Below are 115,343 nucleotides of genomic sequence, written 5' to 3'. Positions count from 1 at the left end.
ATAAAAGAGTCGGCTAAGTTTACCCAGTACACCCTCAGCAACAACCGCAAGAATCCATGCCTAGCCCTGGAAAAATCCTAACAAGGCATCAGATAGATCCTACAAAATTAACCGTTACTCACATAACGTTTGATACAACGGCGAATACGGTCTGTAGACTGACCTGTATTACACGGGATGTGCACGCGTGACACGAGCCAGTGGCGCACGACCAAGGGCAAGCAATAATGTCAAAGGGAGCATCGATGGGCAGTGAAATGAACCTGACGCTGCAGGATGTAGCTTGGCATGACGCGGTCGGCAAGCTGATCGAAGCCCTGGACCGTCCTGACTTCTGGCGTTCGTTGACGCGTTTGCTGGGGCGCTACGTACCGGTGGATAACTGGGTGGTGCTGATATTCAGCACGGGCAGGCCGCAGGTACTTGCTGAGTCTGCCGCAGAGGGTAACGAGTCCGACTCACTCTTCCAGGATTACCTCAGAGGCCTGTACCTGCTAGACCCGTTCTACCTGGCCAACCGCGAGTTACCACAAAGCGGCCTGTTCCAGTTAGGCGACGTCGCCCCAGAGTGCTTTGAGCAGACAGAGTATTACCAGCGCTACTTTCGATTGAATGTCGTCGCCGACGAGATTCATATCAATGTGCAACTGGATACTAGCCGCACTTTGAGCTTGTCGCTAGGCAGTAGTAGCCGCTTCAGCCAGCAGCAGATCGCGTTGCTGGGCCTGGTACAGCCATGGGTCGCGGGCTTGATGCGCCAACGGTGCTCGTTCGAACAGAGTTTGAAGGACGCACCGGAGCAGGCTCCTGACTGGCAGGAGCGCCTCCACGCAACCACGCGACAGATCAGCGCTTCATTGTCTGCCCGTGAAATGGAAGTGGGCCAACTGATGCTCAGCGGCTGCTCAAACAAAGAGATCGCCCGCAAGCTGGCGATCTCTGCCGAAACGGTCAAGGTTCACCGCAAGCATATGTACAACAAGCTGGGGATCAAATCCCAGTCCGAGCTGTTCCTGTTGTTCCTTCAGGCTCAGGAGTGAACCGTGGCCGTCCAGCCCACCTTCGCCATCGCTGCCAGCAGTTGTTCCGGCTTGAGCGCCAGCGCTTGCCGGCCGCGGCCCTTAAGATCGTTGGCGGCCAACAGAGCGTTGAGGATTGCCTCTTCGACGGCGTCTGCCGCGGCCACAAATAACGCGGAGATGTAGTCGTTGTTTACCATCTGCAAGGCCGTGGTCGGCGGGCCGGGTTGCCCGAGGTTGGCAACCGGCAAGCCGGTATTGCCCACCGAGAACGCAATGAAGATGTCGCCGCTGTCGTCCTCTGTGCCGCCACCGACCCGCGCCAAGCCGATACTCGCACGCTGTGCCAGGCGGGTGCATTGATGGGGCAGCAAAGGCGCATCGGTGGCGATGGTGATCACGATGGAACCCATGCCTGGCACGCCGACATTCACCGGCCCGTCATAAGGCGAAGGCGTGTCCTTCAATACGCTGCCCACCGGGTAACCCGCCACGCGCAAGGCGCTGCGTACGCCGTAGTTGGCCTGCACCAATGCACCTACGGTCCAGCCGCCCTCTTCGGCGCTCAGCACGCGAGACGACGTACCAATCCCACCTTTGAATTCATGGCAAATCATGCCGTTGCCGCCGCCCACACAGCCTTCCTGCACCGGGCCGCTGCGTGCATCCGCCAATGCGGCGTGCACATGCTCGGCGGTGACGTGCTGGTCCCAGATATCGCTCAAAATGCCATCGTAGGTTTCCAGGACCACCGGCATGCACCAATAGGTGTGTTGCTTACCCATCTCGCGCTCGGCGGCCACCAGTGCATCACGCACCACACCAACGCTATGGGTGTTGGTGTAGGCAATGGGCGTGGTCAGTAAACCGGCTTCGCGAATCCACTCAAGGCCGGTGGCATCGCCATTGCCGTTCAGTACGTGAACGCCGGCAAAACACGGCGCCAGATGGGCCGCGACCGGGCGCGGCTCGATGATGGTCACGCCAGTATGCGTTGAACCCTCCAAGCTTTCGGCAGTGAGGGTGTGATGGCCGACGCGTACGCCAGGCACGTCGGTGATGGCGTTGAACGCCCCGGGTGTGCCCGTGCCAATGGTGATGCCCAGGTCTCGTAAGCGCATGTTTTTACTCTCGATAAGCCCGTGAAGAATTGGCCCAAGTCTAGGTAGACTGCCAGCCGTTGACGATAACCCACAGTTGTTACCCCCGATGAGTTAGGTCGGCCCCGCTTTGGACGATGGCAAATGAAGCCGGGGCGATTCACACCACCTGGCCTGAACACGCAAACTCACTATGTGCCTGGGCATGAAACACCGCCAAATAAAGCCACTGCCGCCCAAAGAATCGAGTCCAACCTCAAGTCACTGACTGCAAACATGACCCGCCACAAGGAAATGTTGCTGGAGAAATTCGTCAAACTCGATGAGCGCCTGCGTGAACTCGAACAACGGAAGCATGCGCTGGCAATTCGAGAACTTTGCGTCGCCAGGCGCGAAGACGAACTGCTCGCGGGTATTGATGCGCTGGATGCAGCGCAAGCGCGACTCAACGCAATGCTAAAAAATGCCTAAAAATCAAACCTCAAACCTGCTGAAAGCCCGCCGTGACAATAGCTGCCCGGAGTTTCGACACATGGATCCTCTGTCCGATATCCTGTCATTGTTGAGAATTGGTAATTACCATTCGGCCGCGCTTACGTTAAGAGGCGACTGGGCGTTCAACTTTCCGAAGCTCGAAGGCATCAAGTTCACCGCCGTCATCAAGGGCAGTTGCTGGTTGCAAGTGAGTGGAGAGCCACAGCTAAGACAACAGCATCAAGGCGATTGTTTTCTGATGACCCTAGGCATGCCATTCACGCTCTACAGTGATATGTCCCAGCCGGTCATGGATTCAGACGCTTACTTTGAAATGCTGGCGGCGGACGAACTGGTTCTGCGTTATGGCGGCGACGACACACAACTGGTCGGTGGCCGTTTTGACCTCACCGGCATTCCCGCGCAGTTATTGCTCGGCACACTGCCCTCGCTCGTCCATGTGCGGGGCGATGAGCCGCAGGCGTCGATCCTGCGCTGGGCTCGGCAGCGATTTACAGCGGAACTGCAGCATCAACGCCCTGGCCGATCACAGTTCAATGAACACCTTGCTGGTGGAAGTTCTGTGCCCCCATCTGGCTACCCTAGACAACAGCGCCAGCGGCTGGTTTGCTGGCCTGGCTGGCTGCCATGTCACGCTCGGCGTTTGCCTTGCACTTCAAACAGGTGATCGGTGCAGCACCATTGGAATACCTGACGCACTGGCGTATGTTGCTGGCAAGTGATCGCCTAAAGCATCCTGCGGATACGGTTTCAACCATCGCGTTTTCATTGTGCTACGAGTCAGAGAGCGCATTCAGCATGGCCTTCAAACGTTTCATGGCGCAATTCCCCCGCCATTATGTCCGCGAGCACGCCACCTGTGGTTAATGAAGGCCACCGCCGATCACTAGTATTTCGCCGGTAATCCAGCCAGCGTCTGCAGACGCCAGGAAAGCGACCGCTGGCGCCATATCCTCAGGCTGGCCGATACGGCCCAATGGCGTAATCGCTTCGATTTTCTGGCGAAATGCGTCTTCAAAAAAACTGCTGGCGTGTACACCTTCGGTCACCACCAGCCCTGGGTTGACTGAGTTGATGCGGATTTTTTTCGGCCCCAGCTCATTGGCAAGGGTGCGGGTGATAGCGTCCACTGCGCCCTTGGAAGCGGTATAGACCGTAGAGTTGACAGGCGTGAAAGAGGTGACGCTGGAGCTGATATTGATGATGCTGCCACCCGCTGGGTTAAACACCTCGACCGCCGCCTGGGTGCATTGGATCCCTCCCAGGACATTGAGGTTGAACTGGCGGTAAAACTCATGCTTGGTGATGTCAGCCAGTGCGTCAGTCGAGTAGACACCGGCGTTGTTGACCAGAATATCGAGAGCGCCATGCTCCAGAGCAATGATCTTGAACAGCATCTTGACGTCGACGCTATTGCAGACATCCGCCTGCAGCGCAAAGGCCACGCCCCCGTTTTACACAATGTCCGAGACCACCCGGTCGGCATCCTCGCGGCTACGGGCATAATTGCCTGGCAATCGCCGCCCCAATGCCCTTTGACGCACCGGTAACCAGTGCAACTTTGTTTTGCAGCTTTTTCATGCTCGCTTCCTACTATTGCTGGCTCAAATCAGTAGAGCCAGCTTAGGAGGAACGCTGCGGCCCGTTAATAATCAGCCCGCCAGAAAAGCTTCGCCATCGTCCAGCCTTCAGCGCGCCGGGCCAGCGGCAATACACTCCGGCTGATCCGGAACACTGATCCGGGCTCCCTTCAGCAACAGCGGGACACCGGGGTACACATTGAATGGATCAATAGGTTCACCGTTAACGGTTACTCCTTCTACATGGGCTCGGGTGTTACCGGTAGCAAAAAAACGGCCACCCCCGGCTTCGCATTTGATCGTCAGCGTGGATGTTTCCTGAACCGGTATATGGCGTACCAGTGCGCTGAAGGCAAGGTTGACCACCACATTGCCAGCAATGGTCTTGAGCTTGGGGTCCAGCAGACTCACAACCGGCTTTATGTCCAATCGATACACCTGCTCCTGTTCTATCTTCACCAGGGGCTTCAAGGTAATGGTCTTGCTCTGGCCCGGAGCAAGCTGCAACTTGAAAGGCGCGACGTAGAGCTTTGGCTGAAGGGTTTTGCCGATGGACTCCAGGCTTTCATCTGCCAACTCCACGCCGGGGTTGAGCACCCGCGACAAGGCAATGGACACATACTCCGCACGGTCGCCAGTGTTGGAGATTTCAACCGTGACGGCTTTGTCCCTCACCTCAGACACCATCGGCTGAATATTGATCAGCGCAAATGCGGATGATATCGGCGCAACACCGCACACCGCGCAAAACACCAGGCAGGCAAAAGGTTTCATAGGTTTCCTGTAGCAGTTCTGGGGTATGCCAACGAGCGGCAGGTAGCCGTGCAACACGTGGGCGCAATCAAGGATCGGTAATCACCGGTTCAAAGGTCAGCGACAGCACACCGCTGTACGCCCCCGCGGTTTGCTTGAAATCCCCCTCCGGCGGATAGGCTGCAACGGTCAGTCCGTAATAGCCAGAAGTGTCCTCACCCGGCACAGTCCGGGGAGGGTTTTTAAACTCCGTCCCCTGGCCCACCATCAGGGTTTTGGGCGCTTCACCTTCGGCCATGAAATCCACTTTCGGACGCTGAAACACCTGGGTAACATTACCTGCATTACGAATCTGCAGCGGCTCATCCAGGCGCACCTGAAATACTCCGGTGCTGGAAACAACCCTCAGCCGTGCCTGCACCTCATAAGGCATGTCCCAACCACCCAACTGCGACATTTCCAGGCCCTGATCGAACCAGCTGCCCTTGTCGTCAGTCACGAACAAATTGTTATTGGGCTTCACGTAGGCGCTGACATTGCTGCTGACTTTGCCTTCGAGAATCAGATCCGCCATCGCCAGCGCCGGTAGAGTCGCTACGGCAGTAAGGAGGCAAGCAAATGCTACCTTGTTCATGTGCTACTCCTTTTCGGTAAAAACGCTCGCATTGGCGGCCTTCTGATAAATCACCATGCCGTAGCCGACACTGACCGACAGCGGAGCCGGCAGGCTATCTGCATCGCTGGCCTGCACGATCAAATGCTCTCTGGGCCGAAAGGTCACGCGCCAGACCTGGTTGCTGCGCGGCGGCGTCAGCTGCTGCAAGTTCATCCGGTATTTTTGCCCGGGTGCCAGCACCAGCCGCGCAGGAGTCACCAGCAAGGCGGGGTGCATCACCTCGCCAATCGGCAGCAACCGCTCAGGCCTGTCTCCGGGATTGAGCACAAGCGCTTGCTGCACATCCAGAAACAAGGTGCTGTCCCCGGTGTTTTGCGCATACAGTTCGCCCTGGCGCTCATCGGGAGCCAATCGCAACTCGATGCTTGACAATTTCAATACCCCGCTGGCCATACCGGGGCACGACCACAGCAACAACCAGCCCATAACCATAAACAGCGGATAATTCATCGGGCACCTCGGCCTAGGGTTTGGCCACAACGGTAAAGGTCAGTACATCACTGTAAGCCCCGCCTGGAGATTTCTTTTCCGCAAGCGCCGTGAACGTGGGCGTAAAGCATGTCCGCCCATTCTCATTGAGGTTGAAGCCCGTGTTCTTGGCGTTGGGCAACAACATCGTGGCGTTGGCATTTTGTAGCGTCAGGCTATACGGCACTGTTTTCGAACTGTCTTCCAGACTCTTGAGCAGATAACGACCATTGCTTGACAGACCATTCAAATTGGTTGCATTGATGATGTACTTCTGAAAAGTAACAAACTTGGAGCCTTCATAAGTAAAGCAAAGCTGATCATTAGCAGCGCTTAAGGTTTTCAGTGTCTCCTCCCCCCTTGACAGTTCGCCAATATCCCAGTCTGGCGCGTTCATGGTCAAGGTGACATCCATCGGCGGCGGTGGCTGCTCCGGATTTACAAGCAACGTGCAAATGCCGTTTTGGGTGGCGGGGCTTATATAGGCAAGACCGGCGCTATCACCATAATCATCGCCCGATGTAAAAATACCCGCACGAATACCAATCGCAGGCCATTTAGCAATAATTGAATTATTAAACTGCACGACCACAGCAGCCCTAAATGGAGATCGATTAATCCATTGACTATTATAACGATTAGAGAACATAGCGTACCGATATCCACCAAAAATAGTTTCTTTTTCAAACCCCCCAAGGGTTACCGAGTTGATGCCAACACTAGAACTTTCATTAAGCTGGCCAGCGGCCCCATAGGTATAAACAATCACGCCTCTGGATTGAAAATTAGCCGTCGGATGATGCCCAGCTGCTGCTTTATAGTCAAAGTCCACTCGCGCCGTAGAGGTACCATTACCGTTATCTTTTAAACTACAATTACTGTAACCATTACTTAAATCACTATAGCGCATTACATAGGCCGACGCCTCGCCAGCGGCAAGTGATAAACCGACCAAAAACAGTCCGCACAGTTGTTTCAGGACACACCCGCTGAATACGCCAGCTATCTTTTTAATCCTTTCAAACACCCCACACTGAATGTTCATTAATTACAATCCAGCGTCTGCTGAACATCATTAATTGATAAACTTACATGTTTTCCTGCAAACAACTGGGGCGTCCCTGGAAACAGGGCAACTTTGCTCCTTATCGGCAAATGACTACCTACAGCAACGTCCGACAGCACCATGCGAACATTACCGGTGTTCTCCAGGCTAACGCCCCCGCCAGCGCAATGATGCGTCCAGCCTGTACGCTGCAGCTCAGGCGGCGGCATATGGCGGATCAGTACACCGTACCCCACCGATACCGACATCGGAGCCGTAATCTTGTCCTTCGGGGCATTTTCCACCTGCATGGCTCTCACAGGCACGATATACAGGCGGTACAAGGCTTCGACGGACGGCTCGACAAGTGATTTGAGGCTGATGGAGCGACTCTGCCCCGGCCCCAGGGTCAGCTTGTCGGGGCTGGCCAGCAGGGTCGGATGATCGATCTGGCTCATTGCCAGCTTCTCTTCCGGTTCGATGCCTGGGTTTATCACTTTCTGCAGAGTGATGGACAAGTACATCGACTCATCACCGACATTTCTCACGTTAACCATATGCTCGTGATTGTTGTACACCTTGAGACTGGCCGGCATGACCATCAATTCGCCTTCGGCCCGGGCAAGGCTTGAGCCAAGAAATATCAAGCTCAATAACAACGTAGGTAATCTCATAGCGGGTTCCTGATCGGGCATGCACTTACTGGCACTGGTATTGGCTGGGTTTGACGGTGCGAGTCAGGTCGCAGATGTATTGGCGGCCTGCATCCTGCACCGAGATACGGGCAAGTACTGCCTTGCTGGCGATCGAAAACAGGCCATTAGGGTAGGCAACATCGCCAGTTTCGATGATTTTCCCGCCCACAGGCGCGCCATGGGCGTCCACCAGCAGACCGCTGTAAATCATGTTGATATCCACCTTGGCACTGGCGCTGTAGACCTGCCCAGGGTGGGCCCGGATGATGTTGGCCGGCACTTCAATATTCATGTCCATGTTTTCGCTTTCGCTGATAACGCGTGCAAATGGCACATCCCCGTATGCCTCAAGCGGCACGGCGTAAGTACTGCCACCGGCTACTGGCTGGCCTTCAACGCTGAAACCGTAGGGGCTACCCTCAATCGCGGGAGTCTCCAGCAACATGGCGCTGCCACCATTGCTGTAACGCCCCATGGCAATACCGTCGGCATTGGCCGCGAGCATGCCGCGGTAGTTGAAGTCGGCGTTATCGGCAAAATCGCTATGCCCTACGTTCAGCGAGGCATCGCCACGTGTTCCGGAGCGGCTGCCATAAACATTGAGGCTGTTTTGCCCATCAATACGGTTGACCGTTACACCACTGGATGAAGTGCCATAACTGTCCTGGAAGTCTTTGCGGTAATCACCGCTCAGCTGGGTCTGGCCGCCATACTGTGCAGCACGCAGGCTCGCTTGCGACTTGTCCAGGGTCCAGCTCATATTCACGTAGAGCGTGTAATCACTGCTGCCCGGCATCGAGCCACCTTTTTGCACACCGGCCGATACCGCCGACCACAGGCCGTTGGGCCGATAGTTCCAGCGCACTTCAACCTGTTGCGATTCACTGCGGCTGAAGTTTCGATAGTTATAGGAAAGCATCACCCCGCCCACGTTCTTGCTATAGGAAAGGCTGGTACTGGGTGTTCCATAATAAAAACGCGACACAGACGTATTTTCGTAGCGGCTGAGCATAAGATTACCCAATCGCGGATCATCCATATTCAGGTTGAAGTAGCCCCCGGTACCGTCCTCGCCGCTCAACACCCCCACCGTCGGTGACAAATGCAAGGTGCCTAATGTGGAAGGCCGGGACATATTCACTTCAGAAGCCCAGCTGGAGTTGTCGCTGCTGACCATTGCCGCATTCAAATAGAGGTTGCTCAAGTTGCGGCCCATGGCCGCTTCAAATAGCTGACCGCCTTCGTCCATATCCTGGCCCGCAGTCACGCGCCAGGAGTTGGCCGCTTCACCGGTAAAGTTGAGGTTATTGACGTCGCGGGTTTCCTGGTTCACCAGGTTGCCGTTACGGTCCACCAAACGAATCTCGATGGGGTAATAACCACCCGGAAGATCCATAAAGCTGATTTCATTACGGCCCAACATCGCCGGTCGCTTCAAAATCAGTCGACCGTTACGGTAAAACTCATAGTTACCTTCAGCCGTGGAAAACAGCACCAGCGACCCCGCATCACGGTTCGCACGCAAATAGCCCTGACTGCCCAGGGTTATAAACTGGTCAAAACTGGGGGATAACACCGTGCTCACCGAGCCGGAACCAAAGTCGATGCTGTTTTGCTTGCCGGCGCGCACATAGGTGTCAGCAAAGTTCTTTTGCAGGTAATAGGATGAGATCCCTTGATCCTTGCTGCTCTGCCCCATACTTCGGCTCTGGTTGGCATACCAGTTCATATAAGCAAAACTGCGACCGGGCAGCCCGAACCAGGTATTGCCGTTGATATTCATGGCACGATAACTGTCCGAAGAGCCGCGTATATCCACAGACTGATTATTGATAAGCCCCCACGAAGTATTAGGTGCCAGATAATCATCCCGGGTGTTGCGAATACTGAGTGTGCGGCGGGCTTTATCGAGGGTGACATAGTGATCGGCTACACGCAAATCACAGCCACCTTTGCATTGTTTATAATCAATACGCGATAACACCTTTTCAATAGACTGCCTGTCTGCAAGCGCAACATCATTTTTGCGGTACAGGGTCGCATCAAACACAAGACCGTTCTGCACCAACGAATAACTGATAAAACCCGGCAAAGTCTTCCCGTTATAAGTAGCGACATAACGCGCCGTGTTATCCATTTCAACCGCACTGAAACCCTCAGGGGTTCCGTAGGAGATCTTCACTTGAGCGAGCGTCCGGGATGAAACAACTGCAACAAGGCAGGCCGCGAGCATGCAAACCGGAAAAGGAATCTTATGCGGGCACATCCTGAGTATCCGTTAATGACCAAGAAGAGCCCCTCACGGGGCTCTGACACCAGTTACTGACAACAGTCCGATTACGGCCCGACAGCAGCAACAGGCTCGAACAGCATGACCAGATCACCGCTGTAGCTGCCGTTGGTGCTCGGCCCGGTTGCTGTTTTAACCGGCGCATTGACATCGATTTTCAAGTTATGAATTTCGTCATAGCCACCATTACCCGTGATCGTCTGGGTAACTTTCAGAGGCGCCCCAAATGTCACCGCACTGTCCCCACCGGAGTGAGCGATAGTGACTTTTGCCCCGGTCATTTCATAAGTACCATTGGACAACTTCAAAGGCTGTGCCAGCGACACATTGAACTCGCTGCCTTTGGTCCAGACACGAACAGGCAGTACCTTGGTGAAGGCTTTCTGGGTGTAATCGAGAGGTTCCAAGTCCTCAGTGCCGTACCAGGTAGAACCATCTGACTTGGACACAAACATCGCATCGTTGATTTGCGCTGTCAGGGTTATTTTTTTCGAAACGGTGCTGTCAGGCACCGTAGCAGCTTGAGCCATACCCGCCAACACACTACTCAGACCAACAGCAATTAAAGCAACTTTAAAGTTCATAACCAGATCCACGACTAGTATTTATCAAACGTACCCACCCCTGATCAGGCGGCACGACTGAAAGAGAGAGGAAACAGACAGACTTACTGTCTGCCCATATAATGCGCCGCACACAAACAACCCACAATAAGATATATCCTACAACCACGACGACTTATCTGGTGCACCACCATTTACAACTCAACAACCCCATACACATGACTGAAACTGACAGAAATGCCACGCACGAAAAATCAAAAGATTCGAGCACAACGCTCAGATTGCACATCTACTCAACATCAATCATAAGATAGAAGAATCGATACTGCGCCTACAAACTTTCCAGGGTTAAGGGCTACCATGGAGCGGCGTACATAGCTTACGTCCAGGGTCTTTGAAAAAAAGCCACCCTGGGATTGAATCAGCCCCAGGGAATAAAAAGTACCCATATTCATAACCGTCGAACCCTCGGCAATCTGTAGAGCAACTGAACCGATATTGCCGCCACCCGATGCAGGACGGAGCGCGACATACTTGTCGGTTGCCGACCAGTCATTCATATCAAGGAGAGCATATTTTACATTGTAAGCAGAGGCAGCACCCTCGCACACGGCAGCAAACACCACCGGCGTTGTGCCGGCAATCGCGCCAGCCACAGGAATATCAGCGAGTTTTATTTTAGGAAGTGCAATCGTCGTGACGGATAGATACAACTTGCACGCTGGGCTTTTTGCAGTGACAACTGTTCCAGTTAGCGATGTAAATGCCGACCCTGTATACACTGCATCCTTAGTAATGCCGGTACTCAGCAGCGTCTCGGCAGAGACATTATACGAACCCGAGTCCAGCCTTGTTGTCGCTACCAGGCGGACCCTGACTTTAATTCCATATGAGCTGTATACAGGGGCATCGCCCTTATACGTAGTCAACTCTATGCCCTGATAAGGCAGCCACTGCCCTTTGGTATCCGCCACCGCCATAATCAATGAAATACCCGGGACTGAAGTATTAAGTAGCGCATAGAAGGTATTTTCAAAGGAAAACATACCGCTCACCGGCAGAGCACTGCTAGCCGTGACGGAGTACTGCCCGGAGCTCGTCAAATCGCAAGTCATAAGCGCTGGACTACTTGCTTCGTGCCAGCTCGACGAGATCATCCCCGGCTGGCCGGAATCATGAGCGAAGCTGACGGGCAACTTCAAACTCAAGCTACTGTAAGTGCAGCTCGTAGCCGCCTTGACTTGCCAGCCGAACATAATTAAAGCCAGGCCGATACACAGTTGTAGAATTCTCACGAGGAAACTCCTTATTAAATTTGGCAGCCCTCAGACGAACGTTACAAATTCACACAAGACCATTTCATTACGTGAGTCACCAGAGGTCAGAATCAGCACTTTGCTGGAAATACCAATCAATTTCAGATTAGAGATGACCGACAAACCGTCCATTTTGGGAATACTTAAATCCAGTACGACAAGGTCAGGCAGTAATTTACGAATGACCTCCAGCGCGTTAACACCGTTATCGGCTTCAGCCAGGATGCTGTACCCTTCCCCTCGAGCATTACCCTTACCGCCATGCGCATCAACGGATGATCGTCGATCAACTACTATGCTACCCATTACTTTACCTTTCAAAGAGATGCCGATAACAATCTAAACTTGATACCCCGCCACCAAACATGCTGCGCGGCGGAATATTGCATTCCCTTGTACTGTGTAAAAAGATAATAAAAAACCATCGTTCAAAGAGTTCGAAAAGTCTACCCGGATCAGCGACTGCTACCATCGCAGGAATCTTAGTAGTGCATCAGATATAACCATAATCAGCGCAGGATTAATCCCACTCAAAACACGCGCAGACCCGCAGACATCAGCAGCTCATGCTGTATGTGGGCTCTATCCCGTTAACACCGACAGTTCCCCCCGATACCACGGCACACATAATGCGCTCAGGGTGGCTTGCACCGGATCGCTTTCAGTAATGTGCGTATGCGGCAATGGCGAAGTGGCTTGAGTATTGACCGCTACCTGCTTAGGGCCGAAGCAGTACAATCGGCTGTCTCGTGGAACGACATATATGGTTTTAACTTGCGCCACCCGCGGCTGGGCGCATTACAGCCAAGTGAAGGCGGATTATGGTCGCAGTAGGAATATCTGGAGATTATGCCATGAGCACAGCCGAGAAAATTAGTATTGCCCTGCCGGCGGAGATGGTTCACGTGATCGCGCAAGGCCGAAGGCGGAATGGGTGCAGGTACACCCAGAGGCGAATGCCCTGTGGACCATCAACCCGCCGAGCCAGACAAAAACCTTCAGCGCCCTCATACTGCTCGACTCGCCATGCGTGCTTGACCTGCTTGCGGCTAACAGCAAGTCCCTCAACCTGAGTTTGGCAATAACGACTTCTCCCGCCACCTCGGCCCCGCAACTGGTGTTGCCGCTGGAAACCGAAGCACCATTCACTCCCCCCCGAACAACAGGCTGAAAGCCCAGCACCGTTGACGCTACATGCCCCACTGCGCCTTAACCCGGCCGTGCAGCATGCCGTGATCAACACCCTCTACACTGCTCAGGCCTGCCCCGTCGCCGAAGGCCTGTTTGTGCCATTGCACGTACTCAAAAGCCAGGGCATAAAGGCCGCCACCGCTATCCGCGCCCTGAGTGAGGTGTCGATGCTGATTCGCTCGACGCAGCACCAAATGCCCACTCATACGCGCGAAGTCGATGGCCATACCACCACTGGTGTGATCCTCGACCCACGGTTTATCGCGGGACTGACGCCGATGACCGCAGTGCAAGCGGGCTCATGACATGTTGCGTCCCTATGAAATGCCCTGGCGTCGCGCCTATGGACTGTACGCGGCCATGGCCTGGGGCGGCGCACTGCTGTGATTGCTGGGAGCCCATCTGGCGGGCGTTTTACCGGCCCCCTGGCCTGGCCGCTCAATGCGGTCGGTCTGCTCATGGCCGTGTGCCGCTTAAGTCAGGCGCTGCGAGTGCTAACGCTGCGCGCTTCATTGGCCGGTCATGCCATGCAGCAACTGAACACGCAGCAACTGGCGCAGTGGTGCCCGGCACCGGAGCAGGTGTTTTTAGGCTTTGGCTTTGAATGGCAACCGCACCACTCCCCGCGCCTGTATAAACTGACCAAGCTCGATTGCCGCCAGGGGTTGGCTCCGCCCTGGGCGCTGCGCTGGCGTGCGCCTGGACTTCACCTTCAACTGGCAAAAACCCACCGAAATTGATGGGGCAGCAAGGGTGCATCGGTGGCGATGGTGATCACGATAGAACCCATGCCAGGTACGCCGACATTAACCGACCCGTCATAAGGCGAAGGCGTGTATTGCAATACGCTGCCAACCGGGTAACGCGCAAGGCGCTGCGCACGCCGTAGTTGGCCTGCACCAATGCGCCCACCGTCCAGCCGCCCTCTTCGGCGCTCAGCACGCGAGACGATGTACCAATTCCACTTTTGAACTCATGGCAAATCATGCCGTTGCCACCGCCCATACAGCCTTCCTGCACCGGCCCGCTGTGTGCATCCGCCAATGCTGCATGCACATGCTTGGCATGTGACGTGCTGGTCCCAGATATCGCTCAAGATGCCGTCGTAGGTTTCCAGCACCACCGGCATGCACCAGTAGGTGTGCTGCTTGCCCGTTTCACGCTCGGCGGCCACCAGTGCATCACGTACCACGCCAACGCTATGGGTGTTGGTATAGGCAATGGGCGTGGTCAGCAAACCTGCTTCGCAAATCCACTCCAGGCCGGTGGCGTCGCCATTGCCGTTCAGTACGTGCACGCCAGCGAAACACGGCGCCAGATGGGCCGCGACCGGGCGCGGCTCGATGATGGTCGTACGATTTATCGCAGCACCCATACGACAGCGACCTCCCCATCGTCAGTAACGTCCTTGGGTCGCCGAGCTTCATCTTATTTTTTCTTGCGCTCGGCCTTCTTAGCATAGGCGGATGAAATCAACGCCCGGCACGCTCGGCTTCCACGCCTGTATCACGACCACCCTGTATGTAACGACACTATGGCTGTTTACGGCGATTCAGGTCGCGCGAGCGGCCAGTCCGATCGATACCGTCACCAGCACTCAACGCCAGCAAGACCTCCAACTGAAAAGCTTGCAATCCCAGGCACTTGGAAAGCCGGATGCACTGACCGCAACGCCCCTGCCCTTCGCCAATGCGCTTAAGCTGCCGGAAGAATCACCCTGTTTCGTTATCCGCACTGTGGAGTGGAAAGGTGCAGATGATTTCGACTGGCTGGAGCGCGCGCCAGCGATCCTGGGGCACTGTGTGGGTGGCGAAGGGTTGACGGTTTATCGCCGTTGGTTAGCAGCACAACTGATGGCGCGCGGATACATCACTACCCAGGTGTTGATACCGGCTCAAGACCTGAGCAGCGGGCACTTGATCGTCCAACTTATCCCTGGGCGCATGGGCAAGATTGATCAGCAACCGGAATCGCTTGGCTGGCCAGGCATGGCCTTTCCCGCAGCCAAAGGCGAACTACTGAACGTACGTGACCTGGACCAGGCGTTGGAAAATGTGCGCCGTCTGCCAGGCCAGGCAGCGACGGCGCTGAATCTGATTCCGGGCGCCGACCTGGGTGAAAGCGATGTGATCATCCAGCAACCGCCGCAGGCACGTCGGGTGTTCGGCTTGCTGACCGTCGATAACAGCGGTATCGACGCCACGGGCCGTCACCAACTCGGTGGGATTGTCGCCATCGACTCGCCGGCCGGGCTTTACGACCAACTGCTGCTGACCTACAGCACCGACACCGACTTCAATAACCACACCCGTGGGTCTTCGGCTAAAAGCCTGGCCTGGAACGTGCCCGCAGGCTATGCCCTGCTGTCGTTCAGCGCCAGCGAGTGGACCAGCAAGCAAGCCTTATTCGAAGACCTCGGGGGACGCAGCATTGCGTTCAGCTCGCGCACCCGACGCGTCGATGCCGGGCTTGATTACGTGGTGAGTCGCTCCAATCGCAGCAAAAGTGTGCTCAACGCTCGCCTGGTCAATCGTGAGGATCGCGCCTGGGTTGCCTCCACCGAACTGCAGCAATTGCACCGGCAGATCACCAGCTATGAACTTGGCCTGACCCACCGCGCCAACCTGCGCTTTGGCAAACTAACGGCGCAGGCTGGTGCGCGCGGCTCACTGCCCGGACTCAGCAAGACGCCCGGCGCGCTCTATGAGCAACAGGACTGGAACGGTCGCTATCACCTGTTCACTGCCAAGGCGGCGTTTGAGATTCCGTTTGACCTGGGCGCAATGCGTTTGGGCTATCGCAACGCGCTGGTCTACCAATATGCGCCGGTGCCGGTGCCGTCGACCGAATACATGCAGATCGGCGGCCGCTACAGCGTGCGCGGCTTTGACGGTAACACCACCCTCGCCGGCCCCACCGGCTGGACCCTGCGCAATGAGCTGTCCATCACCGCCTTCAGTGGCAGCCAGGCGTATGCGGCACTCGATGCCGGTGCGGCGTCGCCGGTGGGCGGCCAGCAGCAAGGTCGACAGCCATTGATCGGCGCAGCTGTCGGTTTGCGCGGCAATGTCAGCCGCTTTGGTTACGACCTGGCCCTGGGCATGCCGATCAAGAGCAACGACGAGATGAACACCACCACGCCAACCCTCGATTTCTCCCTGAGCAGCCGCTTCTAGGGGAACACTTTTTCCCAGGGATGGGAATCCGAGTGCCACCCAGTGCACTCACCCGGCGCCCGCAGTCGCTACTGCGGGACGCCTCTTTAACCTTCAACTCTCGAGGTCTGTATGAACCCAATGATCCAACCAACTCGGCGCCCATCCAAGCGCACGCTGCTGGCCCTCGCATTAATGGGCAGCCTGCCGCTGTTGCAACACAATGCCCAAGCGCAACCCGCACTGACGCTGGATCCAAGCGCAGCCCAAAACGCCGCGTTGTCGCAGATCAACGACACGCCCGTGGTCAACATCGTCGCTGCGAACGCCGCAGGTGTATCCCACAACCGCTTCACCGAGTTCAATGTCGGCGCGTCCGGGCTGATCCTCAACAACAGCACCGCAGGCGCCCAAACCACCCTGGGCGGCGCCATTGCCGCTAATAGCCTGCTCAACGGGACCTCCGCCAGCGTCATTCTCAATGAAGTCACCGGTAAAACCGCCTCAAGTCTCAATGGCATGATTGAAGTTGCGGGGCCGAGCGCTCGTGTAATCATCGCCAACCCCAACGGCATCACCGCCAGCGGCGCTGGCTTTATCAACGCCAATCGCGTGTCGTTGGTAGCGGGCACGGCAGCATTGGACGCCAACGGCCAGGTGGCTCAATTGCAAACCGATCACGGCCAGATCCGTGTGGAAGGTTCCGGCCTTGACGCGTCCGGTGCCAATGAGGTCGACCTGGTCGCACGCACCCTGCAGATCAATGCGCAGTTGCAAGCCAAAAAGCTCAACGCCGTGGCCTTGAAAGGCGAAGTTGACGCGACGGCCCCGACCACTGTGCTCAAGCACCTCGGCGCCGACGGCCAAGCCGACATCGCTATTGATGTCGCCCAATTGGGCAGCATGCACGCAGACTCGATTCGCCTGCTCGGCAAGTCGGCCGGCGTAGGCGTGAACGTTCAAGGCAACGTCAAGGCCCTGACCGGCGACTTGAAGGTCACCGCCGATGGCAAGGTACAGATCGCTTCCACGGGCGTGTTGGACGCCAAACAGGCGCTGTCGATCGCTGGCGATCTGAGCAATCAGGGCGTGCTGCGCAATGGCGGCCCGTTGAGTTTGGTCGGCAACATCGACATCCAGGGTCCGATTCACTTCGGCGGCACGGCTGGGTCGGTTAACAATCTCAAGCCTGGCACTATAGTGACGGGTGGAGCCGCCTCCACAGGCGCTCAAAATGGTATAGGTGTGGTGATCAATCGCCCGGTCGCGTCACGCCCTTCCTATGTCGTCGCGCCGCCTGTATGGAGCAAGCCGGTGGTGAGCTACCCAGCGTTCAACTGGAGCGCCTATCCGTCGTTCGCCTTTAACACTGCGACAGGCCTGAAACAACCGACCCGCATCCTTCCGCAACCACGCTACTGGTAAAGCGCTTTAGCCGGGCGCGGTGGGTCATACCCGCCCGGTCATCCCGTAAGCGCCGCTGTTACTGCTCCCTGGACGATGACGAATGAAGCCTGGGGTTTCGGGCATGGTGCCAATCGCCCCGGTCCGTATCATTTGCCAATGGGCAAAGCCCTCGAAACCGCATTCACATCCCGCTTGCAAACATTCACTCGGCAAAAGCCCTGAGCACTGGGCTGGGAGACTCATGTCCGTCGATATCACTAAACACGGCTCAAAAGGCTTGATGTTTTTTCTCGCGCTGTCACTGACCGCAGCGCTCATGAACAGCAGCGCACCCACGCCGCTGTACCCGTTTTACCAAGAGCATCTGCAGATCAACGCTGTGGACCTGACGTTTATATTCGGCGCCTACGGTGCCGGTGTTTTGCTGGCTTTGACGACTCTGGCGCGCATCGCCGGCCATGTCAAAGACCAGCGTTTTTTGCTGCTCCCAGCCATTGCACTGGTGCTGATCGGCGCCTGGTTGTGCGCCGAATGCGATTCGTTGTGGGCCCTGTGTGCAGCCCGCGCCATCTCGGGGCTTGGTGCGGGAATCATGACCACTGCCGTGAACGTAACGCTGGTACGGTTCGGCCCACTCGACAACGGCAAGTTGGCGGCGACGCTGGCCACCTTGGCAATGATCCTGGGGTTGGCTTTCGGCCCGGTACTCAGTGGCATGGCACTGCAACTGAACCTGTACCCGGCCAGCCTGCCCTTCTGGTCGATCATGGCCCTGGTCGCTGTCGCCGCCCTCGGCATACTGGCGCTCTGGCCGCGTCACACCCTCCAGGCCCAAACCGCCGCTCATACAGTACAAGCGTCGCTACGTGAAGGCCTGCGCGGTATTGGTCGGCCCTTCCACTTGTGCGCATGGTCGGTGTTTTTCAGTTGGTCGTTCACGGCCTGCGTTTTCGTGATTGGCCCTGGCGCAGCCGAACAGCAACTGGGCTTGAGTGACCGCGGGATGTTTGGCTACAGCATGGCGGTGTACCTGTTGATCGCCGGGGCCAGCCAACTGTATTGCAAACGCCTGGATGCAGCGCGTGCATTGCGTTCTGGGTTGCTCGCCCAGTGTGCAGCCTTCTTGCTCCTGCTGACGGCCTTCTCGGTCCATTCGCTGACGCTCGCGGCGCTGGCCCTGGTAATCGGCGGCTACGCCTATGGCGCCATTTTTGTCGGCAGTGCGCGGCTGATCAATCAGCTGGCTCCCGTCAACTGCCACGCCAAGTTGGTGGCGTATTTCTATATGACCATCTACCTGTTCAACGCTGTGCCTATTCCACTTGGGCTGCTGGTGGACTCGATTGGGCTTACCCCGAGCGTGCTCGCCGCCTTGGTCCTCTTTCTGGGGCTCGGTGCCGTGCTGGCGATTCTGGCTACGCGGGTCCGATTCCCTCATGCGCATCAACAACCCGGTTGAGCGCTCGTCACCGTTGAACCCTCAGGGTTCTTAATTTTTTGCCTTACGTCAGTACCGGAATCATGAATAAAAAACTTAAAGTGTGCGTCACGATTGCTGCGGTGCTCGCCATTGGCGGCGCCGTCGGCCTGTACCGGCAGTCCACCTCTGCCCAACCTACCCAAACGTCGGCCGGAACAGCTGCGCCGGCCATCCAGGTGGCCGTCGCCACCGCCACGCAAGCCGATATGCCTAACACGCTGGCGGGTATCGGTGAACTGGAAGCCACCCGCCAAGTCATGGTCACCGCCGAAAGCGGCGGCCTGGTACGTGCCATTGCATTCCAACCCGGCGAGCGGGTGAAAGCCGGGCAAACCCTGGTGCAGCTCAACGATGCGCCGGAACAAGGCGAACTGGCCAGGCTTCAGGCCCAGGCCGCCAACGCCAAGGCCCAGTTACTGCGAACCCAGCGTTTGCTGCCTCAGCAGGCGGCGACGCAAGAGGAACTGGATCAAGTGCAGTCCGCCTACTCCCAGGCGCTGGCCGATATCGTGCGGATCAAGGCGCTGATCGATCAAAAACGCATCAAGGCGCCCTTCACCGGCGTGCTGGGTGTGCGCAAGGTCAACCTGGGCCAGTTCGTGCAGGCCGGCGATGCCATGGTGTCGCTGACCGACGCACAGACGCTGTACGCCAATATCACCCTGCCCGAACGTGCCCTGGCACAGCTCAAAACGGGCCAGGAGATGAGCGTCAGCGTAGACGCGTACCCGCAGCGCTTGTTCAAGGGCCACGTCAGCACCCTCGAACCACGTATCGACCCGGGCACCCGCACGGTGCTGGTCCAGGCCACGCTAGCGAATCCGGACAATCTGCTGTCACCCGGCATGTACGCCAATGGCGAAATCCATCTGCCAGCCAAAAAAGATGTCATCAGCGTGCCCGAAACGGCTGTGAGCTACAGCGCCTACGGTGATTTTGTCTACGTGGTCGAGGGCGCCGATACGCAGCTGACCAACACGGTACGCCAGGTCTACGTGAAGACCGGCGAACGCTCCGAAGGCCGGGTCGTGCTGCTTGACGGCGTGAAGGCCGGTGATCGCGTGGTCACCTCCGGTCAGTTGCGCTTGAGCAGCGGCGCCCTGGTACGCATCGCGCTCAAGGACACCGTAGGGCTCGACCAGGCCTCGAGCCGCTGATACACCAAGGATCTGAAAAATGAAATTCACCGACTTGTTCGTGCGGCGCCCGGTGTTGGCGCTGGTGGTCAGCACCCTGATTTTATTGATGGGGCTGCTGGCCATAAACAACCTGCCGATTCGTCAGTACCCCTTGACGGAAAGCTCCACGCTGACGATCACCACCCAGTACCCCGGTGCTTCGCCGCAACTGATGCAGGGCTTCGTCACCCAGGCCATCGCGCAATCTGTCGCTACGGTGGAAGACGTCGACTACATGAGTTCTACGTCGACCCAGGGCAAAAGCGTGATCACTGTGCGCATGAAGCTCAACGCCGACTCCAACAAGGCCATGACCCAGGTGATGGCCAAGGTCAACGAGGTCAAATACCGCTTGCCGGAGCAGGCTTACGACCCGGTGATTGTGAAATCCTCCGGTGAAGCCACAGCCGTGGCCTATGTGGGTTTTTCCAGCCCGACCCTGTCCACCGCCGCACTCTCGGACTACTTGCAGCGCGTGGTGCAACCGCAACTGTCTTCCATCGAAGGGGTCGGCAGCATCAACCTCAGCGGCGGGCAGACAATGGCCATGCGTATCTGGCTGGATGCCAATCGCATGGCCGCCCATGGTATTTCCGGCAGCGATGTGGCCCAGGCCCTGTTGAATAACAACGTGCAGGCTGCGCCCGGTCAGGCCAAGGGTTTGTATGTGGTGTCGGACATTCAGATCAACACCGACCTGGTCGATGTCGCCGAGTTTCGCCAGTTGGTGGTCAAGTCCAGCGCTGCCGGTGTGGTGCACCTGAATGATATCGCTACCGTGGAACTGGGCGCCGCGTCCACCGACACCAGCGCCACCATGGACGGTGTTCAAGCAGTGTTTTTCGGCCTGAATGCCGCGCCCAATGCCAACCCGCTGGTGATCGTCAAGAAGGTAAATGAATTGCTGCCGGGGATCCGCGCCAACCTGCCGCCGGACGTGAAAGTCGCTGTGCCGTTTGAGCTGGCACGTTTTATCAGCGCATCGATTGATGAAGTACTCGGTACGCTGGGCGAAGCCATCGCCATCGTGGTGCTGGTGATTTTCTTGAGCCTGGGTTCGGCGCGGGCAGTGATCATTCCGGTGGTCACCATTCCCTTGTCGATGTTGGGTGCGGCCGCGTTCATGTCAATGTTCGGGTTCAGCATTAACTTGCTGACCTTGCTGGCGATGGTATTGGCTATCGGCCTGGTGGTGGATGACGCGATCATTGTGGTGGAGAACGTTCACCGTCATATCGAAGAAGGCAAGTCTCCCACATATGCAGCCCTGCTGGGCGCACGTGAGGTGGCAGCGCCGGTGATTGCGATGACCCTGACGCTGGCGGCCGTGTATGCGCCCATAGGCCTCATGGGCGGGCTGACCGGCTCGCTGTTCAAGGAGTTCGCCTTCACCTTGGCCGGCTCGGTGGTGGTCTCAGGCATTATCGCGCTTACGCTGTCGCCGGTCATGAGCTCACTGCTGCTCAACAGCCAGATGAACGAAGGCTGGATGGCGCGCAAGGCCGAGAGATTCTTTCACCGTCTCGGCAGCGCGTATGGCCGGGTGCTGGATCTGTCGCTGCACCACCGTTGGGTCACGTTTACGATTGCGGTCATCGTGCTGATCAGCGTTCCCTGGCTATACAGCCGTGCCCAGACCGAACTGGCGCCCACCGAGGACCAGTCCACGGTGCTGACGGCCATCAAGTCTCCACAAAACGCCAACATCGACTACGTCGAGAAGTTCGGCAAACAGTGGAACGAAGCCATGGGGACATTGCCGGAGCAGAGCAACCTGTGGCTGGTCAACGGCAGCAACGGCGTATCCAACAGCATCGGCGGGGTCAACTTCGTCGATTGGGAAAAACGCGAGCGCAACGCCGACCAGATTCAGGGCGATATGCAGAACCGCGCCAACACCATCGAGGGCAGCAACGTCTTTGCCTTCCAGTTGCCTTCACTGCCAGGCTCGACCGGTGGCCTGCCGGTACAGATGGTGATCAAGAGCGCCGGTGACTACAGCGTGGTCTATGAGGCGATGGAAGCGCTCAAACACGCCGCACGTGAAAGCGGTTTGTTCATGGTCGTGGACAGCGACCTGGACTACAACAACTCGGTGATCAAGATCAAAGTCGACCGCACCAAGGCCAACAGCCTGGGCGTAACCATGAAGGACCTGGGTGACACCCTGGCGGTGCTGGTGGGCGAAAACTACGTCAACCGCTTCGCCATGGACGGTCGCTCCTATGATGTGATCCCGCAGAGCCTGCGCGGCGAGCGGCTGACGCCCGAAGCGCTGTCACGCTTTTATGTAACCAGCGCCACCGGTGGCCAAGTACCGCTGTCCAACCTGGTCAGCGTCTCGACCGGCGTCGAGCCCAATCAACTGACCCAGTTCGACCAGCTCAATTCGGCGATCTTCCAGGCGATCCCCAACCCGGGCGTGGCCATGGGCGACGCGGTGAAGTTCCTCGAGGCGCGAGCCAAACTGCTGCCGCCGGGTTTCACCTACGACTGGCTTTCGGATGCACGCCAATACCATCAGGAAAGCGGCGCGCTGGTGATGGCGTTCCTGTTCGCAATCATCGTGATCTACCTGGTACTCGCTGCGCAGTATGAAAGCCTGCGTGACCCGTTGATCATTCTGATAAGCGTGCCGATGTCGATTTGCGGTGCCTTGATTCCACTGGCCCTGGGCATGGCGACTATCAATATCTACACGCAGATCGGCCTGGTGACCCTGATCGGTCTGATCAGCAAACACGGCATCCTGATGGTGGAGTTCGCCAATGAGATGCAGGTCAAGCAGGGTCTGGATCGTCGTGAGGCAATTCTGCACTCGGCGAAGATGCGCTTGCGGCCGATCCTGATGACCACGGCGGCGATGGTGGCCGGCTTGATTCCCCTGCTGTTCGCCTCCGGTGCTGGCGCCCACAGCCGTTATGACCTGGGCCTGGTGATCGTCGTGGGCATGTTGGTGGGCACGCTGTTTACCTTGCTGGTTTTGCCGACCATGTATTCGTTCATTGCCGTCGACCATCGTATTGCGGCCACCACACCCCGCGCCCGTGCGCTGGCCGCTGCCGATGCAGCCGACGCCGCCACGACCCAGACGGTGTAAGGAGACATATATGCACCCCTTTAATACCTTCGTGATTCGCCCGCTCGCGCTGCTGGTCTGCTCGGCCTGGATGACGGGCTGTACCGTCGGCCCGGACTACCGGGCCAGTAACGAGCCCGCAGTAGAGCTGACTCAAAGCCCCGATACCGCGCTGTATAGCAGCACCCGCGTGCAACAGGATTGGTGGCGACAATTCCAGGACCCACAACTGGATGCGCTGATCGATCAAGCGCTGGCGCGTAACCATGACCTGCGCATCGCCCAGGCCCGGTTGCTGGAGGCACGTGCGGTGCTGGATCAGCGTCAGTTGGACCAACTGCCAACGGTGACCGCCAGCGGGGCTTATTCCCGTAGCCTGTCCCAGGCCAACCCCGGCCCGAGCGGTGAGCGCAACCTGGCCAAGACCTATCAGGCCGGCCTGGATGCGCAGTGGGAGCTGGACCTGTTCGGCAGGCTGCAGCGCCTGTCGCAGGCGTCTTCGGCACGCGCTGAGGCCGTCGCGGCGGACCTGGCGCAAACCCGTATCGTAGTGACCGCCGACGTGGCGCGTCACTACTTTGAACTGCGCGGAGCGCAACGGCAGTTAGCGGTGGCCCAGGCCAACCTGAGTAATCAGGAAAAAACCGTGGCGCTGGTCCAGGGCCGCGTGGATGCCGGGCGCGGCACCGCCGACGAACTGGCCAGCGCCCTGGCCGAGCGCGCACGGGTGCAAGCCACATTGCCGAGTCTGGAAACCCGTCAAGCGCTCAGCCGTTATCGGCTCGCCGTACTCACGGGCTCGCGGCCCAATGAGCTGCAAGCGCTGACCGACCTGAAACCCTTGCCGGCACTGGTCACACGCTTGCCGATTGGCCAGATAAGTGACTTGCTGCGCCAGCGTCCCGATGTCGCCAGCGCCGAACGCGCTTTGGCGGCGTCGAATGCGGACATTGGCGCGGTGACGGCCGAGCTTTACCCACGGATCGACCTGGGCGGCTTTCTCGGCTTTGTGGCCTTGCGCGGTGGGGATTTTGGCGACAGCGGCAGCCGCGCGTTCAGCGTAATGCCCTCGGTCAGTTGGCCGGCGCTGCATTTGGCCAGTGTCAAGGCAAGGCAGCGCGAGGCGCAGGCGCGTGAAGTGGGTGTCCAAGCGCGTTATGAGCAAGTGGTGCTGAATGCAATTGAGGAAACCGAGGGCGCGCTGACGACCTATAGCCTGTCGCAGCAACGGGTTCGTAGCCTGGCTGAGGCAGTTGCGCAAAGTGAGCGTGCAGCTCGACTGGCACATGCGCGTTATGAAGCAGGTAGCGCGGCGTATCTGGTAGAACTGGATGCTCAGCGCACGCAACTGAATGCACAGGATGCGCTGACTCAGGCAGAGACCGCATCGTATCTCAATGTGGTGCAGCTTTATAAAGCGCTGGGTGGCGGCTGGCTTGCACCTCAATCAAGCGTATCGAACTGAGAGAATCTGCTGCCACCCATCCTGGTTGGCAGCTTTCATCCTGGTGAGCGAATAGTCGTATTAACCGTACGTTATTAGCTTTAGGAAAAATACTGATAGAGAAGCATACGAGTTAGTCACCTACAGACATTTTTCAAGTGATACCGGAAAGCTAATTATAGATGATATTAACCACTACACCTGCAGCAAACTTCCCGACCTTGGCTGCAGGCGAGACCCACTTCAACTGAGCCTCATACTCTTTAGAGCTGGACAAAGCACTTTCTTTATTCGAAAAAATAAATGGGGAACCATAATTTATTAGCTTATTCGCCGAAACATCAAAAACACTTATCCCAACCGACTTATTGCTATCCGGCACTAACACATTCAAATCCTGCACAACGCCATCAATAGCATTTATCGACAAGTTCACACCATAGGCTGAACTGCACGCGCGATTTTCAGTGATAGTAAATGCAATACTTTTAACCACCTCACCCTGCTTTGAGTTATTAAGATATACTTTCCCGAAGTCAATATTATTAGGACTGATTGACAGCCTTGACTCACAGGGCTCGTATTTGAGCCCGCTAATTCCGCTCAGTGTTGGCGCCACTGTCCTAGGGGAGCCTAGGCCACCAGCACCGTCGAATTGAAATGCAATCACATTATTAGTCGTGGATAGATTTCCTGTTTTCAGCGTTGCAGGTAGCGTTTTCTTATATAAGAATACCGAATAGGTCAGGACCGCAGAGTAAGTACTTTCTGGACATCCGGTAGCTCTGAAACACCTGGGGACCATTAGGTCTGTTTTGATTTTTTTGGTTTCTGGATATCTATAATATTGCCCCATAAACTCTATACCCAAGCCCACCTCAGACCCTAGTTCCACCGCCTTTGGGTTTAAATAAAAGTATATATATTCATCAGAATATGTGGTCCTTTCTGCCCAACATCTCAGGGTGATGGTTGTCGGGTTCGCCGGCCTCCAAACATCACTATTTTGTGCCATGACACTAGGGATCGCTGCAGGGCTGACAATAGCCATATTTGTAGAGTCCCCCGTTGCATCGCATGTAACCGCACTGCACTCTCTACTACAAACAGCAGTCAACACCGCAAGAGCCGCATAGGCGAATTGTTTTTTCGAAACCCCACCTAGTTTATATCTCGACTGAAAATTCAAATTTAGCCTACCCGGGTTAAAAATTAATCATTAGCTAGCCTAACACGATCAATCACCTGCTCAATCAGTAAAAGCCACCTCCAGGCTACGACAAATCTCTTGATTTGCGCGACTTATCCTACAAGCCAGCGCCGCGGGAGAAGTTCTTATTTATAAGCTTTGATAGCATCTTCTATCCTTTGCATAAACGCGAAAACCCCTTAAGATTCGTAGAAATATCTTACACCGGAAAGTGAATATCCCCACATCCCCAACCCATTTAAAGGCCGAACAATTAAAACTATCGAGACTTATAGACCAACCTAATGACACGTACTATTATTTTCCTACAGCAATTAACACTTTCAACTAGAGCAACAGCGGACGGAGTGTACATACCCGCAAGCTCCGCCATTCAACTACCAACGACGCCGAATGTATCAAGCAACATTCAAATAGGGCAAACCATATGAAAATCGCCCCCCCCCCCATCATCACATCTGCCGATGTTACGGCAACCCTATCAGGGCAGATCAATATATATGTGAATATGAATAACAGCACCCTATCTTCCTATGGGCAAGGTACTTACTCAACCAATATTCCTAGCATTGGTATAAGGTGGTGGGCGATCTGGAAGGGCCAACCATTCCAAACGGTTACACCGAAATCATAGAACCTGGCAATCGCGCTGAACTGGGCAAGTATATTACTAGCTTTGCTGACACCCAAACCATTTGGGTGGAGCTTATAAAGACAGGCTCGATCCAGCAAGGCAAGTTGTCGATCGCATCAAATGTCGAAGTCGTGTACTACTGTCCGTGCTCCAACCAATAGGCCGTATCGGTCGCTGGCGTCAGTTCGGCAGCAGCTGTACCCAAGTGCTCACTCTCTAACCCCGTACCTCGGATAGATCTGGGTAAATATCTACCACCGCTTTCAACGGAGTTGATGCCCGTTCCGCCCCCGTATTATTTTCCATAAACCTGACTTGCTCAGGAGGAGATCCAGGGGTTGGCGTCGGTTCGTATGTCACATTGACGGACGTTTCAACTCCCGGAAATTTCTCTGACATATTATCATTGCGTCCGCAATCGAGTACATCGGGACTCGGCATTCAGATGAGTAATGAAAAGGGCATCGTCAAATTCGGCCCTGACTCTACCGCAGTGCTAACCAGTGGAAATCTGGCGACATACGACCTGGGGTGCCCACATTTAAAATCCCTCTTCGTGCAAGATATATTCAAACAGGACCAAAGGTCACTCCAGGCACGGTTACCGGCCAGGCCAACTTTACGCTGAGTTATCGCTTAGAAAAGTTGGCGAGCATTATCCCCTCTATTCCCTTTTATCCATAACGACATGGCACGCTTATAAACCAGCGATGGCTACTTCGACCCGCCGAACAAATACCGCGACATCTTCATGTGTGTGGGTCAACCCATTCCGGGTGACCAGTGCCTCCAAGTCGCGGCACAGCCGAATCAGGGTTTTCGCCTTGCCTACAGCCAACGCTCCCCGGATCCGGTGCAGTAACAGGGTTACCTGATGACTGCGCTGCCCCGGCCCCAGCCTCTTAAGCTCGCCCAAATCCTGGGAAATGGTCTCAAGAAATAGCTCTAGCATGCGCTCCGGCACATTTATCTCGTCTAGATCGTTTACCTGTGCAGCACCCTTGGAAGCCTGGACCAACGTAGGATCAAGCACACTGCGCAAACACAGATAAAGCCCTTGGATATCCATCGGTTTGGATAACCAACTGTTCATGCCCACGCGGATGCAATGCTCGCCCTCCTCGCGCAGCGCATTGGCGGTGACGCCGATAATCGGCATATCCACATCGCGCTGGCGCAATGTATCGGCAAGTTCATAGCCGTCAATGAGCGGCATGTTCACATCCGTCAGCAGTACGTCGTAAGCCTTCAACTCCAACTGCAGCAACGCCTGGACGCCATCGGGCACGACATCCACCGTACAGCCGATACGTTCCAGTTGCTCTTTCATCAGCACCTGGTTGACCGGGTTGTCTTCGGCCACCAGCACATTCAGCTCCAGTTGCAGATGCGTCACCGGTGGTTGCGGTAACGGTGCCTCCGATTCGCCAGTGATCGCCATCACCAACGCACGGCAAATGGACCCGACGCTGTTCTGGTTCACCACCACGTCCTGGCCGATAAACTGGGGCGTACTACTGAAATCATGCTGGGCGAAGACATTAATCGCGCCTGAGCTTGCCACCTCAACCTCTTGCGGCATGACCGTCAACACGGCATCAGGCGCTCCGCGAGCATCATCGCCCATCACGGTAGTGTGTGCCCCGTGCCACTCCAGCCAGGCGCAAAGGTTATCGGACAAGGTTGCATAGGGGGTGCGAACATCGATGCACTTGCCTAATAACTGCGGCAGTGAAGATTGACGGGCCTCTAGAATTTCCAGGGCCAACTCGAATATGAAGGTACTGCCCTCGCCTAGCACACTGTTCACGCTCAATGCGCCCCCCATCATCTGGCTGAGATGGGAGCAGATAGGCAGCCCGAGCCCGGTGCCGGCGACGGTGTGATGCTTGCTGTCAGCCTGGTAAAAGCGCTCGAACAGTTGCGCCTGCACCGCTTCGGACATCCCTGGGCCGCTATCGATCACGCACCATTGCAGGCTCACTTCGCCTGCGCAGACTCCGATAGGCGACAGGAAGACTGCGACATGCCCGCTCTGGGTGAACTTGATCGCGTTATTGAGCAGGTTGCCTACGATCTGCTGGATACGCAGGCGGTCACCCTGCACAAGGTTCGGCACGCGCGGGTCAACGCAGCAGTAAAGCGCCAGCCCTTTGTTCGCCGCCACCGCCGAGAACCCGCGCACGGTTTCTTCAAGCATTTCCAGAGGCTGGAACGCCACGGACTCCAGAACCAGCTGGCCCGCTTCGATCTTGGACAGGTCGAGCACATCGCTGATCAAATGCATCAATACCGCGGATGAGCTATCGATTGTACGCAGATAACCACGTTGGCGTTCATCCAGAGAGGTCATGCCCAGCAGTTCAAGCGTGCCCAGCACACCGTACAACGGCGTGCGTAGTTCATGGCTCAGGGTGGCGACGAAGTTGCTTTTCTGCTCATTCGCCGCATCCGCCGCCTGGCGGGCGAGTAGCAACGATGCGGATGCTTCGCGGTGGGAAGAAATATCAGTGAAGGTACACAGCAACACGCTGTCGCCAAGATACTCGGTGGGTGTATAGCGCACATGCAAGACCCGCTGATCGAGCAGCAGGCAGCCTTCACCGGTAAGGGGTTTATCCTGCTCAAACAGCGGCCATAGCGCCATCATTTGTGCAAACTCGGTCGGCTCGCCCAACCATTGCGTATACAAACTGTTCTGCGTCACCAGTTCGATCTGCGGCCCCTTGACCACACACAAAGCCAGCGGCACCGTTTGCAACAAAGACAGGTTGAAGTCATGGTTGACCAATAACTCCCGAAAGTCATTACTCGCTGGCACCACGATGCGCCGTCGATACCATCGGATGACCGACCAGCCACTGATGATGCATAAGCCCAGCAAGCCGAGCAGTCCTAGCAACTGCCAACGTGCATCCAGGATCAGTTGTTTGTAGGGGATACGATACAGGGCCTGCCAAGCGCCCATGTCCCCGGCACTGCGCTTGATCAGTAGCCCTGAGGTAGTGAAATGGAAGCCGCTTTCATACTGGTAGATCTGTGGCGACTTGCCCCCCACTACACGCGTGCCGTCCGGCGCGGCGATGTCGACGTTGCTGTACAACGGCAGATCAAAAAACTGCTTTTCTATCCTTACCCCGGGTGCGTCAAATTCGTCCCAATACAGCAAGGTAGCGGCAATCAATTCCCTGGGTGGGCCCTTTCGCGCCCACTGATCCTCTTCGATGCGACCTGAGACATAGCCCAGTATTTGTTGAATGTCTTCACCGCCCAAAAAGAAATGACTAGGCCGCCAGCGCACCAACAAGTCACTGCTCAAGGGCGGTAGCTGACGCGCGGATTGCTTGACCTCATCCAATACCTGGGAAAAATTCCGCTGGCCTGGTTGAGACTGGGGGCTGATCGCAGGAATCGCGATGTCGAAATCGCTCGACAGATCAAACACGAACATTTGCGGCGACGCGAAGGTTGAACCGCTCCAGAAGTCGCCATACACATTCGCCAGCGCAACCCCAAGTTGCAGTTGTTGATCCCGCACCCCATCATTCGCATCAGCGGCTTTGATGGGTAGTGCCGCGGAAAACGTCGTCGCTACCTGGGATGCCTGGCCTTCATAAATACGCATGTTGCCCTGGATGGTCTGGTTGACCACATAGGCTCCAGGGCTAAATACCGGCTTGTATTCCAATTGGCTGCTGGCTTTGATGGCCCGTAGCAGAAATATTTCATGGTCGTAGGCTCGGCCCACAAAACGCATAAAGTGATAATCGACTTTGAGCACTTCCCCGCGAATGACCTTGTAGGTCACCCAATACCCGGCCACGGCGAAGAACACTAGTAACAAAAAAGACACCAACAAGCCGAAACCCAACCGAAGCGAGACTTTTTCAAGCTTGCCAACGCTCGATTGCCTATAGCGCATAAGCGATGCCATTTGCAGTGTTCATAAGCGGACTTCTGGCCTTTGAAAGTTCAGGTGCGGTTACCGAACAACCGTCTACTCGGGTGAGTCTATAGGCTTTTCATTAGTCAGTAAGATTAGTCCTACGTATCCGCTCGAAAGAGCTGACGTTTATGGTTACTCACATCCTGCAAAATTGACTCATGGTCATCCCTTGCAGGGCATTACATGAAAACCTCAGCCGTACTCAGCCTCAGTCAGGCAGCCCCCCCAAAGTTTCTAGAGCCAGACGCACAGGCGCTGCGCCAAGGGTTGGCGGATCACGCGTTTGTGGGTTTCTACCAACCTCAGCTTTCGCTGAAAACGGGCACGATTTGCGGCTTGGAAGTGCTCGCGCGCTGGCGGCACCCCGAGAAAGGCCTGCTGACGCCCGGGTATTTCCTGCAAGCACTGGAGCATCACGACCTGATGGATGAGCTGTTCCTGCGCCTCTTCGAGCAAGGGCTGATCCTGCGCCAGAAACTGGCCAGCCTGAACCTGCCATTGACGATGTCATTCAACCTTCAGCCGTCTCAACTCAGCAACCCCATACTGAGCCAGGCGATTAAAGTGCTGCTGCGTGCACATGAGTGCCCTGCCCAAAGCATCATCCTCGAGATCACCGAAACCGGCACGCTCAATCCGTGCAGTGTCGCCATGAACAACCTGTTGCAACTCAAGCTGCTGGGCTGCGGTTTGTCCATGGATGACTTTGGCACCGGTTTCTCGTCACTGGAGCGCTTGTGTGATGTGCCTTTCACCGAGCTCAAACTCGACGCCGGTTTCGTACACAAACTCGACACGCACTCGGCCTGCACCGCCATTGTCGCCCATACCGTCAGCCTGGCAGCCAGCCTGGGTGTGTCGCTGGTGATCGAGGGTGTCGAGACCCCGGCCCAGCTCAAGCGGCTCAAAACTCTGGGCGTATCCATTGTGCAGGGATATGCCATCGCCCCGCCGATGGCGGATACCGCGCTGCTGCCGTACATCCTTGAATACATTGCGGGCTCGCAGGTGGTGCTGACGTCAGTCTGAACCCCCGTTCACAGCGCTTTACCCCCCCCTCACCCGCCATGTCCGTGGTCGACCTTGAGCCGACCAGCGCGGCGTACTTGGCATTTTGCAGTCAGGTAACCGTTTCATGTCCACGCTCAAAGCCCTTGTGGCTTTTTTCACCGTGCTGCTGCCAGTTGTATCCTACGGCGCTGCGGCAGCGATACCCATGCCGCAACAACCCTTGCACTTGCTCAGCCAAGTGAGCCAGGAACCGCAGAAGCTGCAACTACCCGAAAGCGACTGGGCCTGGCTGCGCGAGCGGCGCGCCCTCACCCTGGGCGTGGTCGCGCCGTTCACCCTGCCCTTCGACATGGTCTACGGCAACGGAGACTACGAAGGTATCAGCGCCGATGTGGCGACGATGCTCAAGCAGCAACTGGGCCTGGAAATCACAGTCGTAGGGTTCGCTGATCGTGTGCAGGCGATGGCCGCCTTGCGGGCTGGGGAAATCGACTTGATCAGCCGGTCCAGCGACTATGACCGCGAGTCCTTTGACACGGTGGTGACTCTGCCCTACAGCGTCAATGCACCGGTACTCTATCAACGCCAGGACAGCGACATTGCAGTGCCCTCAAATCTCAAGGGGCTTACCGTAGCGGTCTCCAAGGATTACCTGCCATACGCGCTACTGACCGAACGCTATCCCCACGCGCAGTTTTTTACCTACGGCACCACCGCGCAAGCCTTGGCCGCCGTAGCCTTCCAAAACGTTGACGTGTTTTTGGGCGACTCGGTAACCACCCACTACCTAGTCAACCATAGCTTTTTCAGCTATCTCAAGTTTATCCAGTTTCTGAAAATCGACTCGGGCAGCTATGGGTTTCTGCTCAAGCAGGAAGATCAACGCCTGCTACGCATTCTAAATGCCTCGCTGACCACATTCGGCCAACTGCGCATGAGCTACCTGATCAAGCGCTGGACCGGCGGCGGCACGGTAATGCCGGACGATAATGTGCATCTGAACGCCCAGGAAAAACGCTGGCTGGCCCAGCACCCAGTGGCGCGCTTCATGATTAACGATGACATGGCACCCTCGGCATTTTTCGACGCCAAGGGCCGCTTCAACGGTGTGATATCCGATTTGTTCGAGATCATCACCCAACGCACCGGGCTCAAGTTCGAGATTCAACGCGCCTCCAGTTTTGAAGGCATTCAGGACGCTTTACGCGACGGCGATACTGATTTAGCCGTGTTGACGGCCAGCCCGGAGCGGCTGAACCATTTCCGTTTCAGCCATCCATTCGCAACCAGCTCGTTTGCGCTGGTCGCGTCGACTGCTGAATCGGGCCGAGAGCGTTCGAGTCTCAATGCTTTGGCCGGCAAGCGCCTGGCCATTGTCCAGGGGCATGTATTGATCGACAGCATTCGCAAAGGCTTTCCCACGGTGCAGTTGATTACCCCAACAAACAACCTTGAGGCCATGCGCATGGTGGTCAATGGCGACGCCGACGCTGTGTTGATGACCCTGTCCATGGCTCGTTACTACACCGCGCGCCTCTATGAAAAAGAACTGCGCGTGGCCGGTGTCGTCGACGGCCAGGCGGCCACCGCCAACTTCGCCATGCGCCGTGGCGAAACCGAGCTGCAGTCGATCATGGATAAAGCTCTGCAGAGCATCCCACCTGACGAGCTTAATGCAATCACCATTCGCTGGCGCGCTAATGCGGCCATGAGTGGCCAGAACTGGCGCGACTACAAACTGGTCATCCTGCAGATCATCTGCTGCGCATTGCTGGTGCTGCTGATTTCGATCATCCGAATCGTGCAACTGCGCCGTCAGATCCGGCGCCGGGTCGCAGCTGAAAAAGCCCTGAATGATCAGCTGGAGTTTCTGCAAACCTTGAACCATGCCATGCCCGTTCCCGTGTATGTACGCGACCGCGAAGGACGCCTGCTGTCATGCAGCCGCAGCTATGAGCACGTCATGAAACTGTGCCAATCCCAGGTGCTGGGTAAAACTGCTTTGCAAACGAACCATGGCGATATCGAACTGGCGCCCTCGCTCCACCAGAGTTACCTGCAAGCCATGGAGGATGGCAATGCCATCGAACAGCAACTGCAGATCACCATCGAGGGACAATCCCACTTCATCGAGCATTGGATTCAGCCGTTTCGTGATTCTAATGGCACGATCGCAGGGGTGATCTGCGGCTGGCAAGACGTCTCGCAACATCATCACCTGATCGAACAACTGCAGCAGGCCAAAACCCAGGCCGACGAGGCCAGCCGCGCCAAAACCCAATTTCTTGCGACCATGAGCCACGAGATCCGCACGCCCATGAGCGCGGTAATCGGCACATTGGAGTTGGCGCTCAAACGCGCCGACCACGGCGTACTGGATCGAGTGAACATCGACGTGGCCTACACGGCCGCCAAGAACCTGCTTGAGCTGTTGGGCAATACGCTGGATATCGTACGCATTGAATCCGGGCATTTGAGCTTCTCCCCACGCCGGGCCAACCTCAAGAATCTGGTGGAGATGGTGGCGCGGGTATTCGAAGGGCTGGCGAGAAAGAAGAAACTGGACCTGATTCTGGAAATCGACGCCGGCACCACCCTGGACGTCTCCATCGACCCTCTGCGCTTCAAACAAGTACTGTCGAATCTGGTGAGCAATGCGATCAAGTTCACGGAACGCGGCCGTATCGTCATCCGCTTGGTATGCCGCGTGGTGAATGGGCAAACACTCAACATGCATCTGCAAGTGCATGACACGGGTATAGGCATCAGTGAGGCAGATCGGCAAACGCTGTTTCGCCCCTTCGCGCAAGTGACTCAGTCAGACCTCTCGGTCCATGGCGGCAGCGGGCTCGGGTTGGTGGTGTCGCGTTCGCTGTGTGAAATGATGGGTGGCCGTCTGGATCTGACCAGCACGCTGGGGCAAGGCACAACGGTCAACGTAACCCTCAAGCTCAAGCTTCTGGAACCGCTGCCTGAAGAAAAACTGCCGCTGCCCGCGTCCTCCGAGGCCACTCCAAGCTGGGCCATGCGAGTGCTGATCGCAGACGACAACACCTTGAACCGTCAAATGTTGCGCGCACAGCTGGAGTACCTGGGCTGCAAAGTGATTGAAGCCAGCAATGGACTGGAGGCATTGGAGGCGTGGCGTGCGTTTGCGGTTGACTGGCTTATCACGGATTACCACATGCCGGTCATGGACGGAGTAGAACTGACACTGGCAATCCGCAAGGAAGAACAGCAACGCGACAGCGGTGCATTGACGATTCTGGGGCTGACAGCCGACGCCCAGCAGGAAGAAATGGACCGTTGTCTTAACGCCGGCATGGGCGACTGCCTGATCAAACCGATCAGCCTGGCCATCCTCGAACAGCGCCTGGCATTACTGGAGCCTGCGGATAAGCCAGGCTACAAAGTCAGCAAACCGGCGCAGCATCGGCCTGAATTCGACATGAACCTGCTCAAGCCGATTACCGGTGGCAACCCGGCAATCATTCAACAACTGCAAGCTGAATTGATGCGCAGCAATCAACAGGATATCGAGCAATTGCGTGACTTTAGTGAGACACGGGACCTCGCTGGCATTGCGCAGCTGGCTCACCGTTTGAGGGGTAGCGCGGCATTAATGTGCAATGATTATCTGCTTGAGTTGTGCAAGGAACTGGAGCATGGCTGCCGAACCGGCGCCGAGGACGTACCGGCGCAGGTCAGGCAGGTGAAGAAGGAGTTACGGCGTATTCAACACATGCTCGAACCCTAGGCAGAAAGCGACTACGCCAAGCCATTGCGCTTGGCCAGCTCACCCAGAGCAATCAGGTTTTCTACACTCAGCTTGCGTTGAAGTCGAATTTTGTACGTGCTCACAGTCTTGTGATTGATCATCAACTCATCGGCGATGGCCTGATTGCCCATGCCGCGAGCCAGCAGCTTCAACACGGTGATCTCACGATCGGACAATTGTGCAATCAGCAGGCTTTCCTCGCTGGCGGCCTGGGTATTGTCGCGTAACTGGTGAATGGTGTTGGCCGGAAAATAGCTGTAACCCGACAACACGGCCTTCACCGCACCGACCAGTTCGTCCAGGTTGTCATCCTTGCAGACAAAACCCGCTGCACCAGCCTGCAACGAACGCATAGCGAAGTTTCGAGTGTCGCCGGAGGTAAGGATCAGCACTCGGGTAGAAATACCGATAGCTTTGAGGTGCGCAATGACTGACAGGCCGTCCATTCTCGGGATGCTCAAGTCAAGAACGATCATGTCCGGGAGCAGTTTGCGGATGGCTTCTACCGCATCTACACCGTTGTCGACCTCGGCGACAATCGAATGCCCTTCCTGCTCGAGCATCACGCGCACAGCCATGCGCATCAGGGGGTGGTCGTCGACGATGACTATGGTGCCCATGATTAATTATTCCTGAAGTTCGATTTGAGTAGCGATGACGGTATAGTCTATGCAAGGGAACAACTGAGCAGCTAATCGCAACCCAAAGTATTCGAAGCAATCTGCGTTTTGCGGCATGACGTACCGAGAAACGCATAAGTTATTGCGAACACTCGGCAACCTGCTGTTGAGGCGCCGTCGCCGAGGACGCTAGCAAGAGGCGGCAATCATACTCAACTTATTCGCAGCGCAAACCGCAAGAATCTCTATGCCACCATAGATATATCCTTTGCGCAGGCAGGATAATTCCTACAACAGTATAGTTGACCAGAAAGCTTTCTTGGCGTCAGACGCTGTTTGTGCCCTCTCTCTACTGAACACATCTTCCAACCAATCGAACCAAAGATAATCGGTAAAATCATGCTATCGGGTCCGCGCGCACCATCTGACTGCACGCGGCCCCCGTTTATCTACACGCCTGTAAACCAGCTCAGCGGTGCACGCGCCTGCATCGTGATGGTTTTTATCTGTGTATAAGCATTCAGCGTCTCCCGACAAAACTCACGGCCTATACCACTGTTTTTATACCCGCCAAACGCCGTCCCATCGGTAATGTTCGAGTAGCGATTGATCCACACCGACCCTGCCTCCAGCCGCGCAGCGGTCTCCATAGCGTGCTGCAGGTTGCTTGTGTAGATCCCGGCGGCCAAACCGTATTCAGTTCCATTGGCCTGGGCGATCATCGTTTCATAGTCGTCCCACACGATCAGCGAAAGCACCGGGCCAAAAATCTCTTCCTGACAGATGCTCATATCGTTACGTGCCAGTAATAACGTTGGTTGTATGAAGTAACCGTGCTCGCAACCTGGAACCGATGCTCGACCACCACCTGCGAGCAGTTTGGCGCCCTCCTCCAGGCCCATGATGATGTAGCTCAACACGCGCTCACCTTGTTGCGCATTGACCAAGCAACTGACCCGTGATTCTTCAGCCAAGGGTGATCCGACTCTCACGCGCTTGAACGCGGCTATCAGTTTTTCCTGAAACTGTTCGGCAATCGATGCATGCACGAACAAACGCGTGCCCGCCAGGCACGACTGCCCATTGTTATGAATGGCGGCGAAGGTGGTGTTGTCGACCACCGCATCGATGTCGTCGATGTCCGGAAACACGATATTGGCGCTCTTGCCACCCAGTTCGAGTGTTGAGGGCACAAGACGTCGGGCTGCGACACCTGCTACCGTACGGCCGACTTCGGTACTGCCGGTGAACGATAGCTTCCTGATCAAAGGATGCTCGCTCAACGCTGCACCGACGATGTCACCCCGCCCAGTGACCATGTTCACCACACCGGCGGGAAAGATCTTCTGGATCAGCTTGCCCAACTCCAGCGTCGACAACGAAGCATTTTCATCAGGCTTGAGCACGACGGTATTACCGGCGACCAGTGCCGGTGCGAGCTTGAACGCGGCCATGATCGCCGGCGCGTTCCAGGGAATGATCTGCCCGCATACGCCCAAAGGCTCACGCTTGGCGATGGCGTAACCACCGTCGATTTCCCGACCAGTGTCTTCATGAGCCATGATCACCGAGGCGAAATAGCGATAGTGTCGGACGGCGGTCAGGTAATCCTTGCGTACTTCGCTGATGCAGCGCCCCACGTCATGGGCATCGATCATGGCCAGGCGTTCGCTGTGCTCTTCGATCTCGTCAGCCAGCAGGTTCATCAGGCGCGCGCGCATTTGCTGACCCAGGGCACGCCAGGCGGGAAACGCTGCATGCGCAGCCTTTACAGCGCGATCGACATCCTTGGCGTCACAATAGCGGATGTAGGCTAAGTGCCTGCCCGTGGCAGGGTCGACCGCAGCAAAAGAGCGCGCTTTATCGTCAGTTTCAAACACCCCATTTATCAGTGGGCCATAAGACTTATCGAAATTGATTTGCATGGTGTACCTCATATTTAAACGTGAAATCTGGATGAGCTCTGTTATAAAATCCCGATTACTTTATTTTCCGTCCACCCAGGTGATATATGGATCCTCTGTCCGACGTTCTTTCCTTGCTGAGAATCCGTAATTACCACTCAGCCACGCTCTCCTTGGGCGGTGATTGGGCCTTCACTTTCCCTGAACGTGAGGGCATCAAGTTCACCGCGGTGGTCAAGGGCAGTTGCTGGTTGCAAGTGGATGGCGAACAGCAGCCGCAGCGCCTGCACCAGGGTGATTGTTTCCTGATGACCCGTGGCATGCCTTTTTCGCTCTACAGTGATATGTCCCAGCCGGTGATGAACTCCGACGGTCACTTTCAAACCCTCGCGGCGGACGAACTGGCCTTGCATTACGGCGGCAATGACACGCAGTTGGTCGGTGGCCGCTTTGACTTCAGCGGCGTGCCTACCCAGTTACTGCTCAGCAGCCTGCCCTCGCTGGTTCACGTGCAGGCCAATGAGCCCCAGGCATCGCTCCTACGCTGGGCTCTTGAGCGCTTCACCTCGGAGCTGCAGCAGAAGCGCCCAGGCCGCTCGCTGATGAACGAACACTTGGCGCACCTGATGCTGGTCGAAGTTTTGCGCACTCACTTGGCGACCCTGGAAAGCAGCGGCATCGGCTGGTTTTACGGCCTGGCCGACCGCAACCTCAGTGTTGCCCTTAGCGCGATGCACGCCGACCCGGCCCATCGCTGGAGCGTCCAGGAACTGGCGCAACTGGCAACCATGTCGCGCTCGGCCTTCGCGCTGCGCTTCAAACAGGTGGTCGGCGCAGCACCCATGGAGTATCTGACGTACTGGCGCATGTTGCTGGCCAGTGATCGGTTGAAGAACTCCGATGACTCGGTGTCCACCATCGCGTTCTCATTGGGTTATGAGTCCGAAAGCGCATTCAGCACGGCATTCAAGCGCGTCATGTTGCAGTCGCCCCGCCACTATGTGCGCGAGCACGCCGCCCAGGTTTAGTGCAGGCCGCCGCCGATTATCAGGGTTTCACCGGTGATCCAGCCTGCATCCGACGACGCCAGGAAGGCGACGGCGGGTGCAATATCCTCGGGCTGACCGATGCGCCCCAGCGGTGTAATAGCTTCAATTTTTTGCCGGAACGCCTCTTCGAAAAAGCCACTGGCGTGCACACCCTCGGTGACAACCAGTCCGGGATTCACTGAGTTGACACGGATATTTCTGGGCCCCAATTCATTGGCCAGGGTACGGGTGATGGCGTCAACCGCAGCCTTGGAGGCGGTGTACACCGCCGAATTGGCCGGTGTGAACGAGGTGACGCTGGAGCTGATGTTGACGATGCTGCCGCCCTTAGGGTTGAACACTTCAACTGCTGCCTGGGTACACTGGATCAGTCCCAGGACGTTGAGGTTGAACTGGCGATGAAACTCCGCCTCAGTAATGTCGGCCAAGGCGCTGGTCGAGTAGACACCGGCATTGTTGACCAAAATATCGAGGTGACCATGCTCATGCACAATGGTCTTGAACAGCGCCTTGAGGTCGGCGCTGTTGGAGACATCGGCCTGCACTGCATGTGCCCTGGCGCCGGTTTGCAGGATATGTTCAACCACCCGGTCAGCGTCCTCGCGGCTGTTGGCGTAGTTAACGATGACGGTGGCGCCATCCTGGGCCAATTGTTTGGCAATGGCCGCGCCAATGCCCTTGGAAGCGCCGGTCACCAGCGCGACTTTCTTGTGCAACCTTTTCATGTTCACTTCCTTTCTATTGCTGGTTGAAACTCAGTGAATCCAGCTTAAGGGGATGCCGTGAACCGGTTAATAGCCAATGCTCCAGAAAAGCTTAGTAATCGTCCTGCCTTCATCACGATCGCCCGCGCCATAAGAATATGCAAAAGCAGATCAGTGAAAGCAGCAATGGGATTGCCAGGATGTTGAGCGCCTTGAGCAGCAGGCCTAGATGCTCAACCTGAAGGGTCAGTTCTCGTGCTACAAGGCGCATCTGCATTTCAACGCCCGCTTTTTCAGCGTTAAATTGTGCAAGGGCGGTTTGCTGTTCCGCCGTCAGAGGCATATCTCGCCCCTGCTCTGCGGCCAAAGGCGCGAGATGTTTTTCAGCTTCATCGAGCTTTCCCTGCAGCTCAACGCTCATGCTGCGATAACGCTCGCGGGCTTGCTGCTGCAACTGTTCGACCACAGTGAACGTTCGGCTGTAATGTCCCCGTGAGCGTAAGCTGATCAAGGCATCCGACCCGAACAGGCTGTCCAGCGCATTGAGCACCAGCACCGCATTGTCAGCCCATGGCACCGTGACTGCACGATCCCCTTGCTGCTGCACATCCGCCCACAGGTTGTCGCTCAATACGTCTGTGTCTGCCACCACCACGACGTTGATATTCTGCGCCTCGGTAAGCGCTTCGGGAGAGTCCAGAAAAGCCGAGCGTGCCGCCCCCTGCAGGCGTACCGCAATCAGATAACGCTCGCCTGTAGCCTTGAAGCTCTTGGACAGCGCGTCGGGGCTTTCCAGATGATTCAGAAGCGCCGTCTTGTAGGGCATGGCCTGCTCCGAACTGTGCAGCAGCGGTGTCAGAGTAGTTGTTGCACCCGGCACGGCGCTCAAGATACCGGCGGTTGTGAGGTTAAGGCTGCCAATACCAGCAGTAATCACATCCTTTTCATTCATCGCAGAGGGTGACAGCCCCAGGGCGGTCGGTTGCCAGACCGGCTCTGCGCCTTGGGCCATTGCCACAAACTGACCGTAGCGGCCGTCGCCCAACATGCGATCAGGTAGAAGCTTGATGCCCCACGCCTTGAACAAAAGCGCGAGGTCGGAAGACTTGTCTTTGCTGGGTATCCCAAAATAATAATCGCCGCGATCCTGCTCACTATAGGGGTCGACGAACACCAGCAAACGCCCGCCGCGCAGCACAAACTGATCAATAGCGCGCAGTGTCGCCATAGGTAAGCGCTTGGGATGCACGAGCATCAGGACATTGAGTGCACTGTCGATGGCGTCGACATCGGACGCTACTTCGCGCACTTCAAACGCATTGTCGATCTCCTGCATGATCCGCCAAGGCTGTCGCGTTCGCCCCGTCTGCACATCGAAGCCACCTGCCAACGGCAACGAAGACAACAGGCCAATCACGGGCCGCGCAGGCCGAGTCAACTTCTGCAATGTGCGGCTGATGTCGTACTCAAGGAACGTTTGTTGTTCAAGCGCAAAGAACCCAATGCTGGCGTGGTGCGCCTGGGCGTCAACGATGGCCAACCCAAAGAAAACCGCAGCACCCGCCTTGCCGATAGCGGCAGGTTGCAGGCCAAGTTCGACTGCGCGGGCTTCGTCTGCTGAAAACGGCGCAGGGTCAATCATGTGCACCCGTAGTCGGCCATTTGACACACGCTCATATTCACGCAGCAGTGCCTGGATGCGCACCGCGTAACTGCGCATGACCGTAAGGTCCCTGGCGGTCTGGCTGGAAAAGTAGAAGTACAGGTCGGTGGGCTCCACCACGGCTTGAATGATCTGGCGCGACCCCGGGCTCAGGGTGTAAAGCTGCTGCTCGGTAAGGTCCAACCGCATCGACGCCAAACGTGGCGCCAACTCGAAGTTGACCGCCACGAACCCAGCGATAATAACCACGAGGCGCAAGCAGGTACGTGTCATCGATTTGAATGACATGGCGTCACACTGCCTTTTTCAATTCAACCGCAATCACGGTAGCGGCGAGCCAGCCTATGATCTGGCTGAAAAAGTACAACACGTCCTGTGGGTCGATCACACCTCGGCATAGTCCCTCGAAATGTGTGAGGAAACTCAACGAAGCCACGCCATCGAGCCAGGGCAAACTTGACCAACCACGCAAGACATCCAATACCACCGGGAAGCCACAGGCCATGAATGCCAGACATAGCGCCATTGCGGTAAGGAAGGCAATCAGTGAGTTCTTGGTCAGTGCCGACAGGCACCCGCCAATGGCCAGGCAACTGCCAGCCAGCAACCAACTGGCCAGATAGCCACAAAGGATGACGCCGTTGTCTGGCGCCCCCAGGTAGTTGACTGTAATCACCAGTGGAAACGTCAACGCCAGCGCCAACCCGCTGACCGCCCAGGCAGCGAGGAACTTGGCCACAACCGCCTCAGCCGTACCCACGGCCAGGCACATCAACAACTCGATTGATCCGCTCTGCCGCTCGATGGACCACATGCGCATGGCAAGGGTCGGCAGCAGCAACGCATATAGCCACGGCAGATAGTCGAAGAACGGTGCCAGGTCGGCCTGGTTACGCTGGTAGAAGTCGCCCAGGTAAAAAGTGCTGATACCGCTGAGCAGCAGTAGCAAGAGGGTAAACACATACGCGACGGGAGTGAGGAAATAACTGCACAGTTCGCGCTTGAACACCGGCCAGAACGTCCTCATGGTTGTTGCTCCCGGGTCAGCAGCCGGAAGACCTCCCCCAGAGAGCCTCGCTCGACTTCCTGGCGTGGCACATCCCAGCCGCGACTCACAATCAGCGAATTGATAGCCGGTAATATCACCGCTCCAGCGCGTGCCAGCACCCGCACGCTATAGGGTTCAGGCCCCACCTCTATGCCTGAAACGCCTGGCAGCATGCCAAGTGTCATTACATCGAGAGGCCGGGTGGCGTACAACGTCACTGCCTGGTGATAGCGCGAACGACTTTCCAATTCCAGCGGGGTGCTGTCGACCAACAGCCGACCTTTATCCATAACCAGCACGCGGCTGCACAATGCGGTGACCTCTTCGAGGATGTGGGTAGAAATGATGACGATTTTGTCGCGGGCCAACTCCTTGATTTGCTCGCGCACGCGGTACTTCTGATTCGGGTCCAGACCATCGGTGGGCTCATCGAGGATCAGTATCTTGGGATCATGCAGGATCGCTTGCGCCAATCCGACGCGGCGCTGGAACCCCTTGGACAGGGTATCGATGGTCTGGCCACGTACTTCCATCAGCTCGAATTGCTCAAGCATGGACGTGATCCGCGCCGTCTTTTCGCGCCCACGCAAGCCGCGCACTTGAGCAATAAAACCTAAAAAACTCGCGACGGACATTTCGTTATAGCAAGCCGCTGTTTCAGGAACGTAGCCGATCAGACGTTGAGCGTGGCGCGTCTGACGGCGTATATCAAAACCGAAAAAGTTGGCGGTGCCTGAGGTGGGCGACATGAACCCGGTGAGCATACGCAGGGTGGTGGACTTTCCCGCGCCGTTGGGGCCGAGCATCCCCAGCACCTCACCCGAGGTGGCCTTGAAAGACACATCGTTTACTGCCAGGGCTTTGCCGAAACGTTTGGTCAAATGCGTTATATCGATCATGGTTTCCCAGTTACCTGCTCAGACGCGGCGAAGCGTCTGAGAGTGCACGCTTCGTTTCGCGACGCACCTTATCGATAGGGTACGGATCCTGAAACCTCATCAGCGGTGAATCCGATTGTTCCTTGGCGCGAATCGAACTGTCCATTGGCGAGTAGGATTTATCTGACAACGCTATTAGGTCCAGCTGGCTATTCTGCTCACCTCACCGCTACCCCCTTCAGCCTCACGGAGCCGGATTGCTCATGTTATTGCGAACGCTTGAAATACCCGATGCCCATGGTCAATTGCTCAACGCCGTGGTCCTGTGCGGTTTCACCGCCACCGGTCTCCATCGACAGTTTCTGGTTTATAGCCTCAATGAAAAATCGGGCGACGAACTGGTGAAGATTTACCTGACGTATCTTGAAGGCGAGGACCAAACGCTGCGCATGTGCGATGCCCCGCCTGAGATACTTACGGCGGCGGCTCAAGTACTGAAGGATGTTTTGCGCGATGCCTGCGCGACCGTTCCAAGACAAACCGAAAATACTTATGCATTGATGGACCTGACCGACACCGACATTGAGTGCAGCGCTGTAAATACTCACTACAGCCTCAAGATCAGTGACGCGTGGCTCATGAATCTCTTGCATTACGACCCACCGTCCGAGGCCAGTGCCCTGCCCCTGCAGTCGAAAGACACGAGCAGTTGCGCGCCCCTGGCAATCCGCGAGGCGAGCAGTGTGACGGTTGAGTCGGTAGCAACATGCAACGTACAGACAACTTCGTCAAAGATTGACGCGAACATAAAATCACTTGTCGCCAGCATCACCCACCACAAGGAAATATTACTGGGCAAATATGTAAAGCTCGATGAGCTTCAACGCGAACTCGAACAACGAGAGCAGCAATTACTCATCCGCGAACAGGCACTAAACCAGCGTGAGGATGAATTACTGGCCAGCATCAGTTCCTTACAGGCAGCAGAAGAACAACTCGATGCACTTCTCGACAGATGAAAATTCCAGCAAGACAACAAAGCGTATTGGTTATTTAAAGAATCGACATCCGTCACCTGCTGTATTCCATCAAGGAAAAGTAAAGGTAAACTCCGCCGCTCCATTCGCGGCGCCCGCTTTCAACGTCTCATCATGCCCCTGGCGAACGTAATGTGCGCTCAACGGTATTTTGGCTCCATCACCAGCCCGTTTCATCGGATAAGCAGCGCCGTCATAACGAACCACCTGATGCGTCAACTCATTGATCATGACTATCCCAAAACCCTGGGCACTGGTCACATAGGGTTCAAGAGTCAGTATCGTGGGGTCCGCAGGCGGCCCGTACTTGTCAGTGAATGTAATCTCTGGCTTGGCGTTGGCCGCGCATTGGCTCAACTCGATGGCGAAGTGCACAGGCATTGAAGTCGCACCCACCTGAGGAAAATCGTTCAGGCTCATGCGCCCCAGTTGCACCGGTATCGTCTGGTAGGTTTGCACGTCACAGGTATTTGGAATTTCAATCGGGCCACCATTCCCCATATTGATAGCAGCGGGCCCCATCAGCAGGTAAGGCGCGCGACAGATGCCAATCGGTATGTTGTCTGTAGGTACCTCCACACTACTGCCAAAAGCAGCTTTGCCCCTGGGTAGATCCACCGCATAAAGCATGAGTTGAGAACTGCCGGCAACGCGATCGACGATCAGTTTTCCGGCAGGAAGTTGGCTGGATGCGACCGTTAGAATCAACTGTTGCATGTAGTTGGTAACCATCGTTGAACCACGCGTTTGCGCTGCGGACGAATCATATTGAACGCGCTCTTTCTCCATCGCGATCGGCAGTGGCGTTTGCAGCAGCGGTCGACGTTGACCGTCCGATGAGTTCACATATATTTTCAGGCCAATGCCGTCAATGTTGGTGGGGGCAATTCCGTCTGTCAGCGGTGTACCGGGTCCCCAATAGGCCATAGAAACCAACTCATGGGCAATGCCGGCAGCCGGGGCAAAGTTGTAGTTGGCATTCAGCGCTACAGCGCGCTCCCATAACACCGAGCCAATGGGCGTATTACTCGTCAAAGGTGTCACTTGTGACCACGGCCTGCCCATACCGTTGCTGAATGTGCAAGACGTCGCAACACTGTCGACCAACGTCCCGGCTTCAGCCGCCACGCCATATATAAACAGCCATATGCCGACGCACGCTATGGCCGACCTTGAACGCCGAACATTTAGTATTGAATTCATATCAGGCATCGCAGAGTCAACAGACGGCCTGACGCATCACCTGCGTCAGGCCGTCTGGGATTAGAAGGAAAGGTTAACGATCAACGAATGGAGCCAAAATTTATGCCATACAAAGGCACAAGCGCAGCCTCTCCGGAGACGCCATTGAATGCCATATCACCGAAGTTAGCCCCGACCAAGCCACCAAAGGTCTGGCCATAATAAGGCGATAACACGGTGAGCTTCCCAGTGGCGACAGACAGGCGAACGTTTCCGGCGTTCATGCCGACCAAGCCCCCCAGGGTGGCATTGGTGCCACCACTGACCCCGCCAGTTGCCGATGAGTTGGTGATAGAGCTCTGGTTTAAACCGACCAAGCCGCCCACAATTGCACGCACGCCCCCCTGAACGGTGCCACTGGCCATGGCCGATTCAATATGGCTGCTGAAGTTGCTGCCGTGGGTGCCGACAAGGCCGCCGACATAGCTGCTTTCCCCACCCACCACCGCGCCACTGGCTTCAACCGATTGCAACTCGCCAGCATTGGCCCCTATCAGGCCTCCCACCTGACTTGAAATCGACCCGCTGGTTTTTCCGCGAGCCACAGAATGACTGATGGTGCCCTCATAGTTGTTCCCCACCAGACCGCCAACCCGAGCATTGCGCCCGCCTGTGACAGTGCCCAAGGCTTGTGCTGTATCAATGGTGCCGGAAATATTATTCCCCACCAAACCACCAACATTCTCCCCAGCGCTATCCCATACATCGCCGCCAGCCTTGACCTCTTTGAGCCTGCTATTCTGGCTAGTTCCCACCAAGCCTCCGGTACCGATGGCGCCGGACCCTGTAACTTTGCTGGTAGAGGTTGACTGGATGATGTCGCCGTTTTTGCTGAAGCCTACCAGACCGCCCACATTACCGGCACCGGTGCCGCGTACCTCACCCGATGACTCCGTGCGCTCAAGCAAACCGCTGGAGTTGAAACCCACCAGGCCGCCAACATTGACGCCGGCGCCGTTGCCATTTGTCGAACCGGTACTGATGGCATCAGTGATGACGCCACCCTGGTTGGCACCCACCAGCCCGCCAACGCCACCCATGGCGTCTCGCTGCATGGCGCCGCCCACCACGGTATTTGAAACCACATGGTCTAACCGTGCCGTACCGGCTGAGGTCGTAACGTTTTCACCGGCTATACCGCCGATGGCGTGCGTATACGCGTTGCCCGCCACGCGCCCACTGGACACGGCATTTTTGATTGTGCCACCGTAGTTTTGCCCAACAACCCCACCGACGCTGTTCGCCCCGCTGCTGCCAGCGTTGACCAAGAGGTTGCGGGCAGTCACGTTGGACAATGTACCGACGTTCAGCCCCACCAGCCCTCCGATCGCTGCAAACCCATAGGCTTGCGACCCACCATTATTGATAGTCGCACTCGCCAGTGTCAGGTTGCTGATCGTGCCTGAGGAGACCGCAAACAGCCCGCTGTTACTGCCGGTGCTGGAGACCCACAAGTTGCTCACTGTGTTGCCCAAACCATCGAAAACACCTCCGAAGACGGATTTATCGCCAATCGCCTTGAATTGAGCCTCGCGGCCAACGATGTTATTACCCAGCACGTAATGGCCGTTGAGGTTCGCGTTGATGTTCTGTAACTGCGCAAGGTTCTGGATCACGGTGTATCGATCACCATTGGAGGCGTACGTCGCCCCTGCGCCAGACAAGGTCAACTGACCGCCCGTGCCTAATACCGAATCCCCTACGTGATTCAATGTGAGGTCGCTGAAGAGCCCGGTCAGTGAAACCTTACTGTTTACGTTCACATCACCACCGGCGTTGAGCGCTACACGCGCACCGCTACCGGTCGCATCCACGTTACCGTCGAGGTTGACGTTCCCGGTCGCGCTCAAGGTCAGACCATTGGCGCTGTTCCAGGCTATCGGCCCAGCCAGGTTCAAATCACCGTCGGTACTGACCAGCTCAATATTGGTGCTGATCAAGTTGCGCGACAACGTGTCGGAGTAGGCGGTCTTCCCCGCTGATGCTGCAGTTGGCTGAATCTGGACTGTCTTGGCGCTGACTTTAAACGTACCGGTCTGACCATTGGTGGCCAGTGTATTGACCTGGGTTCCCAGTTGGGTCTCGACCGTGGCGCCCTTGGCCTCGATCATGCCACCGCTGCCATAGGTATTTTGGGCGTGAGCCTGCAGCGAACCGCCGACCTTGACCGTACCTGCATCGCCGCCATCCAGCGTGATACGGCCAGCTTTGCCGCTCAAGGTTTTGGCTTCGATGGCGCCCTGGTTATTCACCACCGTTTGCAACATCGCATTGGCGCTTTTACCGGTCATCAGCACCTGGCCACCGTCGGCCTTGAGCAAGCCGCCGTTTTGCGCCAGGGCGTTGATCGCATCACCGGTGACCTGAAGATTGAGCAGTTGGTTGCCGTCGAAATTGACCGTGAAATCATTCCCAGCGCCCAACGCAACCTGGCCCATCTGGGCCTGGATAACGCCATCGTTGCGCACCTGGTTGCCAAGTAGCGCAATACTGCCGCCCTGCTGCGCGTTGATCGTGCCGCTGTTGCTGATTTCTGCATTGGAAACACCGCTGAAGGTGTATTTGCCAGCGAGGAAATCCGCGTCTTTGATGTCCTTGGTGGTAGCAATCAAGCTTCCGACATTGATCTGTGCGCCTTGACCGACCACGATCCCGTTGGGGTTGACCAGAAACACGCGACCATTGGCGTCCACTTGCCCCTTGATGCTACTGACGTTAGTACCGATTACCCTGTTGAGCGCAATGGAAGTGGCGCTCGGTTGGTTGAATACCACCTTTTGTCCTGCGGCAACGCTGAAGTCCGTCCAGTTGGTAATCAACTTGTCGCTGTGCTGGTTGATCGACATTTGCGAGTTGGATTCGAATCCCAATATGTCGCCCTTGCCGGAGACTACCGTACCGCCTAACGGCAAAGCGAATGCCGGTGCAGCGCCCAACAACGCCAGCGTGCCGATGGCCGAACATTTGGCGCCGGTCTTGCAATGCCGGCGAGCCCCTTCGTGAGCAACCTTCCAGCAGTTCATCGCGTGGTTCCAGACCAGTGAGTAAACCTTGTTCACATGAATTTCCTCTTCCTTAATGACGCCTTGCATAGCGTTGCAAGGCGGTACTGCTTCCAGGCACAAATGTGCTTAGAAATACTGAATGGCGCTGAACCACACGCGCGGATCCTGATGCGGTGCGTCGTTCTGCTCAGTCCCGTGGATGGGCCATGCTGCGGTGACGCTGAGCTGTTGCCCGGCGCCGCGCCAACTGGCGCTAACCCCTGCGGCCGTTAGTGATCGCTGATTGCTTTGCGCGGTCCAGGGCCGCTTGCTGACCGTGATGACGCCCCGGTCGGCGAAGCCGCTCAATTGCACGCCCGGCGCGGCCAGGTAGCGCAGCTCGGTACTGGCCTGCCAGCCCTGGTCACCACTGCCGGCACCCAACGCGTAGGCACGAACACCATTGGGGCCACCAAGGCCAAACTTCTCGGAGCTGTCGAGGTTGTTACCCGCCCACTGCGCATTCAATTGGCTGTACAGCTGCCAGCGCGGGCTCAGGTACTGCAAGCGGCCGAGGCTCAGATTGGCGCGTGTGAAATGTCCCGCGGCGCCGGCGCTGAGCCTATCCATGGTGCGGTCGATGGCTTCGCCGATACCCAGGCGCCCCGCGCTGTAGCTGAGCGAGACAAAACTTTGCCCACCGCCCAGCCAGCGATCCTGGCCACTGGCGTTGATGCCCAGGGTCCACAACTCCACATGCTTGGGGCTGCGCAGGTCGAACAGGTCGATATCGTCTTGCAGTTGCTTGTCGTCGAACTGCAATTGCGCGCTGAGGTTGAAGGTGCGACTGCGAATCAAGGGTTGCAAAGCGAAGAGGCTGCGCACGGTGGCTTGGCCTTTTGCTTCGAGCACTTCTACGTCCTTGCCCAGTTGGTAGCTCATGCGCGAATAAGAGGTGCCAAGGGTGGTCGACCACGGGCCCACGGGCAGGCTGTAGCCGAAGCGGTAGTAACGTTGGTGCTGATCGCTTTGCAGCAGGCGCATGTTGAGGGCATCACCCAAGCGCAGCGGGTTGTTTAAAACCAGGCTGGCGCCAAGGCGATATTCGCCGGTGTAGCGGTCGCCGTAGTTGTCGGCTTCCAGGGTGCCGGCGTACCAGGGGCCAGGCTCGGCATCGACCACCAGGTCGGTGCTGCCGGGCAGTGATCCGGGGCGCAAGGTGCCTTTTACTGCCACGCCTGGAAGATCGCTGAGCAACAACAGGCTTTGCTCCAGGTCTGCGTCGTAGACCGCCTCACCCGGACGCAATGCCGACAACGGTTGCTGCAACACAGCATCGATCACGCGGGAGCGATTGTTCAACTCGATGCGGCCGTAATGTCCCTCCAGCACCTGGATACGCACGATGCCTTGATCAATGTCCTGGGCGGGCAAAAAAGCCCGCGCCAGTGCATACCCGTGAGCCTGGTAATACTGTGTGATGCGTTGTGCAGCGGCGCGTAGCCCGGCGAGGTCCAATGACTGGCCCGGCAAGTCGGCCAGCAGTTCAAGCAGTTGCTCGCGATTGAAGGCCTGGTTGCCGTCGATCACAAAACCTTTCACTTGCAACTGCATACCGCCGCCAGGCGTTGCCTGAGACGGTGCTGAAGGCTGGGGCATGTCAACCTGCACCGGCGCAGAAGGCAGGGGTGCCGGTGCCAGGGATTCGATGTCACGCATCACCTGGCCCGCACTGGGCACTTGTGCCCACGCCGAGGGCACGCCAGAGAGCGCCAGCGCGACACCGACGGCGAGCAAAGGCCTCGTCGCGAAACCGTTAATCATGGTGAACCGGCGCCCGTGCATCGATCATTTCTCCCCTGTCTGCAACAAATTGGTAATGGATAAAAGTGGGTGTCGCCGACGCCCCTGTAAGGGGGAAATCCGCGCAGGTAAATGGCGCAATCGTGGCGCTGCGCTGAATCTCGTCAGCGGCTCCCGGCTCCAGTCGCTGCGCAGTGAGCGAGACAAAAAACGGTGCCTTATTGCAGGCCTCAAGGGCCTTGCGGTGTGCACGCCAGGTCAACTGTCGGCCCGCCTCTTCCGCGCTCCCCGCCAGCCCCGCCGGCCTGAACAGCAGCTTCATGCGCAACCGATACGAAAGCCGCAGCAGATGTGTACTGCGTGGCGGCAGCGGTGGCACTTCAAGGAAGTTCAGCCAAAACAGCGACTCGCGGTCGGTGGGCAGCGCTTCGCCGGTGTAGCGGACTTCAAGCGCACTGCGCTGCCCAGGGTCCAAGCGCAACAACGGACGGCTGACTACGAACGGCACGGACAGGCCTGAGGGGTCTTGATTGATCTGGCCACGGTCCAACCAGCTCTGGGCCAGGATCGGCGCTTCGCCGCCATTACTGATTCGTACCGTCAGCGCACGTGCATCGGCTGCGTAGACGAAGCGAGTTCCCGTCACCGTCAACGCTGCCTGGCTGCTACTGGCATGCGCGCAAATCAGCAGGCACACGGCATAAAGCGACCTCACAACCCGCGCTCCTTACCTGCAGGCCGGGCGTCTATGTCGTGACACACCAGATTGAGCAACTCGAACGCGCTGCCTTCGCGGGCGTGGCGCTCGGGCAACGCATAATCCACTTGGCATTGCTGGTCGGCATCGCTGCCCCACTCCACGCGAATCGAGCCACGATCCTTGTCACTGCGTACCACCAGCCGGCTGCCCTGCCCCACCGCACCAATCACTTGGCCGCTCTGCACATCAATGGCTGAGGCAGCAAACGGTAGGCGTTGGCCATTGCTGCGTCGGCTGTCGATCAACAGCGGGCGGGATCTACGCGTCGGAAAATCCAGCATCACCACGGCGCCTGCGCGAGGCGCAACGCTGCGTGAGCTGACCTGAAGCTCCACATCATTGGGTACGCCTTGCGGGTCGACATCAACCTGGTTGAGCTGATAAGGGCTCAGGCTGGTGATGATCGCGTAGCCGTCCTTGCCAATGCTCGACCCTGCGTAGCCAACCCTGGCGCCTTCGGCGTCGCGTGCCTTGACCACACCCACCGTTTCGCCAAGTGTTTGCGCAAGCGTCACACCGCCCGGGTGCAGGACCACGGCGCCCGATGCACTGAGTGACTGCTGGTGATAATCCGGCCCCTGGGAAAGGCTTGCACCGAACGCGCCTTGGGGCAGGCGGTAGTTGACGCTGGCATTGCTGGAGGCGCCCCGCTGCCTGTCCGCATGGGCGACCGAAACGGCATAAGAAGCATCACCGCGTTCATTGAAGGCACCGGATATACCGGTAGACATTTGCCGGCCTGAGCGACGGTCATGGCTGGCATAACTGTTGATCACCGCACCGCCATGCCCATCGCGGCCCAAGGGAATCGACAGCGTGAAGGTGAGCTGCGTGTCGTCTTGATCCCTTGCATGTCGCAGCCCACCTGGCGATGCGCTATGACTACGCTGGGCCGCGATCGAGTAGAAATTACCGCGCCACTGATTGCTGTAGCCCATGGAGAAACTGAGGGTCCGCCCCGCTTGCTGCCAGTACTGGCTTGAGGAAGTGTTGAGATATACGTTGCCTCCATCGGTGCCCAGCCCCTGGCTGATATTGGCGTCGAACCGAGCGCGTACACGGGCGAAGTCGGTGGCGCGCCCGGACTCGTTGCGCATCCGATCCTGAAGCGCTACCGCATCGTGAAGCCCCAAGTACCCTGAGGTTGAATAGCGATAGGCGAGTAACGAGAAATTCGTGCGGCTATTGGGCAGGTTCTTGCTGTACGACAGGCGCAAACTGGAACCCTGCTGGGTCTGCCCTGCGGGGAGTTCGGTGCTGGCTGCAGTAAGGTCGGCGGCGAAACCGCCGAACCGGGTATTAAGCGCCATGCCTGCCAAGCCGGATACATAGCCGGGGGTCAGTGCGGTGCCGCCGTAACCGGTCAGGTTGTTGTCCAGGCCGCGTTGCAGGGTGCCTTGCAAGACAAGCGGAGGTCGGCCGTGCAAACCGGGATCCACCAACTGACCGGCCACCAGGCTGTAGCGCGTTGAGCCTGGGCGGAGTAATTGCACCGTCGTAGCAAATGGCACGACGAACCCGTGTTCGCGACCATCGGCTTCGGTGACTGTTACCCGCAGGTCGCCACCAAAACTCGCTGCTTGCAAGTCGGCGATTTCAAAGGAGCCGGGCGCTACAGTTGTTTCGTAGACCAGGTACCCACGCTGATAGATCGAAACCTTGGCATTGGAGGTCGCGGTGCCACGTACCACTGGGGCGTAGTAGCGCTGCGTATCAGGCAACATGCGGTCGTCGCTTTCGAGCTGGACGCCGCGAAACGACACCGCATCGAACAACTCACCACTGGTAGTGCTCTCGCCGAACAGCAACTGCGACTTCCAGCCCGTGAGGTCGACCTGACCATAGGCGTAACCGCGCTGGTAACGCCCACCCAATGTGGGCGACCAGGTCAGGCTGGCGTTATGCCGCAGCCTGATACCCCCCAGGTTCAGGCCCATGTTCAACCCTGAATAAGCATGCGTGTCTCGGCGCCCTTGGCTCTGAGCGCTGAACAGGTTGGCGTCGTAGTTCAGCAAGCCGGCTGTTACGCCACTGTCCCAACTGGACGGGTCGACATAGGTGCTGGTGGCGGGCCGTTGCAGGTAGTACTGCGCAACGGTGATGCGCAGTTTCTGTTCGGGCAGGTCAACACTGATGGCAGCGCCCGGCACGAAACGCTCAAGCTTGTCGCAGGTCAGTCCTTGCGGGACGACCGCGCTCTGTTGATCGCTGCCACGTCCTCTGCGACTACGCTCAAGGTCTATGCCAACACGCATGAGTAGTTCGGCGCTATAGCATGGTTGTGCATCCGCAAGCCCGGCGACTGCCCGTAACTCGACCTCCTGGATCGCACGCCATTGGCCGTTGATCAGGATATCCAAGCGATAAGTCCCAGGAACATTGCGGTCCGGCTGTTCAAAACGGGTGGTATCAATGGCCATGCCGGACGCTCCTTGCATTAACATCTGTGAATCGAAAATGATCGGTTCATCAAGCTGGCTGGGCGTGACAGGCGTTGCCGTTGGCACATCCTGAGCCCATGCCTGAAGTTGCCCTCCCAACAGGACGGCAATGAATAAAAACAGTGCCCAAGGACGACTTTCATTCGCCCATGGCATAGCCAGACCACCGAATGCTCTCGGTCGAAATCGAACAGGTAAAAACATAGTCAGTCCCATGCCACGGCTGTGTGCCGGAACCGGAAAGAAGCGCGAGGCCTGTGGCGTTATTTGCCTACGGGCTGCTCGAACATCCGCCTTGCGCCATAGTCATTGATGGCTTCGTAACGCACTTTTGGCCGACTAGCGTGGCAGTTAAAGCGGATTGAGGTTGTGAGCACTGTCTTGCCGAACGGTGCCACCATCCCGGTTTTGACGGGAAACGCCTGGCCATCGCAGTCAACTTCGACATGGCCGAAGGACACGTAATACGGCGTCGGATTCGCCACCTCCAGGTTCGTCGCACCCGTGCTTTTGGGCGTCGCTACAACCGTCCATTTGAGCTGCTCGGGAGCAGCGTCTACGCCCGATGCAAGCGCGGTCGGGCGGTAAAGCAGCTTGAGTCGCGTCCTGAAGGCAAACTGCAACACCGCATCATCCGAAGCCCTGCGCGGCGGAGTTTCCAGCACATTGAGCCAGAACAGCGATTCGCGGTCGGTGACAGCAATGGATTGGGTTCGACTGATCCTCAACACCGCGCCACCACTGGGGTCAATCCGGCTGACCGCAGGCGCGACAACAAAGGGAACCTGAACATCCTCAGGGGCCATTTCTGCATGTCCATCATCCACCCAGCTTTGCACCAGTACTGGCTCACTACTGGTATTTGCCAACCTGACCGTCACGTCATCCACACCGGCAGGGAAAATGACTCGAGTGCCTTGCACCACAATGGCTGCCTGGGACGCTTGCACAAACAGCCCGAGGAACACAGCGCCGATGGCGAGAGAATACGTACGCGCTATCGGCGCCATGAACCACCTCCTGCATCGTCAGCGGTTATTGATAGGCCAGCGTGTAGCGTACGAACGAAATGCCAGAACCCGGAGTGACAGCAGGCGCGGTCGATACGTAAGACGCTTTGTAGGACAAGGTCGCAGTATTGCCTTTGACCACTGCCACCTGAGGCGTTGTTTCTCTTTGGCCCAGCTGGATTTTCTTGCCATTGGCCGTATCGTTGAATACTTGAATCTGCACGCCTGTTGCAGGTGCACTGCCAATCAGCTTGAGATTACCGGTGACCGAATCGATGTTCTCAACTTGATCGAAATCGATCGAAACCTTGGCGTCGTTAGTGCATTGCGCACCCGACAATTGCAGCTTGAACGGCACAAACGGTGACGCGTTGCCAATCGCGGCAAATGTACCTGGCGCGATCCGGCCAAGTTCCACATTGGTCACGTTGCCGTCGCCTGGCCCCTGGCCGTTAATGTCACAGGTCACATCTGTGATGCTGCCCGAGAAGTTTACAATCCCATCCGCCGCATAGGCCAGCGAAGGCGCAACCAATGCGCAAAGAAAACTAGATGCAATCAGTTTATTCAAAGAAACACTTTTCATACCATATCCTTATTAATTAAGTTTGCCACCGCTCAACTAGCAGACACCCCATTAAGGCGCAACTATCTCGACATGCACCTTCCAATATAACTACCAGAAGACCGAAACGACGATACAGGACTTTCTTGCGGTTTATTTATAGATCTTTCCTACAATGGCTAAAGACATTTCGCACTGACGATAATTTTTTTGCCAGCACCTCCAAAACCATATTTAACTAAGTGCTGCCCTCATCGAATGAGGCCGGCCTTACTTGCGATGGGCTTGCCCCCCTATAGCATCGGGCACGTTACTCGGAAAAGGACTTTACGGATGAGCACCATTGTTGTCGCAGACCGCCATGCGTTGATGCGTTATTCGATCAAGAGACTACTGGAACAGAGTGGCCACACTGTCGTCGCCGAAACTGAAAATGGGCAGGAAGCTCTGCACATGGTGTACAGGCTTGAGCCGCACATGCTCATCCTGGAACTCGACCTGCTAAAAATACACGGGTTGGACGTGATCTCTTTACTGACCTTGGGTAATTGCTCAAGCAAAATACTCGCATTCACTGCCTATGATGCCGAGAATTATTTAATCCGCTGTTTGAAAGCCGGCGCCTCCGGCTTTGTCTCAAAAACTGCTGAACTGAGTGAAATACAATGTGCTATCAAAGACTTGCTAAGAGGCAAGAGTCACTTCCCATATATCACACAAAAAATGCAACAGGCCATTAATCACAACTACTCATCGCACTCAACAAAGCCAGTAATGCTGACAAGGCGCGAAACCGATATCCTGGCACTTTTGGCAAAGGGAATGAACAATCAGGAGATAGCTAAGCTTTTAATGATCAGCCATAAGACTGCGAGCGCTTACAAACTCAGACTATTATATAAGTTCAATACTTCCAATCTGCTTGGTATGATTGACGCGGCGCGCAGAGGCGGCCATATCGCGAAGACTTTAACGATACTCTAACAGCGAATCCATGATCAGTATTTATCAATTTTAAACCGCGCATCTGCAATTTGGATCCGCAGCTCATTTCACGATGTGCAAATAATAGCTCCAAGCGATTACTGATGTGAAGGCCGTACCGGCCAACGCGTTTTCAAGTGTTGCCGCAATTAAAATCTCGCAAAACAAAGAAAAACGCCAAAGTGCCTATTTTTTACATCGCAGAAAAGACAAAGCCACTCGTTACTGTGGCTTTTGCTTTAATTTTTTTAGAAGAAAACGGGAAGTGCATCGGGCGTCTTTACCCTGACTGTATATAGATTTATATCTTATTGCGCTTACGCAAGAATAAACCGAGAACGTATTCGTTTTTTCGCATTTTCAAATATCAAAAGACGTGCGGTGGATGACCAAACGTAAACACAGCCATAGTGCCCTCCGTACGCAACGTAAGAGAATTTCGCTGTTCAGGCGATTTAAGGCTAGCGCTCGCATACTTTATCGGGTGACCTTCAACATGCGTGAGCCTGATACCGAGGGTCAATGAACATCGACCATCAAGACACGAAGCAACCACGTTCCACACGCCTGCACTCACCATCATCAACCGGATAACAGTTGCCGGGATCGAGAAAGGCCAGGTGTTCCAGCGGATTGATCGTATCCGTCCAGCCAAAACACCTTCTTGATTCCATCGTGCAAAGCGCTGCTGTCAGCACCTCGGTGCTTGAGGCGGCCGACAATCCCTAGGAGTCTTCTACAGATAAGCCAGAGGCCCCCATGAACATAAATCTGTGAACATCAGGCTCCACAACTCGTAGAAAAACTCAGGCATTGATTGATGTAAGGATCGCCCATGAACAAATGACATCGCCCACTTGTTAAATTTGATATTGTGAAGGAACCCTGTCACTGACGACTATCCTGTCCTTCTTCTCGGTTACCTTGAATCGCCCCGGATTCTCTAGACACCTTGCAAGCTCATTGCGTAACGCTTTTCAAACCCTACCGGCGACATCTGATTGTTGAAACCATGGCGGCGTTTTACGTTGTAGAACATCTCGCTGCCTTGGTCGGAATGAACCATCACCTCTTGCTTCGGCTTACGCCTCCAAACCGCCATCAACAACGCATCAATGGCCAAATCACTGGTCATCTGCGACTTCATTGACCAGCCAACGACCTGCCGAGAAAACAGATCCAGTACCACCGCCAAATACAACCAGCCTTCATACGTACGAATGTACGTGATGTCGGTTACCCAAACCTTGTTGGGTTCCACAACATCGAAGTGGCGCTTCAGCAAATTGGGTGAGACGACCGCTGGCTTACCGCCGTACTTTCCAGGGCGGCGTGGATAATCTGTCTGAGAACGCAGACCTTCGAGACGCATTAGCCTCGCCACACGATGACGACCACAATCCTCACCGACCTCGCGCAGATCGTCGTGGATTTTGCGATAGCCATAAACGCCGCCGCTCTCCAGCCAGGAATGCTTGATCAAACCCAGCAGTCGCTGGTCGCCTTTGGCGCGTACAGATTGCGGCTCAGACAGCCAGGCGTAATAACCGCTGGGATGGACTTTCAGCGTCAGGCAAAGCCGTCGAATCGAATAGTCGCCTGCGCGCTGCTTGATAAAGGCGTACTTCAGCCGCACTTCTTGGCTATGCGGTTAAAGACAGGGTTCCACTTCGTGGTCTAACCCCTGCCCATTCACGCCTTAATCGATTTAGGTATCGCGATACGGCTACTGGTCTTAATTTCGCGTAAAGCCAGACTGGACTGGATGGACGCAATACCCACCTGACGCCTGAGCACCTGTTCGATAAAGTCACTGTAGCTATCAAGGTCCTCTGCCAACACTTGCAGCACGTAATCGGCATCCCCGGTGATCTTGTGACAAGACAACACTTCAGGCAGTTGAGCAATCACCGCCTCAAAAGCATCGGGAGCATGGTCGGCGTGGGTGGAAAAACGGATGTGCACGAACGCCATGATATCCAGCCCCAGCATTCGTCGATCAAGGTTCGCCTGGTAGCCTTTAATCACGCCCGCCTCCTCCATTCTCTTACGCCGCCTCCAACAAGGTGTCAGGCTTAACGACAAGCGCTCACTGAGCTCGGAGTTGGAAATACTCGCATCCTCCTGCAGCAACGCGAGAATCGCCAGGTCGGTGTCATCGAGACTGATGCGCTTGGATGTTTTTTTCTGCATTACGTCATTCCTGAGTAAAAACGCCCGAATAATCCAGTAAACCACGAAAACAAAGCAAAGAAAGCGCGTCAGAGCCGGAACAGAATATTTGCACTGGCCCACATCAACGGATGCGCACAATGTTTACAGTTTTCAGTGATTCCCACCGTTTGCACCACGGCACCGAATTGAAAGACGGCGTGCTCAAGCCGTCCTTCGAACAGCCCAGTCGGGCCGATACCGTCCACAATCGGGTCAAACAGGTAGGGCTTGGCCAGATCATCGAACCGCAAGCATTTGATCGGTCGTGCTATGTCAACGCGCACAGCGAGCGCTACGTAACTTTTCTGGAATCTGCCTGGTCTGAATGGTGCGCAACCGGGCGCACCCACGATGCCTTGCCGCTGGTATGGCCAGTGCGTGATCTGGCCAACGAGCAAGTTCCGACTTTCATCGACGGCAAGCTGGGTTTCTACGCCATGGACGCGGGCTCACCCATTACCGCCACCACATGGCAGGCGGTAAAAACCAGTGCCGATATCGCGCTGACAGGACTGGCGCTGATCGATGAAGGTCACGACAGTGCCTTTGCCCTATGCCGCCCGCCCGGCCATCACGCAGCACGTGAATACATGGGCGGCTATTGCTATCTGAACAACGCAGCCATTGCCGCACAGCAGGCTATTACCCGAGGCGCCAAGCGTGTCGCGGTATTGGATGTCGACTTTCATCATGGCAACGGTACCCAGAATATTTTCTACGGGCGCAGTGACGTCATGTTTGTCTCGCTGCACGGCGAACCGACGGTGTCCTACCCGTACTACTCAGGCTACAGCCACGAAGTCGGCGCTGGTCACGGCGAAGGTTACAACCTGAACTATCCGCTGCCGAAGAACACCTCTTGGGAAAGCTACCGCAACGCCTTGCTCCACGCCTGCAAGAAACTCCAACAATTTGCCCCTGAAGTGCTGGTTATTTCACTGGGCGTCGACACCTTCAAGGACGACCCCATCAGCCACTTTTTGCTTGAAAGCGAAGACTTCATCGGCATCGGCGAGCTGATAGCCGGCGTGGGCTGCCCTGCCCTGTTTGTGATGGAAGGCGGGTACATGGTTGATGAAATCGGGATCAATGCCGTCAATGTGCTGCATGGTTACGAGAGCAAACGCGCCTGAATCGCAGCCTTTCGACTGTTGAATCGGAGAACAAAAACATGACTCTTTTTATTGGCCGTGCACCTTGTTAGCGGAGGAAAAGCCTGCCATCCGCAAACCACCACCGTCAGTAGCCGTTACATCTCAATCAAGGTCATGTGACACCCACTTTTCTACCAAAACTCAAAAACATAAAATCAAGAGGTTTTGTAATGAAATCGACTCCGTCCGAGCGGGTTGAACAGCCCGCGCTGCAGCGCACACTCAGCAATCGTCACATTCAGTTAATGGCCATGGGAGGTGCTATCGGGACAGGCCTGTTCATGGGTTCCGGGAAGATCATCGCCCTCTCCGGCACGTCGATCATCCTCATCTATATGATCATCGGACTGTTCGTCTACTTCGTCATGCGTGCCATGGGCGAAATGTTACTTTCCAACTTGAACTTCAAAACCTTCGCTGATTTTGCCGGTGCCTATCTTGGCCCACGCGCAGCATTCTTTCTCGGCTGGTCATATTGGCTAAGCTGGAGCGTTGCAGTGATAGGTGATGCAGTCGTGGTGGGTGGTTTTTTTCAGTATTGGTTCCCTGATGTACCCGCATGGATACCGGCCATTGGCATGCTGATAACACTGTTCGCCTTGAACGTGCTGACTGTCAGGCTCTTCGGTGAAGTGGAGTTCTGGTTCGCGATCATCAAAATCATTGCCGTCGTTGCCCTGATTGGCGTGAGCATCGTGCTGATTGCCAGCTCCTTTGTCTCACCCAGTGGCGTCACCGCGTCCCTGAACCACTTGCTGGATAAACAGGGCGCATTCCCCAACGGCTTGTTCGGTTTCTTTGCCGGGTTTCAGATGGCGATTTTCTCGTTTGCGGGCACCGAGCTGATCGGCACCGCAGCCGCCGAAACGCGCTCCCCCGAAAAGACCCTGCCTAAAGCCATCAACTCGATTCCGCTCAGAATCATCTTGTTTTATGTGCTGGCACTGGCCTGCATTATTGCAGTGACTTCCTGGCAACAGGTTTCGCCCAACAAGAGCCCCTTCGTCGAGCTGTTTCTGGTTGCGGGGTTCCCCGCAGCAGCCGGTATCGTCAACTTTGTGGTGCTGACATCCGCCGCCTCATCGGCCAACAGTGGCGTATTTTCATCCAGCCGGATGCTGTTCGGACTGGCTAATCAGGACAACGCTCCGGGGATTTTCCGGCGTCTGTCGAGCAATAGCGTGCCTCTGCCGAGCTTGGCGTTCACCACCTTGTTGATGCTGCTGGGCGTGTTGTTGCTGTTCATCGTTCCAGAAGTCATGACCGCGTTCACCATCGTCTCTACCGTGTCAGCAATTCTGGTGATTTTCACTTGGTCGACGATCCTCGCGTCGTACATTGCCTATTGCAAAACTCGTCCTGACCTGCATGCAAAATCGGCCTACAAGATGCCTGGCGGTGCGCCGATGGCCTGGTTCTCTTTGGCGTTTCTGGGCTTTGTTCTTTGTCTGCTGGCATTGAGACCAGATACCCGAATTGCGTTGATGGTCATGCCGGGATGGTTCCTATGGTTGGCAATTGCTTACCAGCTGACCTGTTCCAGAAAACCCAAGCCCGCTGACAGTTCGGCAAATCAATACAAACGCGAAGGATTGGTTTAAGGGCTATGGCTTACCTCTCTCGTACCTCCTGGCGTGGAACTCTAGGGGGTACGAGGGAAACCTTATTGAAGCTACTGATGTGTCGCAGCCGTTCTGTTTTTAGCCTAGCGCCCTTCATGTTGAATTCGATCAAAGGACTTTATATATCTGCGAAACCACCCGCCTCATCGCCTCCTCAATCGTCCCTTCATTGCGACACATCACCCACCCCTGCCCCACAGCCGCCCGTTCAAACGCCTCGGTACACACAACCTGCTCCTCCAGCCTATGCATCACCGTACTGCTCAGCCCGCGTCGCCTTGCCGCTGCCCTCGCCCAGGATATTTGCGCAGTGGTGACAACCCCCACATGCAGATCCGGCACTTGCACCTGTCGATCAAGGTTCAGCGCAAGGATATCTTTAAACGGTATCAATCGACGAAACGCCGCATCGGAGGGGTACCAACGGTCCATCAGGATGATGCTGTCAGGTGGCTGGGCAGCCAGTACGTGCCGGGTAATCCAGCGACGGCTGTCGGCAAAGCGTTCACACACCTCAAGTTCCAGATCCCGGCTGGGATCTCTGGCGAATGTGTTAACCAGAGCCATCGTTTGCGCTCGATAGGGATCGCTCTTGCGCTCGCACAGGCGGACAACCTTTTTGTTGTCGGCCCTCAATGCTGTCGTAACGGCCTCCAACAGCGTGGTTTTGCCGGTGCCCTTGGGCCCATCCAACGAAATAAACAGCGCACGATTCATACGAGCGCTGCGTTATCGTTCAGGTTGTGCAGTTCCATGGGGCCTCTGGTCTGAGCGTTTGGGCGAATTGGCCTCCATTATGGGGAACCCTATTGCCCAATGCGAGACTGGGCCCTTCCCGCGTCGACCGTAGAGGATCGGTCAGCCATTCAGCATTCCGGGACTTCGGCCTCGTACGTCACCGCCCAGGGCGCGATCAAGCGCTGCGGGGTCTGGCAGGTTTTGCGTTTAAACACGAAGTTTCGGCACTTTTCGGCAAACTGTTGGCGGTTTTGCACCATATCCAACTGCATCTGTACCAGCTCATGTTCGCGGCAATGTTCAACCTGCTGACTATCCAGCGTGGCTTTACGGGTGCGTGCGTACAGATACTTCTCATCGGTCAGCGCGCTTTGGGCCTGTTGAGAGAGCCACAGATCAAAGGCGTGTGGGCAGCGTGGGCCGATGTCCTGAACCATTCCGTGCTGCAAGGCCTGGACGGCACTGACGGGCAGGCATTCTTCGGTGAGCTTGTGCGCGATCTCACTGCCGACGGCCCGTGGCAGGCTGTAGGTCCAGTACTCGGAGCCATAGAGCCCCATGGTTTTGTAATGCGGGTTGAGCACTACACCCTCACGGGCCAATACAATGTCAGCGGCCAGCGCGAGCATCACGCCGCCTGCGCCCGCACTGCCGGTCAGGCCGCTGATCACCAGTTGCCTGGCGGTTAGCAGCTCCCGGCACACATCGTCGATGGCTTGAATATTGGCCCAGGCCTCCAGCCCCGGCACTTTGGCGGCCTGGATGACATTGAGGTGTACACCATTGGAAAAGCTCCCGCGCCCGCCCTTGATCAGCAACACTTCGGTGTCTCGCGCCTTGGCCCAGTGCAATGCTGCCACCAGTCGTTGGCATTGTTCGGTGCTCATGGCGCCGTTGTAGAACTCGAATGTCAGTTCGCCGACGTGACCGGCCTCCCGGTAGCGAATCGGTTGATAGGCCAGCGCATTGAAGCTTTGTTGCGCGATCGAGCTGTTCAACACCGGAATGTCAGCCAGTTGTTCAGCCAAGACATGGCGAGCCGGCAGCTTGAAGGTCTCCTCCCCTGGCTGGGCCTTGCGTTTGAGCGAGCCGATCCACAGGCTGTGATCCCCTGCTGCCACCAACACGGCGTCGTCCTGTACCGCGAGGATGTCTCCCGGGGTGCCCTGGCGTGAGTCCAAGTGCGCGTCGTACAGGTAATATTGCCCGCCCAGCAGGCTTGCCAACACCCCGGGTTGGCCGTCGGCGGCGTCGATGCTGCGCTTGATGAAGCTTGCGCAATCGAACCAACTGAAGGTGCGGTCAGCCTGGGTCATGTTCGGCTGCAACCGCCCGATAACGCTAGGTTGCGTGTAGTCGAGGGGCTCCGGGACGAAGCCATTGGCGAATTTTTCCACCACGTCGCGGATGCAGACGATCGCCGCGTCACTCACCGGGCCGTTGTACAGCTCGGATTTGCGTACATCGGTGGGCATGTCGAATTCACAGGTCGACCAGATCGGCCCGGCGTCCATTTCCTCCACGGCCTGCAGGGCCGTGACGCCCCAGCGCCGGACCTGCTGGGTGATGGCCCAGTCCAGTGCGCTGGCGCCACGGTCACCGACGATGCCGGGATGGATGATCACCACCGGGCGCTGCGGGTGGCTCCATAGCTGCTGGGGTACACGGTCCTTCAGGAATGGGCAGATCACCAGGTCGGCGCCTGACGCCTCGACGTGGCGACAAACCGTAGTTTCATCGGTGAATACCACAACGCTGGGGTCGTGACCCGCCTGGCGCAAATCCAGCCAGGCCCGCTGGGTCAAACCGTTGAATGCCGAGGATAACAACAGGATCTTCAATGATCGCATGGCTGACTCTTCCTTGAGATTGGGCGACCAGAGGTGCTCCTTGAGCCGTCCCTGGCCTTTGATGGAAGCCCAAGGTTATAGAGCGTGGCAGCAGCGTTACCTGACCAGGATCAAGCTTGTGCCAGCAAATGACGATAGTTTCGAGTTGACAGCGCCCTGCAAACTTCAACAACCTGCCAACTTTCCTGCCCTGCCCCGAGGCTGCCCTTGGACTATTTCAGTGCCCTCACCGCCTTCGTCGAAGCTGCCGAAGGCAATAACTTCTCCCGCGCAGCCGAGCGTTTGGGGATCAAGGCGTCCACGGTTTCACGCTATATAAAGGATCTTGAGCAGGACCTGGGTATCGCGTTGTTCAACCGCTCCACGCGCACCTTGCACCTGACCGAAGGCGGCCAGACCTTCCTGATGCACGCCCGCAGGGTGCTGGATGAACTGGAACACGCCAAGGCGGCGACGTCTGCGTTGAACCAGCAGCCCAGGGGCTTGTTGAAGCTCAACCTGCCGCCGGCATTCGCCCGCCATCACATCCTTCCAGCCTTGAAGGACTTTTGCGCGCGCTACCCGCAAATCAGTGTGGAATTGGTATTGGATAATGCTCAGGTCAACCTGATTCATGCCGGCGTCGATCTAGCCATACGCATTGGCGCGCTGGCCGATTCGACGCTCAAGGCCCGCAAACTCTGCGATGGCCACTACCGCGTGGTGGTCAGCCCGGCTTTTGCCAGGCAGCACCCTGCACCCTCAACCCCTGCCGACCTCGCCGGTTTGCCCGCGGTGTTGGGTACGCTGCCTACGGGCGCTATCAGCTTTGTCTGCGGCGATCATGTATCACCGCTGCTGCACAACGGCTGCATTCGGATAAATGATCTCGACGCACAACTGATCGCCGCTCGCCAGGGGCTGGGCTTTGCCCTTTTGCCGGATTGGTTGGTCGCCCAGAGCATCCAGGCCGGCGAGTTGCTCGTGTGGCTGCCGCAATGGCGAATACGCGATGTCGAGCGCGACTTCGCCGTGCGGTTTGTCTACCCGCCCAAGCGCATCGTGTCGTCCAAGGTCAGGTGCTTTATCGACTTTATCGTTGAGCGACTGGGCCAGACGCCTGAGTGGACATGACTCAACTGAAACGAATATCCAGGGAGCGCAGATAGGTTTGCAGCCCTGCGTCCTGAATCGGAATCAGGAACGCCTCGGTATCCGATTCATTGAAGTGCGCGTGCCAGTACCCCGGCGGCGTGACAAATGCCAGGCCAGGCGACCAGTCCACCCGCTGCGGATTGCGAATCTGCCCGTCCGCGTCCAGCTCGGTGCCCACCAGCGAGTAACACCCCGGCGGGCAATCAATAATGAAGTCCAGCGCAATCGACTGATGCCGGTGAGGTTTCTGTACCGAGCCTGCCGGCAGGATCCCATACATGGCCCACAGCACATGGGTCACGGTACGCGTCTGGGGGAAGTTGCGGTTGCCCAGCAAAATGCTGATGCGGCTGCGGTCTTGCGCACGAGGATCGTCGGCCGCTTCACGCAGCTTGGCGTTAGCCAGTTCTGCGGGGTACAGCGTCGGCGCGAAGCGGTCTGCGCTGCTTGCCACCCCCAGGTAACGCAATAACGGTTCATCGTGCACGTAGTAAAGACGCGCATCCTGGCGGGCGCTGAAGTGTGCTGCCTGCAAGCCAGGCAAGGCCATAAAACAACCTTTTGACCATTGAATCTCATGTTTGCCCTGAACCACGCTGCCCTCGCCCGCGATCACGTAGAACACCTGGGACGTCGCATTGGGTTGCAGGGTCAGCGTGTCGCCACGGTTAAGGCGCATGAAGTTAGCGCACAGCCCGGGGCCTGTCGCAGGGCCTTCGCAGCCCAAGGCGTCGCTGAGGTCCAGCGGTACCACGCGTGAAGGGCCACTGTCGTATAACGAGGCGGGAAAGCTGTGGTAGGGAATGCGCGCAATAAGGTTGGCACTGATGGGGTTGGCCGCTTTGCTGTACTCGAAGTACTCGGCGTCCACTTGGTTTATATCCGTCGGCGCAGGGTTGAATTCGTTCATCAGGCTCATCTCAGTTTTTGGCTGGAGCCCGCAGCGCTTTTAAACGCTGCGGTGTGTGAATGAACTATAGGCAGTGCGCGCAGGCGGATTAATCCCTGGTACTGCACAGCAGTTATGCGAAACGGGGAGGTGCTTGGCTCCCTGTCGGCACCGCTATCAAACCTTGAACCGTGGTATCGCCAGCCCCAGACTTTCGCGCAACGTCGAGCCTTCATACGCCGAGCGATAAACACCGCGTTCCTGCAACAACGGAATCACCTCCCGGGTGAATCGATCGAACTGCCCGGGGTGGCCGATGTAGATATTGAACCCGTCCACAGCCCGCGCCTGGAGCCAGGCGGCCATTTTCTGCGCCACCGTATCGGCGCTACCCACGAAGGCGCCAGGACGCAGTTGCCGACCAAACTCAATGGCCTGGCGCAAGGTGAAACCCTTCTCCCGCGCCTGATCGGCGATGCGTTTGGCATTGGTGAAAAAACTGCTGCGCGCCGCTTCCAGGCTCTCTTGCGGGAATGGCGCATCCAGGTCGTACTGGCTGAAATCATGCCAGCCGAAATTACGCCCGAACTCCTTGAGCGCCAGTTCAAAACTATGGTCGAGTTGATGGTAGTGCTGCTCGATTTCCCGGGCCTGTGCATCAGTGTCACCCACATAGACTTCCGCACCGGGCATGATCAATAACTGCTCCGGATCGCGCCCTCTTTGTGCCGCCCTGCCCTTGATATCCCGGTAAAACGCCTGGCCCTGCTCGATGCTGGCCGCATGGGTGAAGATCACGTCCGCTGTGGCTGCGCCCAGATCGCGGCCTGGCTCGGAATCTCCGGCCTGAAAGATCACCGGTTGGCCCTGGGGTGAGCGTTGGATATTCAGCGGGCCGACCACGCGAAAATGTTCGCCCTGGTGGTTCAGGCTGTGCAGCTTGCTGGGGTCGAGAAACTGGCCGGTAGCGCGGTCGCGCACAAACGCATCGTCTTCGTAAGAGTTCCACAACCCCTGCACCACCTGGACGTGTTCGGCGGCGCGGCCATAGCGGGTGGCGTAGTCATAATGTTCATCGCGGCTGTAATTGCCTGCGGTGCCAGCATCACCGCTGGTGACCACGTTCCAGCCGGCGCGGCCTTTGCTGATCAAATCCAGGGACGCCAGGCGCCGCGCCACGTTATACGGCGAGTTGTAGGAGGTGGTCAGCGTGCCAACCAGGCCGATATGCCGGGTACTCACCGCCAGCGCCGATAACAGTGTCAGCGGCTCCAGGCGATTGAGGTAATGGGACGGCGAGCCGGGGGTGATAAATTGGCTGTCGACGATAAACATCAAGTCGAACAGCGCCGCCTCGGCCTGGCGCGCAATCTCGATGTACCAGTCGACGTTGACGCTGGCATCGGCCGGCAGTTGCGGGTCGAGCCACAGGTTATGCCGGCCCGGGCCACCGCTGCCCATGGTCAGGGCGCCCAGTTTGAGCTGTCTTTTAGTCATGACGAGACCCCCTTCAGGGCTGGCGGGTGGCGACGGCGGGCTGCAAGGACGCCGCGAAGGACGGGTCAAACAGTTGGGCGGCCGGGTAAGCCTTGATCAGGCCCTGGCTGGCGAAAAAGTCCACGGTCTTTTGCGCTTCCACAGGCACCTGGGCGGTCAGTGGCTCGACGGTGGTGCGCGCCCGAGCAAACCACACACGGGCGATATCGGCGTCGGCACGGGTGCGCTTGGCCCAGGCATCGGCATAGGCATCGGCGTTGGCCGGGTTTTGGCGAGCCCAGTCACGGGCTTTTTTCAGCCGCTGGAGAAAGTCGCTGATAGGCTCACGCTTGGCCTCTACCGCATTGGCGTTGGCGGCAATGAAGCTCTGCGCCGGGATCAACTCCTCGGCGGTCGCCAGCACTCGCGCACCCTGGCGTTCCTGTTGCGTGACATACGGCTCCCAGGTGGCGATGACGTCAACCGCGCCGCCCTCCAGCGCATGGGACGCATCCAGCGCGCTGAGGTAGCGCAACTCCAGAGAGTCCCGTGCAACCCCGGCTTTATCCAATGCAGTCAGCAGCAGTTGCTGGCTCCAGGAGCCCTTCCAGATGGCCGCGCGCTTGCCCGCAAGATCGGCCAGGCTGTGGATCGACGAATCCTTTCTCACCAGGATCGCCACGCCCGCAAGATTCTGGCGGCTGACGGCAATCACCTTGATCGGTGCGCCCAATGCGCCCAGGAACAATACCGGCGCATCGCCCAGCAGGCCGATATCCAGGCTGCCGACGTTGAGCGCTTCGGCCACCGGTGACCCGGCGGTGAATTGCTTCCATTCCAGGGTATAGGGCAGATCATCCAGCACCCCCGCCGCTTCCATCACCGCTTGGGCGTTATAGCTCTGGTCACCCACGACCAGGGTTTGTGCCTGTGCCGTCAGACTTAGCAAGGTGGCGGCCAACCCGGCCGCCAGTGTTGTCAGGTAACGCACGCTCGTCTCCAGATGCCGTGTTAGGCAGTCAAGTCGATCCGCGCGTGCGGTCTCGGCAATGTTCGTAAGGATCAATACGATGCTGTTCTAAGAGGCGCGTGTAAAATACCTATAACGCATAACGTAATGCGCAAATAATGCGCGCACCGCATCAGGCTATCGAGGCAGCTCGACCCGCGCCACCAAGCCTGAGCCACGCAGACGGTTGCTTAGCGTCAGTTCGCCGCCCTGCTCGCGCACAATGGCGCGTGCTGCTGAAAGCCCGAGACCCACGCCACCGGTATTACGATTGCGCGAGGTTTCGAGGCGAAAGAATGGATCGAATACGCGCTCAAGGTCAGCCTCGGGAATCCCCGGCCCCTGGTCATGAACCTCAATGCAGATGCGCTGACCGTCCCCACTCAGAGAGATGCCAGGGTGACGCGCATATTTGGCGGCGTTCTCCAGCAGGTTGACGATCACCCGCTTAAGTCCCAGTGGGCGTCCGTGATAGACCAGGTGGGACGGCCCAATGAAATCCACCGCAAAATGCTGGTCGCGATAGTCATCGATGATGGTTTGCAGCAGCTCCGACAGATCGAATGCAGTGCGTTGCTCCAGCACCGTATCGTCGCGAAAGAACGCCAGCGCAGCGTTGATCATCGACTGCATTTCCTCGACATCGCGAATCAGTTTGTGCTGATGGTCCAGATCCTCCATGAACTCGCAACGCAGGCGAATCCGCGTCAAAGGCGCGCGCAAGTCGTGGGAAATCGCCGCGAGCATATGGGTGCGTTCGCCGATGAAATGCTGGATCTGCGCCTGCATGGTGTTGAAGGCGATGATGGCCTGGCGTATTTCGTGGGGGCCTTCGCTGTCGATGGGCGGAGCGCGCAAATCACCACCAAAACGCCTGGCGGCACTGGCGAAACGCTGCAACGGTTTAGCCAATTGCCGGGTCGCGAGCCAGGCCACCAACAAGGTCGCGATCAACCCCAGGGTGATGATCACCGCGATGCGCGTGGGTGCGCTCAGCCCCCACGTGCGTTCAGGCGGGACGAATGACAGCCAGCTGCCATCGAGCAACTGCACGAGCGCAACATAGTGCGCTTCGGGGCTGCCACGCGGCCAATCGTTGGGGCTGAACACCTTAATTTGTCGCCCAGTGCCAAACAGTGCTTGTATCCCCGGGACTTCGCCCGTTTGAAGCGCCGTGTTGCCGTCGGGAAGGCCGAAATCCGCAGGGTCGTTATGCCAGGCCACATGCAGGCGGGCATCGCTGGCCGCTGCCGCCAGTTGCGAACGCAGCGTTGCAGGCGCGGCTTCGATGACTTTGGTGGTGGCGGCCATCTGCTCCAGCAACCCCGTGCGCTCGATCGGCGGGCGCGCCCAGACCCCGGCAACCTGGACGAACAAGGCATTAAGCGCCAGCGAAGCGAGCATCGCGGCGAGAATGGTCAGGGCGATGCGCCGGTTCAGGGTGTCGCGACGCAATAGGTCGCGGATCATGACCGGGTGACCGGGGCGGTGAACAGATAGCCGCCATTGCGTACCGTGCGGATCAGGTCCGGGCGTTTGCAATCGGGCTCGATCTTGCGCCGCAGCCGGCTGACCTGCACGTCAATGCTGCGGTCGAAGGCGTCGTGGTCCCGGCCGTGGGTCAGGTCGATCAATTGGTCGCGGGTGAGGATGCGCTGAGGATGCTCAAGAAACACCACCAGCAAGTCGAATTCGCCACCGGACAGCGGAATCATCACGCCCTCGGGAGAGCGCAGCTCGCGGCAGGTAATATCCAGATGCCAACCGGAGAACGCGATGATTGGCCGGGAATGCTCACTGGCAGCGCCGACGGGCTGCCCCGCCCGCCGTTGCACCGCACGCAGACGGGCCAGCAATTCGCGGGGGGCAAACGGTTTGGTCAGATAGTCGTCGGCGCCCAGCTCCAGGCCGACGATGCGATCACTGAGCTCGCCCATGGCCGTGAGCATGATGATTGGAATGCCCATCTGCGCCCGGACTTTCTGGCACAGGCTAAGACCGCCTTCACCGGGCAGCATGAGGTCCAGGATAATGGTGTCTGGCCGCTGCCGGGCGATGGCTGCCCACATGGCTTCTCCGTCGGCAGCCACGTCGACTTCATAGGCGTGCTGCACGAAGAACTTCTTCAGCAATGCCCGAATTTCTCCGTCGTCGTCGACGATCAGCAGTCTGCTCACGTTCCCAGGTCCCCTGGCAAAAAAGGAAAACATCTAAAACCATTCCGGCGCCGGGGTCATTTATTTCAATCGAGCAACATTCCTTCGCCACGGACACAACCCGGACATCTTCGGGAAAAACCCGTCGGGCATCCTGCACGCCTTCCATTCAAGGAGACGTTCATGAAGGTTTCTAGCAGCAGGTATACCGAGCAGGCACAGGACACCGGGCGGCCATTGGTGCTGAGCCAGCGCACATCGTCCCCCGCACAGGACAGCCCCATGCTGTTCCAGGAATCCTGCCTGGGCCTGACGGCGGACCAGGACCGCATCGTATTGCGCCGCTACTTCGAACATTACAGCCCCGACGCCGGGCGCTGGGTCGAGTATGCCCACTCCATCCCCATCGCCGAGCTTGTCCATTGGATCATGACCCATGGGCAGTTGCACATCGAATGCTCTCATGACAACCCGAACGAACAGGCAGCCCACTGATGACCTGCAAACGTTCACTGCCGTTATTGATGGCGGCCACCTTGAGCCTGGCGGCCTGCAGCAGCAACCGTATCGAGCCCGAAGACGCGGGTTTTCTTCACGATTACAGCCTGCTTAAAGAGCACCAGAGTGCTTCGGGCCAGACCGTGCTGAGTTGGGTCAGTCCGGCCTTGAAGCGTGGCCGATACAAGCAGGTGTACCTGGCGCCCAGCCAGTTTTTCCCGGCCGTTGAACCCAGCGCCCAGATACCGCAAAGCACCCTCTTCCACGTCACCGGATATTACGACCTGGTACTGCGGTCGGAGCTTGGCAAACACATGTATCTGGCCGCAAAGCCCGGGCCCGACACGCTTACGGTACGCCCCGCCATTACCCGGATCGCCACCAGCCCCCAAGGCTTGCGCCTGTATGAATGGCTGCCGATCACCCTGGTCGCAGCGGGCGTGAGCACCGCCGCCGGCATCCGCGACCAGGACAGCGAGATCGCCACGCAACTGTCCCTCGAAGACGGCTCGACCGGCGATGTGGTGGCAGCCATCGTGAGCGAGGGCATCGGCATTCCCCTGGATAACGACAAGCAAGTGATGACCGCCGACAACGTAAAAGAAGTACTCGACGGCTGGGCCCGCGACCTGGGCCAGTCATACAGCGCCGTCGCTCAATAGCACGGCCCCGCTCAAACGTCATAATCCCCTGCCCGTCTGCGTGGTAATCTCCCGGCACCACGAATAGACATTGATCGTCACTTGACGATGACCAAAGCCAGGAAAGAACATGCCCAAGATTTCTCACTCAGCGCTACGCCGTAACTTCCGTGACCTGCTGGCAACGCCCATCTGCGTTGAAACCGCCTCCGTATTCGACCCCATGTCTGCCCGCATCGCGGCCGACCTGGGTTTTGAAGTCGGGATCCTGGGCGGTTCAGTCGCCTCCCTGCAGGTGCTGGCGGCCCCCGATTTTGCGTTGATTACCCTGAGTGAGTTCGTTGAGCAAGCCACCCGCATTGGCCGTGTCGCCCAGTTACCCTTCATTGCCGACGCCGACCACGGCTACGGTAATGCGCTGAACGTGATGCGTACCGTCGAAGAACTGGAACGCGCCGGTGTCGCCGCGCTGACCATTGAAGACACCCTGCTGCCGGCGCAATTCGGGCGCAAGTCCACCGATCTGATTTCGGTAGAAGAAGGCATCGGCAAGGTCAAGGCGGCCATTGAGGCGCGCGTCGACCCCGCATTGTCGATCATTGCCCGCACCAACGCCGGCGTGTTGCCCACCGCCGATGTTATCGCCCGCACCAAAGCCTACGAAAAGGCCGGCGCCGATGGTATCTGCATGGTTGGCGTCAAAGACTTCGAGCACCTGGAGCAAATCGCCGAGAACCTCAGCGTGCCGTTGATGCTGGTGACCTACGGCAACCCGCAACTGCATGACAGCGAGCGCCTGGCCAGCCTGGGCGTGCGCATCGTCGTAGCCGGGCATGGCGCCTACTTCGCCGCGATCAAGGCCACCTACGACAGCCTGCGTGCGCAACGCCAGCTTACCCATAGCACGTCCAATCTCAGCGCCACGGAGCTGACCCACACCTACACGTTGCCGGAGAGCTATGTGGCGTGGGCTGAAGAGTTCATGGACGTTAAAGAGTAATTGCCGTGCCGGTGCTGATGCGTCTTGTCAGCACCGGACTCATCCAGCCGCCAGGCTCACCGCGGTAAAAACTGTGATGGCGCAAAACGGTTGTTTTACGTCATCACAATGAATCCCAGGTACTCGCTGATGTTCTGCATTTCGAAGTATTTTTGCTGAGCATTGAGTACAGGGGCAGGACCATGCAGAAACAGCCTTACGTGCTGACCTTTGGCCAATTGATTGGCTACTGGATCACTGCGCTTCATTTTTACCCTGATCGGCACGGGTTTGTTTTGTGTATCGAACTTGAGCCAGGTTACGACTAAAACTACGTTATCCAGCAGTGACACCGTCGCCTGAGCATGGGTGATGAGTCGATCACATCCCAGGGACGCAATGTTCTTTTGAGCGGCAGTAAGCTGCGCAAACGCATCGAAATAGGTCAGTTGCTGGCCCGCGATAGATAGCGATGTTCGCTGACGGACGTTTACGGTCATAGCAGACCATGCTTCAACAACTTCAGCCAAAGTGCCTGGGTGTATAACCGCAGACGTCGACGCTTGGAGCGACGAGGCCAGAGCTTGCATCTCGGTAACCGTTGGTTTGGCGTTTTTGCGCCGCGTGGAGAGTTTGCCCAAGTGACTTGGGATAAGCGGCGGCGCGATATAGGCCGGTCGCGGGGCTGACACTCCTGGAAACGCAGACGCATGAGACGGGCTTTTTCGTTCACACAGCGCGGTTTGTGAGAGTTCAGCGCCCTGAAATAGAAGTTGCCCAGAATTGAAATGGCCGCAACGACCTCCTCAAGGCAACAAGGGCAAAAATAAAACAGGTCCTTGGGGGCCGCGTGCGCAAAACTGGCCGACACGTTAGCGTCCATGTCCCAGCACGCTGCCGTCGTCATTAACTTAACTACCATTCCAATATCCCTATCGTTCGTTCACTGACATGCTGGCGCAAGCTTACCTGTTAGAGGGGGTAGCAACTACAGACGCAGGCGCCGTGACCTTCGAGCGGGCAGTGTTTAAACTGTTCGCCAACCTTCGATCCGCACTGCACATGAGACCTACATGGCCAACCACGATCTTTCTTTCACTCCCGACCCAGATGCCGACTCCATCTCCTCCGATGTCATCGGCTTCAACGGCATTCTGGTCTCGACCCAAATCCCGACCCACGCCGACGGCAGCCTGGAGCTGGGCGATATCACCCTGCAAAGCGAATGCACCCTGCAAGCGCTCAAGGTCGCGCTGGAAAAAGCCGGCAGTTCCATGGACCGGGTGATGCACCTGACCATCTACCTCACCGATATGGCCGACCGCGCTGCGTTCAATGAAGTCTACAAGCGCTTTTTTGCCAAGCCATGGCCGGTGCGGGCTGCGGTGGGTGTTGCTGCATTGGCGGTAGAAGGGATGCGTGTTGAAGTAACAGCGATGGCTGCCAAAGCCTGATATCTATGACGCTACAGCAAATGTGGGAGGGGGCTTGCTCCCGATAGCGGTGGGTCAGAACAGTTTTAATTACTGACACACCCTCATCGGGAGCAAGCCCCCTCCCACACAGGGCCCTGGGCCCGACAGCCCTGCGGTAGATGCCGGCCGGGCATTTCACGGCTACAATGCGCGCCTCGACCGTGACAAGCCTGACTAAAAAAACTATGTCCTTGCCCAAGCATCACCTTGAATTGCTCAGCCCTGCCCGCGATGTCGCCATTGCGCGCGAGGCCATTCTGCATGGCGCCGACGCCATCTACATTGGCGGCCCAAGCTTCGGCGCCCGTCACAATGCCTGTAACGACGTGAGCGATATCGCTCAACTGGTGGAATTCGCCCGTCGATACCACGCCCGCGTCTTCACCACCATCAACACCATCTTGCATGACAACGAACTGGAGCCAGCGCGCAAGCTGATCCACCAGCTGTATGACGCAGGTGTAGACGCGTTGATCGTGCAGGATCTGGGCGTGATGGAGCTGGATATTCCGCCCATCGAGCTACACGCCAGCACCCAGACCGACATCCGCACCCTGGGCCGGGCAAAGTTTCTTGATCAGGCCGGTTTCTCGCAGTTGGTAGTGGCCCGTGAGCTGAACCTGCAGGAAATCCGCGCAATCGCCGACGAAACCGATGCCGCCATCGAATTCTTTATCCACGGCGCCCTGTGCGTGGCGTTCTCCGGGCAGTGCAATATTTCCCATGCGCAGAATGGCCGCAGTGCCAACCGTGGTGATTGCTCCCAGGCCTGCCGTCTGCCGTACACCTTGAAAGATGACCAGGGCCGCGTCGTGGCCTTTGAAAAGCACCTGCTGTCGATGAAAGACAACAACCAGAGCGCCAACCTGCGCGCGCTGGTCGAAGCGGGTGTGCGTTCATTCAAAATCGAAGGCCGCTACAAGGACATGGGCTATGTGAAGAACATCACCGCCTACTACCGCCAGCGCCTCGACGAAATCCTCGAAGACCGCCCGGATCTGGCCCGTGCCTCCAGCGGGCGTACCGCGCACTTCTTCGTGCCAGACCCGGAAAAAACCTTCCACCGTGGCAGCACCGACTATTTCGTCACCGATCGCAAGATCGACATCGGCGCGTTCGACACCCCGACCTTCACCGGCCTGCCCGTGGGTGTGGTGGAAAAAGCCGGCAAGCGCGACTTGCAGGTAGTCACCCATGAGCCGCTTTCCAACGGCGATGGTCTGAATGTGCTGGTCAAGCGTGAAGTGGTAGGGTTCCGCGCCAATATCGCCGAGCCTAAAGGCGAGTTCGAAGAAGACGGCGAGAAACGCTATCGCTACCGCGTCGAGCCGAATGAAATGCCGGCCGGCCTGCATCAGTTGCGCCCCAACCATCCTTTGAACCGTAACCTGGACCATAACTGGCAACAGGCACTGCTCAAGACGTCCGCCGAACGCCGTATCGGCCTGGCGTGGGTTGCACGCCTGCGTGAAGAGCAGTTGCACCTCACCGCCACCAGCGAAGAAGGCATCAGCGCCAGTGTCACCCTGCCCGGCCCGTTTGGTGTAGCCAACAAGCCGGAACAGGCACTGGACACCCTGCGCGATCTGCTCGGCCAGCTCGGCACTACGGAGTATCACGCCACCCGCATCGAGCTGGACGCGCCGCAGGCGTTCTTCATCCCCAACTCGCAGCTCAAGGCCATGCGCCGTGAAGTGATCGAAGCCCTGACCGCCGCCCGCATCAAGGCGCACCCTCGGGGCGGACGCAAGGCCGAGACCACCCCGCCGCCGGTGTATCCGGATGCGCATCTGTCATTCCTGGCCAACGTCTATAACCAGAAGGCCCGCGACTTCTACCACCGTCACGGCGTGAAGCTGATCGATGCGGCCTTCGAAGCCCACGAAGAAACCGGCGAAGTGCCAGTGATGATCACCAAGCATTGCCTGCGTTTCTCGTTCAACCTGTGCCCCAAACAGGCCAAGGGCGTCACCGGCGTGAAGACCAAGGTCGCGCCGATGCAGTTGATCCACGGCGACGAAGTGCTGACCTTGAAGTTCGATTGCAAGCCGTGCGAGATGCATGTGGTGGGCAAGATCAAGGGGCATATTCTTGGGTTGCCGCAGCCGGGCAGTGCTGTAGAGCATTTCAACCCGGAAAACCTTATCTATCAGGGCACGCACTGACCTGACGGGCGCGGGGCCACCACCAGCCCCGCTGCAGCCCGGCAGCGGCCAGCAGAATCGCCGCCACACCCAGCCATTGCAGCCACCCCAGGCGATGCCCGAACGCGATCCAGTCGACCAGGATCGCCGCAATCGGATAGATGAACGACAACGCGCCGGTCATCGCCGTGGGCAGCTTCTGAATAGCCCCGTACAGCAACACATACATCAAACCGGTATGCACCACGCCCAATGTCGCCAGTGCCGTCCAGGCAGTGGTCGACCCGGGCAAGCTGTGCCAGGGCACCAGCGGCGCCAGCAGCACGGCGCCGGTGGTCACCTGGATCAACGCCATCAAATGCGGCGGTACGTCCTTCAGGCGTTTGATGATCAGCGCCGCCACCGCGTACAAAAATGCCGCGCCCAAGGCCAAGGCAATGCCAGCAAGATAGTTCCCGCCACCCGCTTGCTCACCATGGGCGGCCACGATCGCCAACATGCCCAGGAACGCCACACTCAGCCACGCCATTTTCTGCACGGTGATCTTCTCACCGAGAAACACCGCTGCCAGCATCACCAGTATGAACGGCTGCACGTTGTACACCGCCGTGCTGATCGCGATGGACGCACGGGAATAGGACTCGAACAGCAACAGCCAGTTACCGACGATCGCCACGCCGCTGAGCACTGCCAGCCCTAGCTTGGCCCAGTTGAGTAACTCCAGGCGCAAATACCCCAGCAACGCGCACACCAGCAGCAGTGTCAGCGCGCCAATCACGCAACGCCAGAACACCACCTCAAGCACCGACACGCCCGACACCAGCACAAACCAGCCAATGGTGCCGGAGATCAGCATGGCAGCGATCATTTCCCAGGTTCCGCGACGGATTGATGTATCCATGATTGAGGCTCCTCAAGTGAGGCTCAATTATGGCAATCTGCTCGACACGGCTACAGCGACTAAAAAAGGCAAAACCCAGGATTCACCTTTTCTTATTAGGCAAAGCTCATGATCGACACTATCGACCAGCAATTGATCGCCGCCTTGATGGACGACTCGCGCCTGTCCCTCAAGACCCTGGCGGGCATCACCGGTTTGTCTTCGCCGAGCGTCAGCGAACGTCTGCGCCGCCTGGAAGAGCGCGGCGTGCTGACCCACTACACCGTCGACATCGACCCCAAGCACTTCGGCTACCTGCTGCAAGCCATCGTGCGCATCCGCCCCCTGCCCGGCAAACTGCAGGAAGTGGAACGCCAGATCCAGGCGATCCCCGAGTTCACAGAATGCGATAAGGTCACGGGCGACGACTGCTTTATCGCACGCCTGCATGTACGCACCATGGAGCACCTCGACACGCTGCTGGACCGGCTGAATACCTATGCCGAGACCAACACCGCTATCGTCAAGAAAACCCCGGTGAAACGGCGTTTGCCGCCGTTGGCTGACTAACAGGGCTGCGTAGCCTGTGGGAGGGGGCTTGCTCCCGATGGCGGCCTCAGGGCCGGCCGGGATGTTGGATTAGACCGAGTACATATCCGTTATTTAGGTAACGGCCACTATTGGTTCCGCTTTTACAGCGGGTCACTTTCGAAAAGCGCGAAAGTAACCAAAGCGCTCTTGCCCCACCACTCGGCACCTCGCTTAGGCTCGGTGTGCCCGTAATCCGCCATGGATTTGGGGGGCCGCCGCCACGCGCCATCCATGGCGCGGGGCGGCTAAACCGGCATCCCTGCCGGTTTACCCCCCAAATCCCTGTCGAATTCCGGCCAGCGTGGTTTAACGGGGCGCCTAAGATCAAGATCAAAAGCAGATCAAGATCAATAGCGGCTCGCTTCGCATCGTGGTTACCGTCGGCTGCTACCAATTTGGGTAGACACCTATGGCCGTCGGGGCAAGTCGAATCGTCGCACCGCCCCTCCCGCATTTGAAACGAGACAAGGCCAAAAGTTGGGCAAGTACTCACGCCCAGTGCACGGCCCGCTCACTGGCAAGCTGTTCAACAAACAGCACAATCCGCCGACAGGCTTGCGCCAGACGCTCCTCGCCCAAGGTAAAGGAAAGCCGAACGAAGCCCTGGGCCGGCTCGCCGAAGGCTGCCGCGTCCAGCACCGACACGCCAGCTTCACGAAACAGGCGCCAGGCGAAATCCAGGGACCCCAGGCCCGTATCGCGCACATCCACCAACACAAACATGCCCGCTTGGGGCGCCTGCACGCGGATGCCCGGGCAGGCGCTCAAGGCAGTCACCACCAGGTCGCGTCGGCGTCGGTAAGTCTCACGCATGCCTTGCGTGACTTCGTCATGGGCCAACACCGCAGCTGTCGCCGCCTCCATCACGAAGCCGGGCAAGCCGTACATCATGCTCAACAGCAGGGTTTCAGCGTGCTGCACCATTTGCGCTGGGGCGATGAGCCAACCGATTCGCCAGCCGGTCATGGCATGGGACTTGGACAAGCTGCCGATCACAATGCAGCGCTGCGCCATGCCCGGCAACGCCGCCAGGCTGTGGTATTCACCGTCGAACACCAGGCTTTCATAGACCTCATCCACCACCACCCACAGGTCATGTGCGATCGCCAAGTCCGCAATGGCTTGCAGCTCTTGCCGGTTGAGCACCACGCCAGTGGGGTTGTTCGGATTGGAAAAGAATATCGCCCGGGTGCGCGGCGTGATCGCGGCGGCGAGCAATGGTGGATCCAGTCGAAAGCCGGACTGCGCACTGCAGGGCACCCGCACCAGGGTGGCGCCGCTGGCCTTGAGCGTGGCTTCGTAGGTGACGTACATCGGGTCGAGCACCAGCACTTCGTCGCCGGCCTGCAACAGGCATAGCGAGCTGATGAACAGCGCGTTCTGCGCACCGGGCACGATGATGACGTTGTCAGCCGCCAACGGGCGGGCCAGGGTCTGGCTGTAACGGGTCGCGATCGCCTCGCGCAAGGCCGGGCGCCCGGCGATCTCGGTGTAGTGGGAATCTCCCGCGTGCAAGGCATTGACGGCGGCGTCAGTGATAAAGGCCGGCGTGGCGAAATCCGGGTCGCCGACGCTGAGGATGATGACGTCTTCGCCCTGGCTGGCAGCGTCGAACGCAGCGTGGTGGATGTCCCAGGCGGCGACGCCCTGCCCTGCAATTCGTTCAACGAAGGGAGAAAACCTCATGCCAGAGCCTCTGGTGAAAGAATAAAGACGCAAATCCATAAATATGCGCGCGGCAACAATCGGTCAACTTAGTGCATAGCAAACCGTCGTTCAATGGATAAATAGGGCCTTGTCCCCGTGGCTGGCAATCACATTGAACCCCCTCCCGGTCGCTGTTCTCAAACCTGCATAGACCACGGCCCTGGAACACCCACGATGACTTTCATTCTATGGTTGGCCGTATTGGGCGCCGTACTGCTCACCCTCGCCCTCACCTCCTCCTATTTGCGCTGGATGCCGGTGACCACCTCAGCGGTGTGCTTGTTGCTGGGCATCGCCATTGGCCCGCTGGGCGTGGACTTGTTGCACCTGGACGTGAAGGGCTCAGCGCGCTGGATGGAGCACCTGACGGAAGTGGCGGTGCTGTTTTCGCTGTTTGTCAGCGGTTTGAAACTGCGCCTGCCGCTCAAGCACCGCACCTGGCGCATCGCCTTTGGCATGGCCGGGCCGGTGATGCTGCTGACCATCCTCGGCACCTGCCTGTTGCTGCACTACCTGTTCGATTTAACCTGGGGCGTTTCATTGCTGGTGGGAGCGATGCTGGCGCCCACAGATCCGGTGCTGGCCGGCCTGGTGCAGGTCAACAATGCCCAGGACTATGACGCGTTGCGATTCGGCCTGTCCGGCGAAGCAGGGTTGAACGACGGCACTGCGTTTCCTTTTGTGATTTTTGGCCTGCTGTTCATGCAACATGGCGGTTTCGACGGCGACTGGTTCGGCGGCTGGGTGCTGAAGAACCTACTATGGGCGGTACCGGCCGGGCTGTTGATGGGTTACTGGATGGGCCGCGGCATTGGCCGTATCACCCTGCGCCTGCGCTTGATCAATGCCGATAGCACCCTGTCACCGAATGACTACCTCACCCTCGCGCTGATTGCCCTGGCGTATGTGACGGCTGAAGCGGTCGGCGGCTACGGCTTCTTGTCGGTGTTCGCGGCGGGCCTGGGGCTGCGCCAGGCCGAGGTCAAATCCACCGGTTATGCGCAAACGCCGGCCGAGCACCTGGCCCAGCCGGTGGTGGGCCATCTGGAGATCGAGCCCGAGCAGGCGCTGCACGGTGACGTCAGCCAGTTGAAGGACACCCAGATCGCCGCCGGCGTGATGATGGGCGACATGCTGGCTTTCGGCAGCCTCGTGGAGCGCTCGATGGAGGTGCTTCTGGTCAGCGTATTGGGCATCGTGTTGGTCAGCCATTGGGATTGGCGCGCGCTGGCGGTGGCGGCGTTGCTGTTCTGTGTGGTTCGCCCGCTCAGCGTGTTTGCGATGCCTTGGGGCAGCCTGCTGGACCGGCGGCAACGCAGCCTGATCAGTTGGTTTGGTATTCGTGGGATCGGCAGCCTCTACTACCTGTTCTATGCGCTCAACCATGGGCTGATAGGTACCAGCAGCGCCGTGGCGGTGAACCTGACCCTCTCGGTGATCGCGCTGAGCGTGATGGTGCATGGCCTCAGCACCCAGCCCTTGCTGGCGTGGTACGAACGACGCGCCGCGCACAAAAAATGAATCCTGCGCCGCGCTTGGCGTGACGGATAACCGCGTACCGGGCCAGAAGGTTTCAGTGGATCAAGCACAGTAAGAATACCTACTGTTCAAGCTCACCGATCCCTTTGGCCCGCCGCCCGATCAATCCTGACTGTCGGTATTGCCGACGTCGGCCGCTTCATCCAGATCGTTGAGCGGCACTTGCGCATCATCCATCAGCGAACCCGGATCTTCATTGCCGGGGTCGTTGAGTTCTTCGTCGAGTTCTTTTGACATGACCGTCTCCGTTAACCGCCTTGGGTATCGATATCGGCATCGGTTTCAGGCTTGTGCTCGCGCTCAGGCTTGAAGTCTGGACTGTAGTCGTTTTCCCTGGCCTTGGGGTCGCTGGCAGGCGTCGGGTCCTTGGGCGCATCGGCAGCGGTGCCCGGAGCGGGCTCGCCACCATCGATGGCAGGGTCATTGCGGTTGCTGGTTTGGGGATCGTTGGATGTAGACATGGCATACCTCTTCACAGACCGGTGATAAATCTTTACCGCGTAAAGCTAAGGCGCCACGTGCCCCAGTGAAGTTCCGTCCGATTGCTCAGCGCAGTGGATTGTCCACCTGGATATAAAACGCATAGATGCCCAACACCAGCCAGAACACCATGAACAACCACGGCGCGCGCATGGAAAACAGCAACGACTTGCGATAGCCCTTGTGACTGGACTCCATTTCGGAAAACAGCGGCGATTCATCGTAGGCCAGGCCCATCACCGGCTCGCTGCGCAGCAATTCGCTTTGCTTGTAGTGCCAGTGATCAATGATCTGGTAGGCCGCGCGTATGCCAGGCCAGGCGTTGAGCGAGCTGAGAATACCCAGCGCGGCGAGGATCACCGGCACCACCAGCGTGAACAGCTTGCCCCATTCCGGGTTGAGGTTGCCCATGCCGGACACGAAAGCGATCACCAGAAACGATTGCGCAGTGAGGTAAGCGTCGGTGCGGTTGGCCAGGATGCTGGTTTCGTACTGGATCTCGCGCCGGTAGAAGTCGAGGCGATCCTTGGGCGAGCCGAAGATCTTGGCGTTGTGTTCGCTATGGTCGGTCAGGGCCGCTTCCGGCGTGTTTGGGGAGATGATTCGGGGCACAACGATGCTCCACAAAGTGACGGGACTCATTAGAAGAATCGGGCGTGGATGAAGTTCAAGTTTCTTGTGCACCAAGTCAGGGCGCCCTCTGCCCCCTTGTGGTGAGCCCGCTTCTGTGGCGAGCGAGCTTGCTCGCGCTGGGCTGCGCAGCGGCCCCCACAAAAGCGCGAGCGCTGCGCACTCCAGCGCGTGCAAGCTCGCTCGCCACAGGTAATCGCCACCTTGTGTGCGTTCCGGCACATCCCTTGCTTTATCCATTCATCTACCCGTAAACAGGAGCATTCGTTACCCCGCGACCCAGAGCCGACTCCATAAGAAAGTAAGGACCAGGCCTGTTGGCACCCTCAGCCACGGGCTCATAAGAACATGCGTTTTTTAAGCGGCAGTGCCACCCAGGAAATCCTCGGCACTGACAAGGTACTGGAATGGCTCGAACTTTCTTCGATGAAATGAATGACGCAAACGGCGTATGCCGTGCCCACTATCAGGATTTTTCCCGCTGGCTGGCCAACACGCCGCCGGAACTGCTGGCCCAGCGTCGCCGTGAAGCCGACTTGCTGTTCCATCGCGCCGGGATCACCTTCACCCTGTATGGCGACGAGCAAGACACCGAACGCCTGATTCCCTTCGACATCATCCCCCGCAGCATCCCCGCCAGTGAGTGGAGCCTGATCGAGCGCGGCTGTATCCAGCGGGTCAACGCACTGAACATGTTCCTCGCCGACATCTACCACGACCAGCGCATTATCAAGGCCGGGATCATTCCGGCAGAACAGGTGCTGGGCAACGAGGGCTATCAGAAGGCGATGGTCGGCCTGGACCTGCACCGCGACATTTACTCGCACATCTCCGGTGTCGACCTGGTACGCGACGGCGACGGCACCTATTACGTGCTCGAAGACAACCTGCGTACCCCCAGCGGCGTGAGCTACATGCTCGAAGACCGCAAGATGATGATGCGCCTGTTCCCGGAAGTGTTCGCCAAGCAACGCATTGCGCCGGTGGACCACTACCCCAACCTGCTGCTCAAGACCTTGAAAAGCGCCAGCCGCCTCGATAACCCCAATGTGGTGGTATTGACCCCTGGGCGCTTCAACAGCGCTTTTTTCGAACACGCGTTCCTGGCGCGGGAAATGGGCGTGGAGCTGGTCGAAGGCGCCGATCTGTTCGTGCACGACCTCAAGGTATTCATGCGCACCACCGATGGCCCCAAGGCGGTGGACGTGATCTACCGGCGCATCGACGACGCCTTCCTTGACCCCGAGGCGTTCAACCCCAAGTCAATGCTCGGCGTACCCGGCCTGGTGGCGGCCTATTGCGCGGGTAATGTGGTGCTCGCCAACGCGATCGGCACCGGGGTGGCTGACGACAAGTCGATCTACCCCTATGTGCCGGCGATGATCCGCTTCTATCTGGACGAGGAGCCGGTGCTGCAAAACGTACCGACCTTCCAGTGCCGCAAGCCCGATGAACTGTCCCATGTGCTGGCCAACCTGGAACAACTGGTGGTCAAGGAAACCCAGGGTTCCGGCGGCTACGGCATGTTGGTGGGCCCCGCCTCCAGCGCAGCCGAGATCGAAGATTTTCGCCAGCGCATCAAGGCGCGTCCCCACGCTTATATCGCCCAACCGACCTTGAGCCTGTCCACTTGCCCGACCTTTGTCGAAAACGGCATCGCGCCCCGGCATATCGACCTGCGCCCCTTCGTGCTCTCGGGCAAGGAAACCCGCCTGGTGCCGGGCGGCTTGACCCGCGTGGCGCTGAAGGAAGGTTCGCTGGTCGTCAACTCGTCGCAAGGCGGCGGAACCAAGGACACCTGGGTGGTGGAGGGCTGAGTATGTTGAGTAGAACCGCTGCTGATCTGTACTGGATGTCGCGCTACCTGGAACGCGCCGAGAACCTGGCGCGCATGTTGGAAGTCAGTTATTCACTGTCGTTGATGCCCCAGGCCGGGCGCAGCGATGGCCTGGATGAGCTGGCAATGTCGTTGCTCAGCAGCGGCACCCTGGACAGCTACCTGGAGCGTCACCAGACCCTGGATGCCGAGCGCATGTTGCACTTCTTCGCCCTCGACGAAGAAAACCCGGCCAGCATCTACAACTGCCTGCGCGCCGCCCGAGGCAATGCCCACGCCGTGCGCGGGCGCATCACCGCCGATATGTGGGAAAACCTCAACGCCACCTGGCTGGAAATGCGCAGCATCGCCGCCGGCGGCCTGGCGCGGCATGGCATCAGCCACTTCTGCGACTGGGTCAAGCAACGCTCGCACCTGTTTCGCGGCGCGACCTCGGGCACCATCATGCGCAATGACGCCTACCGGTTTATTCGCCTGGGCACCTTTGTCGAACGCGCCGACAACACCTTGCGCCTGCTGGATGCGCGCTATGAGATGTTTGGTGAAGAGTCCGAAGAAGTCAGCGACTTGTCGGCTCGCGGTTATTACCAGTGGAGCGCCCTGCTGCGTGCGCTGTCTTCGTTCGAGGCCTATACCGAGCTGTACCCGAATGCCTTGAATGCGCGCTCGGTCTCGGAGCTACTGCTGTTACGCAGCGATGTCCCGCGCTCGCTGCACGCGTGCATCGAAGAGTTGAGCCATATCCTCGCCGACTTGCCCGGCAGTTACGGACGCACGGCGCAGCGCCTGGCGGCGGAGTTCGAAGCAAGGCTGCGGTATACCGGGATCGATGAGATTCTGGAAGATGGACTGCACGCCCGGTTGACGGACTTTATCGACACCGTGCGCGAGTTGGCGCGGGCGATACACAGTTCTTACCTGGAAGTAATCTAAGCAACACCACCGCTCAAATGTGGGAGGGGGCTTGCTCCCGATAGCGGTGGGTCAGCTACATACTGGCTGGCAGATACGCCGCAATCGGGAGCAAGCCCCCTCCCACATTTGAATCGCCGTAATCTGTCAAACATTGATCGCCCACCACCTCGGCAGCAACTGTCGAACCCGTGCCTCGCCAAAGCGGTCATCGATCAGCATTACCACGCCGCGATCGTGCTGGCTGCGGATCACCCTCCCCGCCGCTTGCACCACCTTCTGGATGCCGGGATACAGGTAGGTGTAGTCATACCCCGCGCCGAAAACCTCGCCCATGCGTGCCTTGATCTGTTCATTCACCGGGTTGAGTTGCGGCAAGCCCAGGGTGGCAATAAAAGCGCCAATCAAACGCGCCCCCGGTAGGTCGATACCTTCGCCAAACGCGCCGCCCAATACCGCAAAACCGATGCCTTGGCTGTGCTGGGTGAACTGGTCCAGGAACGCCTGGCGCTCGGCCTCGGCCATGCCGCGTGACTGCAGCCACAGTGTAATCTGCGGGTATCGCTCGGCGAGTAACTGCGCCACTTGCTGCAGGTAATCGAAGCTGGAGAAAAACGCCAGGTAGTTGCCCGGCTGCTCGGCAAATTGCCGGGCGATCAATTCCACAATAGGTTCCAGCGACGCCTGGCGGTGCACAAAGCGTGTAGAGATGCGCTCAACGATGCTGACCTGCAATTGCTCGGCCTTGAACGGCGACTCTACATCGACCCAGGCAGTATCCGCCGGCAACCCGAGTAAATCGGCGTAATAGTGGCGTGGGCTCAGGGTCGCGGAAAACAGCACGCTGCTGCGAGCCGCCGTCAATCGGGGCCGGATGAATTCGGCCGGCACCACATTACGCAGGCACAGGGTCGAGCTACTGCGCTTGCCGCTGAACTGGCGCTTGCTGATGTCGAAGATGAAGTGTTCGTTGAATAGCTCGGCCACCTTGGAAAATTGCAGTGCTTCAAAGTAGAAGGCTTGCAGGTCGCCATTGAGGGACTCGGGGTGATCGTTGAAGTAGTCGCCCATGGCGCTGGTGCACAGGCTCAGGGCCTGTAGCAGTTTGTCGGGCCGGGTGGCATAGGCCTGATACGGCGCGACTTGTTCCTTGTGCAACGCGTTCCACTCGCGGTTCAGGCGCTGCAAAGGTTTGTTCAGCGGCTCGGGCGCGGTATCGCGCAAGGTCTTGAGGCTGTATTGGTCGAGGCTGGCGCTGTACATCGAACGGGCGCGTTCCACCAGGTTATGGGCCTCGTCGACCAGCGTCGCAACACGCCATTGGTTCAACTGCGCCAGGCCGAATAACAGGGCGCCGAAGTCGAAAAAATAGTTGTAGTCGGCGACTACCAGGTCGGCCCAGCGCGCCATTTCCTGGCTGAGGTAATACGGGCACACGTCATGGGCCAGCGCCACACTGCGCAGGCTGCGCTGATCGAGCAGGCGAACCCTGGACGCGGCCTGGCGGGCGGCGGGCAAGCGGTCGTAAAAACCCTTGGCCAGTGGGCAGGAATCACCATGGCAGGCTTTATCCAGGTGTTCGCACGCCTTGTCCCGTGCAACCAGCTCAAGTACACGCAGCGGCAGATCCGGACTGCTGTCGTACAGCACCTGGGCGGCATCCAGGGCGAGCTTGCGCCCCGGCGTTTTGGCGGTAAGGAAGAACACCTTGTCCAGCTGCTGCGGCGCCAGCGCCTTGAGCATCGGGAAGAGGGTACCGACGGTCTTGCCGATGCCCGTGGGCGCCTGGGCCATCAGGCAACGACCGGTGCTGACCGCCTTGTAGACCGACTCGGCCAACGTACGCTGCCCGGGACGAAAATCGGCATGGGGAAATGCCAGGGCTTGGGCGGCCTTGTTGCGCTTATCGCGGTGCTGCATTTCCAATTGGGCCCAGTCGAGGAACAACGCACATTGCTGATTGAAAAAGCGCTCAAGCTGCGCCGCCTCGAAACGTTGGTTCAGCAGCGTCTCGCCTTCGCCAACGATATCGAAGTACACCAGCGCCAAGTCGATTTCGCCGAGGCCGAGCTTCTGGCACATCAGCCAGCCATACACCTTGACCTGGGCCCAGTGCAGTTGCCGATGGTTGGCGGGCTGGGCAGAGAGGTCGCCGCGGTAGGTTTTGACTTCTTCAAGGCGGTTGGCGTCGGGGTCGTAGCCGTCCGCCCTGCCCCGCACGTTGAGCTGCTGATATTGCCCCTCCAGGGCGACTTCATTCTGGTAGTGCGCGCTGCGCCGGGACGCCACCGTACGGTGGCCGACGATACCTTCCTGGGCGCTGGGCGACGGGGTAAAGCGCAGGTCAAGGTCGCCGACCTTGGCCGTGAACTCACACAGCGCCCGTACGGCCATGCTGTAACTCAAGCGGGTTGCTCCGCCCAGCGCACGTAACAGACGGTGACCGGCATCTGGTACTCGCCGCAAAATTGCAGCCAGCGCAATTGGTTGTCTTGCAGGCGGTCGCCCGGGCCCTTGACCTCGATCATGCGGTAGGTTTTTTGTGCAGGCCAGAACTGGATCAGGTCCGGCATTCCGGTGCGGTTGGCGCGGATATCCAGCAGCAGGCGTGTGAACCAATGGCGCAGGTGCTCGGCGGGCAGGCAGGCCAGGGCTTGCTCCAACAGCTCTTCGCTGAGCAGGTTCCAGAACACGAAAGGTGATTGGATACCCCATTTGTCCAGAAAACGTTGGCGGATGGTGGCCTTGTAGCGCTCATCCCCCAGTTGCTCGAAACACGCAGCAAACAACGCCTCGCGGCGTTGATGGAAGTCTTCGCTGTGCAGGTCCGCCGGCCCACGCTGGAACGGATGGAAGAACGCGCCCGGCAGTGGCGCGAAAATCGCTTCCCAGCACAACAGGCCGAACAGCGAGTTGATCAACCCATTCTCGACGTAATGCACCGGTGCCTCGGGCTCGTTCAGGTGCGCCTGGACGCAGTATTCCACCGACATCAGCGGCGCCTGGGCGAGTGCCAGGTCAAGGCGTGCAACCGCTTGCGGCTTGGCCTTGGGCAACGCCGGTTCGCCGAGTTTGCGGCGCAGGCGCGGCAATACACGCAGCAAGTGCTGTTGTTCAGCGGCGCTTTCCGGGGCCTGCTGGGCTGCAGTGGCCAGGGCCAGCGCTCGGGCGTAATCCTCTTGGCGCTCAACGACCCGGATCAACCGCGCACGTGCACCGGGATAGGCGCAGGCAAGGTAGATCTGTTCAGCCAGCGCAAGCTCGGCGCAGCGCTCGCAATACTGGCCGATCTGGAACAACAGCTTGGCGCGGCGTTTTTCCAGCCAGGGGTTGTCGGTGCACAGGCCAGCGATCTGCACCAGCAGCGTGTCTAATGCCTCACCGGCTTCAAACGCTTGCTGGCACTGGTGCAGGAACAGGAACCCCACCACGTCGTCACGCGTGCGTAACCCGCGGGACTCGGCGCAAATCTCGACTTTTTCATAGGTGTAGATGCCCAGGTCTGCCAGCACGAACTCGGACCAGTCCTGGTGCAGGTTGCCAAAGAACATCAAGCGCAGGCGATCACACAACGCCATGACCGTAAGGCTATAGAGCACATCATCCAAGCCCGGGCACCATTGAGCAAAACTGCGCGGCTCGCTGAACTGCGCCGCCAGCGGTTCGAGCCAGGTGGCCTTGTTGCCCTTGGGCTGATCGATCCAGGGCCTGAACGCGCCGAGGATTTCGCCCTTTTGCAGCAAGGCGAACAAGGTGGCAAACGGCAGCGGGCTTTGGTCATCCACCCATCCCAGTTCTCGTAATGGGCCCGCTGCCGCATGGGGGCAGCCGATTTCCACATAATTAAGCTTGGCGCCGCGAAAATGCACACCCTTGCGCATCACCATGCGCACCAATAACGCCTGGGACGCCTGGGGCAACCTGTCAAATTGCTGAATGAAATGCTGTTCGTCCGCATCGAGCAGATCGGCATAGCGTTGCCCCAGCCAGGCCAGGACCTGGCGGAAGTTATGCAGGTAATACAAGGGGTCTTCGAGGAGGTTGGCCATGGCGCAAGGGAGTCAAATACTGGTTATGCATACAGAGTGCCGATGCAAAGCCGTTGTTGCAATCGGTAATAGATAAATGGCGCCTGCAACTTTTTGCAAAAAAACGATCAGATGAGGGAGTTGATCGCGTAACATTTATAGCCCACAGCCAGACGCTGCGGGACTTTTCAGGGTTAAAGGTAAGGGTTATGAACATGAAGAATTTGGGTCTGCCGCTGGTTGCACTCACTTTTCTGGTATTGGCCGGTTGCTCCACGCAAACGGTAGTGACATTGCAAAATGGCACGCAGTATTTGACCAAGGACACGCCCAACGCCAAGACAGCCGACGGCTTCTATGAATTTACCGATATCGCCGGCAAGCGCATTCGCATCAAGGCCGATGATGTAGCCACGGTGCGCAAGGAAAACTAATCTTTCCAGGCGAACCGAGATCAAATGTGGGAGGGGGCTTGCTCCCGATGAAGGTGGGTCAGTAAGCACATCTGTGGCTGTCCCACCTTCATCGGGAGCAAGCCCCCTCCCACAGTTTTCAACCGCATTCCAACTTAAGCGATAACAATCCCCTCCCCCGACAGACTGCTCACGCCCACCAACGTCACCGAATCGGCGCCAAAACTGATCACCGTATCCCCGCCAACCACCTTGGTGTGATCGCGATAATCGGTACTGCCCTGCACATCGTTGAACACCAGCTTGTCTGTCGACTGATAGCCAATCACTCGATCATTACCAAACTGCCCACTGAACAAAAACGTGTTATGCCCGCTGCTGTCGCGGATCGTGTCATTACCCTTGCCGCCTTCGATAAAGTCCGCCCCCCTGCCGCCCTTGATCAGGTCGTCGCCGTCGCTGCCGATGATAAAGGTATTGCCCTTGTGCGCCTCGGCATTGCGGTTCAAGTCCTGCACCCAGGTGTTGGCCCGTGCCGGGTCGGAGAGGTTGGCGACGATCACCGTAGAGTCACGGGTCATCTGCTCGTAGAAGCCGGACTCAAGAATGCGCGTCATGCCGTCGCCATAACCGGTGGGCAAGTGCGAGACCCAGGTCGGCAGGTTGAGGATGGAAAACGGCAGCACGTTCCACAGTGCAGAAGCGTAGTGGTCGTTGAATCTGACAATATTGTCGGTGCTCGATTCGTGGGGTTTGTCGTGTACGCCCAGGGACGACAGGTTGAATGAGGAACCGTCCAGCGCCCGGAATACCGGGTCGTTTTCGTAGCCGACGTTAAGCACCTTGTCGCCGGCGCTTTGGGTGGGCGACGCATAGGCTACGTAATTGGAATCGGTGTAGAACCCTGACCATTTGCTCCCGCTCAGATCCGCCATGCTGTTGACCGCAAGGCCGCCCAGGCTGTGGCCGCTGACCACCACATCCTTGCCGCTCAAGCCCTGGGCGCTGGCATAGTCAGCGACGTTGCCGAGCAAGTTGCCAAACGCCTCGCCAGCGTAATTTTTTGCATAGTCCTTGGGACCGAATGCAGCAAGCAGGTCACTGATCACATCCCCGATGGAGTCGGTGATCAGGCTTTCCCGTGGCCCCGAGGTGCCACGAAAGCCGATGCCGATTTCCAGCAGTTTGCCGGCGTCATCGTATTTGCCCAGCACTTCCACTTGGGCGCTACCGTAGGCAGCCTTTTCGCCAAAGAAGGTGCCACGGGCATCGACCTTGCCGGTATAGCCCAGGGTGCTGGCGCTGATGGGGGTCCAACCGGCCTGTTGCACTGCGTCGAGGGCGGCTTTTTCTGAATCCGGGTTCCACGGGATCCCGGGAATCACGCCTTGGGCGTTGCCGCTGCCAATCAGCGCGCTCACCAGCGTGGCCGGCAGGCCAAGGCCCAAGCCGTTGTTCTGGTAACCCACGGCAAAGCCGTTATCAAGGTTGTGGTAGGAATACATCGTGATCGCCATCGCATCGGCGAACAACGTTTTGGAGCCCTCGGTGCCGAGGTTTTTATAGTCAAAGATACCCATTGGTAGTGCCTCTCTGTTGTTGGATTTGTAGAGAAAGCCAAAACACCTGTTATCCGTTACCTACTGTAGGAGCGAGCTTCTGTGGCGAGGGAGCAAGCTCCCTCGCCACAACCAGCTACACCTGGCCTTTAGAACGCCCAGTCCAGGCTCAAGCCGACGCCGTGCACCTTCTCTTTGCTGGCCAGCAGGCCGTTGTAGTCAAAGTTCACCCGCGCATCCTTGCTCAACGCCAGGCTGACCCGTGCCCCAACCAGTGCGGCATCCCGCACCATCGGCGCACTTTCGACCGCGAACGACGGGCCACCCGAGGCAAACGCCAGGTGTTGCTCGGAATCGGTGCTGCTCAGGTTGTGCTGCCAGCCCAGAGTGCCGGAGACTTCCAATTGCTGGTGGTCGTTGACGTTGAAGGTCTTCAAGGCGCGCACACCCAAGGTGCTCAACACCAGGTCGCGGCTGTCGTCGCCACTTTTCAGCGCAGCGGCATCGCCCTTCTCTTTGAAGCTGTCCGTGTCCAGGTGCACATAGGCCAGGTTGGCGAACGGCTCCAGGGCCAGCGGTTGCAGGTTGATGCGATACGCCGCTTCGGTGAACACCTGGGTGCTGTGCGCATCGACCTTGGCCTTTTGCTTGCCGGCGACATCGCCGTATTGCAGGTCGCGCTTCACATCGGCGCGGTGCCAGCTGTAGGTCGCCCCACCGCTCAGGCGCCAGGCGCCGATTTCATGCCCGGCATAAGCACCGAAGTGGTAGCTGTCGACCGAGGCGCGGCTATGGGTGTCACTGCCCATGTTCAGCGAGGTATCGCTGTAACCCGCGACCAGGCCAATGCGCGTGGCGTCGTCGAGGGCACCGTCCACCCCGGCAAGCATCCCGCCGATGGAGGTGTTATAGCCAGCGGTGTCGCTGCGGCTGTCGGTCTTGCCCCAGGCGCCCAGGGCCTTGACCCATACGTTGCCACGGCTGTCGATGGCTTGGCTGGTTGCGCCCATCTCGCCATTGCGCAAGCGCTCGCCCACTGCTTCGCGTACATAACGGCTGTCATTGACCAATGCAGTTTGCAGCGCCGGATAGACTTCACCGCTCAGTTGCTGGAACGCGCCCTGGGCCGAAGCGGCCGTCGGTGCCAACAGCAAGCTTTCATACACGCCATTGCCCGCACCCAATTGCTCAGCGGCTGCGGCCACGGCGCGTTGGTTCGGTGTAGCAGCAACACTGGCGAAGCTGTTGGTGCGTGTCACGTCCAACTGCACACCGTTGGCCGCGTAATTCAAGGTGCCGCCGACAAACAGATAGTTGGGCAGTACGGCACCAAAGCTGCCGGTGACACCGCCCGCCGCTTGCAGGATGTTGTACTGACGGCCGATCAGGCTTTGGGCCTGGGTTGCACTCAACAGTGTCGGGCTGTTTTCCAGGGCCAGGGTTACGGTGCCGCCATTGAGCGTGGCGGTACCCCCGGCGACGATACGGTCGCTGCTGGCAGGCGATAATTCCACGGCGTAGGTCGAGCCCGGGTTGAAGGTGACATTACCCGCCACGTTCAGGGTGCCAATGGAATTGCCCGGCGCCACGGCGCCGCCGCTATTTGCCGTCAGCGAGCCGATACGCCCCGAGCCACCGATTACGCCGGTCTGGCTGACGATGACATCGGAGGTGACCGAACCGTTGACCGCCAGCAAGCCCTGGTTGACCAGGGTCGGGCCGCTGTAGGTGTTGGCGCCGGCCAGCACCAGGGTGCCGATGCCCTGCTTGGTCAAGCCGCCATGGCCTGAAATGTTGTTGCTCCACACATCCAGCCCGCAGTGCACGTCGTTGCAAATGCGCTGGGTCGGTTTGCCCGCGTCCACCACCGCACCGACGCCCGGCAGGTCCGCGACGAACTGCCCGCTGCCATAGGCGCCCTCAATGCGGAACTCGGCAGGAATGTCCTCGGCGGTGATAAACATCCCCGGGCCGTTGACCGCCTTGCCCAGGTTGATCATGCCCCAGCCATACAGCGAGTCGATACCCGGCGCGCCGAGGTCAGTGGCCGTGGTCTTGAGCACCGTGGAGATCTGGTCGCCACTCATGTACTCGAAGCGCTCCATCAGCACCGCTGCTGCACCCGCCACATGGGGGGCGGCCATGGAGGTGCCGTTTTTGTTGGCCCAGTCGGTGGTCAGGTTGTTCAGGTCGGTGCCGTTGATGATCGAGCTGTAGATCTTGGTACCGGGTGCCGACACGCAAAAACTCGCCGCATAGCCGCAACGTGAAGAGAAGGTGCTGATCACATACGGATCAGGGCTGGCGGTGTCCGGGTTCTGCTGCAATGCCGCCACCGACAGCCAGTTCGGCGCAATCTCCGGCACAAAGTACGCCAGGCCGGAAATCGCGTCCGGGTTGTTGCGGTTGTAGTCGTTACCGGCGGCAAAGATGGTCAGCACACCACTGCGGGCCGCGTCGATGGCGCCTTGATAAGCACCACCTGCGATCGTGCCGAGGATCGGCCGGATCGTATTGAACTGCGCCTGGGCTTCATTCACGGTGAAATTGGGGAACGCCGGATCGCGGCCGCCCTTGGCGTACTGGTCACCGATGCCGATACCCCAGCTGTTGTTGATGATGCGTGCGCCGCTGGCAACCAACCCGTCCCAGCCGGCCTTGTACACCGCGCCATCGTTGCCGAGGATAATCCCGTCTTCCGGGCCCGGGTCACCGTTTTCGGCGGTGAGGATTTGCGCATTGAACGCCACGCCATGCATCGGCCCGCCATCGCGGTTACCCGCAGCAATGCCGCCGACGTGGGTGCCGTGGTTACCCAGCTTGCCGTTGGAGTCCTTGGACGGCGTGCCGTCGTAGCGGAACGCATCACCGGCTTTCACCGGGATATACGGGTCGGTGTATTGGCGAATGCCCTCGGTGACAATCGTCACCACCTTGTCGGGGCTGGCGAATTCCGGATGCTGGGCGTACACCGGCTGGTCGAAGATCCCCAGCTTGACGCCCTTGCCGGTGTAGCCGGCGGCATACGCGGTGTCGGCATGCACGGCGCCCAAGCCCCAGTCGGCCTTGAACTCGTTGCTGCGCCAACTGGCGGCATCACCCAGCTTGCCGGTTTCCACATAGGGTGCAGCCTGAGCGGTTCCCAGGCTTGCCAGGCAACACAGCAACGCGCCATATGGCACGCAGCTCAGCGCCTTGAGCGGGTAGCCCGGGCCGGTGTGGATGGCGGTAGTTAACCCTGACTTGCGTTTTTTCACGGTGACCTTCCTTAGTTTTCTTATTGCACGTGTGTAAATCACTTTCTCCAGAACACCGCCGATTCAATGTGGGCGCTGGCTTGCCTGCTCCCACATTTTTTGTTCGCGGTGTCTTCAGAACTGCCAGTTCAGGCTCAAACCCACACCCTGGGTTTTCGCGCGGCCACCCAACTGGCCGTTGTAATCCAGGTTGACCCGCGTCGCGGCATTCAGCGCCAGGCTGGCTTGCAGCCCCACCAAAGCAGCGTCACGCAGCAACGGCGCACTGCGCACGGCGAATGAAGGCCCGCCTGCGACAAACGCCAAGTGCTCTTCGGATTCCACGGCGGTGAGGCTGTGTTGCCAGCCCAACGAACCGGAGAGTTCCAGTTGCTGGTGGTCATTGAGGGCCAGGGTTTTCAATGCCCGTACGCCAAGGGTGCTGAGCACCGCATCGCGGCGGTCACTGCCGCGTTCCAGGGCGGCGGCATCGCCTTTTTCGTGGAACGACTCGCTGTTCAGGTGCACATAGGCCAGGTTGGCGAACGGTTCCAAGGCCACCGCTTGCAGGCGGATGCGGTACGCTGCTTCGGTGAAGACTTGCGCTGTGGTCGCATCCAGCTTGGTTTTTTGCTTGCCGATGACATCACCCCATTGCAGGTCGCGCTTCACATCCCCGCGATGCCAGCTGTAGGCACCGCCGACACTCAAGCGCCAGTCGCCCAGCTCGCGCCCGGCATACGCGCCGAAGTGGTAGCTGTCGATGGATGCCGATGAGTGCGTGCCGCTGCCCATATTCAAGGAGCTGTCGCTGTAACCGGCGACCACACCCACGCGGGTCTGCTCATCCAGTGCGCCATCCACGCCCGCCAGCAGGCCGCCGATGGAGGTGGTCGAACCGGCCGTTTCGCTGCGGCTGTCACTCTTGCCCCAGGCACCGAGCGCCTTGAACCACAGGTTGCTTTCGCCGCTCACTGGTACGTGGCGCAGGCGCTCGCCCACGGCATTGCGCAGTTGCAGGCTGTCGTTGATCAGCATCGCACCCACGGCGGGGTAGATTTCACCGGACAGTTGCTGCAAACCCTGCTGGGCGGTGGCGACTGACTGCGACTGCAACAGGCTTTCATACACCGGGTTGCTGGCGCCCAATTGTTCGGCAGCCGCCGCCACGTTGCGCTGGTTACGGGTGGCGGCGACGCTGGCAAAACTCGCGTCGTTGCGCCCCACGTTCAGTTGCACAGCGTTGGCGGCATAGTCGAGGGTGCCACCGAGGAACAGGTAGTTGGGTAGCACTTGGCCAAACTGGCCCTGGATGCCGCCCGCGGCCTCAAGGATCGAGTATTGCCGGCCAATCAGGCTTTGGACCTGACTTTGACTGAGTAACGTGGGGCTGTTTTCCAGCGCCAAGGTGACGGTGCCGCCGCCCAGGACCGCCTTGCCGCCCGCGACAATACGATCGCTGCTGGTAGGCGTCAGTTCCACTGCATAGGTCGAGCCCGCGCCGAGGTTCACATCTCCCGCTACCTGCAAGGTGCCAACGGAATTGCCCGGTGCCACGCGGCCGCCGTTGTTTACCGACAACGCGGCGATACGCCCGGAACCGCCAAGGGTGCCGCTGTCATTCACCGTGACCGCCGAGGTCAGCGAACCGTTCACCGCCAACAGGCCGCCATTGACGACAGTGGCGCCCCGATAGGTGCTGTCACCGCTGAGGACCAGGCTGCCGGCGCCAGATTTGATCAGGCTGCCTTCATACACACGGTTCGCCGCTGCCTGGTCGCGGGCGTTGCCGATGGCGTAGTCGGTCTGGTCCTGCTGGCTGGCGGTGGCGCTCACGCCGTTCTGCCAGCCCTTGTCGATCAGGGTTTGCTGCCAGGCGCTGTGCTCGGCGCGGTCCTCGGCCTGGCGCGCAAGCAAGGCCTGGTCGGAGATACCGTTGCTCCACACATCACCCTGCCCGGCTGCCAGGTTCACATCCATGGCTCCCAGCAGTTGACCCGGGCCGTGCATCGCCCTGCCGAGGTCCGGCACGCCCCAACCGACGATTGCGTTGGGCGCCTGGGTGATCGAACCGTCAAGCTGCGTGGCAGTGGTCAGCAACACCTGCAACGCTTGCTCGTTGGTCATATAGGGATAGCGCTCCATCACCAGCGCCAACGCCCCGGTGGCATGGGGTGCCGACATCGAGGTGCCGGATTTGACCCCATAACCACCGTCGGGAATGGTGCTGTTGATCAGCGCGCCGGGCGTGGAAATGCACCAGTATTTGGCGATACCGCACTTGTTGTATTTCTGGTTATTAGCCTTATCCAGCCCCGACACCGCCAGCCAGTGGCCTTCCAGTTCCGGCTGAAAATACGGCAAGGCCGAGCGCACGCTGGCATTGGCATAGCCGCTGTTGCCGGCGCTGAACACGTTGATCACCCCGGCCTTGGCCACATCCGCCGCGGCGTCCAGCCAGGTGCCACGGTTGTAGTGCTGGGCGTAGGCGGCGTGCAGGTCACCGAGGGTCTGGTAGCTGACATCCTTGGGCTGGCTGCCCCAACTGTTGTTGATGGCGCGCACGCCGGAATCCACCATCGCGGTGTATACAGTCTTGAAGTACTTGGGGTCTGGCGTCGGGCCGAACAGGAAGCTGTCGTTTGCGTTGGTGTTGCCCACATAGACTTGCGCGTTGTACGCCACGCCGTGCATGCCCACGCCGTCGCGGGCGGCGCCCATGGTGCCGGTGACATGAGTACCGTGGGAATCGTTGTTGGGGTTGAGCGCGCCCGTGGTGCTGAACGCGCTGCCGTCGACATAGGTGCCGGTGGCGGTCACCGCATGAAAGCGGTCTTTGGAGGCTTCGGGGTGATTGGCATCGAAGCCCGAGTCCAGCGCGCCGATTTTCACGCCTTGGCCACTGATCCCGGCGGCGTAGGCTTCATCGGTCTTCATACGGCCCAGGCCCCAATCGCTTTGGTATTCGGCCGAACGCCAACTGGCCGGGTTACCCGCTTGGCCGGTCTCGGTGTATTGCGCCTGTGCCGCAACGGACAACAACAGCAATGAACCTGCGGTGAAGGGTTTGAAACGCGGTGAATCAGTGATCATCTGCACACTCCTGATTATTGTTATTCCCCTTATAGGAGCGAACTCCTACAGGTTTTTATCCGGGCCGAAGGCCTCGTCCACCTTGGCCAGGTCGGTGTCGCGCAAGTTGCCCGCGTAGTAGTGCAATTTGGTCCAGGCCATCAGGTAGTCGTACCGCGCCTGGGCCAGGTCGCGGCGAGTGCTGTAGAGCTGCTGCTCGGCATTCAGCGCATCAAGGTTGACCCGCTCGCCACCAAGGATGCTTTGCTTGGTCGACACCACCAGCGCCTCGGCGGACACCAATGCCTTCTGGTAGGCACGCAGCTTGCTCACGCCCGACAGACATGCACTGAACTGGCGGCGCAGCTCGATCAGGGTTTCGCGGGTCTTGCCTTCCAGCTCGTACTCGGCCTGCTCCATTGCGCGGCTGGCCTGGCGGGTGGAGGCCGAAATACCGCCACCGGCATACAGCGGCATGCTCACTTCGACGCCAATAGTGTTGGTGTCGTAGCGCTGGTTGTAGGTGTTGCCGCTGTCGGACTCCTGTTTGCGCGACGTGGCATACGCGGTGATTCGCGGCAAATGCCCGGCACGGTTGCGTTCCACTTCATAGCGCGCCACTTCCAGCGACTGACGCTGTGAAGCCAGCACCGGGTTGTTGGTGAGCGCCAGCTCATGCCAGGTGTCGTAATTGGCCGGGGTCAGGGTGAACGCGGCAAAGCTCTGGTTCAGCGGCGCCAGGTCGTTGATGTTGACGCTTTGCACGCCGATCAACGCGCCCAGCTCCCTGAGTGACGCATCCTGCTCATCCAGGGCCTGGATCTCTTCGGCAGTGGCCAGCTCGTAGCGCGACTCGGCTTCAAGGATGTCCGTGCGCGTGCCCTCGCCGGCCTTGAACAAGTGCTCGTTCTGCTGGAATTGCTGCTCGAAGGCCTTTTTCTTTGCCCGGGCGATGTCGATCTGATCCTGGGCAAACAACGCCTGGGTGTAATAGCTCAACACCCGCACCAGCAGCGCCTGGCTCTTGTCGCGAAAGCTTTCATCGGCAAACAGCGCCTGGGCCACGCCCTTGCGGTAGTTGGCATAGGCTTCGTAATCAAACAACGGTTGTTGCAGGCTGAAGGTGGAGCCGTAGCTGTTGTAGTTGCGGTCGTCCCTATAGCTGCCGCCGCGCCCGTCGGGCAGATGCGCCTCGGAGTTGTTGCGGCCCTTGTTGTAGTTGTAGGACAGCCTCGGCAGCAGCCCGGCGCGGCCGATGGTGCGGTTTTCCAGGCCGGCGTCGCGCTCCTTGATCGCGCCGAGGAACACCGGATCGTTGCGCAGCGCCTGCTCGTAAACATCGAACGGGCCCATGGCAGCCTGGGCACTGCCACACACCAGCAATAGCGTAATGAACACTGGCTTCATGCTCATTCCTCAGTCAACGCGGAGCCGGCGCGATCCAGCAGCGGCTTGAACAGGTAATTGAGCAATGACCGCTCGCCGGTACGCACGAACATCTCGGCAGGCATACCGGGCTTGATCACCAAACCGTGGAGTTTTTCCATCGCCGCGTCGCTGACGCTGGTGCGCAGCACGTAATACGGCGCGCCGGTTTTTTCATCGAGCATCTGGTCGGCGGAAATCAGGCTGACTTCGCCCGGCACCCGTGGCGTGCGGCTCTGGTTGAAGGCGGTGAAGAGGATATCGACGGGCAAGTGCGTGCCGACCTTGTCCACCAGATGCACCGGTAGATGCCCTTCCACTTCCAGGCGCGCGCCCTGGGGCACGATTTCCAACAGGGTTTCCCCGGCGCGCACCACGGCGCCTTCGGTGTGCACGCTGAGGTTAACGGCGATGCCATCGGCCGGCGCGTTGATTTCGCTGTGTTGCAGGTTGAACCCCGCAGACGTGAGTTGCTGCTCCAGGGTCAGGCTGCGCAATTGCGCGTCGGCCAATTGGCTGCGCACCTCTTTTTGATACTCCTCGCTGTGCTGCTGCAATTTGAGCCGCGACTCGACAATGCCCTGCTCTATCCGGCCGCTTTCACCGGCGTTTTGCGCCAGGTCCTGCTGCACCTGAGACAACTGGCGCTGGTAGTCCATCAGCCGGTTGCGCGGGATGTAGCCGTTGTCGGCCAAGGGTTGCAGATTGCTCAGTTGCGCGCGCAGGGATTGGGCCTGGGCGGTCAAGTCACTGCGGGCACGGCGCATACCGCTCAACTGGGAGGTAGCGCCTTCGATGCTGGCGCGAATCCCGGCTTGTTCACGGGCGAAGGCGTCGCGGCGGCTGCTGAACAGCTGGCGCTGGCCTTCCAGCACCAACGCCAGGGCTGGATCAGGATTGGCGCTCAGCTCGGTGGGAAAGGTAATGCTCGGCAGATTGTCGCGCTCGCTCTGCCAACGCGCCACACTGGCCCAGGCCATGCGGTACTGCGCTTGCAGGGATTGCACGTCGGCCTGGTTCTGGGTCTGGTCGAGACGAAACAACGGCTGGCCTTGCTTGACCAATTCGCCCTCCTTGACCAGGATGCGGCTGACCACACCGGGGCTGAAGGTTTGCACGGCCTTGCGCTTGCCCGACACCACCACGGTGCCTTGCACCGGGATGCCCTGATCCAACGGTGCCAGGCTGGCCCAGAGGAAAAAACCACCGGCACAGACGACCGTCATCAGCCAGCCCATACGCACGAAGAAGCGGGCATCGCGCTCTTTGAAACGAGGTTCTACCGTAATACTGCTCATGCGCCTGGGTTCCTTGCGGCCGGGTACTGACGACTGAAACTGACACCGGTTTTCTCTTTCGGCGCTTCCTGCTGTTGCCCGGACAACGCCCGCAGCACTTCCTGGCTGGGCCCGAACGCTTGCAGATGGCCTTCGCCGAGCACCAGCAATTTGTCGGCCTGGGCCAATGCCGAGGAGCGATGCGTCACCAGCACGACGCTGCTGCCTTGGGCTTTCATCTGCACGATGGCGCTGGCCAACGCCGCTTCGCCGACCGTATCGAGGTTGGAGTTGGGCTCATCCAGCACGATCAGGCGCGGCCCGCCGTACAGGGCGCGGGCCAGGGCTACACGTTGTTTCTGGCCACCGGACAGGCCGCCGCCGTTGTCGCCCAGCACCGTGTCGTAGCCTTGGGGCAGGCGCAGGATCAGTTCATGCACACCGGCCTGTTGCGCGGCCTTGACCACCAGCTCCGGGTCGGCCTCGCGAAAGCGTGCGATGTTGTCGGCGATGCTGCCGCTGAACAGCTCGATGTCCTGGGGCAAATAGCCGATGTGCGGGCCGAGGTCGTCGCGGTCCCAACGGTGAATGTCCGCGCCGTCCAGCCGCACGGTGCCGGCCAGGGTCGGCCACACGCCCACCAGCACGCGGGCCAGGGTGGACTTGCCGGAGCCCGACGCGCCCAGCACGCCCAGCACTTCACCGGCCGCCAGGTTGAAACTGACTTGATGCAAGGTCGCCATGTGCCGCCCCGGTGGGCCAGCACTGACCTGTTCGAAACTGACCTGGCCCTTGGGCGCCGGCAAGGCCATTTGCTCGCCCTCTGGCGGGAATTCACGCAGCAGCCCATCAAGGCGCTGGTAAGCCAGCTTGGCCGAACTCCATTGCTTCCACACCGCGATCAGCTGGTCGATGGGGCTGAGTACGCGGCCCATCAGGATGGAGCCTGCGATCATCATCCCGGCGGTCATCTGGCCCTTGATCACCAGGTAGGCGCCCAGCCCCAATACCAAAGATTGCAGGCACAGGCGCAGGGATTTGCTCAGAGAGGTAATAACCGACCCGGTATCGCTGGCGGTGTTCTGGAAGCCCAGAAACTGCGAATGCACCCCGAACCAGCGTTTGCGCAATGCACCGAGCATACCCATCGCCTGGATCGTCTCGGCGTTGTGCAGGTGGCTGGTGGCCAATTGGGTTGACTGCTGGGAAAACACACCCGCCTCGCCCAATGGTTTTTTGGTCAGGTATTCATTCAGGCAAGCCAGGGCAATCAGCAATGCCGCGCCAGCCGTGGCCAGCACGCCGAGCCACACGTTGAAGAGGAAAATCACGAACAGATAGATCGGGAACCATGGCGCATCAAAGAACGCGAACAACGCAGGCCCGGTGATGAATTGACGCAGCGCGGTCAGGTCGCCCAGTGATTGCCCGGCATGACCCTGGCCGCGTTGCAGGTTGCGTTCGAATGCGGCCTTGTACACGCGCAGATTGAAACGCCGCTCCAACTGGCTGCCAATGCGAATCACGATAAAGCTGCGGATAACTTCAAGCAGGCCAATAAACGCAAAGAAGCCCACGACCATCAGCGTCAACATCACCAGGGTGGTTTCATTCTGGGAGGACAACACACGGTCATACACTTGCAACATGTAAATCGACGGCACCAGCATCAGCAGGTTAATCAATGCCGTGAAACAGCCGACGCTGATCAAAATACTCTTGTATTCACCCAGCGCCCTGAATAAGGGCGCAACCCCTTGGGACTTCGCCATATTGTTTTATCTTCCTGGAGCGCACTGCACGTAATAGTCGCCCTGCCGAGGAAGCGCACGGCCAACTGCTAAATCGAGTTATATGCTTATAACTTTTAACTAAGGCATTCGTTTCAGCTCGACAACTTGCCCGGTTTTAGTGCGGGCTTGATATTCGCCTTCTTTCTGGCGATTCAAATGCGTGATCCCTGAGCCTTCGGCGTTAAACAGCCAAATGCCGTCCGGCGTTGGCGACCACGTCTGTGGCTTGTCGCCCAGCCATTGCTCCACACAAGCGATATCGCCTCCCAGGGCATTGGCCTGTTCCAATAAATCCAGCGCGCATACCTGGTCCTGCTGCTTCAATTGCCAATGCCCCGCCAACTGGGCGGAGGTCGGTAATACAAGACTGCTAGCCATTGCGTGGGCTCCTGCCAAAACGAACAACACCTGCGAAGCACAGGCGATCAAATGAGAAAAACGTGGCATATAAAGCTCCATCCTGGAGCGCGGCGCCGAGGCGCCGCGCCGTGCATCAGGCCACGATGTCGCTGACGGCTGCCTGGCCAACGGTGGTGACGAGGAAATCCGCCACGCCGTGCCCGGAGAAGTCCACGGCCAAGGTGCCCAGGTTAGTACCCGAGGCATAGCTCAGCACAGCATCGCCGGCATGGCCGGTGAACGCATTGACGAAGCTCAAGCCCGCCCCCTTGGTGATGCCCGACAGATCGATCTTGTCGGAACCGGAGGTGAAGTCAAAGATCTTGTCCGCAGCCCCTGGCTTGGAATCGGAACTGGCACCGTACACGAAGGTATCGCTGCCGGCCCCGCCCCACAGTTGGTCCGCACCGCCGCCGCCGTAGATGAGGTCGTTGCCGGCCCCGCCCTTGATGGTGTTGGCGACTTGGTTACCAATGATCAGGTCGTTGCCCGAACCGCCGAATGCGTTCTCGATGGTGACGCCCTTGGCGATCGACACGTTGCCGACCAGGCCGCCAACATCGGAGAACGAGGTGGCAGTGAGGTTGATCTTCTGGTTTTGAGTGAAGCCAGAGAAGTCCAGGGTGTCGTTGCCGCCACCGTCCCACACCGAGAACACCAGCTTGTCGGCGTTGGATGTGGCGCTGAGGAAATCACGCCCGGTGTTGGAGTTGAACCCGTAGGTGGTGTCGCCGGCGCGGGTGTTGAGGTTGGCACCGTAGAGCTTCTGGATCGCGGCGATGTCGTCGATCAGCGGGCCGGAAGCGTAAGCCTCGACGCCACCTTTGCTGAAGTTCTGGTTGGTGTTGCTCTCGCTCCAGTAACTCATGAGGCTATAGCCACGCGTGTCCTGTCCATAGGTCGCGTCGTTATAGGTCGGGTTGCCGTTCCCGGCGTTGTAGTCGCCAGGGTGAGCCAGGCCCAGGGTGTGGCCGATTTCGTGGGTCAGGGTCTGCCGACCATAGTTGTTCAGGTCCGGAGTCTTGTTCGGCGTGTAGCTGTTGTTGGTCAGGTACCACGAGGTGCCATCGTAGCCCGCACCGGTGCCGGGCAGGTAAGCGAAGGCCGCGGCGCCGTCCTGGCCGCTGCTGTAGTTGCCGAAGGTCATGTGACCGTCACCGCCGGAAGCCTTTTCGGTAAAGGTCACGTTGGCGACATCCGACCAGGATTGCATGGCCAGTGCGGCCTGTGCTTTCTGCTGGGCGTTGAACTGGCTGAACCCTGAGATGCCATGTTTGTTCATGGTGCTCTGGGTAGCCGAGGTGAGGAAGGTGTAGGTCAGATCGATCTTGCCGTTGCCATCAAAGTCCCGATACGCGGCGCCATCCCGCAGCAGCTGGGTCGCTGCCTGGTCCACGGTGTAGGACGGTTTGCCATTGACTGTGAGGTTACCGCCACGGTCATACAAATGGCTGAAGCTATCGATTTGCGAGTAAGCAGTGCTGGCTTGCGCGGCAGATACAATAGCTTTGTCTTTTACTTTTGACATAAACGTACTTCCTTGTTTGCAAGTGCATCAGTCTTTGTTCGATAGGAACCTCGCGGGCGAGGATAGTCCTATCACTCACCTCTTTTGAAGGCGTAAGAAAACTGACACAACTTGAAATCTTTCGTCTACATCTATTTCCACAGCAAAAATGTGACACAGGTTCAACTTGAGGAAGTCCCACGCAGTGTTTACTGGGAACGCTTGCTTTTACCCGCCGAATTCGAGCGCCGCATTATTTAAATATTAAATAGCAGTAAAGCCGCTCCAAGTTGAGCGGCGCACTTGAGTAATGGATCCAATATATTGTCACGGTGTCATTAGCGGCATTAAATAGCCACTACTTGCACTATTAAAGTGCAGTGTCCCCTATTGCCGGGGCACACTCCAGCCACACTTGTGCAATGCTGCCAAGAGGGTCTCGCCGGCCAGGCTAGGCACCTGGACACCCGCCTGTGTGGTCATGTCTTCCCCTGCCAGCATCGCGTTGATGATTGCTTCTTCCACTGCCTCCGCCGTCGCGCTGAACAGTGGAGAAATATGATCGTTATTGACCATATGCAACGCGGTACGCAGCGGCAGGTCCTTGCGCCCGTAGTCCGCCTGCGGCAAATCCTGATTACCGGTGGCAAAGGCCAGAAACAAGTCACCGCTGGAATCCTCGGTGCCGCCACCGGTGCGTGCGATACCGATGGACGCCCGCTGCGCCAGGCGTTGGCACTGATGGGGCAGCAACGGCGCGTCGGTGGCGATAACCACCACGATGGACCCCATGCCGGGCGTGCCCTGCTCGGCAAAGGGCGAAGTGATGTCCATCAAATGTCGGCCCACCGGGTAGCCATCGACCCGCAGCTCCTGGCGCTTGCCATGGTTGGCCTGCACCAATACGCCGACGGTCCAGCCGCCCTGCTCCGCCGACAAGCGCCGGGATGCGCTGCCGATGCCGCCCTTGAACTCATGGCAGATCATCCCGGTGCCGCCGCCCACGGCGCCTTCCTGCACCGGGCCGGTTTCGGCATGGTCGAGTGCCTGGCGCACATGCTCAGGTTGCACATGCTGGCCCCAGATATCGTTGAGCAGGCCGTCATAGGTTTCCATGACCACCGGCATGCACCAGTACACCGCGGGGTCTTGCAGGCGTTCGCGCTCCAGGGCGATCAAGGTGTCACGCACGATCCCGACGCTGTGGGTGTTGGTGATGGCCATCGGCGTGGTCAACAATCCGGCCTCGTTGATCCACTCAAGGCCGGTGGCATCACCATTGCCGTTCAGCACGTGGTACCCGGCAAAACAGGGTTGATGCCGGGCCTCACCGGCGCGTGGCTGGACCACCGTCACGCCGGTACGCACCTGCTTGCCGTCGACACGCGTCTTGAGCGTGGTGTGGCCGACGCGAACCCCGGGAACATCGGTGATGGCATTCAATTCGCCAGGCGTGCCCAGCCCCAGCGTGATACCCAATTGACGTGCGCGCATACCCACTCCTTACAATTTCTGAAAGACCGGACTCGACCGGCCACTGATGCAATACAAAATCACCGACAGCGCCAGCAAGCCGATAATGACCATGATGTCGCGCATCGACGCCTCAAGGATCAAGGTCACTAACAGATACCCCGCGCCGAGCACCGCCAGCACGGCCGGCAACGGCCACAATGGCATGCGATAGGGATGTTCGCGATCACGCAGCAGCACCCGGCTCATCAGCGCGCTCAGCGCCACCACCAGGTACACCAGCATGATCAGCAACACGCTGAACGACGTCAGATCCGCCAGGTTCGAGCTGAAACTCAACAGCGCCGAAGGAATCGCCAGGAACAACGTAGCCAGCCACGGCGAATCCCAGCGCGGATGAATCCGCGTGAACAGCTTGTTGATACTCGGCGTCCACAGTGCATCGCGTCCGCTGCTGAACACCACCCGGCCGATCTGGATGACAATGGCCACAATTGCGTTGAACACCGACAGGAAAATCCCGGCACTGACCAACCGCGACAGGGTTTCATTACCGTGACTGGTCAACAGATAGCCAATGGGGTCGGGGCTGCTGATCATCTCACTCAGGGACGGCGCGCCGATCAAGAGTGCGGTGATTGGCACAAGTTCGATCACCACCACCAACCCCAGGGACCACAGCACCGCCTTGTGTACCCCCTTGCCGCCGCATTTCATGTCTTCGGCCAGCAACACCGCCGGGCCGTAGCCATTGAATGAGAACAGGCCAATACCGACGGCACCGATCACCAGGGCCCAGGGCGCGAGGTGCAACACGCCGTTTTCGACGATCTGCGGCTGGAACAATACGCTGGCCGGCTGCACCGGGTTGCCGAAGCCGATCACCACAATCACCAGCAACGCTGCCACTTCCAACAGCAGGCAGGTGCCGGTAATCCAGGCATTGAGCTTGATATTGAGAATGCCCAGGGCGTAGCTGCACACCACGATCACCAGGGCGACAGTTTGGGAGTCGAAGTTCGTGCCCAAGGCATTATTCAGATAAGTCGCCGCACCAGTCGCCAATACCGGCGGGATAAACAGCAACATCACCAGCACTGTCAGGAACGTGGCGTAGCCGGCCATGCCACCAAACACGCGCTTGGCATACACATACTCGCCACCGGCACTGTTATGGGCGCGTCCGAGTTCGGCGTAACAGAAGGCGAACATCAACGCCAGCAGCCCGGCCATCACAAACGCCAGGAACACACCGCTGCCCGCTTGCTGAATGGCGAACGGGGCGATCACAAATACGGAACTGGCCGGCGTCACCGCAGAAACGGTGATAGCCACTACATCAAAGACGCTCAAGGTGGGCTTGAGCACGCCATCGGGCGTGGGGGTAGCGCTCATATCGTTATCCTCTGTCGTTGTTTTTGGTGTGAGGCAGAAACGAAAAATGATGTGTGTGTGCGGGATATGCTTCCCGTTGAATAGTGACGACGTTATCGGCTGGCGGGCCGGTAGGCCAATTCCCCTATTGGCGTACTCCCCTTGACGGTACCGGCTAAAAGCCGAACCCTTGGCCGATCTTTTGAGAGGAGCCAGTGATATGAGCCTGTTCCGGGAAATCGGCATGCACGCGGGATTGGGGCGCACCCTGTCACAAATCGGCACCGAACGGTTCTGGAAACAATTGGTGCTGTTATTGCACCAATGCCTGCCCTTCGATAACGCCCTGGCGATTTTCTACCCGCTGGACGGCCCGCCCCAGGCCCTTGAGGAGTACGACGCCCAGCCCAGCAGCAAACCGGCGTCGATGCTGGTGTACCTCAACGGTCTGTACCTGCTCGACCCGTTCTACCAGGCGTGCCGCGAGAACTATGCCAGCGGCGTGTACCGCCTGGAGGAAGTGGCGCCGGACCATTTTCGCCAGAGTGAGTACTTCCTCAACTACTTCCACGACAACGTGCTGGAAGACGAAGTGCAGTTGATCCTGCAATTGCCCGGCACGGGCACGCTTTCACTGTCCCTGGGTATGCAGCGACGCTTCAGCTTTGAGGAAACCGGGCTGTTGACCACACTGGCTGCTTGGGTGCTGCCATTGATGCAGCAGCACTGGCAGCAAAGCACTCAGCGAGCACCGGCAATAGACAGTCAGATTCGGGACGCGCTGAGTCATTTCGGCAGTGGTGTACTGTCGGACCGCGAGCTGGAAATCGCTCGCCTGGTGTTGCGGGGTTTTTCCTCCAAGGCCATGGCCGAACGCCTCAATATCTCGCCGGACACGGTCAAAGTGCACCGCAGGCACCTTTACGCCAAGCTCGATATCTCGTCACAGCCCGAGTTGTTTTCACTGTTTATCCAGTCGCTGGGGCATGACCTGGAGAACCCGTAGGCTTAATCCGAATGGAAGAAATTAATATGCTGCGGCAACAGATTTACACCATCAACGCGTACGGAAAAGTTCGGCCCTTCGGCATTGACTTTGATAGTCAATGTACTCACGCCGAACGCGTGGCTCAGTTGCACATCGCCCACCTCCACAGGCGGGCCTGGTTGAATATTGATTGCCGATATAGCGTGGTCCTTTAACATCAGGGACACATCGATCTCATCTTCTTTCGGATTGAAATTCAGGATCGTGTCCGGATCATCGCTGAGGGAGTCGGTGCTTTTTTCATATTTGAATGTATTGGCACCCTGACGCCCCACCAGTTGGTCGCCGCCTGCCCCGCCGACCAGCACTGAAGGCTCGCCGCGCCTGGCCTCCAGCCGTTCGCGCTGGTCTGTGCCACGTAACTCGGACTGGGTCCATGTACCGCCGATTGGAAGGCTTTCTATGGAAGACATATAAGTCACCTGTTGATAATCAGTTATGTGAGAGTGTTACGTGTTGCGGCCGAAATCTCTCACAGTGACACCCCTTCTTTCCATTCGGAATAGTTGACAGAAAATGTCTTAATCATGACGCCATTATTTATTTAACCAGTGGCCGGTTAATCATCTGAAAAGTGTCAATTACGTCCGGTGCGATATAAACCGACGTTGCACAACTTGATAGCAGCCAACGTAACCACGATGCGAAGCGAGCCGCTCTTGATCTTGACCTTGATCTGCTTTTGATCTTGATCTTAAGCGCCCCGTTAAACCACGCTGGCCGGAATTCGACAGGGATTTGGGGGGTAAACCGGCAGGGATGCCGGTTTAGCCGCCCCGCGCCATGGATGGCGCGTGGCGGCGGCCCCCCAAATCCATCGCGGATTACGGGCACACCGAGCCTAAGCGAGGTGCCGAGTGGTGGGGCAAGAGCGCTTTGGTTACTTTCGCGCTTTTCGAAAGTGACCCGCTGTAAAAGCGGAACCAATAGTGGCCGTTACCCAAACAACGGATATGTACTCGGCTGATCCAGCACCCTGGTCGGCCCTGAGGCCGCCATCGGGAGCAAGTCGAATCCTGCGCCAGCACAGCGAACAAAATGCTTGAGATTGCCTAAATCTACCCGCCCCCCACAATGGCCAGACGACCATTCGGAATAATGGCCTTTTGCCTAATCTGCTGTAGGACATGATCCACATCAAAATCAGGTAAAAGAACCGCCGAACGGGGCCGAAAAACTCACCTTGTACTTGCGAACGAATGCTATTTTTGAGTTCTTCGCCGTCTTGACCAACGAAGGTCCTGACCCCTGCCGCGAGCTAAAGGAAGCGCTCAATGAACAAGGTGGGCAATATGAACAAAGTGACTTTTCCCAATGCATGCCAGTTGATGCGCTGGCATTTTCATCCGATGGGCTTCGAGGGGAGTATGGATGCCCCCGGCAGCATGATCGCCCGCCTGTTCGACCGCGCCAGCGGTGAAACATTGATCGCCATCGCCGGCATACCTTGCGCCACAGTGATGAACGCCGCTGATGTGGAGCGCATTATCGAGGCCGTGGAGGATGAGCTGGAGTGTTTTGTGCCGCCGTTGTCGTTGCGGGCCTGAATAGTATTTGTCAGCCGCTGATTACCTGATGCGGGAGCGGACAAGCCCCTCCCGCATTTTGCTGTGTGTCAGCTGAAGGTTCAGCGCTGATCGTCGAAAAACGCTTTCTTGCCATCCACCCGCTCGGATGCCCTGGGCACATTCACACCCTGGCCCTCCGACTTTTCCACATACCAGTAGCAGTGGCTGACCGCTCGGGTAATACCGACGTAGGCCAGTCGTAGTATTTCGTCCTTTTGCGCATTGTCGTACGGCTCGCTGTCACCTTCCTTGCCCAAGCCCGCCATGCGGTAGACCTGGTTTTTGTAGGGCGAGCTGGTGAGATGCTGGCAGTCCCCAAGCAGAAATACTGCATCGGCCTGCAGGCCCTTGGCGCTGTGGTAAGTGAGCTGTTTCAGACGGCGCTCGTGGACCGGCAAGCTAGAATCCACATTAACAACAGACTGAATATGCTCTTGAATCAGCAACTTATCGCTGCTTTTTCGATAAAGCATCAAAACCGTATCCCCGCGTTGATAATGCTCCAGCAACCGCCGACCGAGCGCCGCGTCGTCGCGCTCCAGCACGGTGACCGGCACCAATGCCTTGGACTCGCCACTGGCCTTGGCCTTCTTGCCGGGGATAGCCGGTGCGGTGCGCACGATATGCTCGGCCGCGTCGATGATGTGTTGGTGGCTGCGGTAGTTCTCGCCCAGCATCACGCGAGTGGTGCTCGGTGCGACAAATTCCTGGTTGAATTCCATGAAGTACTTGGGCGAACTGCCGCGCCAGCCATAAATCGACTGCCAGTCATCGCCGACACACAGCAAGGATGAGCGTTGCGCCCCACGCCCGACGTGCATGGCCGGGCCGCGACTGCGGATTTCCCGCAGCGTGGCACGGATCCACGAGACGATCTGCGGCGATACATCCTGGAATTCGTCGATCATCAGGTGTGACATCGGCCGCAGCAAGGGATCACTGAGCAGCTTGAGGTTCTCCGGGGTATTTTCGCCAAACAGGGAAAACATTCGGTTGTAGGTCATGATCGGCGGTGATTGATCGAGCAGGTGGTCTTCCAGGGCCTTCCAGAAAATGCTCAAGGCCTCGAAGAACAACCGATCCGGGTCATCCTTGGCGAAGCTCATCTGGCCCACGGCCGTCGGTACGTCCAGCCCGAGGTTCTCGATAAACCCGGCCGCCATGACAAAACTGTCCAGCAGCGGCGCCGAGGCGAGTTCACCCTTGACCTTGTAATCAAAGCCAGGCCCTGCCGTGGCCTCGCCGGCCAGACTGCTTAAAAGGCGCTTGGATGACTCGTAGTTATCCAGCCATATCAATGGCTTATTGCAGAAAGCTTGAAACAGGGTGCGCTTTACCGCCCACTCTGCGCGCACCGATAATTTTGAGTTTGGGCGGCTGATCCCGGCGTTTTCCCGCGCATCGAAACCCAATACGACCCAGGCATCCAACTTCGGGATATAGCCGTGACAATGAAACTTGGCACCGTTGATTTCAAAAGTCTGACGGCTGGGTTCGATGCCTTTGATCGGCCAGGCGCCCGCGCGGAACCACAGGTCCTCGATCACGTCGCAGAGTTCTTCATCACGTTTGGCCGCCAACTCGGTCACGGCCATGCGCTTTTGCACGTCCGGATGATCGCGTTCCAGCTCCTTGAGCTGCAGGCCCTGGCGAGCCAGCGGCGCAATCAACTCGCGAAAACGCGCATGATGCCCCTGCAAACGGTGATAACAGGTGTTCATATGCTGGCGCTGGGCATCACTGATACGTAGATCGAAGGCATTGCTATCGGCGTCTTCAAAGCCGCCACTGAGGTTTTCGAAGGCTTGCAGCCGTTCAAAACCCGGCAGGCTGCGCACCATCGGCAGGATGCGCGAGTGAAACGTACGCACCACCGCCTGGGCTTGTTTCAGGTCAAGGGGTTGGCCCCACAGGCTCAGAATCTCCATGAGCTTGTTGATGAAGTCCTTGCGCGACTCGCGGGTGAACGTCACCACGGTCATCGAACTCAACTCAAAACCCAGGTAATGGGTGAGCAACAGGATACGCAACACCAGGGAGGTCGATTTACCTGCGCCGGCGCCCGCAATCACCGAGGTCGAGGGCGTGTCGCTGAAGATCATCTTCCACTGCGCTGTGCTCGGCTGCGCGTGGGCTGACAGCAGGCGCGCCACATCCGCCTTCATGCGCTTCTTCACATCGGCGGTGAGCGGCAATCGCCAATCGTCGAACAGGCTGTCATCCACACCGGGCGCTCGGTGCTCATCAGGGCGAAAGTCGCGAATCAACAGGACTTGCCGGCCCTCTTCAAGACCATCGGCCTTACCCTCGCGATACCCATATTCCACACCGGCTTCATGCCCATTGCGAAAACCGTCGGCCTGGCCATGCAGCCAGGAAAACCGGTGCTGCGCGCGCAAACGGGTGAGGCCATGGCCGAACAGGCGAGCGGCCAGCCGCTTCAATAACGGCATTTCAGCCAAGGGGCGCAGTTCAGGGGGCAGATCAGGCTTTTGTTGCGGCACGCGGACTCCTGCGATGAGCTTGGCTTTGACAAGGCCGCCATGGTCGCCGGAATCGACGCTCAGTTCCAGCCAATTGCTTTACGGTCATGTAGTTAGGCGATGAAGTGAAAGTTGAAACAGGTTTAAATGATCGAATTGATGGATAGGAATCAGGCATTTTTTACGCTTTTTATCGATCATGCGCTGCTGGATGATGGGCTCATTCACAGGAGACGATCATGCTTGAACTTCGACCTTTCAACACCCTCGGCGGCGCCCATCATGGCTGGCTCGACGCCCATCACCACTTTTCATTCGCCGAATACCACGACCCCGAGCGTATGCACTGGGGCAATTTGCGGGTATGGAACGACGACATCATCGCGCCTGGCAGCGGTTTCCCCCAGCACCCGCACCGAGACATGGAAATCATCACCTACGTACGCGAAGGCGCAATCAGCCATGCCGATAACCTGGGCAACAAAGGCCGCACCGAGGCGGGCGATGTACAGGTGATGAGCGCTGGTACCGGGATCGCCCACAGCGAGTACAACCTGGAGGCCACCCCGACCAAGATCTTCCAGATCTGGATCATCCCGAATGAGGCCGGCTTGCCACCGTCCTGGGGTGCCAAGCCGTTTCCGCAAGGTAATCGTGAAGGCTTTGTGACGCTGGCCAGCGGCAAGGCTGGCGACAGTGAAAGCCTGCGCATTCGTGCCGATGCACGCTTGGTGGCGGCGAACCTGAAAGCTGGGGAAAGCGCCGAATACCGGCTGGACAACGGACGCCGGGCGTACCTGGTGCCGGCAACCGGCGTAATTGAAGTCAATGGTTTGCGCGCACAGGCGCGAGACGGCGTGGCCGTTGAGGATGAGCAAGTGTTGCGGGTGACGGCGATCGAGGACAGCGAGATCGTGCTGGTCGACCTGGCCTGATCTTGCATCATGCTGCTATCTAATGTGGGAGGGAGTTTGCTCCCGATGAGGTTATGCCAGTCAACACATCTGTGACTGACCCACCGCTATCGGGGGCAAGCCCCCTCCTACACCGTTACTGGGAAATTGCGCCGTCCACCAGCACCTGCGCCTCTTCCACCAGCTGCTTGAGGTGTTCTTCGCCGATAAAACTCTCGGCGTAGATCTTGTAGATGTCCTCGGTACCCGATGGCCGCGCAGCAAACCAGCCGTTTTCCGTCATGACCTTCAAGCCGCCAATCGCCTGGTTATTGCCCGGGGCATGGCTGAGGATCTGCTGGATGCTCTCGCCGGCCAATTGGGTGGACGTCACCTGCTCCGGCGACAGCTTGCCCAGCAGGGCTTTCTGCGCCGGGGTCGCCTTGGCATCCACGCGAATGGCAAACGGTTCGCCGAGTGCATCGGTCAGGCCGCGGTAGATCTGGCTGGGATCCTGGCCCTTGCGCGAGGTCATTTCCGCTGCGAGCAAGGCCGGGATCAGGCCGTCCTTGTCAGTGCTCCAGACCGTGCCGTCCTTGCGCAGGAACGAAGCACCAGCGCTTTCTTCGCCGCCAAAACCCAACGAGCCTTCGAACAAGCCATCGGCAAACCATTTGAAGCCCACCGGCACTTCATACAGGCGCCGGCCGATACGTGCAGCCACGCGATCGATCAGGCCACTGCTGACCACGGTTTTGCCCACCGCCGCGTCGGCTCCCCAGTCCGGACGGTTCTGGAACAGGTAATCGATGGACACCGCCAGGTAGTTGTTCGGCGCCAACAGGCCGCCGGAGGGCGTGACGATACCGTGACGGTCATGATCCGGGTCACAGGCAAACGCCACGTCAAAACGTTCCTTGAGACCAATGAGGCTCTGCATGGCGTAGCTGGAGGATGGGTCCATGCGGATCTGTCCATCCCAGTCCACGCTCATGAAGCGGAAGGTGGAATCCACTTCGGTGTTCACCACCTCCAGGTTCAGGCGGTAGTGCTCGGCAATCGCCGACCAGTAGCGCACCCCCGCCCCGCCCAATGGATCAACGCCCAGGCGCAGATCAGCGCTACGGATCGCGTCCATATCGATCACATTGATCAGGTCGGCCACATAGCTGTTGAGGTAGTCATGGCGATGAGTGGTGTCCGCCTTGAGCGCCTGGGCATGGGTGATGCGCTTGACCCCAGCAAGCTTGTTGGCTAGCAGTTCATTGGCTTTGGCTTCAATCCACTTGGTGACGTGGGTATCGGCCGGGCCGCCATTGGGCGGGTTGTACTTGTAGCCGCCACTCTGCGGCGGATTGTGCGACGGGGTGATCACAATGCCGTCCGCCAGGCCGCTGGTGCGGCCGCGGTTGTAGCAAATGATGGCGTGGGAAATCGCCGGGGTCGGTGTGTACTCATCGCCCTCAGCCAGCATGACGTGCACGCCATTGGCAGCGAGCACCTCCAGGGCACTGGCACCGGCCGGCGTGGACAATGCATGGGTATCCAGGCCAACAAATAAAGGCCCTGTGATGCCTTGGGCTTCACGGTACAGGCAGATCGCCTGGCTGATCGCCAGCACATGCCACTCATTGAAGCTCAGCTCGAACGAACTGCCTCGGTGCCCGGAGGTACCAAAGGCTACACGCTGGGTAGAGATTGCTGCATCAGGCTGGCCGGTGTAATAGGCCGTGACCAGTCGCGGGATATCCACCAGCAACTGAGCCGGTGCCGGTTTGCCCGCAAAAGGACTGATAGTCATGCATAAACCTCGGAAAATAAGGATTCGGAAAAAATGACAGTTTACTCAGAGTTGGACTACTGAGCGATGTTATCGATCCCACAATTCGGAGAGAAGTTTCACACATTAATCGGTCTGTGCCTGGAGCAGCGCCTGAGCCAGCGCATTCAGGACAATATCCAGATTGGGGTGGCCGCTGAACGTATGACTCAAGCGCATATGCTGGTGATGCAAGCCTAAGAGGCTGAACAACTCCCCCGGCGCAATCACGACCTGCTGGGCGAGCATGCGCTGGAACACCAGACGCATATCCACCGGCGCCACCGACTGCAACCAGAAACTTGCCCCGGCGATAGGCATTCGATAACTCACACGCCCTTGCATATGCACATCCAACCGATGGCTCATGGCTTGCGCCTGTTCCTGGAGGCGCTGGCATAACGTCTGCAGGTGCTGATCCAACCGCCCGCTCTCATATAGCCGAGCAATGGCGCGTTGCCGAATGGATGAAAGTCGAAATGAGCGCAGCAAAAACTGGCGCTGCAACTCACTGCCCATTTGCTGCGTCAGTAGGTACCCAAACGGCGCTTCTGGCCCCAACACCTTTTCGAACGAAGAAAACACAATCAGCCGCTGCGGGTTGACCAGGTTGCGCAAAGCCGTCTGCGACGACACGAAGCTCAGCTCACCAAATGTGTCGTTCTCCAGCAACCAACAGGCGTGCCGCTCCAGCAAATGCGCTACTTGCAGCCGTTCGGGTAGCGTCAGCGCATTACCCGAGGGCATGCTGACCACGGAGGACAGCAGCACAAGGTGTACCGGTTCGTGCTTGAGCAGGTGCTCGAACGTGGCCAAGTCGAAGCTGCCATCGGCGTGCCAGGGCAGTTCGATAACCCGCACGCCAGCGCTCTGTAACAGGCGCAAGACCAGGTAATCGCAGGGCGATTCAGCCAGCACCACCGTGCCCTCGAGGCCAAGCGTGTCGATCAGGATTTGCAGTACGCCCTGAAGATCGGCGCCGATATACACCTCGTCGGCCTGCCAGCAATGGCTAGGCGACGAGGTATAACGGGCCGCCAATGCCGCCCGTAATTCCCATACGCCACAAGGTTGCGACGGTTGCAGGTGGTGTGGGTACCTGCGCACCAGCTGGCGCTCCAGCGCAAGCAAAGCGCCATCCAGTGACCCCAACAACGCCGGCTCATCACCACTGAGCACAACCATGGTCGGGCGTCGCGCCGCCGCATACAGCCGC

Annotated in this window: 89 protein-coding genes and 3 pseudogenes; 33 read left to right on the top strand and 59 right to left on the bottom strand. The window is 58.2% G+C overall.

The genetic code is table 11. The features are described from left to right. Positions 1–257 precede the first annotated feature (257 nt). Positions 258–1,040: a helix-turn-helix transcriptional regulator gene (locus E4P01_RS20655; protein ID WP_170037748.1), complete on the top strand. Its 783-nt coding sequence runs from the start codon at positions 258–260 to the stop codon at positions 1,038–1,040. Here E4P01_RS20655 and E4P01_RS20650 read toward each other — a convergent pair. Next, complete coding sequence (locus tag E4P01_RS20650; RefSeq protein WP_170037317.1) at positions 1,031–2,140, bottom strand: P1 family peptidase; 1,110 nt, start codon at positions 2,138–2,140, stop codon at positions 1,031–1,033. The two genes, E4P01_RS20655 and E4P01_RS20650, sit on opposite strands and share 10 nt — an antisense overlap. Before the next feature lie 123 nt (positions 2,141–2,263). Between E4P01_RS20650 and E4P01_RS20645 the strand changes: the two genes are divergently transcribed. The 3 genes from E4P01_RS20645 to E4P01_RS28315 all read left to right on the top strand — a co-directional run bounded on the left by E4P01_RS20645 (position 2,264) and on the right by E4P01_RS28315 (position 3,481). Further along, complete coding sequence (locus E4P01_RS20645) at positions 2,264–2,590, top strand: hypothetical protein (RefSeq protein WP_170037314.1); 327 nt, start codon at positions 2,264–2,266, stop codon at positions 2,588–2,590. A 61-nt stretch (positions 2,591–2,651) separates the two neighbouring features. Next, positions 2,652–3,281: a cupin domain-containing protein gene (locus E4P01_RS20640; protein WP_346274580.1), complete on the top strand. Its 630-nt coding sequence runs from the start codon at positions 2,652–2,654 to the stop codon at positions 3,279–3,281. Further along, complete coding sequence (locus E4P01_RS28315; RefSeq protein WP_346274579.1) at positions 3,242–3,481, top strand: helix-turn-helix domain-containing protein; 240 nt, start codon at positions 3,242–3,244, stop codon at positions 3,479–3,481. The genes E4P01_RS20640 and E4P01_RS28315 overlap by 40 nt, the downstream gene beginning before the upstream one ends. On the opposite strand, the pseudogene E4P01_RS20635 reads toward E4P01_RS28315, so the two are convergent. The 10 genes and pseudogenes from E4P01_RS20635 to E4P01_RS20590 form a co-directional block, all read right to left on the bottom strand. After that, positions 3,478–4,195, bottom strand: a pseudogene (locus E4P01_RS20635) (SDR family oxidoreductase). The gene E4P01_RS28315 and the pseudogene E4P01_RS20635 sit on opposite strands and share 4 nt — an antisense overlap. Positions 4,196–4,302: 107 nt before the next feature. Next, complete coding sequence (locus tag E4P01_RS20630; RefSeq protein WP_170037746.1) at positions 4,303–4,968, bottom strand: hypothetical protein; 666 nt, start codon at positions 4,966–4,968, stop codon at positions 4,303–4,305. A gap of 67 nt (positions 4,969–5,035) precedes the next feature. Then, complete coding sequence (locus E4P01_RS20625) at positions 5,036–5,581, bottom strand: hypothetical protein (RefSeq protein WP_170037311.1); 546 nt, start codon at positions 5,579–5,581, stop codon at positions 5,036–5,038. 3 nt (positions 5,582–5,584) lie between these two features. After that, on the bottom strand, positions 5,585–6,073 hold the full coding sequence (locus tag E4P01_RS20620; RefSeq protein ID WP_170037308.1) for a hypothetical protein: 489 nt from the start codon (positions 6,071–6,073) through the stop codon (positions 5,585–5,587). A gap of 13 nt (positions 6,074–6,086) precedes the next feature. Beyond that, complete coding sequence (locus E4P01_RS20615) at positions 6,087–7,136, bottom strand: hypothetical protein (RefSeq protein ID WP_170037305.1); 1,050 nt, start codon at positions 7,134–7,136, stop codon at positions 6,087–6,089. Further along, complete coding sequence (locus E4P01_RS20610) at positions 7,136–7,810, bottom strand: pilus assembly protein (protein WP_170037302.1); 675 nt, start codon at positions 7,808–7,810, stop codon at positions 7,136–7,138. The genes E4P01_RS20615 and E4P01_RS20610 overlap by 1 nt, the downstream gene beginning before the upstream one ends. 25 nt (positions 7,811–7,835) lie before the next feature. Next, positions 7,836–10,097 (bottom strand): TcfC E-set like domain-containing protein, encoded by a 2,262-nt coding sequence (locus E4P01_RS20605; RefSeq protein WP_216091376.1) that lies wholly within the window; start codon positions 10,095–10,097, stop codon positions 7,836–7,838. Between the two features lie 71 nt (positions 10,098–10,168). Continuing rightward, on the bottom strand, positions 10,169–10,705 hold the full coding sequence (locus tag E4P01_RS20600) for a CS1 type fimbrial major subunit (RefSeq protein ID WP_170037299.1): 537 nt from the start codon (positions 10,703–10,705) through the stop codon (positions 10,169–10,171). Positions 10,706–10,983: 278 nt separating this feature from the next. Next, positions 10,984–11,979, bottom strand: coding sequence for a fimbrial protein (locus E4P01_RS20595; protein ID WP_170037296.1), 996 nt, complete (start codon positions 11,977–11,979; stop codon positions 10,984–10,986). A 30-nt stretch (positions 11,980–12,009) separates the two neighbouring features. After that, positions 12,010–12,306 (bottom strand): response regulator, encoded by a 297-nt coding sequence (locus E4P01_RS20590; protein ID WP_170037293.1) that lies wholly within the window; start codon positions 12,304–12,306, stop codon positions 12,010–12,012. 878 nt (positions 12,307–13,184) lie between these two features. On the opposite strand from E4P01_RS20590, the gene E4P01_RS20585 reads away from it, so the two are divergent. Together E4P01_RS20585 and E4P01_RS20580 are read left to right on the top strand one after the other, a co-directional pair. Further along, positions 13,185–13,496 carry a hypothetical protein gene (locus E4P01_RS20585; protein ID WP_170037290.1) on the top strand — a complete coding sequence of 104 codons (312 nt, stop codon included), beginning with the start codon at positions 13,185–13,187 and terminating at the stop codon, positions 13,494–13,496. 186 nt (positions 13,497–13,682) lie between these two features. After that, positions 13,683–13,931 (top strand): hypothetical protein, encoded by a 249-nt coding sequence (locus tag E4P01_RS20580; protein ID WP_248130122.1) that lies wholly within the window; start codon positions 13,683–13,685, stop codon positions 13,929–13,931. Between the two features lie 34 nt (positions 13,932–13,965). Here the strand turns inward: E4P01_RS20580 and E4P01_RS28310 are convergent, their stop codons facing one another. Beyond that, positions 13,966–14,211 (bottom strand): P1 family peptidase, encoded by a 246-nt coding sequence (locus E4P01_RS28310; protein WP_253201687.1) that lies wholly within the window; start codon positions 14,209–14,211, stop codon positions 13,966–13,968. Continuing rightward, positions 14,165–14,566 (bottom strand): P1 family peptidase, encoded by a 402-nt coding sequence (locus E4P01_RS28305; RefSeq protein WP_253201685.1) that lies wholly within the window; start codon positions 14,564–14,566, stop codon positions 14,165–14,167. Before E4P01_RS28305 ends, E4P01_RS28310 begins: the two co-directional genes overlap by 47 nt. A 91-nt stretch (positions 14,567–14,657) precedes the next feature. Between E4P01_RS28305 and E4P01_RS20570 the strand changes: the two genes are divergently transcribed. The 6 genes from E4P01_RS20570 to E4P01_RS20545 all read left to right on the top strand — a co-directional run bounded on the left by E4P01_RS20570 (position 14,658) and on the right by E4P01_RS20545 (position 24,955). Beyond that, on the top strand, positions 14,658–16,367 hold the full coding sequence (locus E4P01_RS20570; protein ID WP_216091374.1) for a ShlB/FhaC/HecB family hemolysin secretion/activation protein: 1,710 nt from the start codon (positions 14,658–14,660) through the stop codon (positions 16,365–16,367). A gap of 111 nt (positions 16,368–16,478) precedes the next feature. After that, positions 16,479–17,771: a filamentous hemagglutinin N-terminal domain-containing protein gene (locus tag E4P01_RS20565; protein WP_216091373.1), complete on the top strand. Its 1,293-nt coding sequence runs from the start codon at positions 16,479–16,481 to the stop codon at positions 17,769–17,771. 223 nt (positions 17,772–17,994) lie between these two features. Beyond that, positions 17,995–19,212: an MFS transporter gene (locus E4P01_RS20560; protein ID WP_216091372.1), complete on the top strand. Its 1,218-nt coding sequence runs from the start codon at positions 17,995–17,997 to the stop codon at positions 19,210–19,212. Between the two features lie 62 nt (positions 19,213–19,274). Further along, complete coding sequence (locus E4P01_RS20555) at positions 19,275–20,390, top strand: efflux RND transporter periplasmic adaptor subunit (protein ID WP_216091371.1); 1,116 nt, start codon at positions 19,275–19,277, stop codon at positions 20,388–20,390. A 19-nt stretch (positions 20,391–20,409) separates the two neighbouring features. Next, entirely contained in the window at positions 20,410–23,511 is a 3,102-nt protein-coding gene (locus E4P01_RS20550; RefSeq protein WP_216091370.1) for a MexW/MexI family multidrug efflux RND transporter permease subunit, read from the top strand. A gap of 10 nt (positions 23,512–23,521) precedes the next feature. Further along, entirely contained in the window at positions 23,522–24,955 is a 1,434-nt protein-coding gene (locus E4P01_RS20545) for a TolC family protein (protein WP_216091369.1), read from the top strand. Between the two features lie 151 nt (positions 24,956–25,106). Here E4P01_RS20545 and E4P01_RS20540 read toward each other — a convergent pair whose 3' ends face one another. Together E4P01_RS20540 and E4P01_RS20535 are read right to left on the bottom strand one after the other, a co-directional pair. Further along, complete coding sequence (locus tag E4P01_RS20540; RefSeq protein ID WP_216091368.1) at positions 25,107–25,985, bottom strand: fimbrial protein; 879 nt, start codon at positions 25,983–25,985, stop codon at positions 25,107–25,109. Between the two features lie 1,490 nt (positions 25,986–27,475). Further along, positions 27,476–30,700, bottom strand: a complete 3,225-nt coding sequence (locus E4P01_RS20535) for a hybrid sensor histidine kinase/response regulator (RefSeq protein WP_216091367.1) — start codon at positions 30,698–30,700, stop codon at positions 27,476–27,478. A gap of 207 nt (positions 30,701–30,907) precedes the next feature. Here E4P01_RS20535 and E4P01_RS20530 point away from each other — a divergent pair, with 207 nt between their 5' ends. Next, entirely contained in the window at positions 30,908–31,753 is an 846-nt protein-coding gene (locus tag E4P01_RS20530) for an EAL domain-containing protein (protein ID WP_216091366.1), read from the top strand. Positions 31,754–31,859: 106 nt separating this feature from the next. Continuing rightward, a complete protein-coding gene (locus E4P01_RS20525; protein ID WP_216091365.1) occupies positions 31,860–35,492 on the top strand; it encodes a transporter substrate-binding domain-containing protein in 3,633 nt (1,210 codons plus the stop codon). Positions 35,493–35,503: 11 nt separating this feature from the next. Here E4P01_RS20525 and E4P01_RS20520 read toward each other — a convergent pair whose 3' ends face one another. Together E4P01_RS20520 and E4P01_RS20515 are read right to left on the bottom strand one after the other, a co-directional pair. Then, entirely contained in the window at positions 35,504–36,133 is a 630-nt protein-coding gene (locus tag E4P01_RS20520) for a response regulator transcription factor (protein WP_186354667.1), read from the bottom strand. A 449-nt stretch (positions 36,134–36,582) separates the two neighbouring features. Further along, entirely contained in the window at positions 36,583–38,058 is a 1,476-nt protein-coding gene (locus E4P01_RS20515) for an aldehyde dehydrogenase family protein (RefSeq protein ID WP_138450857.1), read from the bottom strand. Between the two features lie 86 nt (positions 38,059–38,144). On the opposite strand from E4P01_RS20515, the gene E4P01_RS20510 reads away from it, so the two are divergent. Next, the gene (locus E4P01_RS20510; RefSeq protein WP_138450855.1) at positions 38,145–39,065 is read left to right on the top strand and encodes an AraC family transcriptional regulator; all 921 of its coding nucleotides are present in this window, start codon (positions 38,145–38,147) and stop codon (positions 39,063–39,065) included. Here E4P01_RS20510 and E4P01_RS20505 read toward each other — a convergent pair. The 4 genes from E4P01_RS20505 to E4P01_RS20490 form a co-directional block, all read right to left on the bottom strand. Next, on the bottom strand, positions 39,062–39,811 hold the full coding sequence (locus tag E4P01_RS20505; RefSeq protein WP_216091364.1) for a glucose 1-dehydrogenase: 750 nt from the start codon (positions 39,809–39,811) through the stop codon (positions 39,062–39,064). The two genes, E4P01_RS20510 and E4P01_RS20505, sit on opposite strands and share 4 nt — an antisense overlap. 112 nt (positions 39,812–39,923) lie before the next feature. Beyond that, on the bottom strand, positions 39,924–41,642 hold the full coding sequence (locus tag E4P01_RS20500) for a Gldg family protein (protein WP_248130134.1): 1,719 nt from the start codon (positions 41,640–41,642) through the stop codon (positions 39,924–39,926). A gap of 103 nt (positions 41,643–41,745) precedes the next feature. After that, on the bottom strand, positions 41,746–42,480 hold the full coding sequence (locus E4P01_RS20495) for an ABC transporter permease subunit (RefSeq protein WP_216091362.1): 735 nt from the start codon (positions 42,478–42,480) through the stop codon (positions 41,746–41,748). Next, entirely contained in the window at positions 42,477–43,400 is a 924-nt protein-coding gene (locus tag E4P01_RS20490; RefSeq protein WP_216091361.1) for an ABC transporter ATP-binding protein, read from the bottom strand. Before E4P01_RS20490 ends, E4P01_RS20495 begins: the two co-directional genes overlap by 4 nt. A gap of 242 nt (positions 43,401–43,642) precedes the next feature. Between E4P01_RS20490 and E4P01_RS20485 the strand changes: the two genes are divergently transcribed. After that, on the top strand, positions 43,643–44,398 hold the full coding sequence (locus E4P01_RS20485; protein WP_216091360.1) for a hypothetical protein: 756 nt from the start codon (positions 43,643–43,645) through the stop codon (positions 44,396–44,398). Between the two features lie 69 nt (positions 44,399–44,467). On the opposite strand, the gene E4P01_RS20480 is transcribed toward E4P01_RS20485, so the two are convergent. The 7 genes from E4P01_RS20480 to E4P01_RS20450 form a co-directional block, all read right to left on the bottom strand. Further along, positions 44,468–45,460, bottom strand: a complete 993-nt coding sequence (locus E4P01_RS20480) for a fimbrial protein (RefSeq protein WP_248130121.1) — start codon at positions 45,458–45,460, stop codon at positions 44,468–44,470. Positions 45,461–45,699: 239 nt separating this feature from the next. Continuing rightward, positions 45,700–48,717 (bottom strand): filamentous hemagglutinin N-terminal domain-containing protein, encoded by a 3,018-nt coding sequence (locus E4P01_RS20475; RefSeq protein WP_216091359.1) that lies wholly within the window; start codon positions 48,715–48,717, stop codon positions 45,700–45,702. Positions 48,718–48,789: 72 nt separating this feature from the next. After that, a complete protein-coding gene (locus E4P01_RS20470) occupies positions 48,790–50,466 on the bottom strand; it encodes a ShlB/FhaC/HecB family hemolysin secretion/activation protein (protein WP_216091358.1) in 1,677 nt (558 codons plus the stop codon). Further along, complete coding sequence (locus E4P01_RS20465) at positions 50,459–51,160, bottom strand: fimbria/pilus periplasmic chaperone (RefSeq protein ID WP_216091357.1); 702 nt, start codon at positions 51,158–51,160, stop codon at positions 50,459–50,461. Before E4P01_RS20465 ends, E4P01_RS20470 begins: the two co-directional genes overlap by 8 nt. Beyond that, on the bottom strand, positions 51,157–53,649 hold the full coding sequence (locus E4P01_RS20460; RefSeq protein ID WP_282443000.1) for a fimbria/pilus outer membrane usher protein: 2,493 nt from the start codon (positions 53,647–53,649) through the stop codon (positions 51,157–51,159). The genes E4P01_RS20465 and E4P01_RS20460 overlap by 4 nt, the downstream gene beginning before the upstream one ends. Positions 53,650–53,909: 260 nt before the next feature. Beyond that, a complete protein-coding gene (locus tag E4P01_RS20455; protein WP_216091355.1) occupies positions 53,910–54,656 on the bottom strand; it encodes a fimbria/pilus periplasmic chaperone in 747 nt (248 codons plus the stop codon). 25 nt (positions 54,657–54,681) lie between these two features. Next, entirely contained in the window at positions 54,682–55,242 is a 561-nt protein-coding gene (locus E4P01_RS20450) for a fimbrial protein (protein WP_216091354.1), read from the bottom strand. 312 nt (positions 55,243–55,554) lie between these two features. Between E4P01_RS20450 and E4P01_RS20445 the strand changes: the two genes are divergently transcribed. Next, entirely contained in the window at positions 55,555–56,205 is a 651-nt protein-coding gene (locus E4P01_RS20445) for a response regulator transcription factor (protein ID WP_216091353.1), read from the top strand. Between the two features lie 943 nt (positions 56,206–57,148). Here E4P01_RS20445 and E4P01_RS20440 read toward each other — a convergent pair. Both E4P01_RS20440 and E4P01_RS20435 read right to left on the bottom strand, forming a co-directional pair. Further along, positions 57,149–57,847 (bottom strand): annotated as a pseudogene (locus E4P01_RS20440) (IS3 family transposase); the annotation flags it as partial. Between the two features lie 50 nt (positions 57,848–57,897). Continuing rightward, complete coding sequence (locus E4P01_RS20435) at positions 57,898–58,398, bottom strand: Lrp/AsnC family transcriptional regulator (protein WP_216091352.1); 501 nt, start codon at positions 58,396–58,398, stop codon at positions 57,898–57,900. Between the two features lie 119 nt (positions 58,399–58,517). On the opposite strand from E4P01_RS20435, the gene E4P01_RS20430 reads away from it, so the two are divergent. After that, on the top strand, positions 58,518–59,552 hold the full coding sequence (locus tag E4P01_RS20430) for a histone deacetylase family protein (protein ID WP_078821376.1): 1,035 nt from the start codon (positions 58,518–58,520) through the stop codon (positions 59,550–59,552). A 191-nt stretch (positions 59,553–59,743) separates the two neighbouring features. Beyond that, positions 59,744–61,174, top strand: coding sequence for an amino acid permease (locus E4P01_RS20425; RefSeq protein WP_078821377.1), 1,431 nt, complete (start codon positions 59,744–59,746; stop codon positions 61,172–61,174). A 129-nt stretch (positions 61,175–61,303) separates the two neighbouring features. Here E4P01_RS20425 and E4P01_RS20420 read toward each other — a convergent pair whose 3' ends face one another. Together E4P01_RS20420 and E4P01_RS20415 are read right to left on the bottom strand one after the other, a co-directional pair. Beyond that, a complete protein-coding gene (locus tag E4P01_RS20420; RefSeq protein ID WP_216091351.1) occupies positions 61,304–61,912 on the bottom strand; it encodes a dTMP kinase in 609 nt (202 codons plus the stop codon). A 149-nt stretch (positions 61,913–62,061) separates the two neighbouring features. Further along, on the bottom strand, positions 62,062–63,783 hold the full coding sequence (locus tag E4P01_RS20415; protein ID WP_216091350.1) for a hydrogenase maturation protein: 1,722 nt from the start codon (positions 63,781–63,783) through the stop codon (positions 62,062–62,064). A 207-nt stretch (positions 63,784–63,990) separates the two neighbouring features. Here E4P01_RS20415 and E4P01_RS20410 point away from each other — a divergent pair, with 207 nt between their 5' ends. Continuing rightward, entirely contained in the window at positions 63,991–64,896 is a 906-nt protein-coding gene (locus E4P01_RS20410; RefSeq protein ID WP_216091349.1) for a LysR family transcriptional regulator, read from the top strand. A gap of 1 nt (position 64,897) precedes the next feature. Here the strand turns inward: E4P01_RS20410 and E4P01_RS20405 are convergent, their stop codons facing one another. The 5 genes from E4P01_RS20405 to E4P01_RS20385 form a co-directional block, all read right to left on the bottom strand. After that, positions 64,898–65,827 carry a cupin gene (locus E4P01_RS20405; RefSeq protein ID WP_216091348.1) on the bottom strand — a complete coding sequence of 310 codons (930 nt, stop codon included), beginning with the start codon at positions 65,825–65,827 and terminating at the stop codon, positions 64,898–64,900. A gap of 156 nt (positions 65,828–65,983) precedes the next feature. Beyond that, positions 65,984–67,303, bottom strand: coding sequence for an LLM class flavin-dependent oxidoreductase (locus tag E4P01_RS20400; RefSeq protein ID WP_216091347.1), 1,320 nt, complete (start codon positions 67,301–67,303; stop codon positions 65,984–65,986). Positions 67,304–67,316: 13 nt separating this feature from the next. Further along, positions 67,317–68,273 (bottom strand): ABC transporter substrate-binding protein, encoded by a 957-nt coding sequence (locus E4P01_RS20395; RefSeq protein WP_216091346.1) that lies wholly within the window; start codon positions 68,271–68,273, stop codon positions 67,317–67,319. Positions 68,274–68,429: 156 nt separating this feature from the next. After that, positions 68,430–69,761, bottom strand: a complete 1,332-nt coding sequence (locus E4P01_RS20390) for an ATP-binding protein (protein WP_148853223.1) — start codon at positions 69,759–69,761, stop codon at positions 68,430–68,432. After that, the gene (locus tag E4P01_RS20385; protein WP_216091345.1) at positions 69,758–70,501 is read right to left on the bottom strand and encodes a response regulator; all 744 of its coding nucleotides are present in this window, start codon (positions 70,499–70,501) and stop codon (positions 69,758–69,760) included. The genes E4P01_RS20390 and E4P01_RS20385 overlap by 4 nt, the downstream gene beginning before the upstream one ends. A 129-nt stretch (positions 70,502–70,630) precedes the next feature. On the opposite strand from E4P01_RS20385, the gene E4P01_RS20380 reads away from it, so the two are divergent. The 3 genes from E4P01_RS20380 to E4P01_RS20370 all read left to right on the top strand — a co-directional run bounded on the left by E4P01_RS20380 (position 70,631) and on the right by E4P01_RS20370 (position 72,586). Next, positions 70,631–70,942, top strand: a complete 312-nt coding sequence (locus tag E4P01_RS20380; RefSeq protein ID WP_078821384.1) for a hypothetical protein — start codon at positions 70,631–70,633, stop codon at positions 70,940–70,942. Beyond that, positions 70,942–71,607: a DUF3313 domain-containing protein gene (locus E4P01_RS20375; protein WP_216091344.1), complete on the top strand. Its 666-nt coding sequence runs from the start codon at positions 70,942–70,944 to the stop codon at positions 71,605–71,607. Before E4P01_RS20380 ends, E4P01_RS20375 begins: the two co-directional genes overlap by 1 nt. Before the next feature lie 109 nt (positions 71,608–71,716). Further along, complete coding sequence (locus E4P01_RS20370) at positions 71,717–72,586, top strand: oxaloacetate decarboxylase (RefSeq protein ID WP_005788420.1); 870 nt, start codon at positions 71,717–71,719, stop codon at positions 72,584–72,586. A 95-nt stretch (positions 72,587–72,681) separates the two neighbouring features. Here the strand turns inward: E4P01_RS20370 and E4P01_RS20365 are convergent, their stop codons facing one another. Continuing rightward, on the bottom strand, positions 72,682–73,155 hold the full coding sequence (locus tag E4P01_RS20365; protein WP_216091343.1) for a hypothetical protein: 474 nt from the start codon (positions 73,153–73,155) through the stop codon (positions 72,682–72,684). 483 nt (positions 73,156–73,638) lie between these two features. Here E4P01_RS20365 and E4P01_RS20360 point away from each other — a divergent pair, with 483 nt between their 5' ends. Together E4P01_RS20360 and E4P01_RS20355 are read left to right on the top strand one after the other, a co-directional pair. Beyond that, positions 73,639–74,019 (top strand): RidA family protein, encoded by a 381-nt coding sequence (locus E4P01_RS20360; RefSeq protein ID WP_017135617.1) that lies wholly within the window; start codon positions 73,639–73,641, stop codon positions 74,017–74,019. 206 nt (positions 74,020–74,225) lie between these two features. Further along, entirely contained in the window at positions 74,226–76,205 is a 1,980-nt protein-coding gene (locus tag E4P01_RS20355; RefSeq protein WP_216091342.1) for a U32 family peptidase, read from the top strand. On the opposite strand, the gene E4P01_RS20350 is transcribed toward E4P01_RS20355, so the two are convergent. Next, complete coding sequence (locus E4P01_RS20350) at positions 76,183–77,085, bottom strand: DMT family transporter (RefSeq protein WP_216091341.1); 903 nt, start codon at positions 77,083–77,085, stop codon at positions 76,183–76,185. The genes E4P01_RS20355 and E4P01_RS20350 overlap by 23 nt on opposite strands. 108 nt (positions 77,086–77,193) lie before the next feature. Here E4P01_RS20350 and E4P01_RS20345 point away from each other — a divergent pair, with 108 nt between their 5' ends. Continuing rightward, positions 77,194–77,634, top strand: coding sequence for an Lrp/AsnC family transcriptional regulator (locus E4P01_RS20345; protein ID WP_032875274.1), 441 nt, complete (start codon positions 77,194–77,196; stop codon positions 77,632–77,634). A gap of 540 nt (positions 77,635–78,174) precedes the next feature. Here the strand turns inward: E4P01_RS20345 and E4P01_RS20340 are convergent. Further along, positions 78,175–79,341 (bottom strand): annotated as a pseudogene (locus E4P01_RS20340) (aminotransferase class I/II-fold pyridoxal phosphate-dependent enzyme); the annotation flags it as partial. 195 nt (positions 79,342–79,536) lie between these two features. Here E4P01_RS20340 and E4P01_RS20335 point away from each other — a divergent pair. Then, positions 79,537–80,883 (top strand): sodium:proton antiporter, encoded by a 1,347-nt coding sequence (locus E4P01_RS20335; RefSeq protein WP_216091339.1) that lies wholly within the window; start codon positions 79,537–79,539, stop codon positions 80,881–80,883. A 120-nt stretch (positions 80,884–81,003) separates the two neighbouring features. Here the strand turns inward: E4P01_RS20335 and E4P01_RS28260 are convergent, their stop codons facing one another. The 3 genes from E4P01_RS28260 to E4P01_RS20325 form a co-directional block, all read right to left on the bottom strand. Next, positions 81,004–81,138 carry a hypothetical protein gene (locus tag E4P01_RS28260; protein WP_005788437.1) on the bottom strand — a complete coding sequence of 45 codons (135 nt, stop codon included), beginning with the start codon at positions 81,136–81,138 and terminating at the stop codon, positions 81,004–81,006. Between the two features lie 11 nt (positions 81,139–81,149). Next, the gene (locus E4P01_RS20330) at positions 81,150–81,362 is read right to left on the bottom strand and encodes a hypothetical protein (RefSeq protein ID WP_078821390.1); all 213 of its coding nucleotides are present in this window, start codon (positions 81,360–81,362) and stop codon (positions 81,150–81,152) included. A gap of 85 nt (positions 81,363–81,447) precedes the next feature. Then, positions 81,448–81,993 (bottom strand): hypothetical protein, encoded by a 546-nt coding sequence (locus E4P01_RS20325; RefSeq protein WP_032803895.1) that lies wholly within the window; start codon positions 81,991–81,993, stop codon positions 81,448–81,450. A gap of 425 nt (positions 81,994–82,418) precedes the next feature. Between E4P01_RS20325 and E4P01_RS20320 the strand changes: the two genes are divergently transcribed. Together E4P01_RS20320 and E4P01_RS20315 are read left to right on the top strand one after the other, a co-directional pair. Beyond that, positions 82,419–83,828 carry a circularly permuted type 2 ATP-grasp protein gene (locus tag E4P01_RS20320; RefSeq protein ID WP_005788442.1) on the top strand — a complete coding sequence of 470 codons (1,410 nt, stop codon included), beginning with the start codon at positions 82,419–82,421 and terminating at the stop codon, positions 83,826–83,828. Positions 83,829–83,830: 2 nt separating this feature from the next. Continuing rightward, positions 83,831–84,781, top strand: a complete 951-nt coding sequence (locus E4P01_RS20315) for an alpha-E domain-containing protein (RefSeq protein WP_005788443.1) — start codon at positions 83,831–83,833, stop codon at positions 84,779–84,781. A 126-nt stretch (positions 84,782–84,907) separates the two neighbouring features. Here the strand turns inward: E4P01_RS20315 and E4P01_RS20310 are convergent, their stop codons facing one another. Further along, positions 84,908–87,166, bottom strand: coding sequence for an ATP-dependent DNA helicase (locus E4P01_RS20310; protein WP_216091338.1), 2,259 nt, complete (start codon positions 87,164–87,166; stop codon positions 84,908–84,910). Further along, positions 87,163–88,809, bottom strand: coding sequence for a VRR-NUC domain-containing protein (locus E4P01_RS20305; RefSeq protein WP_216091337.1), 1,647 nt, complete (start codon positions 88,807–88,809; stop codon positions 87,163–87,165). Before E4P01_RS20305 ends, E4P01_RS20310 begins: the two co-directional genes overlap by 4 nt. 188 nt (positions 88,810–88,997) lie before the next feature. Here E4P01_RS20305 and E4P01_RS20300 point away from each other — a divergent pair, with 188 nt between their 5' ends. Continuing rightward, positions 88,998–89,222, top strand: coding sequence for a YgdI/YgdR family lipoprotein (locus tag E4P01_RS20300; protein WP_005788446.1), 225 nt, complete (start codon positions 88,998–89,000; stop codon positions 89,220–89,222). A gap of 134 nt (positions 89,223–89,356) precedes the next feature. Here E4P01_RS20300 and E4P01_RS20295 read toward each other — a convergent pair whose 3' ends face one another. From E4P01_RS20295 to E4P01_RS20250, 10 genes are all read right to left on the bottom strand, one after another. After that, positions 89,357–90,781: a lipase gene (locus E4P01_RS20295; RefSeq protein ID WP_216091336.1), complete on the bottom strand. Its 1,425-nt coding sequence runs from the start codon at positions 90,779–90,781 to the stop codon at positions 89,357–89,359. A gap of 128 nt (positions 90,782–90,909) precedes the next feature. Beyond that, positions 90,910–94,017, bottom strand: coding sequence for an autotransporter serine protease (locus E4P01_RS20290; protein WP_216091335.1), 3,108 nt, complete (start codon positions 94,015–94,017; stop codon positions 90,910–90,912). Between the two features lie 114 nt (positions 94,018–94,131). Continuing rightward, positions 94,132–97,089 (bottom strand): autotransporter serine protease, encoded by a 2,958-nt coding sequence (locus E4P01_RS20285; protein WP_216091334.1) that lies wholly within the window; start codon positions 97,087–97,089, stop codon positions 94,132–94,134. 45 nt (positions 97,090–97,134) lie between these two features. Continuing rightward, positions 97,135–98,475, bottom strand: a complete 1,341-nt coding sequence (locus tag E4P01_RS20280; protein ID WP_216091333.1) for a TolC family outer membrane protein — start codon at positions 98,473–98,475, stop codon at positions 97,135–97,137. A 2-nt stretch (positions 98,476–98,477) separates the two neighbouring features. Beyond that, positions 98,478–99,791 carry an HlyD family type I secretion periplasmic adaptor subunit gene (locus E4P01_RS20275; RefSeq protein WP_216091332.1) on the bottom strand — a complete coding sequence of 438 codons (1,314 nt, stop codon included), beginning with the start codon at positions 99,789–99,791 and terminating at the stop codon, positions 98,478–98,480. Continuing rightward, the gene (locus E4P01_RS20270) at positions 99,788–101,542 is read right to left on the bottom strand and encodes a type I secretion system permease/ATPase (RefSeq protein WP_078821396.1); all 1,755 of its coding nucleotides are present in this window, start codon (positions 101,540–101,542) and stop codon (positions 99,788–99,790) included. The genes E4P01_RS20275 and E4P01_RS20270 overlap by 4 nt, the downstream gene beginning before the upstream one ends. Positions 101,543–101,641: 99 nt before the next feature. After that, entirely contained in the window at positions 101,642–102,010 is a 369-nt protein-coding gene (locus E4P01_RS20265; protein WP_032875255.1) for an AprI/Inh family metalloprotease inhibitor, read from the bottom strand. A 46-nt stretch (positions 102,011–102,056) separates the two neighbouring features. Further along, on the bottom strand, positions 102,057–103,490 hold the full coding sequence (locus E4P01_RS20260) for a serralysin family metalloprotease (RefSeq protein ID WP_005788454.1): 1,434 nt from the start codon (positions 103,488–103,490) through the stop codon (positions 102,057–102,059). Positions 103,491–103,856: 366 nt separating this feature from the next. Continuing rightward, positions 103,857–104,963 carry a P1 family peptidase gene (locus E4P01_RS20255; protein ID WP_216091331.1) on the bottom strand — a complete coding sequence of 369 codons (1,107 nt, stop codon included), beginning with the start codon at positions 104,961–104,963 and terminating at the stop codon, positions 103,857–103,859. A gap of 9 nt (positions 104,964–104,972) precedes the next feature. Next, positions 104,973–106,337, bottom strand: coding sequence for an APC family permease (locus E4P01_RS20250; protein ID WP_005788456.1), 1,365 nt, complete (start codon positions 106,335–106,337; stop codon positions 104,973–104,975). A 199-nt stretch (positions 106,338–106,536) separates the two neighbouring features. Between E4P01_RS20250 and E4P01_RS20245 the strand changes: the two genes are divergently transcribed. Continuing rightward, positions 106,537–107,322: a LuxR C-terminal-related transcriptional regulator gene (locus E4P01_RS20245; protein WP_078821398.1), complete on the top strand. Its 786-nt coding sequence runs from the start codon at positions 106,537–106,539 to the stop codon at positions 107,320–107,322. 2 nt (positions 107,323–107,324) lie between these two features. Here E4P01_RS20245 and E4P01_RS20240 read toward each other — a convergent pair whose 3' ends face one another. Beyond that, on the bottom strand, positions 107,325–107,777 hold the full coding sequence (locus E4P01_RS20240; RefSeq protein ID WP_032875250.1) for a M10 family metallopeptidase C-terminal domain-containing protein: 453 nt from the start codon (positions 107,775–107,777) through the stop codon (positions 107,325–107,327). An 861-nt stretch (positions 107,778–108,638) separates the two neighbouring features. Here E4P01_RS20240 and E4P01_RS20235 point away from each other — a divergent pair. Next, positions 108,639–108,911: a DUF1652 domain-containing protein gene (locus E4P01_RS20235; RefSeq protein WP_005788459.1), complete on the top strand. Its 273-nt coding sequence runs from the start codon at positions 108,639–108,641 to the stop codon at positions 108,909–108,911. Positions 108,912–108,991: 80 nt separating this feature from the next. Here E4P01_RS20235 and E4P01_RS20230 read toward each other — a convergent pair whose 3' ends face one another. Then, positions 108,992–111,436 (bottom strand): UvrD-helicase domain-containing protein, encoded by a 2,445-nt coding sequence (locus E4P01_RS20230; RefSeq protein ID WP_216091330.1) that lies wholly within the window; start codon positions 111,434–111,436, stop codon positions 108,992–108,994. 218 nt (positions 111,437–111,654) lie between these two features. Between E4P01_RS20230 and E4P01_RS20225 the strand changes: the two genes are divergently transcribed. Then, positions 111,655–112,350 carry a pirin family protein gene (locus tag E4P01_RS20225; RefSeq protein WP_032875247.1) on the top strand — a complete coding sequence of 232 codons (696 nt, stop codon included), beginning with the start codon at positions 111,655–111,657 and terminating at the stop codon, positions 112,348–112,350. 115 nt (positions 112,351–112,465) lie between these two features. Here the strand turns inward: E4P01_RS20225 and pgm are convergent, their stop codons facing one another. Both pgm and E4P01_RS20215 read right to left on the bottom strand, forming a co-directional pair. Further along, positions 112,466–114,109, bottom strand: coding sequence for a phosphoglucomutase (alpha-D-glucose-1,6-bisphosphate-dependent) (pgm, locus tag E4P01_RS20220; RefSeq protein ID WP_216091329.1), 1,644 nt, complete (start codon positions 114,107–114,109; stop codon positions 112,466–112,468). A 105-nt stretch (positions 114,110–114,214) separates the two neighbouring features. Then, positions 114,215–115,343, bottom strand: a 1,129-nt coding sequence (locus E4P01_RS20215; protein ID WP_248130120.1) for a PLP-dependent aminotransferase family protein, incomplete at its 5' end; no start/stop codon positions are given.

Source organism: Pseudomonas sp. NCIMB 10586 (assembly GCF_023127895.1).
Lineage (GTDB): Bacteria > Pseudomonadota > Gammaproteobacteria > Pseudomonadales > Pseudomonadaceae > Aquipseudomonas > Aquipseudomonas synxantha_A.
This window is presented reverse-complemented; position numbering and strand designations above follow the sequence as displayed.

Bases quoted from the DNA above. Each gene is read 5' to 3' on its own strand.
- E4P01_RS20365 (WP_216091343.1), bottom strand. From the start codon at position 73,155: ATGCAAGCTCTGGCCTCGTCGCTCCAAGCGTCGACGTCTGCGGTTATA.
- E4P01_RS20275 (WP_216091332.1), bottom strand. From the start codon at position 99,791: ATGAGCAGTATTACGGTAGAACCTCGTTTCAAAGAGCGCGATGCCCGC.
- E4P01_RS20530 (WP_216091366.1), top strand. From the start codon at position 30,908: ATGAAAACCTCAGCCGTACTCAGCCTCAGTCAGGCAGCCCCCCCAAAG.
- E4P01_RS20295 (WP_216091336.1), bottom strand. From the start codon at position 90,781: ATGGGTATCTTTGACTATAAAAACCTCGGCACCGAGGGCTCCAAAACG.
- E4P01_RS20435 (WP_216091352.1), bottom strand. From the start codon at position 58,398: ATGCAGAAAAAAACATCCAAGCGCATCAGTCTCGATGACACCGACCTG.
- E4P01_RS20320 (WP_005788442.1), top strand. From the start codon at position 82,419: ATGGCTCGAACTTTCTTCGATGAAATGAATGACGCAAACGGCGTATGC.
- E4P01_RS20590 (WP_170037293.1), bottom strand. From the start codon at position 12,306: ATGGGTAGCATAGTAGTTGATCGACGATCATCCGTTGATGCGCATGGC.
- E4P01_RS20605 (WP_216091376.1), bottom strand. From the start codon at position 10,097: ATGTGCCCGCATAAGATTCCTTTTCCGGTTTGCATGCTCGCGGCCTGC.
- E4P01_RS20600 (WP_170037299.1), bottom strand. From the start codon at position 10,705: ATGAACTTTAAAGTTGCTTTAATTGCTGTTGGTCTGAGTAGTGTGTTG.
- E4P01_RS20265 (WP_032875255.1), bottom strand. From the start codon at position 102,010: ATGCCACGTTTTTCTCATTTGATCGCCTGTGCTTCGCAGGTGTTGTTC.
- E4P01_RS20225 (WP_032875247.1), top strand. From the start codon at position 111,655: ATGCTTGAACTTCGACCTTTCAACACCCTCGGCGGCGCCCATCATGGC.
- E4P01_RS20495 (WP_216091362.1), bottom strand. From the start codon at position 42,480: ATGAGGACGTTCTGGCCGGTGTTCAAGCGCGAACTGTGCAGTTATTTC.
- E4P01_RS28315 (WP_346274579.1), top strand. From the start codon at position 3,242: ATGTCACGCTCGGCGTTTGCCTTGCACTTCAAACAGGTGATCGGTGCA.
- E4P01_RS20280 (WP_216091333.1), bottom strand. From the start codon at position 98,475: ATGAAGCCAGTGTTCATTACGCTATTGCTGGTGTGTGGCAGTGCCCAG.
- E4P01_RS20505 (WP_216091364.1), bottom strand. From the start codon at position 39,811: ATGAAAAGGTTGCACAAGAAAGTCGCGCTGGTGACCGGCGCTTCCAAG.
- E4P01_RS20380 (WP_078821384.1), top strand. From the start codon at position 70,631: ATGAAGGTTTCTAGCAGCAGGTATACCGAGCAGGCACAGGACACCGGG.
- E4P01_RS20405 (WP_216091348.1), bottom strand. From the start codon at position 65,827: ATGAACGAATTCAACCCTGCGCCGACGGATATAAACCAAGTGGACGCC.
- E4P01_RS20260 (WP_005788454.1), bottom strand. From the start codon at position 103,490: ATGTCAAAAGTAAAAGACAAAGCTATTGTATCTGCCGCGCAAGCCAGC.
- E4P01_RS20650 (WP_170037317.1), bottom strand. From the start codon at position 2,140: ATGCGCTTACGAGACCTGGGCATCACCATTGGCACGGGCACACCCGGG.
- E4P01_RS20570 (WP_216091374.1), top strand. From the start codon at position 14,658: ATGAAATCAACGCCCGGCACGCTCGGCTTCCACGCCTGTATCACGACC.
- E4P01_RS20490 (WP_216091361.1), bottom strand. From the start codon at position 43,400: ATGATCGATATAACGCATTTGACCAAACGTTTCGGCAAAGCCCTGGCA.
- E4P01_RS20255 (WP_216091331.1), bottom strand. From the start codon at position 104,963: ATGCGCGCACGTCAATTGGGTATCACGCTGGGGCTGGGCACGCCTGGC.
- E4P01_RS20315 (WP_005788443.1), top strand. From the start codon at position 83,831: ATGTTGAGTAGAACCGCTGCTGATCTGTACTGGATGTCGCGCTACCTG.
- E4P01_RS20270 (WP_078821396.1), bottom strand. From the start codon at position 101,542: ATGGCGAAGTCCCAAGGGGTTGCGCCCTTATTCAGGGCGCTGGGTGAA.
- E4P01_RS20615 (WP_170037305.1), bottom strand. From the start codon at position 7,136: ATGAACATTCAGTGTGGGGTGTTTGAAAGGATTAAAAAGATAGCTGGC.
- E4P01_RS20235 (WP_005788459.1), top strand. From the start codon at position 108,639: ATGAACAAGGTGGGCAATATGAACAAAGTGACTTTTCCCAATGCATGC.
- E4P01_RS20300 (WP_005788446.1), top strand. From the start codon at position 88,998: ATGAACATGAAGAATTTGGGTCTGCCGCTGGTTGCACTCACTTTTCTG.
- E4P01_RS20630 (WP_170037746.1), bottom strand. From the start codon at position 4,968: ATGAAACCTTTTGCCTGCCTGGTGTTTTGCGCGGTGTGCGGTGTTGCG.
- E4P01_RS20385 (WP_216091345.1), bottom strand. From the start codon at position 70,501: ATGTTTTCCTTTTTTGCCAGGGGACCTGGGAACGTGAGCAGACTGCTG.
- E4P01_RS20485 (WP_216091360.1), top strand. From the start codon at position 43,643: ATGTTATTGCGAACGCTTGAAATACCCGATGCCCATGGTCAATTGCTC.
- E4P01_RS20450 (WP_216091354.1), bottom strand. From the start codon at position 55,242: ATGAAAAGTGTTTCTTTGAATAAACTGATTGCATCTAGTTTTCTTTGC.
- E4P01_RS20245 (WP_078821398.1), top strand. From the start codon at position 106,537: ATGAGCCTGTTCCGGGAAATCGGCATGCACGCGGGATTGGGGCGCACC.
- E4P01_RS20515 (WP_138450857.1), bottom strand. From the start codon at position 38,058: ATGCAAATCAATTTCGATAAGTCTTATGGCCCACTGATAAATGGGGTG.
- pgm (WP_216091329.1), bottom strand. From the start codon at position 114,109: ATGACTATCAGTCCTTTTGCGGGCAAACCGGCACCGGCTCAGTTGCTG.
- E4P01_RS20510 (WP_138450855.1), top strand. From the start codon at position 38,145: ATGGATCCTCTGTCCGACGTTCTTTCCTTGCTGAGAATCCGTAATTAC.
- E4P01_RS20305 (WP_216091337.1), bottom strand. From the start codon at position 88,809: ATGGCCAACCTCCTCGAAGACCCCTTGTATTACCTGCATAACTTCCGC.
- E4P01_RS28260 (WP_005788437.1), bottom strand. From the start codon at position 81,138: ATGTCAAAAGAACTCGACGAAGAACTCAACGACCCCGGCAATGAAGAT.
- E4P01_RS20470 (WP_216091358.1), bottom strand. From the start codon at position 50,466: ATGATTAACGGTTTCGCGACGAGGCCTTTGCTCGCCGTCGGTGTCGCG.
- E4P01_RS20420 (WP_216091351.1), bottom strand. From the start codon at position 61,912: ATGAATCGTGCGCTGTTTATTTCGTTGGATGGGCCCAAGGGCACCGGC.
- E4P01_RS20250 (WP_005788456.1), bottom strand. From the start codon at position 106,337: ATGAGCGCTACCCCCACGCCCGATGGCGTGCTCAAGCCCACCTTGAGC.
- E4P01_RS20525 (WP_216091365.1), top strand. From the start codon at position 31,860: ATGTCCACGCTCAAAGCCCTTGTGGCTTTTTTCACCGTGCTGCTGCCA.
- E4P01_RS20330 (WP_078821390.1), bottom strand. From the start codon at position 81,362: ATGTCTACATCCAACGATCCCCAAACCAGCAACCGCAATGACCCTGCC.
- E4P01_RS20500 (WP_248130134.1), bottom strand. From the start codon at position 41,642: ATGCGGTTGGACCTTACCGAGCAGCAGCTTTACACCCTGAGCCCGGGG.
- E4P01_RS20425 (WP_078821377.1), top strand. From the start codon at position 59,744: ATGAAATCGACTCCGTCCGAGCGGGTTGAACAGCCCGCGCTGCAGCGC.
- E4P01_RS20535 (WP_216091367.1), bottom strand. From the start codon at position 30,700: ATGCGCTATAGGCAATCGAGCGTTGGCAAGCTTGAAAAAGTCTCGCTT.
- E4P01_RS20415 (WP_216091350.1), bottom strand. From the start codon at position 63,783: ATGCGATCATTGAAGATCCTGTTGTTATCCTCGGCATTCAACGGTTTG.
- E4P01_RS20375 (WP_216091344.1), top strand. From the start codon at position 70,942: ATGACCTGCAAACGTTCACTGCCGTTATTGATGGCGGCCACCTTGAGC.
- E4P01_RS20545 (WP_216091369.1), top strand. From the start codon at position 23,522: ATGCACCCCTTTAATACCTTCGTGATTCGCCCGCTCGCGCTGCTGGTC.
- E4P01_RS20335 (WP_216091339.1), top strand. From the start codon at position 79,537: ATGACTTTCATTCTATGGTTGGCCGTATTGGGCGCCGTACTGCTCACC.
- E4P01_RS20390 (WP_148853223.1), bottom strand. From the start codon at position 69,761: ATGATCCGCGACCTATTGCGTCGCGACACCCTGAACCGGCGCATCGCC.
- E4P01_RS20560 (WP_216091372.1), top strand. From the start codon at position 17,995: ATGTCCGTCGATATCACTAAACACGGCTCAAAAGGCTTGATGTTTTTT.
- E4P01_RS20655 (WP_170037748.1), top strand. From the start codon at position 258: ATGAACCTGACGCTGCAGGATGTAGCTTGGCATGACGCGGTCGGCAAG.
- E4P01_RS20520 (WP_186354667.1), bottom strand. From the start codon at position 36,133: ATGGGCACCATAGTCATCGTCGACGACCACCCCCTGATGCGCATGGCT.
- E4P01_RS28305 (WP_253201685.1), bottom strand. From the start codon at position 14,566: ATGGGTGCTGCGATAAATCGTACGACCATCATCGAGCCGCGCCCGGTC.
- E4P01_RS20370 (WP_005788420.1), top strand. From the start codon at position 71,717: ATGCCCAAGATTTCTCACTCAGCGCTACGCCGTAACTTCCGTGACCTG.
- E4P01_RS20430 (WP_078821376.1), top strand. From the start codon at position 58,518: ATGTTTACAGTTTTCAGTGATTCCCACCGTTTGCACCACGGCACCGAA.
- E4P01_RS20445 (WP_216091353.1), top strand. From the start codon at position 55,555: ATGAGCACCATTGTTGTCGCAGACCGCCATGCGTTGATGCGTTATTCG.
- E4P01_RS20400 (WP_216091347.1), bottom strand. From the start codon at position 67,303: ATGACTAAAAGACAGCTCAAACTGGGCGCCCTGACCATGGGCAGCGGT.
- E4P01_RS20345 (WP_032875274.1), top strand. From the start codon at position 77,194: ATGATCGACACTATCGACCAGCAATTGATCGCCGCCTTGATGGACGAC.
- E4P01_RS20550 (WP_216091370.1), top strand. From the start codon at position 20,410: ATGAAATTCACCGACTTGTTCGTGCGGCGCCCGGTGTTGGCGCTGGTG.
- E4P01_RS20460 (WP_282443000.1), bottom strand. From the start codon at position 53,649: ATGTTAATGCAAGGAGCGTCCGGCATGGCCATTGATACCACCCGTTTT.
- E4P01_RS20350 (WP_216091341.1), bottom strand. From the start codon at position 77,085: ATGGATACATCAATCCGTCGCGGAACCTGGGAAATGATCGCTGCCATG.
- E4P01_RS20540 (WP_216091368.1), bottom strand. From the start codon at position 25,985: ATGGCTATTGTCAGCCCTGCAGCGATCCCTAGTGTCATGGCACAAAAT.
- E4P01_RS20620 (WP_170037308.1), bottom strand. From the start codon at position 6,073: ATGAATTATCCGCTGTTTATGGTTATGGGCTGGTTGTTGCTGTGGTCG.
- E4P01_RS20240 (WP_032875250.1), bottom strand. From the start codon at position 107,777: ATGTCTTCCATAGAAAGCCTTCCAATCGGCGGTACATGGACCCAGTCC.
- E4P01_RS20355 (WP_216091342.1), top strand. From the start codon at position 74,226: ATGTCCTTGCCCAAGCATCACCTTGAATTGCTCAGCCCTGCCCGCGAT.
- E4P01_RS20565 (WP_216091373.1), top strand. From the start codon at position 16,479: ATGAACCCAATGATCCAACCAACTCGGCGCCCATCCAAGCGCACGCTG.
- E4P01_RS20360 (WP_017135617.1), top strand. From the start codon at position 73,639: ATGGCCAACCACGATCTTTCTTTCACTCCCGACCCAGATGCCGACTCC.
- E4P01_RS20645 (WP_170037314.1), top strand. From the start codon at position 2,264: ATGAAGCCGGGGCGATTCACACCACCTGGCCTGAACACGCAAACTCAC.
- E4P01_RS20640 (WP_346274580.1), top strand. From the start codon at position 2,652: ATGGATCCTCTGTCCGATATCCTGTCATTGTTGAGAATTGGTAATTAC.
- E4P01_RS20610 (WP_170037302.1), bottom strand. From the start codon at position 7,810: ATGAGATTACCTACGTTGTTATTGAGCTTGATATTTCTTGGCTCAAGC.
- E4P01_RS20455 (WP_216091355.1), bottom strand. From the start codon at position 54,656: ATGGCGCCGATAGCGCGTACGTATTCTCTCGCCATCGGCGCTGTGTTC.
- E4P01_RS20285 (WP_216091334.1), bottom strand. From the start codon at position 97,089: ATGATCACTGATTCACCGCGTTTCAAACCCTTCACCGCAGGTTCATTG.
- E4P01_RS20625 (WP_170037311.1), bottom strand. From the start codon at position 5,581: ATGAACAAGGTAGCATTTGCTTGCCTCCTTACTGCCGTAGCGACTCTA.
- E4P01_RS20555 (WP_216091371.1), top strand. From the start codon at position 19,275: ATGAATAAAAAACTTAAAGTGTGCGTCACGATTGCTGCGGTGCTCGCC.